Below are 115,343 nucleotides of genomic sequence, written 5' to 3'. Positions count from 1 at the left end.
AATCCGGTATGGACAGCTGGCTGGCGCGCACGTCGCGGACTACTTCGATGCCGATCACCGCATGCCGGCAGCTGCGCCAATACCGGCAATCTTCCGGCAGCAGCTCGTCGGACCGGAAGGTATGATCGAGCGCGCCCGATACGGCCGTCTTCACCCATTCTTTCTCAATGAACGGCTCATAAGTCATCAGCTTGCGCTCCAGCTCATCTTGCCGGACCCGGCTTTCTTCCTCCTGCGCGAGCTGTCCGAGCGACCTTCCGAGCACCTCCTTGAGCGTGCTGAGGCTGACCGGCTTGGACAGATAGTCGGCAACCTCCAGCCGAAGTGCTTGCCGCGCATATTCGAAATCCGAGTAGCCGCTTAGAATAATGATTTTACCGCCGAACTTCTCTTCCCTCAGCCGTTCGATCATATCAAGCCCGTTCATCACCGGCATATAAATGTCCGTCATAACGATATCCGGCTGAACGTTATGGATCACTTCCAGGCCGTCCGCGCCATTCATCGCTTCGCCGGCCCATTCTGCGTTCAATTCGTCCCACGGAATCGCCTGCTTCATCCCTTGAAGCACTTGCCGGTCGTCATCGATAATTACGATTTTCCACATTGTTGTCGTTCTCCTCTCTAAATGTTCGATTGCCGCGGGACTCCAGGCTGATGCTGCCGATCGGTTAACCTTGCCTTAATCACGCAACAAACCTCCGGAAAACACGGTTATGGCAGACTGTGTTTTCCGGAGGCATTGTTGCAAGAGGAAGGCGCATGATGCGCCTTCCTCTTGCCCGCTTATGCGGATTATATGTTATTGGTTTTCGTACTCTTCAGCAGCCGATTTCAGCTTGTTGAACGCTTCTTCCGGCGTCGTGCGGCCGAAGCTCAGTTCGTCGCGAACGAGTGCGAAGTCTTTGTCGATAAAGTTCGTCCAGCCAGGTGCTCCCGTCGTGAACGTTTGGCCGTCAGGAAGCGTTGCGTTCAACAGCTCCAGACCGACTTTGTCCGCCGGCGAGAGCGTGCTCTCGATCGAAGCGCCGATTTCCGAGTTGACTGGCATACCGCGCTGCGTACCAAGAATTTTAGCTGCTTCCGGATCGTTGAGGAACCAGTTTACGAATTTTTGCGCTTCTTCGGCGTTCTTGGAGTTAGGCGAGATGCCGAAGAACATCGAAGGCTTCAGCCAGCCGCCTGCTTCTGCAGCGCGCGGCATCGTAACGAGTGCATATGCGCCTGGTTTCAAGCTGTCCCACGAAGCATAGTTATTCGAGAACGACAGACGGAACAGGATTTTGCCCGATACCATAAGGTCAGCCGTCGGATCGAATTCTTTGTCCGATGCGTTCAGGTCAGCCGGCGGCACAAGGCCGTCCTTGCGCAGCTGTTCGAACTTCGTCGTCCAAGCGATGTACGTGTCATGGTCGATGTTGAACTTGCCGTCATCCGTTACGATCGTGCCTTTACCTGCAGCGTATTGGTAAGCGCTGTAAGCGAAGTAGTCGCCCGCGTAGTCTTTCGTGAAGTATTGGCCTTGCGGCAGCTTGCCTTTCATCGAGTCAGCCAGCGCGAAGAAGTCGTCCCACTTCCAGCCGTTCTGCGGAGCCGCACCGCCCGATTTCTCAAGCGCTGCTTTGTCATAGATCATGCCGTATGCTACGGAACCGAGCGGTACTGCATATTGCTTGTCGTCGAAGCGGCCGATCGTCAATACTTTCGGATCGACTTTGCTTACGTCAACGCCCGACAGCTCCGCGAGCTGGCCGCGTTTTTGCCAATCGGATACCCAGCCCGGATCGAGCTGATAGATGTCCGGCGCGTTTTTCGCTGCCGCTTGCGTCGACAGCTTGTCGAGGTAGCCGTCCATGCCGGAGTATTCCGGTTCGAACGTTACGTTAGGATTGTTTTTCGTATATAGCTCTAACGCTTTCAATGTAGCTTCATGACGAGGCTGGGAGCCCCACCACATAATGCGCAGCTTCACTTTGCCGTCGCTGCTCGTATTGTTGTTTGTAGACGCCGTATCGCTTTCTTTATCTTTCGAGCCGCCGCATGCCGCCAGCGTAATGGATAGTGCGACAGTCATCAGAACTGCTAGAGAACGCTTCCACTTCAATGCCATTTCTTGTTCCCCCAATTTACTTTATTGTGCACAAGTCCATCTTAACAATTGCATAAGTTCGTTAGTATAAGACAGATGCACAATTTGTTTCGATATATTACGAAATTGAAAGCGCTATTTCAGCCCATGCTCTCTTGTTCGTTTTTCGGACGCGCCTTACGCTCGGGCACTACGATCACAACCAACGTGCCGCCGGTCTCGCGATTCGACAATTCAACGGATGCTTGCTGGCCGAAATAAGCCTCATACCGCTCTTTCACATTCCGAATGCCGTAGCCCCCGGTATGCCTTGTCACCGGGCGCTCCGATTCCGGCAGCATGCCGACGCCGTCGTCCTCGACCGTAATCCGCAGACTCCCGCCGTCGGTCCGTTCGATTCGAATGGCGATATGGCCGCTTACACGTCCATGAAAGCCGTGCATAATCGAGTTTTCGACGAACGGCTGCAGCGACATTTTGGGAATGAACAATGCCCGAACCTCTGAAGACGCTTCAATCGAATAAGTCAGCCCTTCCTCCCAACGAAGCTGCTGAATTTCCAAATAGCATTCCACATGTTTCAGCTCGTCATCAATCGTAATAAAACTTTCGCCATGCGACAGACCGATTCGGAACATTCGTCCCATCAGCTCCAGAATGCGGCTCATCCGCTCTTGTCCGGCCGTAATCGCCATCCAATTCAATTGATCCAGCGTGTTGTACAGGAAGTGCGGATTAATGTTCGCCTGCAGCGCCTCGATCTCGGCGCGCCGCTGCTGCTCGTACCGGACCCGCAGCGAGTCGTACAGTTCTTCGATCCTCTCGTTCTGTTTGCGGTATCCAGAGAACAGGTAACCGAACTCGTTCTCGTAATCCCGCGGCAAATTCGGCTTCGGTCCGACGAACAGGTAGCTGTTCATCGCTTCGACGAGCTGCTTGATCGGGCGGGCGAACTGCTTGCTGAGCCAAAGTGTCAGAAATACCGTCAGAATTATCGCTCCGATGCCGATCAAGCCGATGACGACCGCCAGCTTGAAGCTGCCTTCCGTAAGCTGCTTCCAGGGCGTCACTTCGACGAGCATCCAATTCGAATTCGGAAGCCGCGAGTAAACGATAAGCGAGCCGACGATGCCTTCTTGTTCATGAACGCGGAATACGCCGGAGTCCCCCTGCATCTTGTCTCTCCAAGCCAACATCTGTGATGCGCCTGGTTCATCGCCGATCGCGAGCAATTGCTTGCCTGATGCGTCGAGAATGAGCCGGTCTACTCCGCTTGAGCGCCCGGTAAGCATCATACGGATGCTGTCCGCCTTGATGTGAATGACGAGAATGCCGACATTCCGGTCGTCGTTCATGATCGTCCGCGCGAAGCTCAGTACGGGCACTTCTCCTTGGAAGCTGTTAATGCGGTGCTCGCCAGTCCAAGTGAAGTCAGTCGTCTCGAGCACATCGTTCAGCTCCCCCGCTTCCTTGGAATCGCGGCCCCGGAATTGAATATAGCTCTGCGGATCGCTGTAGAACGGATTGTCCATATACAGATCGATGCCTTGAATAATAGGTATCGAATAAGTCAGCGTCGCGAGCGACTGTTCAACCTCTTTGGACTTGCGGTACCGCTCGAATTGATCCTGCCGGCCCGACAGAAACTTTACGAGCTCATTATCGCGCGAAGTCGACAGTGAGATTTGCTCAATCGTGAGCAGCCGCGCGGACAGTTGGCTGTTCAGCTCGTCCAGCAGCCGCTGCTGATAGAGCGAGGTGCTGCTTACGAGCTCCCGGGACGAAATCGTATAGCTCGCCCATACGGTTGAAGCGAGTACGATCGTAATAAGACCTGCGAAGCTCATGAAGAACAACCGGTCGATTTTATATTTCTTAATCGGATTTCGCAACCCTATCCCCCTTAACGTGTAAAAAGACGACAAATCCGCGATTGCTCGCCGGATTTGCCGTCTGTTCATCTTAGCCCTTAATACCTGTCGTCGCAATGCCTTCTACGAAATACTTCTGCAGGAAGGTAAAGACGAGCGTCGCCGGAACGATCGAGACGAGCGACATCGCAAGCAGTTGTCCCCATTGCAGACCCGACTGCGAATCGTTGATCATCCGGAGCGCCAGACCGACCGTATATTTGTCAACCGAGTTGATGTAGAGCAGGTGGCCGAGGAAGTCATCCCAGTTCCACAGGAAGCAGAAGATCATGACCGTAACGATTGCCGGCTTCGTCAGCGGCAATACGATACGACAATAAATTCCCCACCAAGAGCAGCCGTCGATCTTCGCCGCTTCGTCCAGCTCCTTCGGCAACCCGCGGACGAATTGGATGAGCAGGAAGACGAAGAACGTACCGCCGGAGCCCGCTGCCAATGCGTGAGGCACGATGAACGGCCAATAGGTGTTGATCCAGCCGAACTGATGGAACATCGCGTACTGCGGGATGATCAAGACTTGACCCGGCAGCATCATCGTCAGCATGAGCAGCGAGAACCAGAACTTCTTCAGCGGGAAGTCCAGCCGGCCGAAGCCGAACGCGACAAGCGAGCAAGATGCGAGCGTCGTTATGAGTACGGCGATTTCAAGACCGAACGTGTTGACATAGAAATCGGTGAACGAATGGCCCGGAATCGCGTTCCAACCGTCCGTGAAGTTGCTCCATTGCCAGTCCTTCGGGAACAGGTTCGGTGAGCTCAGCTCGACATTCGACTTGAACGAAGCGCCGATCCACCAGATAACCGGATAAATCATAATTAAGCTGAACACGATCATTAATACGTGTCGGGTCGCTTGTTTCCATCTTGTTGTCATCATTTGCGTTTGCCCCTTCCCGTATCCGCCTCGTAGAATACCCAATATTTGGACGACCAAGCGATCAGTGCCGCTACGATAACGATCATGATGAGCATGATCCATGCAAGCGCGGAAGCGTAGCCCAACTGATAGCGTCCGAAAGCGCGTTCATACAGGTAAAGCGCATACACATACGTCGAGTTCATTGGTCCGCCGTTTGTAATGACGTATGCGGAGGTGAACATTTGGAACGCGTTAATGACACCCATAATCAAGTTGAAGTAAATCGTAGGCGACAGCATCGGAAGCGTTACTTTCCAGAACTGCGTCACTTTGTTCGCACCGTCTACCGAAGATGCTTCGTACAGATCGGCCGGAATTTGCTTCAAGCCGGCAAGGAAGATAACCATCGACGAGCCGAATTGCCATACCGACAGCATAATGAGCGACCAGAGCGCCGTGTGCGGATTCGTGATCCAGCCTGGTGCATCGATGCCGATCGAGGCGAGCATTTTGTTGAAGAAGCCGTCTACGCCGAAAATGTTGCGCCACAAGAGCGACACTGCGATACTGCCGCCGATCAGCGACGGGAAGTAAATGGACGTTCGATAGAACGAAATGCCTCGTACGGCACGGTTGAGCACGACTGCAACGAGCAGCGCGGCAATCAGCTTAAGCGGCACGGAGCCGAGCACGAACAAGAATGTAACTTTAATGGATTGAATAAACTTGTCGTCGTGCATGAAGATCCGGTCATAGTTTTTGAACCCGACCCACTTCACGTCTTCCATCAGCGTATAGTTCGTAAACGAGTAATAGAGAGAAAGCAGCATCGGATACAACGTCAGGCCGAAGAAGCCGATGATCCATGGCAGAATGAACAAGTAGCCTGCGATAGGCGCATCCCATCGTTTCAGCCACGAGCCCCGTTTCTTGGTCGGTGGCGCCAATGGCGCGCCCGTGTTCGATGCCGCATTTGCGGTACGGTTCATAATAACGTTCACCCCTCGAGTAATTTCTGCAGATGTCTCAGTTGTCCTATGTTCTCAAGTATATCGACCTGTCTCAAACCGCTAAAGGAGAGGAATGCTCGAATTCTTTTAAAATATTACGAAAGTCCGAATTCATCATAATTAAATAATGATTCGGGGGAAGCGCTCTGACGCGGATTTCCAAGTTGATTTATGAAAAGGGGGATTGCGTTTTCCAAATAGGACGTTATAATGAATTAAAATGATACGAATTGTATCAGTCATCTCATGCCACTAGGTCTAGGAGGACGTCATGAGCGTAATCGCCGGTATAGTTGCAGAAGCAGGGCACGACGCGGCACGTTTGGAAGAGCACGGCATCCGCCTAATGGAAGCGTGCAGCCATTGCCCGGCCGACGATGCAAGGCACTGGCATACCGGGACGATTTTCATGGGCAGCCGTACCCAGTGGATGACACCCGAATCCGTCAGCGAAATATTGCCGAGGTATCACGAGGATCTTCGTCTTGCGATCGCGGCTGATGCCATACTCGATAACCGGGATCAGCTTTTCGACAAGCTGCAAATTGCCGCCGACCGGCATGCTATGCCAGACAGCGAGCTCATTCTGCTTGCCTACGCCAGATGGGGACATGAAGCTCCGAAGCATTTGATTGGCGACTTCGCTTTCATGATCTGGGATGCGAAGCAACAGACGCTGTTCGGTGCCCGGGACTTGGCCGGCAGCCGCACCATGTACTACTGCCACAATCAAGGTAGGCTGGCGTTCTGCTCGCTTCAATTGCCTCTATTCGCCCTGCCATACATACAGAAACAATTAAATGAACAATGGTTCGCTGAGTTTCTGACGATTCCGTTATCGATCGATTCCAGCGATGCGCACTCTACGGTCTACCGCGGCATTGAGCAAATTCCGCCCGGACATTCCGTCCATTTCTCCGGCGGAAAGCTCACGCTGGCACGCTACGATACGTTCTTTCCGGCGCAGCCGTTGAAGCTAGGCTCGGACCAAGAATACGAGGAAGCGTTCCGGGACGTATTCCGCAGCGCGGTCGCTTCAAAGCTCCGCAGCCGCAGGCAAGTCGGCGCTACATTAAGCGGAGGCTTGGACTCCGGCAGCGTAGCCAGCTTCGCGGCACGCGCTCTCCAAGCCGAAGGTAAGCGGCTTCTCACGTTCAGCTCCGTTCCCGTCTCCGATTATACGGATTGGACGGCACCTCACTTGGCGCCAGACGAGCGTCCTTTCATCGAAGCCGCAGTCGCGCATATCGGCAATATTGACAGCCGGTATTTGGATTTTCAGGGCCGCAGCCCGCTCACGGAAGTCGATGAATGGCTCGATATTTTAGAGTCTCCTTACAAATTTTTTGAAAATTCGTTCTGGATTAAAGGCATATACGAGCAAGCGGACAGCCTTGGCGTCGGCGTTCTCTTAACGGGAGCAAGAGGGAACAACTCGATCTCTTGGGGCTCGATGGCCAGCTATTGCGCTCACTTGTTAAGAAGATTGCAATTGTTCCGGTTCTATCAGCAAGCTACTCTATTCAGCCGCCAGATGCGAATACGGCGGTCCCGGCTGTTCCCGATCCTTGGCCGGCTAGCGTTCCCTGCTGCCGCCCGGCTGCCTTTCTTCAAGGAGCCGAATTCGCCGGATGCGCCAGTTGCTGCTATGATTCATCCCGACTTCGCAGCGCGAATGGACGTCCATGCCAAGCTTCGGGATAAGAAAACCTATCTTCAAGAAACGCAGTTGGGCGTAAGGGAAGAGCGGGAGCACTATTTCGACGACCTGGCCATCTTCAATATGCAGGGTACGTCCAGCGCCAAGCTGTCTGCAAAATACGGCATTTGGGAACGCGATCCGACATCCGACCCGCGTGTGGTGCGTTTCTGCTTGTCCATTCCGATAGAGCAGTTCGTGAAGAACGGGACCGGCCGTTCCTTGATCCGGAGATCGACCGCCGGTTACCTTCCCGACCGGATCAGACTTAACCAACGGATTCGGGGTGCTCAAGGGGCAGATTGGATGCACCGGATGCTGCCGGATTGGCCTCGCTTTGTGGATGAGATTGGCGAACTGTGCCGTGACCCGCTTGTATCGTCTTATATGAACGTCACCGCCATACGGCAATCATTGGAAGTTATTCGCCGTACCCCTCCTACGCCTGCAATGGCCGCTGATACGAATGCGGTATTCCTTATGCGCTGTCTCATCGTTTCGCGGTTTCTGAAACGGATAGCCTAATTTCGAGGATTGAAAGGAGGTGAAATGCGATGAAAAAATCGTGGAACGCACCGACACTGGACGTCCTTTCCGTGAAGGAAACGATGCTCGGTACGGGTTGGAAGCAAGTGGACTGGACGTATATCGGCGGCACGCTTGACGTTGACTTGACGAACGAGCCAGCTCCTGGCAGCCACACAGGCCCTATTCCTGAAGAGTACTTCTCGTAATTCATACTTAAGCTTCAAGAAGCGCCCTTATGCAATTGGATTGTATAGGGGCGTTTCTATTTCCGGCAAAGGAGCTTTACCGCATGAACCCATTGATCTGGCTGCTTCGGCAGCTTCATGCTTTCGCAGGAGTCCGCTTGTATGCGAACGTCGCCGCGATGGTGCTTGTCGGCGCCGTGAACGGCGCCGGCCTGATTATGTTAATTCCGATGCTGCATTACATCGGACTCTCCAGCCTTAACATCGACAATATTCCGCTCATTTCCCCTGCGGTCCATATATTGAGTCAACTAACGGGCACGATTAATCTTCCCGTCATTCTAGCGTTCTATCTTCTCCTTACGGTTGGCCAATCGCTGGTTCAACGGCAGCAAGCGCTGTTCGACACCCGCATCCAACAAGGCTTCATTCGCCAGCTTCGCGTGAAGACGTACCAATTGCTCGTCCAATCCAATTGGAGCTTCTTCCTCAAAGGCAGACGATCCGACTACAACCATATTCTCTCGACAGAGCTCGGACGCGCTGGTCAAGGCGTCAGCATCGCACTCAGTCTCATGTCGGCAGCGATTTTCACCGGAATTCAGATCGGCATCGCATTCGCAACATCGGCGCAGTTGACCGCTTTCGTCCTTGCCGGCGGACTGGCGCTCGTCGTATTCTCCCGTCGAAGCGTCAAAAAGGCGAAGCGGATCGGCGGGCGCACGACAGAGCTGTGGCAGAGCTACTTCGCCGGTGTAACCGACCAGCTCAGCGGCATGAAAGACATTAAGAGCAACAGGCTCGAATCTGTTCACCTGAACTGGTTCCGAACGCTATCCATTCAAATGGAGCAAAATTTGATTCATTTCAAGAAGCTCCAAATGAACACTCAGCTGCTGTTCAACACCGTGTCTACCCTGCTATTAGTCTCTTTCGTCTACGCCTCCGTACAATGGCTTCACGCAGGAATCGAGCAGTTGATGCTGGTCGTTCTCGTGTTCACGCGGCTATGGCCCCGGTTCATGTCTATCCAAAGCAGCTTGCAGCAGCTCGTGTCCATTATGCCTGCCATTCATAGCCTCCGGTCGCTGCAGCACGAATGCGAGTTAGCGCAAGAGCAGACGCCGGTCAAGGACGATGACAGCAAGCTGCCGTTAGTATTCAAGCACAGCATCGAGTGCCGTGACATCGACTTCCGTTATGACCGGAACGCTCCTGATTATGCGCTTCATCGAATCCGGTTGACGATACCGGCGAATGAAACGACTGCCATCGTCGGCAAGTCCGGCGCAGGCAAAAGCACGCTGATCGATATTCTGATTGGCCTTCTGTTGCCCGAGCACGGTCACATCTATGCGGACGGAACGCCGATTACAGAGCATAACGTGAGCGCGCTTCGGAAGTCTGTCAGCTATGTGCCGCAGGACCCTTCTCTATTCCATGCGAGCATACGTGAGAACCTGCTGCTGGTACAGCCTGGCGCATCCGAAGAGCAGCTATGGGAGGCGCTCCGCTTCTCCGCTGCGGACGATTTCGTCCGAAAGCTGCCGGATGGCATCGATACGGTCATCGGAGACCGGGGCACACGGCTGTCGGGGGGCGAGCGCCAACGAATCGTACTGGCGCGCGCGATTCTGAAGAAGCCTGCGATTCTTGTACTGGACGAGGCCACAAGCTCGCTCGATAACGAGAACGAGGCGCATATTCAAGCCGCGCTCGACCGGTTGAAAGGGACGATGACGATCATTGTCATCGCCCATCGGCTGTCCACGATTCGGAACGCCGATCAGGTCGTCGTCCTGGAGAACGGCCGAATCGTCCAGCAGGGCGGCTATTTGCAGCTGTCGTTGGAAACGAAAGGGCCGTTCAAGTCGCTGCTGGATTACCAGTCCGAGCCCGTCCGCGCTTCGATGGAAGGGAAAGCATTGTAAATTAATCGCGGATTCCACTCCGCAAGCGAATGTTCGGTCTCTCCGCAAGCGAATGTTCTTACGATCGCTGTTGTCGCCGGATTGCTCTGTTCTAATAAGATCGCTACAAGGTTGCAATCCGGCGACAAAGGCGACCACTTCGTTTCTTCAGAATCATTCGCTTGCTCCGTTCCCTTAGCTAAACTGCCTCATAGACTCGCAAAACCACCTTGCTCGTCTAAGGTAAAACATTCAATCCAACTTTTTACAACACAAAAGGCGCCATGGGATTCCTCCCCTTGGCGCCTTTGTTGTTGATTAAGGAGCTGCAGCCTAATAGAAAGCAGCCCGCTCCGCTTGTGGAGACTGGCTCCCTTGCGGGAACCAGCCGAGATAGTTGATGAGTGATTAATTAACCTTTTCTATGTTGCCCGCGATATCCTCGCTGTAGTAATTGACTTTCGTCTGCAAGTCGTTAATCAGGAACGGACCTTTATACTCGGTCCATGCGCCGTAGTTGATGCGGTACCACGTTTTGCGGGTGCCGGAATAATCATCCTGCGGGACAAGCGTTACTTTGTAGCCCTTGAGCACCATTCCGCCCTTATCCAATACGAAGTTCGGACTTGCCGTATATTTGGTCATCGGCTTCACAAGGTCGACCCGAGGCGTGATTAAATGTATGCTTTCGACATTGCCGGCTGCATCGACGCTATAATATTCGAGCCTATTGATATACTTGTTGAAAGTCACAACCTTAGGTCCCGTGTACAGAATCCAAGGCCCAAAGGCATTATTGATCCGATAGTACGTTGCAGCAACACCGCTGCCGCCTGCATTGTCCGCCGCATTAAGCGTAATCGTCAACTCTGTCGAGTTGTAATAATCGACCGGAGCGGCCGAATTGATCAGCAGCGTCGTAGTCGGAGCGGTTGAATCCGGATTCACAATGGTGAAAAGGACCGTTGCCGTCGCTTCGTTGCCTACATGGTCAACCGCCGTCAATACAAGCTTATGATTCCCCTCTGCATCGATCGTAGGGAGAGCAGCATGATCACCGGATACAATTACGGCTTCGGCATCATCAATCTTATAACTGATGGATCGCACGCCAGCCGTATCATCGGTAGCCCAGAAGTTTGTCGTGACCGGTCCCGTGTACGTTTCACCATCCTGCACACCCGAGAAGCTCACAACAGGAGCTGCGGCATCCGTCGGAACGAGTCCGACATGCAGATCGGTCACTGGAGGCGGAACCGCCACTTCCCGGCTCGTTACCGTTGCAAAGCCCGGTCTGCTGACGACGACGCGGTACGAACCGGCTGCTACATCCCACGCATACCGTCCGTCTGTGCCGGTCACCTGCGGATTCGTAATCGGTGACATTCTGCCCGAATAAGCTTCTTCGCTCATATTGACCCATGTAGTCAACAAAGGATCGTAATACTGCAGTGTAACCGTAGCTCCAGGCAATCTCCAATCTTCACCTTCAAGCTCGTTGTATACGTAACCGCTCGGATCGATCAGCTCGACAGGGAATTGCTCCTGCGGCCCATCGCCGTCAGCGTAATGAGGAATAAGCGTAATCGTCAGCGGCGATTCCCATAGCCCTACCGCATACGGAGTGAACGTATGCGACCAATCGACGCCGTTCGTTGAGCTCAACTCTGCTGTATACGTCGTGCCATCGCCATCCGTCGCGATGAGCGTCACGCCTGTTGCTTGCGGACTGTCATAATGAGCCTGCACCGTGAGCGGGCTTGTGCGGCCCGAGATTGGCGTGCCGTCTGCGGTCGTGCCGCGGCTTCCGCCAAGCGTAACGTTAGGCGGAACGACCGGTTCCAGCGCCTGTACCTGGAAGGCAGCGGTTGCGTACGGCTCCGCCGACCCGTCGGCGTAAGCCTTCACCGTCAAGTGATGCGTTCCCGCTGCATTCGGCTGCAGCTTCCAAGCCGATTGAATCGTTGCACCGCTGGCAAGCGTACCGATCGTATGCTCCAAATCGCCGTCGATTGCCGTAAGTCCCGGATCCGCTTCAAGCTGCAGCCTAACATTCGTTAAGCTGGAAGCCGTGTTGTTCGTCAGGTAAGAAATCAAATTGAATGAGCCTGCCGACCATTCGTCATAAGACAGCTTTTGTCTGCCCGCCAAGACGAGTGCGCTTTCGCCCCCTACGCCCGGTCTGCCGTAATAGGTCGTAATGACTTTCTGTTCGCCTGGAGCAAGCGACACCGGATTCCACCACATGCCGACCGCGCTGTCTCCCGTGTAAGAGCCTGGCGAAATCGCATAATTCCACAGCGTCCCTTGAATTGCACCCCAGCTTGCAATGGTGAACCTGTCCGGAGGCGTCGAATCGCGGCCTTGCATCGTATATTGAGCACTGATGTCCGGATTGTTGAAATCGTTGAACACCTGCCAGAACGACGGCACTGCCGCTCCGACATAATCCTTCTCATAGTTGATCGATTCGATTCCGGAAGCTCCCGGTACCTTGAACGGCGCTGAATCGTTGCCGTTCACCATCGTGTCCAGCATCATGCGCAAGCCGACATCATGAGCGGCGCTGCCGGTATTCGTAATGACGTACCGGATTTGAAGCGCATCGGGCAGGCCGGTCGCCGGGTTAATACCGGGCTGCAGCAATTGCCGAACCGTAACGTCTCCCGTTCTCCAGACCGAGTCGTTCGACGTATCATCGCCGTTGTTAGCGGGAGTAGAAATAAACGTCCCGTCTGGCGAATTGCCGTATACCCGGTCTTCCCCGTCCACTTTCACCGTTGTGAAAGATGACCATGGCGAAGACGGCCAACTAAACATGATGTTATACCAGTCTTCGGTGCCGAGCTGGTTAATGCCGGCATTGAAGCGCCCGTCGCTTCCTACTTGCGCTTGTACGAAGTCATTGCCGAAGTTCCCCGAATACAATGCTCTCGCTGCGGCGAACCGCGTTCCTCCCTCGTTCTTCGACGGGAACGGCTTTAAGCTTTCATCTTTAACAGGCTCGCTTCCGCCTTTGGCTGCATCCTCCGCGAAGACAATGCTCTGCCCGAGCATGAACACCGTCATCACGAGTATTAGCAATACCGATAACCGCTTCTTACCTGCGAATGCCATTACGACAACTCCTCCAAACCTTAGAATATTGGGATGTCTAACCGTCTAACCGTCTAACCGCCGCTAATTGCTTAGGCTGCATGCCGCTTAGCCCGATCTGACCATCACCTTGGGGAATTCATTCAAACTCGTAACTAAAATGATACATTATGTATCATTCATGACGCAGCTTGTTTATTTTCCCAGCTCACTTATTATAAAAACCTGCCTCAACAAACGTTGTCGAATATTGGGTCCATGCTCCTAAAAATTTCATTAAAATATTTGAACACCCGACCATGCAAAATCGCGCGCCCCGCCAAGCCCCAGTACGCAAAAAAAGCCGCAGCTCTTATTGAGCCGCGGCTTCCCATTGCTTAATAAATTTTCCGGCCTTTATCGTCGTTAATGCCCGATTTGCGGAAGAAGTACGTGTTGATCATATCGCGCCATTCTTTCGAATGCTCTGCTTGCTCCGCCAGCTTGTCTGCTCCGATGCGGAATGTCTCCGGCTCGATCAAGCCTTCGAGGCTGTTCCAGCGGCCCAGCAGCGTCGCTGCCTGTTCAACGCCTTCGAAATGCGTGTCATAGATGTGCTGAATGACGGTCTTGCCCGAGTGCAGCACATGCGTATAAGGAACGTGGTGGAAGAACAGAAGCAGCTCGTCCGGGCACGTCTCCAGCGTATTGAACTTTGACACGTTAGGTCCCATGTATTGATGCGAGTAGCCAGTACCTGTCTCGACCGTACGGTCGACGCCAATGCCATGGCAATCGGCAAAATGGTACGTGCCCCACTTCGAATACTCGTACCCGTCGACATTCGGGCCGTAGTGGTGATCCGGATTAACCATCCAGCCTACACCAAGCGGCGCCGTGTACGATTCATAGATGCCCCACGAATCCATCAGCATGCTGACAACCGTTCGGATGACGCGCTCGTCGCTGCCGAACGTCTGCTGCGTCCACTCCAGTGCGATATCTTCCGAGGAAAGCTCCGGATTCCATGCGAGACGGCCGTAGCCGTACAGATTCGCCTGCGACATCGGATGGGACGTCCAGTTGTTGCTGTCTCCGATGTTCGATACAGCCGCGAAGCCGTTGTACTTGTTGCCGTGGATCGTGCCGTCGACGACGCGTTTCACATAAGAGCCTTCGCCCTTCGCATACGTGTCGAATTCAAGCACTTGCTTCCATTGCGGCACAAGATAGCACACATGGCGTGCTTGACCCGTATATTCATGTGCAACCTGGAACTCCATCATGCTGTTCGTATGCTCCAATGCGCCGAAGAGCGGCGACACCGGCTCGCGTACTTGGAAGTCCATCGGTCCGTTCTTGATCTGCAAAATAACGTTGTCCATAAACCGGCCGTCAAGCGGCTTGAAGTGATCGTATGCCGCACGCGCACGGTCCGTGGAACGGTCGCGCCAATCCTGCTTGCAGTTGTATACGAAGCAGCGCCAGATGACGAGGCCGCCGTAAGGCTTCAGTGCTTCGGCCAGCATATTCGAGCCGTCCGCATGGTCGCGTCCGTACGAGAACGGGCCAGGGCGGTTCTCCGAATCGGCTTTCACAAGGTATCCGCCGAAGTCTGGAATCGCCTTGTACAGCTCGGCTGTCTTGTCTTTCCACCATTGACGTACGCCCTCGTCGAGCGGATCAGCCGTCGTCAGGCCCCCCACTTCGATCGGACTGGCGAAGTTAACGCTCAGGAACAGCTTGATCGCATAACGGCGCAGAATGCCCGCGATACGCGTAATTTGCGGAAGGAATCGATCCGTAACGAACATCGTCTCGAACTTGTGTACGTTCACGTTATTAATCGAGATCGCGTTAATGCCCGTCGATGCGAGCAGACGCGCGTAATCTTCAATTCGGCTCATGTCGCTGACGATCTCATCGTCTTTGTAGAAAATCGACTTGCCCGCATAGCCGCGCTCAATGCTTCCGTCGATGTTGTCCCATTGGTTGATCATACGGATGCCGTTGACCGGACGTTCGACGATGTCGAGGCCGTCCAACGAAGCGCCAGCCGCAATCAGACGAATAAGATGGAACACGCCGTACAAGACGCCTGCCGGCTGCTCTGCGCCGATCGCAACGATGCCGCTCGCCGCATCCGTCTTGACTGCGAAGCCTTCCGGCCCTGTTGCCGGCTGCTCACCTGCTTCGAATACGCGTTCCACGCCTGAGTTGCCGCCGCCGAACGTACCGATTGCGATGCAGCCGCCTGTGCCGCCCGCTTCTTCCGAGATGACCGGGGAGCGGCCGAGCATGCTGCTCAACGCCTCGTTCAATTCTGCTGCTGCAGACATAATAACTTCCGCCGATTCCGTTACGATAATGCGTCCGCCGAAGCGTCCAAGCGCCACAAGTCGGTCGTTCGCCGGCAGCTGCCGGTAACCGAGCCAAGCTTCATAGCCGCCGCCGCGTTTCGTTTTGTTGCTCATTGTCGTCCATCCTCCTAAAGGCTAATCTATTTCCATTTAATATCAAGATTGGATTACACGCCCGAGTAAGCCAGGAAGCCGCCGTCGACCGGCACGACGATGCCGGTCACGAAGCCGGACATCGTCTCGTCGCACAGCCAGAGCAGCGCGCCGATCAGATCTTCCGGCTTGCCGAAGCGACGCATCGGCGTATGCGAAATAATTTTGTGCGAACGCGGCGTCAAAGAGCCATCCTCGTTCTTCAGCAGCTTGTGGTTCTGCTCCGTCACGAAGAAGCCCGGCGCAATCGCATTGACGCGGATGCCTGCCTCTGCAAGGTGGACCGCAAGCCATTGGTTGAAGTTCTCGATCGCCGCTTTCGCAGCGCTGTAGGCTGGAACTTTCGTCATTGGCGACGGAGCGCTCATCGACGATACGTTGATGACCGATACGCCCTCGCGGCCCAGCATTTGCTTCGCGAACGCCTGCGTCGGGATCAGCGTGCCGACAAAGTTCAGATCGAGTACGTTGCGGAAGCCTTGAATGCTAAGGTCGAAGAACGAAGTTACGTCCGGATTCGCCATATCTTCAGCGGAGAACGTCTCGTTCGTCGTGTTCGCGCTCGGGTGGTTGCCGCCTGCGCCGTTGATCAGAATGTCGCACGGACCGAGCTTCGCAAGCACTTCGTCCGCTGCGCGCTGTACACTGTCTGCATCCGTTACGTCACAGGAAATCGCTACAGCCTTTCCGCCTGCTTCACGGATTTCAGCTACGACTTCCTCGCCTTTGGACAGCGTCCGGTTCAGAATCGCGATGCGCGCGCCTTGACGCGCCAATTCTTTCGCCATGACACGGCACAATACGCCTGCGCCGCCCGTTACGACGACGACTTTGCCTTCGATTGCAGGGAATAAGTTCGCCGTTGCCATCTTATTTCACCGATCCTTTCGCTGCTTCAACCGTTCTGCGGTGGCTGTCCCATACGCCCCACAGATACATAATGCCGAGCGCGCGGTCGTACAGGCCGTAGCCTGGGCGGCATTGCTCGTCCCAAATATGGCGGCCGTGGTCTGGACGCGCGAAGCCTTCGAAACCTTCTTCTGCGTATGCTTGTACGATGCCGGCGATATCAACCGTACCGTCCTGCGTCCGGTGCGACGTCTCGATGAAGTCGCCGTTCTCGTATACGCGGACGTTGCGGATATGCGTGAACGGAATACGGTCAATGAACTCGTGAACCATCGACACGATGTCGTTCTCCGGATTCGCGCCCATCGAGCCGCTGCACAGCGTAATGCCGTTATAAGGGCTGTCATGCAGCGAGAGGAAACGGCGAATGTTGTCTTGCCCCGTAATGATGCGCGGCAGACCGAAGATCGGCCATGGCGGATCGTCCGGATGAATGGCCATTTTGATATCGTGCTGAGCCGCGACCGGAATGATCTCATCCAAGAAATATTTGCAGTTCGCCCACAGATCTTCTTGCGACACGCCTTTATAGGCTTCGAACAGCTTCGTGAGATGCGCGAGACGCTCCGGCTCCCAGCCAGGCATCGTCAGCTTGGAGTTTTTGTTGATCTCCTTCACGAGATCGAACGGGTCGATATCCGCGATTTTGCTCTTCTCATAGAACAGTGCAGTCGAACCGTCTTCCAGCTCCTTGTGCAGATCCGTACGCAGCCAGTCGAATACCGGCATGAAGTTATAGCAAATGACCTTGACGCCAACTTGAGCGAGCTTGGCAATCGTCTTCTTGTAGTTATCGATATACAGATCGCGCGAAGGCAATCCGAGCTTGATGTCTTCATGGATGTTGACGCTTTCAACGACCTTCAAGTGAAGTCCGGCACGGTCGGCTTGCTCCTTGACCGCCATAATTTTGTCCATTGGCCACTCTTCGCCCGCAGGCACGTCATGCAGCGACCATACGATACCTTCAACGCCTGGAATTTGCCGGATTTGATCGAGCGAGACGGTGTCGTTGCCTTCGCCGAACCATCGGAATACCATTTTCATACGAAAATTCGCCTCCAAAATAGGTAAGTATAATTATGCTTTAAAATAATCCGGGTACTTCTCCTTGAGCAGCGCCTGATCAGCAACCGATAAGTGCATATGTTCCGTCATCAGCTTGGCGGCTGATTCCGCGTCGCGCGTGCGAATCGCTTCGACGATGCCCCGGTGCTGCTCGTATAGATGACCCCATTGATGATCCGCTGCCAGCCGAAGCACGCGGCTTCTGTTCAGATGAGCAATAATACCGCCGAGAACGGCCCATGTATTGCTCTTCTTGCAGCCTTCGAAGATTGTCCGGTGGAACAACTCGTCCAGCTCGAACATCAGCTTATAGTCATGCGCATCGAGGCAAGCACGCTGGCGTGCAATGTTATCGTCTAGCGCCGCAAGCTGTTCGGCCGGAAACTCGGCGCAAGCAAGCCTGACGACTGCCACCTCCAGCTGTTCCCTCATGAACCGCGCTTCCTCAACCAGATTCGTATCGATCAACGAGACGAACGTTCCGCGCTGCGGATATACTTCCAGCAGCCCTTCCTGCGCAAGACGGACAAAGCTTTCCCGCACGGGCGTGCGGCTGACGTTGAACTTAAGCGCAATGTCCTTCTCCGAAATCGCAGTGCCTGGCGGAAGCTCCAACTGCAGAATAAGCTCTCGCAGAGAGGCGTAGACCGCATCGCGAGTCGATACCGCCTGAACGGGCTTTAACGTAAAATTCAATGGTTCACCTCCTCATGCTACAGCTCTTTCGTTTCTGATTGCTATACTACCATACTTGTATGGTAGTTAAAAGATTGCGGCTGGATTTTCGTTAAAATTCGAATGAAGCAGATCGAAATCGAAGACTTCGCCCCGTTCGCCATAAGACCAACAGCACTTGTAACTTCGATATCAAGCTAATATTGCCCGGACGCGATAAGGCACCAAGCCTCATTTTTTATCTGATAGAAGAAGAATTTCTCCTAGTCATTAGGTCCAATTCACAAACCCACCAGAATGTGGTTATCTATTAAATGTTGTCGAATTTCATCAGGAACAATAACAGGAGGATCGACATGAGACGATGGACCGCAATAGGCACCCTTAGCGCCATGCTGCTGGCAAGCAGTGTTGGGCCCGTATTCACTTCTTTCATACCATCTGCTCATGCGGCGCAAGCAGTAGCGTTTAATGATATTAGCAAGCATTGGGGCAAAGCGACGATAGAATCGATGGTAACCAAAGGCATTCTGGACGGATTCCCGGACGGAAGCTTCCGGCCGAACGATCCCGTTAAGATCGATCAGTTTGTCAAAATGCTCATTTTGTCCAACTCGGAACAGCTCCCTAATGGCAACCGCAGCTGGAAATCGGCATTCCTGAGCTCATTAAGCGAGGACAATCGGACGGTACTTTCGCAGGATTACCGCTATTACGACTTTAAGCCCAGCATGACCGGCTATTGGGCGAAGCCTTATATCGACGTTGCGAGCGATCTTCATTTCCTCAATCGGAGCAGATACAGTGACTTTCAGGCGAACATGACTCGGGAAAATGTCGCGGAGGTGCTGTACTACACGCTGCAGGAGACGGAATATCTCGAGGACGAAGCGTTCAGCCGCTCTGTGGCGCAGGCTTACGGCGATTTGACCAGTGCATCAGACCGGATGCAGCGTTTCATCTCGGAGGTGCTCGTTAAGGGGATCATGCAGGGCTATCCGGACGGGCGGTTCGGCGTCGGCGAGATCGTGACTCGGGCCGAGGCACTCGTTATTCTGAACCGGCTAACCGATCCTAGCGCCCGCATTCCGGTAGCGCCTTCGGCGGACAAGCTGCAGCGGCTCGTCCCGACGACCGGCGGCGGCCAGAAGGTCATCGTGTTCCCGGACAAGAGGATGTGGGATGCTTACGACTCGTTGCTCCAAGCGGGAAAACTGCGGGGTACCAACTACGACGTGGTGAACACGACATTGCGGCTATTCAAAGATCTCGCGGAGAAAAATGCGGTGCAGAGCAGCAGTTCAGCGTCTGCAGTCGAAGAAGCCGATATATGGCTCGACCCCGCTTACAATACGTACGGGATAACGGTCCGGCTTCGCGAAGGAACGCTAGCCCGGAACAACGAGGCGATCACGCTGTTCGCCAATCAGTTGTTCGGCTACAATGCGTTCGCCTTTAACAAGTGGTTCGCAGCCGTCTGTGCCGAAGTCGAAGCCGGCCGGCCGCTCGCTTCGAAACAAATTACGATCGGAACGGATAACGTTAGCGTGCTTGTCGATAATACCGCCAAGACGGTCGTCTTCTCGGTCGCGGCGAGTAAGGGCTAGCTCTCCCTCGCGCCCTTAGGTGTCATAAACAGAGCCGATCGTTGATCGGCCCCTTCCTCCATACAACAAGCAACAAGAGCCACGCCTGCTGGTGCAGGCATGGCTCTTGTTGCTTGTTGCTTATTGCGGCTGTGCCCGCGAACCTAAATGAGATGGCAGTACGACATCTTCGTGCCATCTTTTCTTAGACAGGCAGCCTACCTAATCCTTATACACATCAGCCTCATTGCAAAATGTACAACGAAATCCGGACTTTCTGTTCTAAAAGTTAGGCTCGTTGTACTTCATACAATGAGAAAACGCAGATTTTCGGCTAAAACGAGGCCATTCGGCGGTGAAGACCATTTTTCGTTGTACAGATTACAATGAAACGTCCGTTGAGAGAGCCTACCGACTCAATGGATTGTACATTATGCAATGAAGGGAACGATAGCCTGCCGCATTATCACTTCGATCCTTCTACTGTTATGCGAGTACGAAAATCGGTCTTCCTTTATAACCGCTCCAGCTATCGCCACTCCAACTTCTCCGGCTCTATGCGAGGCACAAGCCCCTCGTCCGCAGCACGACCGAGCAACGCCCGGATCGCCGCATAGCCGTCTTCGCCCAAATCTCTCGTAAACTCGTTCACGTACAGCTCGATATGCTGCTTCGCCACGTCCGGCGACATCTCCTGAGCATGGCACATGACATAGTCTTGGGACGCTTCCGGATGCGCCCATGCGTATTCGACGGAAGCTCGAATCCAGCCTGCGATCGACTTGAGGTCGAGCGAACGCTTCGCGATAATGGCGCCTAGCGGAATCGGCAAACCAGTGTCCGACTCCCACCAACTGCCGAGATCTTGCATCAGCGTCAGCCCATAGGACGGATACGTGAATCTCGCCTCATGAATGACAAGTCCAGCGTCGATCTTACCGTCTCTTACTGCTGGCATAATCTCATGGAACGGCATAACGACGACGTCGAGTTCGCCGCCCACATTGCGGGCCGCCCATAGGCGGAACAGCAAGTACGCGGTCGAGCGGTCGCTCGGCACTGCAACCCGTTTGCCGACAAGCGTTGCCGGTTCTGCACCGCCATCCTTCGTCAGGACGAGCGGTCCGCAGCCGCGTCCGAGCGCACCGCCGCAAGGCAGCAGCGCATATTCGTCCAACACCCACGGCAGCGCCGCGTAAGATATTTTGAGCACCTCAGGACCTTCGCCCTTCGCTGCCCACTTATTCGTAATATAAATGTCCGCATAAGTAACGTTCAGCTCCGGCGCACCTTCAATGATTCCATGCGCCAGCGCGTGGAACACGAATGTGTCGTTCGGACAAGGTGAAAATGCGATGTTCATAGTCATGATGTTACAACACCTCCGTCAATCGTTTGCAAGCATTCGTTAAGCTGGCGAGCGCTTCGCCAATCCGCCAAGCCGATTTGTCACGCGGCCCAACTGCGTTCGATATCGCGCGCAGCTCCAGCGCCGGAACGCCTGCCAGCTTCGCGGCAACCGCGACGCCGTAGCCTTCCATCCCTTCCGATGCCGCATTCGGCACTCGTGCGGCAAGTCTGGCGGCCTGCTCCGCAGAACCTGTTGCCGTCGAAACCGTCAATGCCTGGCCGGCTATGGCACGCATGCCGGCCGTTTGCAGCGCGTCTACGAGCCGGAACGCCACTGCTTCATCTACATTGACGCGCGCAGAGCCGAAGCCAAGCTCGTCCACGCTTAAGAACCGTGCGCCGTCTGGCGTCTCTGCACCGAGATCAGCCGCGACAATGCCGGTCGAGACAACGATGTCGCCGATTTCCGCCCGTCCGGGAAATCCCCCGCCAATGCCGGCGCTGACGACAAGCTTATACTCGCCAGCGGCGGCAGCAAGTGCAGCCGCGCTGCTCGCCGCAGCGGCCGCCGGTCCGACGCCTCCGGCGATGACGTCATACTCGTCTGTCGGTCCCAACCCGCGAAGCACCGCTTCACGTTCGGCATCGACCGCCGTTACAATTAATATTTTCCCCCTGGACGACGTGCCGTTTCCTTGAATAAAGGCAGGGTTACCGCTCACTTCGCTGCCGTTCATCCTTCTCCATCTCCTGCCGCTAATGTTGTAATTGTCTATCATCGAGTTTACATGACTCGACAAGACGTTACAAGTTGACGGGCAGTTCAAGCATCTATATTCGTTCCTGCCCGAACAGGACAACGGGACGTCAGCCGGATTGGAAACCCGTCTAACGTCCCGCTGTCCTAAGTGATCTTATACACGTACATCAAGCTTGCTGCCGAGGTGAGGCTGCGCCGCTTGCTGCATCATTTGGATCAACTGTGCGCCGTTCGATTCCGCTTGATCCTTCACCATGCTGAGTACCCGAATGCCTACCGCTTGACCAAGCCCTGCCTGATTCATTCCGATAGACAATGCTCCAATATCCATGATGTCACCTCCTTAACCAACATATCGGCAGAAAGCGCTGCATTCGATAGGAGCAACCCGCAAGAAGACTCCCTATAACAAAGTACTGAGCGCCGATAGTGTAACAATGTGTGTCGTTAGCGCCATACCAGGGACACCTGAGCGCCGTTAGCGTAACAAATTGTGTCGTTAGCGCTCCGCCGGGGACACCTGAACGCTGATAGCGTAACAAAATGTGTCGTTAGCGCCATACCGGGGACACCTGAGCGCCGTTAGCGTAACAAAACGTGTCGTTAGCGCTCCGCCGAGGACACCTGAACGCTGATAGCGTAACAAAGTGTGTCGTTAGCGCCATACCAGGGACACCTGAACGCTGATAGCGTAACAAAATGTGTCGTTAGCGCCATACCGGGGACACCTGAGCGCCGATGGCGTAACAAAGTGTGTCGTTAGCGCTCCGCCAGTGCAACTTGATCACCCCTAACACAACAAAATGTGTCGTTAGCGCCACCCTCGCGTTGAATTCGATTATTTCGCTCATTAGCGTTACAATAGATTATACGGCAGCAACACGACAACAAGCTTACTTCAATTTCAATTCAAGAGGAGGAATTCGAATGCCAATTCCAGCGCAGAAGCTAGAACAATACGCAGAGTTGATCATCAAGGTCGGCGTGAACGTCCAGCAAGGACAAGAGGTATTCGTAACCTGCTCCATAGACCAAGCGGAATTGGGCCGCCTAATTGCAGCCCAGGCCTATGAGGTTGGCGCAGCCAACGTCCATATGGAATGGACGGACGATGTGACCTCCCGGCTCAAATACGAGAAAGCGGCCGATCGCATCTTTACCGAATATCCGGAGTACGAACGGCTGAAACGGAACGCGTTCGTCGACCGCGGGGCGGCGTTCATCGCCGTCGTATCCTCGAGTCCTGACCTGCTCAAAGGCATCTCGCCGGCTCGAATCGGCAATTTCCAGAAAGCATCCGGAGAAGCGCTGCAATATTACCGCCGTGCCGTACAATCGGACCAGAACAGCTGGACGGTCGTCGCCGCCGCATCGCAAGCATGGGCAGCGAAAGTGTTCCCGGACGCGCCTGCCGACGAGGCCGTCGACAAGCTGTGGAATGCCATCTTTGAGTCGGTACGCCTGAACACGCCTGATCCGGTACAAGCGTGGACTGCACATAACGAGAACCTTCATGCGAAAGTGCACATTCTGAACGAGAAACGGTACGCGAAGCTGCATTACCGCGCTCCTGGCACCGACTTGACGATTGAGCTTCCAGAGAAGCATTTATGGGTCGGCGCAGCCAGCGAGAACAAGGACGATGTGCCGTTCATGGCGAACATGCCGACGGAAGAAGTGTTCACCGTCCCTTACCGCAACGGAGTAAATGGTTACGTATCGAGCACGAAACCGCTCAGCTACGGCGGCAATATTATTGACGGATTCAAGATCACGTTCGAGAACGGCCGGATCGTGAACACCGAAGCAGAACAAGGCGGCGAAATTCTCGAGCAGCTCGTGAATACGGACGAGGGCTCGCACTATCTCGGCGAAGTCGCGCTCGTCCCGCATCATTCGCCGATCTCCGAGTCGAACATTCTGTTCTACAACACGCTGTTCGACGAGAACGCATCGAATCATCTCGCAATCGGAAGCGGGTATGCATTCAACGTAGAAGGCGGCAAAAAAATGTCGCCGGAAGAGCTCGTCGCAGCCGGCGTCAATTCCAGCATTACGCACGTCGACTTCATGATCGGCTCCCCCGAAATGGATATCGATGGCATTCTGGCGGACGGCACTACCGAGCCGATCTTCCGCAAGGGCAACTGGGCGTTTTAATTAAAATAAAGCCCGGCCTCTCCGAACTGCAGCAGCAGTTCAGAGAGGCCGGGCTTTTTGTTTCATTTGTATGAAGTCCTTCCTGCTATCTCCGAATCGGTCCCGAGCTAATGACGCCATAACGGAACAGCAGTCTGCGTCCAAGCAAGCCGACGAGCCGGTCAGTGACGAAGCCCATTAAGCCGAGGCTGATCAGTCCGACGAAGATCCAGTCCGTACGGAAGAACAACCGGGAGTTCCAGATGAGGAATCCGACGCCTTCGTTCGCCGCAATCATCTCGGCACCGATAATCGCCATATACGACGTGCCCATCGCAAGTCGGATGCCCGTGAAGATATAAGGCGTCGTCGCTGGAATCACGACATGAAGCAAAATTTGCCACTCGGAAGCGCCCATGCTTCTTGCCGCACGGATTTTGTCCTCTTCGACCGCTAGCACGCCAGTCAGCGTATTCATAATGACGATGAACAGCGTCGCGTATAGTATGAGTGCGATTTTCGACTGCTCGCCAATGCCGAACCAGACGAGGAAGAGCGTAATGAACGCGATCGGCGGGATGAAGCGGATAAAGTTCAGGAACGGCTCCGCGAACACCCGGATTGCCGATACTTTGCCGATGATAAGCCCGATCGGAATGGCGATCAAGCTGCCGAGCGCCCAGCCGATGAATACGCGGTAGAAGCTGATACCGATATACCGGACGAGCGATCCGTCGCTTAGAAGCTCCTTGGCGCCTCGGAACGTATCGGCAGGACCTGGTATTATTTCCGGTCCGTAGGCCAGTGCCGCAGTCTGCCAGATGACGGCACCCGCCGCCCATAGGATGAGCAGCGTCACCCATTTGGATTTGAGAATGTTCATACCGGGATACCTCCTGCTTAATGATCGAAGTGCGCCTGAATCGTCCGGTCGAGCTCATGGAACTCTTGAGACGATATATCCCGCGGATAAGCGAACGGCACATCGTAGATATGCGAAATGTTGGACGATGGACCTGCCGACATGATGCCGATCCGTTGTCCGAGCAGCAGTGCTTCTTGAATATCATGCGTCACGAAGATGACCGTCTTGCCCGTCTCCCGCCAAATGCTGCTCAGTTCCTTCTGCATCGTCCGCCGGGTCATCGCATCCAATGCGCCGAACGGTTCATCCATGAGCAGAATCGCCGGATCGTTCGCGAGCACGCGCGCAAGCTGCACCCGCTGCTTCATGCCGCCGGACAGCTCCCTCGGGAACTTGCGCTCATGGCCGGCCAAGCCGACCATCTTAATATATTTCTCCGAGACAACGCCCCGCTGAGCTTTCGGCATCCCTTTCATCTTCAGCCCGAACTCGACGTTCTGGCGTACCGTCAGCCAAGGGAACAGCGATGAATCAGCCTGCTGGAATACGACCGCGCGATCGGCTCCCGGCTTGTCGACATCGACGTTGCCGATCTGAAGCTTGCCTCCCGACTTCGAGACGAAGCCGGCGATCATGTTGAGCAGCGTCGACTTGCCGCAGCCGCTCGGTCCGAGCAGAACGAAAAACTCACCGCCCTTAATCGTTAAATCGACGTCCTGGATAATATAGTGGACTTCGCCCTTCTTCGCCGGCGCGGCGTAGCTTTTGTTCAGCCGTTCGATCGTAATGGCATTCGTACCGCTTGCCGCGGCGCGTGCAGTCTGAGACATCGCGTCCCCCTCCTTATTTCGTGTACGTGACGCGGTCTGGGACCGCTTCCTTGACGGCGTCGAGCACGATTTTGTCCGCCAGATTAAAATCTTTCTCGATAATGCCGTTCTCCACCATATACTGCTTCTGCTTGTTCAGGCTGTCGAACGCTTCCTGCGAGAAGCCGACCGACCAATTAAGCGCCGGCAAATCCTTCAGCGTCGCATCCTTCGGCTGTTTCACTTCTTTGTACAAAATGTCGGCCACTTCATCCGGATTCGACGCAATGAATTGCGACGATTCTTCCAGCGCGCGGACGAAGTTCGCCAGTGCAGCCGGATGCTCCTTCACAAGCGTCGTCGGTACGATCAGATCGCCGCCCGTGCGCACATTCGTCTTCGACATGTCGGTCAGCTCATGAACGCCCTCAATGGCTGCGAACTTCTCGGTCATAGCCGCACCCAACACCCACACCGCGTCAATCTCGCCTTTCTTCAGCGCGACATACGCTTCGTCGTTACCGCCTTGGCCCACGACCTTCACATCATCCAATGTCAGTCCGTTCGACGATAAATAATCGTCCCACAGGTAGGAGATAAACGTGCCGCGAAGCGTGCTTACCGTCTTGCCCTTCAAATCGGACGCCTGCTGGACATCTTTGCCCACGAACAGCTTCCAATTTGCCGCACTCTTATCGCTAAGCCCCGTCCCTGTCGTCGCGAAGATCGAATAATCTCCCTTGCCCGCTGCGTTCAGGATTGGAAAATCAGCGCCGTACGCAACGTCTACCTGCTTGATGAACAACGAGTTAATGCCCTCGGCAGGCGTTGCGAACGTCACCAGATCCGCATCGATGCCGTACTTCTCGAAGAAGCCTTTGCTCTTCGCCACCCGGAACACCGGGTTCGTCAAAATATCTGCGATTTTGACCGAGATTCGATCCTGCCCCTCCTGAGCGCCGCCTGATGCAGCAGCGCTCTCCTCCTTGCCGTCCTTCGAGCCGCAGCCCGACAACATAGCCGTTACAACGAGCAATGCTGCAAGCAGCAAACCAAACGTCCATTTACGATTCCGTGTCAACATAGCTATCAACCCCTAAGCGTTAAAATAAAATCACGAATTGTCGTTCGGGTTCTCGTCCGTGCGTGCTACGCACAGCGCCCCGTCCTCATAGGAGAACGCGCCGGCGATTTCCACAACCGTATCCGCCCCCGTACCCGCTGCGCCCGGCACGCGGAAGCTTGCGATATCGAGCGGCTTGATCGCCTTCTCGACCGGTTTATCGAGCTGCGGAATCCACTCGTAAGGCACCCGGTACGAACGGTAGACCATGTTCGCGTTCCGTTTATTTTTGTAAGGCGAGATATATTCCCACACCAGCTCATGCTCGCTTGTTACTTCGAACAGGCGGCCATCGGCTCCTTCCGTAATGAGCGTGTTGCCGTTCGGCAGACGCTGCGCGGAGCTGATGTACGGGCTGTAGAACCGGTACGAGTCGAGCGGCGCTTGGAAGCCCGCTTCCGTCGGCGTATACTGCCATTCAATCTCGAGCGTTACCGGATTAATCTCCAGAATGCGGGAGTGGTCGCGCACTGCATTCTTCTGGCCATACCGCGATGCCGGATTCGGCGCACCATAGCCGGCCCATCCGCCGTTGTCGAATACGAGCAGATTGCCTTCACCCGGCAATCCTTTCGGGATGATGTGCGCGTGATGCTGGCCGATAATCCAGCCCAGATGCTTCACTTCCGGCAACGAATAGTCGGGACCGAGCTTCCAGACGATGTTGCCGGTCTTCTTATCAATAATCGCGATAATGTTCGATTCGCGGGCATCCCAGATAATGTTCTCCGGATGGAACCGCTCATCGCCGGCATCGTAGAACTTGTTCGGACCAACCTCGGACATCGAGTTGATGTGCATCCAGTCGCCGCCGGTATCATGGCCGAACGAGCGGCTGTTCGGATCGCGGAACAGAACGTTCTTCGCGTTCTCGTCGAAGCCGAGCTCATGGAAGTGGTCGCTGACCGCCCATTCCCAGACGATGTTGCCATCCCAGTCCACTTCGATGATCGTATCGTCCAGCAGCAGCTTATCCGAAATTTCGGGCTTATGTACGTTTTTGTGTGCCAAAATAAGCGTGTTGCCACCATTCGTGCGGGGCTCCTGTCCTGGCGCATAGTAGCCTACCGGATTGCCTGCGCGCTGGTAGTCATGATGCGCCCGCGCCATCCACTGCGGCTCGTTGTCCGGGTCCTCGATAAATTCGTAACGGTCGAACTTCCAGACGATATTGCCGTCCCAGTCGACTTGCACAAGATTCGCCTCGTCTTGGAAGCCGTATTTCGGATCGCGTTCCTTCGTGCTGCCGATGACGAAGCCGCCCGGCAAAATTTTGTTCGGGAAGCCGCGAAGTCCTTTCCACAGATGCACTTCCTTACCGCTCATATCGATCAGCAGCGCGCCTTGATCAGCCGCCTGAAAAATCGTATAGCCGCCCCATGCTTTCTCAGGGTTGTAGACGGTCGTCCCCGTCGGATAAATAGTCGGATGTCCCATATCTCATATCTCCTTATAAGTTCGATTTAGTAGCCAACCCATCGGTTCTGCTCTTGGGTTCGGCTTCGTTGCTGCTTCTCTCCCGCAATGACAACCGCCGGCTCCTTCTTCACTGCATTTTCTTGCGCGAGCGTCAGGATCGTCTCGGAGAAGCCTTCCAAATTGTTGATCATGCGTTCATAGATTTGTTTCTGCTGCTTAAGGTCGCTGTCGGAAAATCCATGGAATAAAGCTGCAATGGACCGCGGTCCGATGTTCGCATTGCGTTCAAGCATCGCCAGACCGTCAGGCGTGATGTTCAGCCACACGGTACGCCGGTCGCCTTGCTTGCGGACGCGGACGGCATAGCCTCTCTCCTCCAGCTTGTCGCATAGTGCCGTTATCGCTCCGGAAGTGAAGTCCAGCTCCTCCGCTAGATCGGTTAGCCGCTGCTCGCCTTGCGAATCGATTTTGTGAAGCACCATGAGACCAGGAAGCGCTACGCCTTCAACCGTAATTTTGTCCCGCTCCTTGACGAACTTCCGGACCATTTTGCGAAACAGCCAATCCAGTTCCTCATATGTCTCTTTCGTACCCGCTCGCTCCCTTCCGCTCAATCGAATAAACAAAAAAGGCTCGCCGTTCCATTCAAGCCTGCATGACGCCGTAACGTCATAAGGTTGAATGGAACGCGAGCCTTTGGTAGTCCAATCGGCGCATTCCGTTATATTCGTTCACCGTTCATTGTCTTAGCATTGAAACAATAGACAGTGAAAGGATGAGCGTTGAATCGTTTGTGATGTCCTTATATTAAACCGGATATTCTTACCTGTCAACTAGGAATTAAAATAAAATTTCAGCTGCCCGCATATACATTAGGAATAGGGTATAAGGACGAGGAGGACTGTTCCATGGATTGGCAAGCCATTCATCATCGTATCAAGCAGATGACGAAGGATTTAACCGCCATGCAATCGCCCGATGGCTCGTGGCGGATGTGCATCGACTGCGGCACGATGAGCGACTGCTACGCGCTTACCGTCATTCGGCTGCTGGACATCCGCGATGAGACGCTCATTCAAGAGCTTGCTCGGAGAATCGTCTCGCGAAGAGAGCCGGGCGGCGTATGGAAGCTGTTCCCCGACGAACATGAGGGCAGTCTGGATGCGACGGCGGAGGCGGTGCTCGCCCTGCTGATCTCCGGGCTGTACAACGATGCCGATCCGATTATCGTATCCGCCAAGCAATATATCCGCTCGCAGGGCGGGCTGTCGAAGTCGCGTTCCTTGCTGACACAGTCGCTGTTATGCGCCGCAGGCCAAGCCGAATGGCCGCAAGCGCTTCGTATTCCGCTAAGCGCCTTATTCAGCAGATCAGGTCCGCTGCCAAGCCTATTTCTAATGTCAGGCCATGCCCGCGTCCATTTCATTCCGATCATTATAATGGCGAATAAACGTTTCTCGCTTCGTACGGCGCATACGCCGGATCTGTCCTCCTTATTTCTCGGCAGCTCCCGCCGCTTCGAGAACGACTCCCCGATCGTCTCCGTATTGAACGGCTTGTTCGGTTCGGTAGCAGGGCTTCTAATTCCGGACGATGACAAGCTGTATGAGCAGGCCGTCTCTTTTCTGCTGGAGCGTATCGAGCCCGACGGCACTTTGCTGACCTACTCTACCGCTTCCGCCTTTTTAATGCTCACACTCATCGCTGTCGGACATCCCCCTTCCGATCCGGTTATCGCAGCTTCGGTACGCGGCATCCGCTCGCTGCTGTGCGGCGATCCTTCCATGGTTCAAATCGCAACCCCGACGGTGTGGGACACGGGCATGCTTGCACATGCGCTGAACGAATCTGGCATGCCCGTCACAAGCGAGCCGATGCAGCGGGCAGCCCGCTACTTGCGCCAGCGGCAGCATACCCGCTATGGCGATTGGACGATCCGCAATCCGGGCGTAGCGCCTGGCGGTTGGGGCTTCTCGAACGTCAGCACCCGCTATCCCGATAACGACAGTACGCACGCCGCGATGCGCGTACTTCAGATGGACGCCCCCTCTTCGCCGGGATCGACTCAAGCCGCCGCCGACAACTGGGAACGCGGGCTGAACTGGCTGTTGACGATGCGGAATGACGATGGTGGTTGGCCCGCCTTCGAGCGTAACGGCAAGCCGCTGCCAGCCGGCCTGTTCGGCTTCGCCGGCGCTGCCGATATCGTCAACGACTTGTCGACGCCAGATCTGACCGGCAGGGTGATGCAGTATCTCGGCTGGGCTCTAGGTTTGACGACGGCGCAGCAGTGGCTCGATCATTCGGCGAAATGGGTGCTGTCCCAGCAGGAGAAAGACGGCAGCTGGTTCGGCCGCTGGGGCATTACGTATACGCACGGAACAGGCGCCGCCGTACTAGGCTTAACCGCAATCGGCGTTAAGCCGGATCATGCCGCCATTACGAAAGCAGTACACTGGTTGCTCTCGGTCCAAAATAACGACGGCGGCTGGGGTGAATCGTGCTACAGCGACCAGCAGCGGCATTATGTGCCGCTTGGCATCAGCACGCTTTCACAGACGGCGTGGGCACTAGATGCGCTTATAGCGGCACAGCCGAAACCGACGAAGGAACTCGAGCGCGGAACCGATGCGCTGCTCCGGCTGCTGGATAGTGCCCCAAGGCGGCTCAGCAGCTATCCGACCGGTGCCGGTTTAGCGGGCATGGTCTATGTCCATTACGAGAGCAACAATTGGATATGGCCGCTGCTCACACTCTCCCGATTAGTGCGAAAATTCGGCTCATAATCGGCAGCATGGTACAATAGTGCCGAACAAGCACAATAACAATCAAGGGAGACTATACGATGCCGCACTTGTTATTCCGAGGAATTCAACCTGAGAGCCTTCGCCAGATTGCGGAGCCGCTTGCTGTCCAGCTTGCCGAAATTTGCAGCTGCGGCACCGACAATTTTACGATGGACTGCTTCCAGACGACGGCCGTCTACGGCGGAGAAGGAGCGCATTCCTTCCCGTTCGTAGAGGTAGCATGGTTCGAGCGCGGTGACGACGTGCGCAGCCGGTTCGCTTCAGCGGTTACACAGCAACTGTCCGGCCTTGGCCTGACTGGCATTGAAATCGGCTTCCGCACCTACCGGGAAGACAGTTACTACATCGACGGGAAGCCGCTTGGCTGATGAACGCGGTGCACACCGTTTGCCGTTTCACCCCCGCCAAAAGACCGAAGCAGCTTATTCGCCGCTTCGGTCTTCTCGTTCATACGGTTCAATTGGATTTTCTTACTAGAAGATAGACGATAAACCCGAGTATCGGGAAGAAGAAAATGATTCCTGCGAATACGAGCGCATATAACGGATCATGGCCTTGCCGGACCGCATCCCGATAAGTCCAGACGATCGTGATGAGATGAATAACGAACAACGCGATCCCGATAAACAAAAACAGCAAGACCATAAACCCGAACCCCGTTGCGACCGCTCCTCCAGTATCATTCATTGACGCTGTGCCCCTTTCACACCAAGTTGATTTAAGGGGTATACGCATTTTGCAGGAAAATGTTTCTATTTGCACACGACATCTTTCATTCGATACCAATAGCGGTACTGCTCCGTAAACCCGACTTTCTCATACAACCGCACCGCCGGCGCGTTGTCCGCCACAACGGATAAATAGGCATGGGAAGCTCCATTGAGTCTCGCCCATTTCAATACGTTCAGCAATAGCTGTTCTCCGTAGCCTTGATTGCGGTACGCCGGGTCAGTCGCTACTTCATAGATCCCCACATAGCCGCGGTCGAGCACGGCAGAACCGCACGCTACGTCACGGTCGCCTTCATATAATGTAAAATAACAAGCGGGCTGCACAATGCGGTCAAGAATAAGCTTCATCGTATTCTTCGACGCGGTGTCGCTCACGCCAGCCATGGCAGCATAGTTCGCCAGCCAGCGATGAGTCGGCCTTACGCTCATCTCAACCGTCTGAAGTGTTGGCTCTGGAGATACGTCAAGCTGCCGCGTCATAATCGCTGTAAGCCCATCCTTGCGGTATCCATGCGTCGACAGCAGTTCGTCCAACTTCAGCAGTACCGGCGCATCCGTGACCTTGAATATCGCCGCCTGGCCTTGATCCGCATACATCCGCTCTACCGCCGCAATTTTGCGCGCTGATTCCTCAGCCTTATGCTGGGCCCCATACATCGGATATACAGCATTCGCCCGCTTCGAATAACCGTCCGAGAACTGGACGAGCCAGCCGTCATAGACGACCGTACGCAGCGCCGGCCAAGCGTTCATCATCATTTCTTCCACCATCAGCTGCATGGTCATTCTCCTCGCTCGAAATACTTGATCTTTATTATTTATACATTATAATGAATAATTATTCAACCCATTCGAATGACTTTCTCGATCCCCTTGACCTTCTTTCCAAGACATGCTATCGTTCACATTAACGTCGTAGTCAAAGGAGTTGCCCCATACATGAGCGAACATAATGAACAAGCGGCGGAAGCCGTACAGAAGCCGCTGTCACAAGCGGAGAAAGCAAAGGCTCTTCTGGCACAGAAGAAGCAAGGCAAGGGCGGACAGCAGCAAGGCCATCAGGCGTCCGGCATCACGTCGATGAAGTCACAGAACAATCAAAAACCTGCTAATCATCGCAGAAAAATGGGTGTGTAAGCTTTTTGCTTCACACCTTTTTTTATGGACACAGCCCTCTCCACCTATTCCCTAGGCGATAGTCATATGCTATAATGAGATTCGATGAAAGCGCTAACAACAATTCCAACGAGGGGGCTTGAGGGAATGCGTGTAGCGGATCAGACACACAACCTTTATGATTTTGAAGTCGAACGGGACATTTTGTTTTTTAAAGTGAACAGGCATGGACTCGTCAGCTTCCACGGAGTCAACTACAATCTAAAAAAACCAATGACCCGTGAACAACTGGCAGCGCTTATGAAGGAAGGGACGTTTGCAGCGGTGGCATCCGACTGCTACGTGAATCTGAAGAAAGTGTTGTCGATGAACGACGACTGCGTCTGTCTCGGCGCCGATGCGACGGAGACGAAGAAGCTTCCTCTCTCGAAGCGGCAGCTTCAAGGATTGAAATCCCGTGTCGTAGCTTCTCACCGTATATCATCTTAACCGAATACAACAGGCCACAATAAAAAACCGGAGAGCAGCCGCTCCCCGGTTTTTGTCTTATTCGCCAGCAGGCGGCGTAAACGAACGCCCTGCGAATTCGGTATCCATCATGTAGAAGGCATTGCTGTCCTTCTCGATACGCTTCAGCTTCTGAATAATGCCATCGAACAGCGCTTCCTCTTCCACTTGCTCGTCGATGAACCATTTCAAGAAGCCAATCGTCGCATGCTCGCGGTCGTTCCAAGCGAGATCCGACAGATGATAGAACCGCTTCGTATTGACCTTCTCGTGATGGTACCCGGCTTCGAACGCTTCCAGCATCGAGGAGTACTCGTTCTTCGGCGTATCCATACCGGCCAGCAGAGCGCGCTTACCGCGGTCGTTCAGAAACTTGTATATTTTCATCGCGTGGAATCGTTCTTCTTCAGCTTGCACGATGAAAAAGTTAGCGAAACCGTCAAGGCTCTCCCCTGAACAGTAGGCTGCCATAGCTAGATAGACGTGAGCGGAGTAAAATTCAAAGTTCATTTGCTCATTCAGTGCATCAACCAATGTATCGTTCATTGCGGATTCGCTCCTTCCATTCTTTTCATGTCGGTTGCTTAGACTCAGTATAGTATACCCCGACTCCAATCGACAATGAAAAAAGGAAAAAGGCCGCAAAAGTTCATAAATGAAGAGAACCGTTATCAACGGTTCATCTCATGAACAATCGGGTAATGATTAACCGATCGCTTCTTTTATTTTTTTGCGAAGCTTCTTGGCCGTAGGCGCAGTGACGATCGTCGTTTTACCGATCATGGCGAAGCACTCGTGCTTGCACGTTCGGCAGCGGCCGAGACACTCTTCCTTCTTATGCTTCATATCGGGATAGTCATTCTTCACCGACTTGTAGACCGGCTTCGCATCATTAGCTTTTAAGTTTTTGGCGCAATACTTAATTTTCATCATCCGCACCCCGCACATATCAATTCTCATTGATAATGATTCTCTACTCTAGATGATAAGAATTATCATTCTCGAAGTCAATATCCAACAGCCAAAAAATGTTCACACTTTCTTGCAATCTTGTGAACTCGTCTAGTTCTGCATCTTTTTGTTCCCTGTCGGCATATGTTTAAGGAGTCAAATGACATCAAAAGAAGAATCAAACATTGACATCGTCATACGTAGTTGTAGAATACAATTATGTGTTTATACGAGACTATCAATATAGATATAGAAAAAGGGAGTGTATAGGGTTGTCTGTTCTAATGAGACTGCTCAATCGCAGATTTATTTACTTCACTGTCGTCATTATGCTCAAAAGCTTCCTCGCTTGGTTCGTCGTATTCGATGAAGGTCCGTCCATCATGACGATGGTAACGGAGATCCCTTTCTTCTGGGCGGTATTCTGCATTATCGAATGGCTCGCCGGCAAGCGTAAGCTGCTGTATTACATGATTACAAACTTGCTCATGACCTTGCTATACTTCACTGTACTCATGTATTACAAATATTATGGCATTATCGTCACTTATCATGCATTAAGGCAAGCCGACAAAGTCACACAGGTTGGCAACAGCACGTACTCGCTGCTCGACCCTTATTATCTGTTTGTATTCCTGGACATTCTGGTGCTCGCTGCTATCGTATACCGTCCAAAATACAAATCGATCCGGCAATCCGTCAGCATGAAGCCGGTTAACAAAATCGGTTTGTCGGTTCTGTTCGTCGTATCGGTCGCACTCTGCTTATTCAACATTTGGCCGAACCGGGCCAGCATGAACGAGAACAAGCAAGCCGAAGAGATGGGCATACTCAACTATGAGGTTTACACGATCTTCGCCGATACGAGCGGAGACGAGGAAGTCATCGACAAGAGCGAAATTACGCAAGACGCCATCAACAGCCTGAAAGGCGTTCAAGTGCCGGCTAATCCGAAATATCACGGTGCTGCGGCAGGCAAGAACGTCATTATCGTTCAAATGGAATCGTTCCAAGACTTCCTGATCGATCTGAAGATCGACGGAAAAGAAATTACGCCGAACCTGAATAAGCTGGCTCATAGCATTTTCCATTACAACAACTTCTATACGATGGTCGGTCAAGGTACAACTTCCGATGCCGAATTCGTTGTGAATACGTCGCTGTACGTGCCGAAGCACGAAGCAGCAACTGACAAATACGTCGCGAAGCAGTTGCCAAGCTTGCCGAAGCTGATGCAGGCGAACGGTTATACAACAGCTACATTCCATACCAACAGCGTGGAATTCTGGAACCGCAAAGAGCTGTACCCGGCGCTCGGTTGGGAACATTACTATGACAAACAATTTTTCGGGGACGAAGACCACGTAGCGTTCGGCGCATCCGACGAGGTGCTGTTCTCGAAATCATTGGAAGAACTGAAGAAGATGGACCAAGGCGACAAGCCGTTCTATGCACAAGTCATCTCGATGAGTGCTCACCATCCATTTGACCTGCCGGAAGCGAAGAACCGTATCGATCTGCCGGAAGCGTTCGACGACACGATCGTCGGCGACTACATCCGCTCGCAGAACTATGCGGACTACGCAATCGGCCAATTCATCGACGGACTGAAAGCAAGCGGTCTGTGGGATGACAGCATCGTACTGTTCTATGGTGACCATCAAGGTCTGTCCCTGTACTCGCTGGACGGCCATGAACAGGATCTGCTGCACGATATGATCGGCCACGAATACGGCTACGCCGACATGTTTAATATTGCGTTTATGATGCATGCTCCAGGCGTTACTTATCCGTCGACCATTACGGATACTGGCGGCGAGATCGACATTCTGCCGACGGTTGCGAACTTGACGGGCGTATCGCTGAAGGATCAAGTTTACTTCGGTCAGGACTTGCTGAACAACACCAGCAACCTGCTGCCGATGCGTCACTTCTTGCCGACGGGCTCCGTCATTACGGACTCGAACGTGTTCCTGACGGGCAAAGCGTTCGACGACGGCTCGAACTACAAGATCGAAGACAGCACGAAGACAACGGACAATCCGACGACTCAACCGCAATACGAGAACGCCCTTAAGCTTCTGCAGCTGTCCGACAGCTACGTGAAGCAGCTTCCGGACCGGAAGTAACGCGAACGGCGCCCAATACGGGCGCCTTTTTTTTATATTTGTTGGGCCTTTGCTGCGGTGGCAGATTCATGCTTACGATCGCGTGAGGTCGCTTCGTTGCAGCTGACCGAAACATTGTGTTGGGCGTTTGCTGCGGTGACAGAATCATGCTTACGATCGCTGTTGTCACCGGATTGCTCGATCTCATTAGACCGCTGTAAGGTAGCAATCCGGTGACAAAGGCGAACGCTGTCGCTTCTACAGCATGATTCTGCCCCCTCCGCTGGCGGTTGCCGTCACGTTACTTTTTTTTATATACTCTGGCGGCACCCGGCCTAATTCCGGGCGCCGCCTTTGCTTCGCTTTGGTCCCTTGTGCGGCCGCGCTCCGGCGGCAGATCATTACGATCGCTGTTGTCCTCGGATTGTCTGATCTTATAAGATCGTCACAATGTAACAATCCGAAAGGCGAGCGCTGACGCTTCTTCAGCATGATTCTGCCCCCTCCGCTGGCGGTTGCCGTCACGTTACTTTTTTATATACTTTGGCGGCGCGTATAATAAGTGAAATAAACGAAGCGGCGCTCCTTTGGGTCTCGGAGCGCCGCTTGTTATGCGATCTTACAATAAGAGTCTTAGACTAAACAGGTTTAATCCTCAAGGTTTCTCGAGTCATAAACCTTGTTGAATAATATGCTAACGTTCTCCGTCAGCTTACGAGACTTTACTTTCCGTCTTGAAACAGTCATAAACTCGTATCCTTGGATGCAGTCTTGCTCTGTCCGCGGACATCAACCACATAGCTTTGTCCGAGAAGGTCTTGAATACTTCTTCTCTTCTTATTGAACAAAACAAACAACTGATCCACAATCGTAATCCATAAAATGATGTTATACATTATAGAAGATTGAGACGTGACATTTATGTAGTGATTGATTTCCTTCATGTCGACCTGTTCCGAAATTCCACGGCTAATAATGTAAATTAACTGAAGTAAGTAAATTACATAAAAGAGATTTCTCATAAGTGCATTCCCGATTTTTAACCGATTCCCATTTCGATCAACGATCCGCATCTTTAAAATCAGTTTTCCCGGTGTCCCTCCGTAACGAACGGTAAAATATACAACAGACAGTATTGCAAGGACTGTGTAAATAACAAAAGGCAGCACCGATTTTGTCCATGCCGAGATATGTGTAGCTATCGTATAGGTAACCGATACTGGAACAATAACAACAATCGTTTCAACGATTTTTGCCAGAACTCTTCTCCAGAAGCGAACATAAATCAACCCAACTTCTACGTTGTCTCCTGTTTGACTCATTTTAGGTGCCTCCTAAAAACTTCGTGAATTCGCAATGTTTAGCTATTCGCGAATTTAAATATGCTATCCTCCCCGCTAGATGAATAAAAGAGGCAGCCGATTGTACGATCGACTGCCGCAGTATCCTTATTCAATATCGTTCCCCCTCGTTATTTGCCTTTCCGCGTCAGCTCAGCAAGCTGATCCCACTGCTGCTCGGTAAGCTCGAGCAAATCATTAAATTGGCCGGCGCCTTGCAGCCACTCTCCTCCGTCAATGGTGACGACTTCACCGTTCATGTAGGCTGCGTAATCGGAGATCAAATAGGCAGCCAGATGGGCGAGTTCTTCCTTGTTCCCTACCCGCCGTAGCGGAATGCGGTTAATCATCTTCTCTTCTAGCTCGGGAGTGGGAGAAAGCCTCGACCAGGCTCCTTCCGTAGGGAAGGGGCCTGGCGCGATGGCAACCTGACGGATGCCGTGGCGCGCCCATTCCACCGCAAGCGAGCGGGTCAACGCCAATACGCCCGCCTTGGCAGCCGCAGACGGCACAACGAAAGCCGAGCCGTTGGAAGCGTAAGTGGTCACGATGTTGAGCATGGTGCCCCCGCGCCCTTGCTCAATCCACCTTTTGCCGATTTCCAATGTCGAATAAAACGTACCGTGCAGCACGATGTTCAGCACCGCGTCGACAGCCCGGTGAGAGAGTCGTTCGGTTGGGCTGATGAAGTTGCCCGCCGCATTGTTGACAAGCACGTCGATGTGTCCGAAATGCTGCTCCACCGCATCCACAAGCTCCTGAATTTGGGTAGGGTCCCGGACGTCGCAACATTTATAGAACACTTTGTTCTCTTCCCCGTTCATCTCTTCGGCTGCTTGCTTCAGCACGTCCTCGCGGCGGCCGGCGATCGCAAGGAACGCCCCTAGTTCCAGGAACATTTCCCCCATGGCACGACCAAGGCCGGTCGCGCCTCCTGTAATGAGAACGACTTTGTTCTTTAGCAAATCATTCGCAAACGGTCCCATTCGACTACTCTCCTTTGCGGAAATTATCGCCCGACAAAGTTCACACATTCCTTGATGTAATATAAGGGTATCGAGAATCGGCGGGAAGTATGTTAGCCGATTAACTCCGCGGTACGTTTGATATATGTTGTCTATTTTAATTTTTTCAGGAGCTTTACATATTCACCATATTCGTCCTTACCAATAAACAATACGTTTGTAAATCCCTTCTTTTCATATAGATGTCTTGCATTCAAGTTATCTGTATCAACACCGAGTGCTATATCCTCGTACCCAAGTTGTTGAGCATAATCAATCAAATAATCAAGAATAATGCCACCTATTCCACGATTGCGATATTCTTCTTTTACAATCATACGAGATAGATAAATTCGTTTATCTTGAATAGTATAATCTGGGTCATTGTTTCTAAAAACTAACGAACCCTCTCCTAAAAACTCGTTATTTTCTAAATAAATAAAAGTAACTCTGTTACCACTTACTAATTCATCATAAAACATCTTCGTCATTTTTGGTTGTTTTTCCATATCCCAAATATTACTACATTTATTATAGTCTTCGAGATTTAATTTCTTTATTTGATACGAAGTCATAGCCTATCCCCTCTTTTTAAAATTGATTTGATGTATTTGTTTCTTGTTCGACGCCGAATATTCGTATTCCTTGCTGTCTACGTAGCGGAACCAAGCCAAGTAACTGCACATACTTGATCACAACGCCTTAAAGCGATCCATCCATTTTAAGGCGGCAGTGGTAGCTGTTGAGTTCTGGATATGGTAAATGCTCTTCACCCGCTGCTTCCCGTCGGATTTGAAGGTAATGAGCCAACCTTTGTTCGATTAAGTCCAAGCCCAAGGAGGAGCTGTAGCGGGGACGGAGCAGACGAACGATTTCTGTAGAAACAAAGCATATGCTTTCGAAGCAGCTTTCCTCCGGAAAGCTTGTAGCTCGCCTTTGTTTTCGGATTCCAACGGAGGAAACATTCGTCTGCGCAGTTCTCAGATACTTCGATGACCTTATAAACAATACGGCGCCCCATGTATTCGGGGCGCCGCTTTTAAAACCTAAGGAGGAGCTGTAACGAGAGACGGAGCAGACGAATGATTTCTGGAGAAACGAAGCATATGCTTTCGAAGCAGCTTTCCTCCGGAAAGCTTGTGGGCGCCTTTGTTTTCGGATTCCAACCATGATTTCATTGTTCAAGGAATCCGAAAACAACAGCGCTCGTAAGAAACATTCGTTTGCGTAGTACCTCAGTTACAGCGACGACTCCAGCGATCGGAAGAAACATTCGTTTGCGCAGCATCTCAGTTACTGCGACGACGACAGCGATGATTTGAGTTCCTTCGTTCCCTCTTGCATTTGATAGTCCTCGTTCTCCAGCTTGTCGCGGAGAAGCTCGGTCACCTGGTTCATCGTGCTGTCTCCAGCTTGACCGTTCGCCGGTGCGATCGACTGCGCCTGTTGGAGGCGAAGGACAGCCGACTCGGTTGCTTCGTCGAATACGCCGTCAGTAGCGCTTTGCAGATCATAGCCGAGTGCGGCGAGCATCTGCTGCAGCGTTTTGACCGAATCTCCGTAATCGCCGCGCTTCATGACCGTGCCGGAAGGCAAGGCCGGCAACTCGGTGTAAGCCGGCAGCGTTACTTTGCGGTCAGGCTCGACGCCTTTGCCGTTAATCCAGTTGCCCTTCGGCGTCCGCCACTGCGCTTCCGTCAGGCTGAGCACCGACTGGTCCGGGAATTGGCTGAACCGCTGAACGACACCTTTGCCATACGTCGTCTCACCGACGACGATCGCTCCTGCCGACTCCTTAAGCGCAGCGGTAAGCACCTCGGCCGCACTTGCGGAATGGCGATTCGTAAGCACGACGATCGGGATCGTCCAAGGCTCTTTTTGAGCCGACTTGTATGTGTGCACATCCGCCTCGTCCTTGGAGACGACCTGCAGAATGACACGGTCTTTAGGAATGAGACGGTTCGCGATCGCAACCGTCGGTACAAGCAGACCGCCTGGATTGCTGCGCAGATCGAGCAGCAGCCCTTTCATTCCCTGCTTGTTCAGATCGGCGACCGCATCTTCGAATTGCTCTGCCGTCTTCTGTGCGAACCGGCTGATGGCGATATAACCGATTCCGTCCGGTTTCATCTCGTGCGCAACGGTCATGACAGGGATGGCAGCGCGGGTCATCGAGACTTGAATCGGCTCGGAGCGGTTAGGACGTTGGACCGAAACCGTCACTTTCGTCCCCTTCTCCCCCCGAAGCATCTCGACGAGCTTATCCATCGCGATTCCCTTCACTGACGTGCCGTCAACGGCGAGAAGCGTGTCCTCCGGCTTCAGCCCGGCCTTCTCCGCTGGCGAATCTTTAATGACGGAGTCGACGATAAACGCCGCTTCCTCTACGCGGAGCTGAATGCCTACTCCGACGACTTCGCTTTCGTAATTTTGCACATAAGCCTCGCCAGATTCTCCGATCATATAGCGGGAATACTTATCCTTGAGCGACTGCACCATGCCCTCGGCCGCTCCGTCGATAAGCGCCTTTGGCTCTGCGCCGTTCAAATAACTGCTCATAATCTCGTTATACGAAGCGGATAAGTTGTTGAACGTCGGCTCCTTCATAATCGGATGCCGTTCTTTCAACCACATAACGCCGATGAAGAAGCCTGCGGCGCCCGATGCGAGGGCACCCAGCAGACAGAATACGATAAACCGCTGACGTGCCAATTGCGAGGCAAATATTTTCATTCTTCAAACCAGCTTTCTCAATTGTCCTATTGTTGAACGAGCACACGGGATTTGGTACGAGCGGACGCCAAGCATGCATCGACCAGACGCATATTCGCAATCGAGTCCTCTGCCGGGAACGGCAGCGCTGCCTCCCCGAATACCGCTTTCGCAAACCCGTCCGCTTGCAGCGTGTATGTGTCCAAACCTTCGAATTCGGCTGCTCCTTCTTCCCGGCGGCCGTTGTTCGTATAGACGACGATTGGCGAGTTATCCTTGAAGGCGCCGACCAGCTCAATCCGTCCGTCCGATCCGAGAATTTCGATCCCTTCGCGGTAGATTGCCCACATCCCGCAATCGAACGTCAGAGCAACGCCGTCCGCGAACTCAACCAAGCCCGACGACATCATATCGACGCCGTCATGCGCCTCCGAGAACTTCGCATGAACCGTCACCGCTTCCGGCTCTGCGCCGACAATCCAGCGCGCCGCGCTGAGCGGATACACGCCAACGTCATAGATGGAACCGCCGCCCCACTCCGACTTATAACGAACGTTACCGATCTCTCCTGCGTTATTGAACGTGAATCTTGCATTGATCGCGCGGAGCTCACCGATTTCTCCCGATGCGATAATGTCTTTCACCCGCTGAACGCGCGGATGGTAACGGTACATGAACGCTTCCGCGAATACGACCCCGGCTTGCTTGCAGGCCTCGACCATCTGTGCCGTTTCTTCCGCATTGAGCGATGCCGGCTTCTCGCACAACACATGCTTGCCCGCTTGCGCCGCTTTTATCGTCCATTCCTTATGTAAATGGTTCGGCAGCGGAATGTAGACCGCATCAATCTCCGGATCTGCGACAAGCTCTTCATACGAGTCGTATGCTTTTGGTATGTTCAGCTTAGCTGCCGTTTCTTTCGCTTTCTCGATCCCGCGGCTTGCAATAGCGACGACTTCTCCCCGCTCCGACTTCTGAATGGCCGGAATAACCGATTTGACAGCAATGTTAGCAGAGCCGATAATGCCCCAACGCAGTTTCATATCCTGTTCACGAACCTTTCTCTATAAAATAATACGGCGTCTCCGCTAGTATAAAGCCTCGAACCTACTCCATTATAAAGGACAACGGCATCGGAATAAAATGCTCGCACATTATTCACACGTTTAACAAGAATACGTTCTAGCTCTGTCGTAAAATGGAATTAATTTATTCCATTCCTCTTTCCAAGGAGTGATTGTCCATGCCAGCATGGCGTATGCATACGCGCAGGCCGTTCTTTATTTTTGTACTGGCTGCTCTATTCATTTATACGTTCGACAACTTAGTCATTCGCAATCCTTCACTTCAGCATCAGCCGGGCTCTGATTGGGTGCTATCCGCCGCCGTTATGATCGACTTCATCGTGATCGTCCCTCTACTTTTCTACTGGCTCGTCGCTAGAAGGCAGAGCAAGACCGTCTTAACAGCCGCCGCTCCGCTCGCCAAAGTTATGCCTTGGGCTGCGCTCGGCGCCGTGATCGCTTGGCTATCGCTTCACAACCGTATGCAAGTCTCGCTCTGGACCGTCGAGCTCATCCTGCTTCCGGTCGAAGCTCTGTTTATCGGCTGGGAGCTGCGGTCTGCCATATCGGTCTATCGGAAGCTCCGCAAACAGCAGCAGACCGAATCTGGACAACCATTGCCGGAAGCACTCGCTGCCGTTCTCGGACCGGGCAAGCTCAAAGCGTACATCCGGCATGATGTGTCCGTTCTTTACTACTTGCTAGGTTCTTGGAAGGCAGTCGTACCAAAAAGCCGACCGGGGGAACAAGTATTCACCTATCATCGAACAACGGGACTGTTCGTGACATTCGCCCTTCTGACGAAGGTTCTGCTGTTCGAAGCGGTCGTCGTTCATCTGTTCGTCCGTATGTGGTCTGAAACGTTAGCGTGGATTGCGACATTCGGCACGGTATGGCTGATTGCCTTGATATGGGCGGATTGCCGCCGCAGCGCGCTCGAACCGGTTCGTCTGACGGGTAGCAGCGTAAAGATTCGGCACGGCTTGCGCCTGCAAGCCGATGTCCCCTATTCGCTTATTGCGAGCGTACAGACCGGAATCGAGCTTAAGCCGTCCAAGCAACAGCGCCGCGACTCTGCAGAACCGATGCTCGGTACAGCTAACGTCTGCATTGTGCTGCGCGAGCCGTTCATTGTGGAGGGGCTGCTGTTTCAGCCTCGGCAAGTCACCTTCATCTATCTCACGCTCGATGAGCCTGAAGCATTCGCCGGCGCTTGTTCGAACCTGAACCAAATACAGTAACCGCTTCAACATGCATCAAACGGTTATATTCATTTGAGGCATATGCTGAGATGACGCATGTTCGTATACTTATCGTACCTGGAGGTCTTTCGACAATGGAAACACAACACGAGCTCACTGAAACGATAACCGTTTCTTATCCGATTCCGTTCTATTCGCAGCAGGTTGATCTGGACGACGCTAATCTTCAAGGTTTCAAAAGCAAAGAACAAGCTGAGCATTGGCAAGTGCGCGGCTGCGGAATCGCAAGCGTCCGAATGATCATCGACGGCTTTCAACTTGACCGAAGCCTGCCGCTAAGCAAATCATACGGTGAACTCGTGTATGAAGGCGTGGAGACGGGAGCCTACTGCGACCGGGGATGGATCCATAAAGGCCTGGTCGACATCGCGGGCAGGTATGACGTGAAAGGCCGGACTTTCCGGCAAAGCAGCGTCACGGACATCCTGTCGGAGATCGAGAACAATAGGCCTTGCATCGCTTCGGTTTCGGCCCGTTTTAATGGCGGGAAATTGGACAGCAATGGCGAGGTTATTCAGCCAGGAGGCCATTTAATAGTAGTGACCGGAGCAGTGAGAAAGAACGGCTTGCTGCACTGTTTTATCGTTAACCATCCGTCCTTCAATACGCATTATAATTGGGCCAATCATTGTGTCCCTATCGATGATTTCTCCCGTTCGTTCTCCGGTGCCTTTATGTCATTCGGATAAAATATCAGCTTTCATTCCCCCAATAGTCGAGGTGCAACGATCATGAGAACAATTGAAGTTCGTCCAATGACAGCGGAAGATGTAGAGCTCATCACCTTTCATTTCGCCGAACACGGCATCAAGAAGCCTGGGGATTACATCCGACAGTGCTGGGAACAGAACGAAACAGGTGAACGTGTCACCTTACTCGCTTTTTATCAAGGGCAGTTTGCCGGCAGTCTGCATCTCCTGAAACGTTCTTATTACCCTTACTTCGCCGACGAAGGCATTCCCGAAATTAACGATTTTAACGTGTTCCCTCCGATGCGTCAGCTTGGGATCGGGAATGCTCTCATGGATGCCGTCGAGCAAATCGCGTTCGAGCAATATGGCGGGATTGTCGGAATCGGCGTCGGCCTGTATGAAAGCTATGGCGCTGCGCAGCGAATTTATGCCAAGAGAGGATACATCCCGGACGGCAGAGGCGTGATGTACAACCAACAGCCCGTTGCCCCTGGCAGCCAAGTATGGCTCGATGACGACCTCAACCTGTATTTTACGAAAATGTTGCCTTAGAGACCGCCCAACGGCGGCTATTGCCGAATCGGCCGACATGAGCTACAATCTCCCTAATCGAATGAAAGATAGAGAGGGAGAACCGCACTGTTATGTACAAACTGATTGCGATTGATATCGACGACACGCTGCTTAATGACGAATTAGCCGTAACCGAAGGCACGAAGCAGGCCATGGCGGCAGCAATCGAGCAAGGCGTACTCGTTACGCTTGCCACCGGCCGCATGTATGCATCCGCACGCCAGATCGCGAGCCAGATTGGCTTGAACGTACCGATTATTACGTACCAAGGCTCGCTTGTGAAGACTTTGCTGGAGGGTGAAGTGCTATACGAACGCAGCGTGCCGACGGAAGATGCCAAGCGGCTTGATGAATATTGCGTTGCGCACAATCTCCATCTGCAGCTGTATGTGGATGATGTGCTCTATGTCCGCGAGGACAATGACAAAGCCAAACGCTATTCGCAGCTATCCAAAATCCCTTACGTTGTCGAGCCGGACTTCGCCTCGCTGCTGAATAAGCCGCAGACGAAGATGCTTATCATTGATGATCCGGATCTGCTCGACCGTGTGGCAGAGGAACTGAAGCCGTTGATTGGGGAACGGGTTCATATTACAAAGTCGAAGGCTCACTATTTGGAGTTTACGCATAAGGAAGGCACGAAGGGCCACGCCCTCCGCTTTCTAGCAGAGCACATCGGCTGCACGGCGGAACAAGCCATCGCCATCGGCGACGCTTGGAACGACCGCGAGATGATCGAGGCGGCAGGTCTCGGCGTCGCGATGGGCAACGCGCTGCCGGCACTGAAGGAAATTGCCGACTTTGTCACGCTGAGCAACAATGAAGAAGGCGTCCGCCACGTCATTGAGAAGTTCGTGCTGAGCGGTGCTTCTTCGAACCATTAATACGAGAAAGGCCGATCGGGCTAAGAGAGCCGGCCGGCCTTTTTTTATTTCTGCTGCTTAAAAGACACACGGTCGCGGCGCAGCTTCTCCAGTCGTTCGCTAACGTAATTCAATCTGTCGGAGATGATGATCTGCTTTCTATAGCGCTCCGCAATGGCGTCGAAGCCATAATACAATCCTGCTAATCCGCCGGATATCGCAGCAATTGTATCCGAGTCGCCGCCTTCGTTCGCCGCCCGTTGTACGACCTCTTCATAGCTGGCGGATGTAAGCAGCAAATGAATGACCCAACGGAACGTATCGACAACAAAGCCGGTAGGATCGCAATCCGGCAATCCATTCAGCAAGTCGGCATATTCGGTTCCGCTAATTTCTTGAGCGATCGTTTGTTTCAGATCAGCGTCGTCTTCTATGATTCGGTGTGCAATCCGATTATATAGAATGCTCGTCTCCGCGCAGCGTTCGTCATAATGCGTCATCTTGCTCTGCAGGCGAGATACCCGCTCGACATCGCTCAACTCGGGGTAAGCTAGTGCGACAGGCAAGCAGCGCATCAACGCCCCGTTGCCCGCGCTTTGCCCCATATCGCAATCCGCAAGAAACGCCGCCCTCATCCAATTACCCTTGTAGGTGCTGAGTACTTTCCGAATGATGTTGCCGATATCTTTCGGATCAGACCGGTACCACGACAGAAATTTTTCACCTATCGCTGGCATAGGATCATCAGGCGCTTCGAGAATGCCTTCGGCTACGCACAACGTCATCATCGTATCGTCCGTTACTTCTCCGGGCTCGAGCTCCCACACGCCGCCTCCGATGATTTCCGTCAAGTAACCATACGTTTTCTTCACTGCTCCTGCAGACATAAACTCCGTCGTTCCGCCCAATGCATCACCGACAGCAACGCCGTACAACGCTCCTTTGATCCGGTTCAACCTGTTCATAACGATCCCTCCTACTGCGACTGGATGAAGCATCCCCGCCTGACTGCTTATGTGTAGATTTTATATAGTCATTATGACATAATTGAATGGCATGTCAACCATATTTTTTCCACCTTGTACCTTTCAATAGTGGGTCATTCATTGCGAGAACGTTTAGTTATTGCAGGTTGTACAACGGAAAGACCGTGCTTCTCCCGCAACATGATGCTTCATTGCAGTTCGTACAATCATATTTCTGTAAAATACGCCGAAGCCGCTGAAATCAGCGTATTTCGCGTATTCCAGTTGTACGAACTACAACGAAGATACCATTTAGGTCGATCTAGTTCGCTTTCGTTGTATGAAATACAACGACCAGCAGTGGGCGGTCTGCCTAGGTGTCTGCTTGTGTGGTCTGCCTGGCGGTCTGCTTGGGTGGTCTACTTGGGTGGTCTGCATAGGCATTCTGCCTGGACCGTCTGCTTGAGTGGTCTGTCTGGCGATCTGCCTGGTTGATCTGCAAGAGCAGTACGCCAGCAACCCATACAAGAAGCCTTCTCAAGCCGCTGCATCGGCTCAAGAAGGCTTCTCCTTCGTTGCACGTTCATCTGTTACCAGCCGCCTTCGCTCCTTGACCGGACAATGGTATATTCCTTCCACTGCGCTGGCAGGAGCCGATTGTACGGCTGCGCGAGGTACCGGTCGTCAATGAGCAGCAGGCTGCCTCTATCATTCTCCGAGCGGATCAGCCTTCCTCCGGCTTGGAGCACTTTGTTCATGCCGGGATACACATACGCGTAATCGAATCCGCTGCGGCCGGTTCGCTCGCAGTAATCGCGAATGATGTCCCGCTCCATGCCGACTTGCGGAAGGCCGACGCCAATGACGGCGACGCCGGTCAGCCGGTCTCCGACGAGATCGACGCCCTCCGAGAAGATGCCTCCCATCACGGCAAAGCCGAGCAGCGGCTCCGTATTCCCTGCTTGGAAGGCAGCTAGAAACGCTTCGCGTTCTTCTTCCCGCATACCGCCGGACTGGACGATAGTCCGCAGCGTTAACTTGCCCGGCGGCAGCGATTCGATCATCGCGCTAAACCGTTCATATACCTTATTCATATAATCGTACGAGGGGAAAAAGGCGAGCGAGTTGCCTGGCGGACGCTCTCCCCCGCTCACCATCCCAAGCAGCGCACGCGCGATCGGCTCAATGCTCCGCTCACGGTCCCGGTACCGGGTGGACAGCGGCAGCACCCGTACATCTAGCTGCTCGGCAGAGAACGGCGAAGGCACCGACAGCGAATAATCCGATTCACCGCTGCCGCCCAGCAAATCCATGTAATACGACAACGGAGACAGCGTAGCTGAAAATAGAACGTGCGCGCGAAATCCTTTCCCGGCTTGGCGCAGCAGATGCGAAGGGTCCAAGCAGAACAGCTTGAGGCGGACCTCGCTCTTCTCGCATTCCGCCATCGTTACGTACCGTTCATCGTACAGCTTGGCTATTCGAATCCAGTTCTGCGAAGCAAAATACAAATCCGGCAGCGAAGCTTCGGCAGCGAGCGCTTCCGTCCCGATTGCGGGATAGGCCAGCTCCTGCGCGGCCTCTTCAACAAAGGTCTCTACGAGCGGAATCAAGTCGCCCGGCAGCCGTTCCGATACGGCTTGTCCGTTGCCGAGCGGCGTCCATGCCGCCCGGCTATCGGCCCCTTGAACAGCCGCAGCTTGCTGGCCGGCTCCTGCTGGCGTTTCCGCCCCCTCCGGTTGAACGCCTTCCGCATCGCCTGCCTCTGCACTAGAACGATAGCCCGAGGTTACGTCGCCAGCGCTTAACTCCCCGGACCGTTCCTTCTCCAGCCTTTTGCGCAGCCCCAGCAGCCATTCATTAACCGACTTCGCCGCCGCATGCAGCCTTGGATTAACGCCTTTGTAGCTCCGCGACAGCTGCAGGTAATCCGCTTTGTTCAGCTCCGACGAATACATCTCGCGCCCGCGCTCCACCAAATTATGCGCCTCATCGACCAATATTGCCGTATGCCGCTTGCGCTCCTCGAACATCCGCTTCAAGTTGACGCGGGGGTCGAACACGTAATTGTAGTCGCAGATCAGAGCATCGGAGGCATATGCCGCATCAAGCGACATTTCGAACGGACATACCCGATGCTTATGGGCGTATTGCTCGATAACCGTTCTCGTCATCAACGTCTCGTTATCCAGCATATCAAGCAGCGCATCGTTGATCCGGTCATAATAGCCGTCCGCATACGGACAATGCTCCTTGGAGCACCGCACCTCTTCTTGAAAACAAATCTTATCCTTCGCCGTCAACGTTACGACATGCATCACGAGACCGCCCGATTGCATAAGCGCGAACGCGTCTTCGGCAGCCGTTCTCGTTATGGTCTTCGCCGTCAGATAGAACAAATGCCGAAGACGCTCCTCTCCGATCGCCTTGACGGCAGGAAACAGCGTCGATATCGTCTTGCCGATGCCGGTCGGCGCTTGCGCGAACAGCTTCGTTCCATCTGTTATGGTCTTGTAGACGGCGCCGGCAAATTTCCTCTGTCCTTCCCGGTAGGCGGGAAAAGGAAACGCCAGCGCCTTCGCGCTCTCCGTCCGCCTCGCCACATATCTCTGAATCATCTGCGCATAAGGCGCATACGACCGAACCGCGTCCATTACCGCCTCGAACAGCTCGCCGAAAGCAAGCTTGCGGACGAACGCTCTCCGTTCTCCTGTTGTCGTACTGACGTAAGTTAGCCGCACCTGCATCGCGTCCATCCCCTGCTCCGCAGCGTACATATAAGCGTAACAAACCGCTTGCGCCCAATGAACGGCGGGAGCCGCATCGTCAGCAGCCGGCAGCTCTCCCGCCGTCGACTTTATTTCATCGATCATCATGCCATCTTCCGATTGCAGTAATCCGTCGCATCGGCCGTCTATCATAAACCGGATGCCGCCGTAATCAAGCTCCGCCTTCAAGTAATGCTCTTTCTCGTCCTGCGGCCCGTATTCCGATTGTACGTCCAGATGAATCTTCGCCCCTTCGGACATTGCGGCAGCAGACCGAAAGCCCGAGACGATATCACCGCTTCGATAGGCGTATTCCACTAGCTCGCGGACAGATAACTGAACGGGCGGCGGTATGATGGCAGAACTCAATACATTCACGACTCCTTACGGCAGCAGGCCAGAACATTCGTTCCTCTATTGTAGCATGAGCCTGCGTATCTGTGCATCCTGCCGTTCGATGCCTTCACGAACCGGAACGGACGATAGGTTCATTTGTCTCTCCTAAACGCGATGAAACTAAAAAAGACCAACCAAAATCCATTGGCTGATCTTTTATCATCTATGTTGGAATTGCGTTGCGGTTAGCGGTTATGCCCCTGGAAAAGATACCGATACGATATAAGCAAGCGCTACGTATTCCGCATCTCCGCTTGGTCTTCTCACCGTCGCATACGATTGCTGCACGCCTTCCAACAAACCGTCTACTACGGTTGCAGCTGCGGTTGTGACCCATACGTTCTGACCGATATGAGCCAGTAGAAGCTTATAAACCGCCGTGCTCGTCACCGAAACCAGATTGTTGTTGTCGATTCCCATCCTGTTCTCCCCTTTGCGCCACACCTAGCCGGCGTTTTACCCGATGCCTCGATATCCTTCCGGTGACGCTCATTCTCCATAACCATTCCCGCTGCTTCTGTCTCCTCAAGCCGGAGGCATCACGCTGAACCCGCTTCATCCGGCTGCGGTTCCGCACACGGCTGCGAATGCGTATCCCTGCTAATGTCACGTCTGTTCTCCCCCATACTCCAGACTACTCTAGCTTATGGGAATCCGCATCCGCCGGACTAGGTTTTTACTGGCAGGCATCCGTTTATTTTCACAGGTACAGGTGCAAGGTCCCCAGCATTTCCTCCGATCGTACAGCGACAAAAAAAAGCGCCCCTCTCCATCACTGGAGAGAGACGCTGATCCTATTAAATATCGGCCAAAACTTGATACCAGACGCCCTTCTTCGAATAGAGCTTCTCTTTCACTTCGCTCCATCCGCCGAGATAGTTGATATCGAACAGCCCCGACGGCTGCTCGAACTGCGACTTCGTCGCCTCTGCGGCTTTCTCGGTTACCGGACGGAAGCCGTACTCCGCGAACACCATTTGCGCCTCATCCGACTTCAAATAATCGACGAAAGCTTGCGCCGCTTCCTGCACGCCGTGCTTCTTCGCATTGCGGTCGACAACGGCAGCCGGATTCTCAATTAGAATCGTATCGCTTGGAATAACGATCGTATAAGGAACGCCTTGCTTCACACGCGAGCGAAGCTCGTTCTCATAAGTGACAATGACATCGCCGACGCCATATTCGAACGCTGCCATCGAAGCGCGGCCGCTCTTATCAAGCGACTCGACGTTGGCATGAATCTGCTTCAGGAATTGCTTCGCAAACTCCGGATCCTTCGTGCCATTCTGACGCTCCGACTCTTTCAAGCCCGCGCCGTATATCGCATTGATATCCCACTGCGCGCCGCCGGACGTCTTCGGATTCGGATACAGCACTTTAACGCCTTTGCGCGTCAAGTCCTTCCAATCCTTAATGCCTAGCGGGTTCCCGTCGCGGGTGCCGAGTACAACGACCGAGTCGGTAATCATACCGTTCGTTTCGTTATCATTCCAATTCGGCTCGATCAAACCAGCTTTTTGAATTTTGTTGATATCCGTCTCCATGGCCAGCACCGCTACATCGGCCTCGAAGCCGCCAACGATAGCGCGGGCCTGCGTGCCGGATGCCTCATAGGATTGCTGGAAGACGACCTTTTGTCCGGTCTTCTGCTGCCAATAGCGCTGAAAATCCGGAAGCAGCTCGACGAACGCATCCTTCACGACAGAATACGCGCCGATAACCAGCGTAATGTCGCCGTTCTGAGCTGCATTCGTCTCCTCGCCCCCGACCGCATTGTTATTCGTGCCGCCCTCGCTGCCGCAAGCGGACAGAAGCAGCAGCATGCAAGCGCCTGCGAGCAGAGCCGCCGCGCGCATCCGTTGCCGGGCAGCCCGCGTTGTTACCCATTTCCACATGATTATATGCCCCTGACCGCATTCGAGGTTCCGTGCGCCGAATTAAATATGAATCGGCATTGGATCCTCTTTCAGCTTGTTCTCCATAATCCAGCTATCCGAATCGTTGAACAGGTAAGCCCGGTGTACGAGCACGCTCAGTTGCTCGCCTGGATGAAGCACTTCCTTCTCCAGCGAACGGTACGTAATCAGCTTGGATGATCCCACCTCAAGCTCTACCATCCACTCGCTGCCGCGGAAGTGTAAATGCTTCACGCGGCCATCCATTGCCGCAGATGCGAGACGAATCTCACCTGGCTTGCCGATCTCTATATATTCTGGACGAATAAGTGCTTTGGTTCCCGGTATCTTAGTCGCATCTTCAAAGCCGCGAATGGCGCCGACGTTCTCGACGATTGTCGACTCTCCGATAAAGCCTGCCACGAACGGCGTCTCCGGACTTTTATAAATATCCCATGGCGTCCCTTTCTGCTCGAGACGTCCCTTATTAATAATCATAATTTCATCGGCAACTTCGATCGCTTCCTCCTGGTCGTGCGTAACGAAGATCGACGTAATGCCGACTCGCTCGATCAGTTCCTTCAGCCATGTCCGAAGCTCCGTACGAATCTTCGCATCGATCGCAGCGAACGGTTCGTCGAGCAGCAGCAGTTGCGGCTCAGGCGCAAGTGCCCGAGCGAATGCGACGCGCTGGCGTTGACCGCCGGACAGCTGATGCGGGTACCGGTGCTCGAAGCCCTTCAGCCCTGTGAGCTCCACCAGCTCCATAACGCGCTCACGGATTTGCTCTTTCGTTTGCTTTTTAATCTTCAGACCGAAAGCGATGTTGTCGAATACCGACATATGCTTGAACAGCGCATAGTTCTGGAATACGAAGCCGATGCCGCGTTCCTGCGGAGGCAGATCGTTCACCCGTTTGCCAAGAAACTCGATATCGCCGGAGGTCGGCGTCTCAAGTCCCGCCAGCATCCGCAGAATAGACGTCTTGCCGCCGCCGCTTGGGCCGAGCAGACCGATCAAATGGCCTTTCTCAATCGTAAAGCTGACATCGCGCACCGCGTGGAAATCGCCGAATTGTTTATTAAGATTCCGGACCTCGATATGCATCGGTTAATGCACTTCCTTTCGTTTCTTCGCCCATTCCATGAGCAAAAGCAATCCGACGGAAACGGCTGCCAATACGAGTGCGACGCCGTTGGCCGCAGTAACATTAAAGTTCTCTACGTCTTGGTAGACGAGCGTTGTTGCCGTCTGTGTCTTATTTATAATGTTACCGGATACGACTAGCACCGCTCCGAACTCGCCCAGGCAGCGCGCGACTGTCAAGACGACGCCGTAGATGACGCCCCAACGAATCGCTGGCCAAGTTACTTGCCAGAACGTGTACCACGAGTACGCGCCCAGTGTCGAAGCCGCTTCCTCCTGCGACGTACCGATTTCTTGCAGCACCGGCATAATCTCGCGCACCATCATCGGGAAGGTGACGAACAGCGTCGCAATGACCATGCCAGGGAAGGCATAAACGATCGAAATGCCAACATCATTGAGCAATGCGCCGAGTGCCGTATTCGGTCCGAGCAGCAGAACGATCATGAGACCGCCGATAACTGGCGATACGGCGAACGGAAGATCCAGCACACTGTTCAGCAACTGCTTCAGCTTCTCCGGCAGCCATTCGGCACGAACGAGATACAGCGACAGCATAACGCCAAACAATGTATTAATAATTGTAACAACGATTGTAATAAGTCCCGTCATCAGTAGCGCATGCAGCGCTTCCGGGCGGCTAAGCGCATTGGCGAAGCCGTTCCACCCGTCGCTCCAAGCGCCGGTTAGAATACGTGCAAGCGGTACGATGATAAGGATAAGAAAAATGCTATACGTTAAAGGAATCCATAGTTTCTTCACTTGCTGCTCCTCCTTGCCTGGACTCTGCTTACAATCCACAGAATGATGAAGGAGAAGGTGAGCAAAATGATCGAAACCGCCGCTGCGCCCTGTGAGTTATCGCTTTCGATTTCACCGTAGATGAATACCGAAGCGATCAGCGTCTTGCCGGGAATATTGCCCGCCACGAGTACGACGGCACCGAATTCCGCAAGCGCGCGGGAGAATGCAAGCATGCCTCCGCTTAGAACGCCGGGCAGCATAGATGGAAATATAATTTGCAGAAATGTCTTCGTCTTCGAAGCGCCCATCGTGTAAGCTGCCTCTTCTTCCGATTTGTCCATCTCTTCCAGCAGCGGTTGAACCGCCCGGATGACGAACGGGAATGTGACGAAGATCATCGCGACGACGATAGCCGGTTCGTGGAACACGATCTGAAAGCCAAGCTTATCGGCAATATTGCCGACGAAGCTGTTCGGGCCGAGCAGCAGCAGAATCATCAAGCCGCCTACTGCGGTCGGCAGGGCGAATGGCAGATCGACGAGGCTGTTCAGCAGCCTGCGTCCGGCGAACTTGTAACGGTTAAGCGTCCAGCCGATCATCGTACCGATTAAGATGTTAATGACAGCCGCGATAAAAGCCAGCTTCACGGTGAGCAGAACAGCCTTCCATGCCAGCGGATCGCTGACGCTTTCGTAGAAAGGCTTCCAGCCTAGCGAGAACGATTGCGTGTAGATACCGATAATGGGGATGACGACCAGCAACAGAAAATAGAGCATAACTGTGCTGCGAAATCCGAAGCTCCACCATCGGCTGCGGAACATGAAATTCATGTGTACGATAGACCTCCAGACCATCGGCTCGAGCCGTAGGGACAACGAATAACCACTACTCGCGCTTATAATTCCTATTATAATACTTGGTATTATTAATTTAGCAGAAGCATAGTTCCCTCGTCAATGCTTTATCACGAAATTCGATGCCTCGTATAAAAAATAGTCATATATCACCACAGCGGATGTCTCGCCTGGTTCCCCGAAGCAAATAGAATCATTCATCTATTATTATGGTGTACAACCCAACCATTCATGAGCCTTTTCTCACATGCAAGCAGCTAGAAATGAATAGAGGCGCGAGACGCCAGAGCAAAAAAGGCTGCCGCTAAATCCCACTGGACTTAGCAGCAGCCTCTTCAGCGCTTTTCACTGCAGCAGCTATTCTATTCGCCTTCGATCCGGTACACCGCTTCGCCTTTCACGATGACGGCCTGCCCTTGGGTCAAGTCAGTCACCCACGCGATGAACGCGTCCGCTTCGGCCTCGACCGGCAGACAGGTTACCGTCACACGATCCGTGAATTCCGTATTCTCGACTCGGTATTCGCGGGCATGGAGCTCGTTCTCCAGCTTGCCGTACCACGTATAGTCGACGTCGACGGCAACTTCGCGGTGCAGCACGTTGACGATCGCGCCCGCTCCTTCGATCGCCGCGACAGCACCATCTGCATAAGCGCGGATCAGTCCGCCCGCACCGAGCATAATGCCGCCGAAGTAGCGGGTGACGACGATCGCGACATTTTTGAGCCCTTGATTCTTGATGACCTCCAGAATCGGCTTGCCGGCTGTGCCGCTCGGCTCACCGTCGTCCGATGCCTTCTGAATCTCGTCGCGCTCGCCGACGACATAGGCAGAGCAGTTATGCGTCGCTTGCTTGTGCAGCTTCTTGATCTTATCGACGAAAGCGATCGCTTCCTCCTCGGAAGCGACCGGCGTTCCATATCCGATAAACCGCGATTTGCGAATGACAATTTCTTGGTCGCCTTCGCGCCGCAGCGTTTTATATTTGTGCAGCATGTCTTACAGACGAGCTTCGAGCTCTGCTTTCTCTTTCTCGTAGCCTGGCTTGCCGAGCAGCGCGAACATGTTCTTCTTGTACGCTTCAACGCCCGGTTGGTCGAATGGATTAACGCCCAGCAGGTAGCCGCTGATACCGCAGGCTTTCTCGAAGAAGTACACGAGGTAGCCGAACGTGTATGGCGTCATGTCGGCGATGTTCACGATCAAGTTCGGCACTTGGCCGTCCGTGTGCGCGAGCAGCGTGCCTTCGAACGCTTTCTTGTTAACGAAGTCAAGCGTCTTGCCAGCGAGGAAGTTCAGGCCGTCAAGATCGTCTGCGTCCTTCTCGATCGTAATGTGCTCCGCAACTTCTTTCACTTGGATTACCGTCTCGAAGATGTTACGGTTGCCTTCTTGGATGAATTGGCCCATCGAGTGCAGGTCAGTCGAGAAGTCGACGGACGCTGGGTAGATGCCTTTGTAGTCTTTGCCTTCGCTCTCGCCGAACAGCTGCTTCCACCATTCCGACACGAAGTGAAGCGACGGCTCGTAGTTAACGAGAATTTCCGTTACTTTCCCTTTGCGGTACAGCGCGTTGCGGACAGCCGCATATTGGTAAGCTTCGTTCTCTGCGAGGTTCGGGTTGCTGTATGCCGCTTGCGCGTCAGCTGCGCCTTTCATCATCGCGTCAACGTCAACGCCGGCAACAGCGATTGGGAGCAGGCCTACAGCCGTCAGCACGGAGTAGCGGCCGCCTACGTCGTCAGGAATGATGAACGATTCGTAGCCCTCTGCCGTCGCGAGCGTCTTCAGAGCGCCCTTTGCTTTGTCCGTCGTTGCGAAGATACGCTTGCGCGCTTCTTCTTTGCCGTATTTTTTCTCCAGCGCATCTTTGAAAATACGGAACGCAATCGCTGGCTCCGTCGTCGTGCCGGATTTCGAGATAACGTTGATCGACCAGCTGCGGCCTTCGAGCAATTGCAGCAGGTGCGTCACGTACGTGGAGCTGATGTTGTTGCCGGCGAAGAAGATTTGCGGCGTTTTGCGCGCTGCGTCCGTCTGAACGTTGTAGAACGAATTCGACAGCATCTCGATCGCTGCGCGAGCGCCGAGGTACGAGCCGCCGATGCCGATCACGATCAGCACTTCGGAATCGGATTGGATCTTCGATGCCGCTTGCTTGATGCGCGCGAATTCTTCTTTGTCATAGTTCGCAGGAAGATCGATCCAGCCGAGGTAGTCGGAGCCTGCGCCCGTGCCGTTGTGGAGCTGCTCGTGAGCGGCTTTCACTTGGCTTGCGAAATAGTCAACCTCATGCTGGCCGACGAACGAAAGTGCTTTGCTGTAATCAAAATGAACCGTTTTGCTCATAGGTATAGCCTCCTTAAATGTAAAAGCTTAATCCGGCTGTCCCGGCTTCGGGGCCGAATGTGTTAAACTTAAGAACAAACGCTATATAGAAAGCAGGGAATGCGATGACAACAACTGTAGGTTTTATCGGACTTGGCACGATGGGCTATGCAATGGCGGCCAATCTCCTTCGCAAAGGCTTCGACGTAACCGTCTATAACCGGACCGCCGCGAAGGCGGAGGAGCTTCGAGCGCTTGGCGCTTCCGTCGCTGGCACGCCTGCCGATGCCGTGCGCGGACGCAATGTCGTCGTGACAATGGTCAGCAACGACGATTCGATCCGCGATGTGTATGACGGCGAACAAGGTGTGTTCGCCGGCGTCGCGCCCGGAACGGTAATCGTTGACAGCAGCACGATCTCGCCGGAGCTCGCCCGCCGATTGGCTGACGATGCGGCCGGCCGCGGAGCCATCTTCCTCGATGCGCCCGTGACCGGCAGCAAGCCCGCGGCAGAAGCCGGCATGCTTGTCTTCATGGTCGGCGGCAGCGCGGATGCAGCCGCATCGATCGAGCCTGTGCTGCTGGCAATGGGCCGCCGCGTCATCCCGATGGGACCGAACGGCAGCGGAGCCGTCGCCAAGCTGGCGCACAATACGATCGTCGGCATCAACACCGCCGCGCTGATGGAAGGGTTCGCCATCGCAGCTTCAGGCGGCATAGACGGCGCCTCGTTCCTTGAGCTTGTACAATCGGGCGGCGGTGCAAGCAAAGCCGCCGAGCTCAAAGGTCCAAAGCTGCTCAGCGAAGACTTCAGCGTGCAGTTCGCTCTGGAGCTGATGCTCAAGGACTTGCGGCTGTCCTCTGTCCTGTCCGACAAGCTCGGCGTTCCGACACCTCTTCTCGAGGCTTCCAAAAGCTTGTACCAAGCCGGCAATGCAGCCGGCCATGGCTCGCTCGATCTGTCTGCCGTCGCTAAAGTGTACGAGCAGTGGATTGGCCGTCCTCTTGCCCACCGCCGTCAAGACAACAAATAGAACAACAAGGCAATACAGTATTGAAGGCCGCATGCGACAAGCATGCGGCCTTCTTGCCGCCGCTTATCCGCCCTAGGCGTACAGCAGCGCGCTGCACAGCTTGTCCGATCCGGACGTTCCTACTCGTTGATGTAAGAGCAGATGTAGTCCGTTACGGAAGCAACTTGCAGCTTGAACTTCGCGTTAGCAGGAACAACGAACTCGCCCTCGCCTTGGATATGTACCCATTCCGTCTCGCCTGGGAGCAGCACTTTCAAGTCGCCTGCTTGAATTTCCATAATTTCTTTCGAATCCGTGCCGAACTCATATTCGCCTGGCATCATGATGCCGAGCGTCTTCTTCGTGCCGTCTGCGAAAATAACTGCGCGGCTCGTTACTTTGCCGTCGAAATAAACGTTAGCTTTCTTGACGACCGATACGCCTTCGAATTGAGACATAATAAACAACTCTCCCTTATACGATGAAAATTCCCGGCATCGAGTGCGCGGGCAACGCCTCGTTCCATTATGCTATATGTCGATTAATTCCACAATGGCAAAAGGCGCGGCGCGGGAAGCGCAGCGCCTTAAGCTATATACGGAAACGGTCTATTTCAACAGACCTTTAACTTTGCTAACGACGTTCTCAACCGTGAAGCCGTACTCTTGGATGACGCGGTCGCCAGGGGCGGAAGCGCCGAACGTGTTGATGCCGAGTACTGCGCCTTGGTCGCCAACATAACGTTCCCAGCCGAACGGATGAGCCATCTCGATTGCGAGGCGGGATTTGACGTTAGGCAGCAATACGGAATCTTTGTACTCTTGCGATTGTTTGTCGAACAGATCCCAGCTTGGCATGCTGATTACGCGCACTTGGATGCCTTCAGCAGCAAGCGCTTGTTGAGCTGCTACAGCCAGTTGAACTTCGGAGCCCGTTGCGATGATTTGAGCGACCGGTTGGCCGTTCGCTGCATCGGAAACAACGTAAGCACCTTTTTTGATGCCTTCGCGCGCTTTCTCAGCCGTACCTGCGAGAACTGGCAGGTTCTGGCGCGACAGAACGAGTGCAACGGGGTTCGATTGGTTCTCAACCGAGTAAGCCCAAGCAGCGGACGTCTCGTTCGCGTCAGCCGGACGGATAACCGTCAGGTCAGGGATGATGCGCAGCGATGCAAGTTGCTCGATTGGTTCGTGCGTAGGGCCGTCTTCGCCGACTGCGATCGAGTCATGCGTCAGAACGTACGTTACAGGCAGCTTCATCAGCGCCGACAGACGAACAGCTGGACGCAGGTAGTCCGTGAATACGAAGAACGTACCGCCGTATACTTTCAGACCGCCGTGCAGCGTGATGCCGTTCATTGCAGCAGCCATACCGAACTCACGAATGCCGAAGTAAATGTTGCGGCCGTCGTATTGACCCGCTTTATATACCGACAATCCTTTGAGATGCGTCATCGTCGAGCTCTCGAGGTCAGCGGAACCGCCCACGAAGTTCGGGATGTTCTTCGCCAGACCGTTCAGAGCGTTACCGGAAGCAACGCGCGTCGACAGCGGCTTGTCTTCCGTCGTGTACTTCGGAAGGTCAGCGTCCCAGCCAGCAGGCAGGTTGCCAGCGATAGCCGTATCGAATTGAGCGGCCAGCTCTGGGAATGCTTTCTTGTACTCCGCGAATTTCGCGTCCCAAGCAGCATTCGCTTTCTCGCCTGCTTGCTTCACTTCGCCAAAGTGTGCCGATACTTCAGCAGGAACCGTGAACGGCTCATGTTCCCAGTTGTAGAACTGCTTCGTCAGAACCGTTTCTTCTGCACCAAGCGGGGAACCGTGAGGACCAGCATGGCCGCCTTTGCCGCCTTTGTTCGGGCTGCCGTAGCCGATAACCGTCTTCACTTCGATCAACGTTGGTTTGGATTGTTCTGCTTGCGCTGCAGCGATCGCTTTGGAGATCGACTCGAGATCGTTGCCGTCTTCTACGCGCAGCACTTGCCAGCCGTAGCTTTCGAAACGCTTCTGAACGGACTCGGAGCTCGACAGGCTCAGTTCGCCGTCAAGCGTGATGTCGTTCGAATCGAACAGGACAACGAGCTTGCCGAGCTTCAAGTGGCCTGCGAGGGAAGCTGCTTCATGGGAGATGCCTTCCATGAGGTCGCCGTCGCCGCAGATGGAATACGTATAGTGATCAACGACTTTAAAGCCGTCTTTATTGTAAGTAGCACCGAGTTGTGCTTCTGCCATTGCCATACCAACAGCCATTGCGAAGCCTTGGCCCAGTGGACCCGTCGTAGCGTCAACACCAGCTGTGTGGCCGAATTCTGGGTGACCTGGTGTTTTGGAGCCCCATTGACGGAAGTTTTTGATCTCATCGATCGTCAGGCCGTAGCCGGACAGATGAAGAAGGCTGTACAAGAGCATCGAACCGTGGCCTGCGGACAGAACGAAACGGTCCCGGTTGATCCACGTCGGATTGGATGGATTGTGAGTCATCGTTTTTGCGAACAATTGGTAGCCCATTGGAGCTGCGCCCATTGGCATGCCCGGATGGCCCGATTTCGATTTCTCGATCGCATCAATTGCGAGCGTACGGATCGTATCGATCGAAAGCTGATCGATGGACTTCTGCGTAACTGTCATTACGTAATTCCTCCTAAAAATGCAATGATATTGCCTGTTATCTCTACTTATTGGGATAATGCGCTTCATCTTCAATTAGCATGCGCACTGGCTTTGAAACATTGTACCACTCCCGAAGGTGCTTTTCCATATGTATTCTTATTACGAAAACTGATACGAACTATAAACAACATCTTTAACTAACATGAAAGCTCCTCTAAATATTATGATCTGCCCTTGGTTACATTGCCCCAACTTCCCATTCTTTACACGTGCTTTTTCATCTGCTACAATGGCAACAATTTTATTTGTTAACCACTTTGGTGTATTGTTAGGTTTACATATAGAGAGGAGCATTCAAGCGATGTCATCCCTATTCCATTCTCAATCCGACTATGAACGGCTAGCCTTATTGGATCAAAAGCATGTATGGCACCCTTTTACCCAAATGAAGCAGTATAACGAGGAGTCCCCTCTCATTATCGAGCGCGGCGAAGGCATCCGGCTGTTCGATCTCGAAGGACGTTCCTACTTTGACGGCTTCTCCTCCGTATGGCTGAACGTGCATGGCCATAATGTCCCGGAGCTGAACGAGGCGCTGGCCGCTCAGATGCAGCGCGTCGCCCACTCCACGCTGCTCGGCATGGCGAATGTGCCGTCCATTGAGCTTGCCGCGCAGCTCGCCGCCATCTCCCCCGCTGGACTGACGAAGGTGTTCTATTCCGATTCCGGCGCGACCGGCGTCGAAATCGCCTTGAAGATGGCCTATCAATATTGGTACAACAACGGCATGCCCGGCAAAAAATCGTTCATTACGATGAAAGACGCTTATCACGGCGACACGATCGGAGCCGTCAGTGTCGGCGCCATTCCGCTCTATCATGAGGTATTCCGTCCTCTGCTCTTCCCTTCGCATACCGTGCCTTATCCGAATGGCTACCGCCATCCGGACGGACCGGACGGCGCCATGGCGGAGACATTGTCCGCGCTCGAAAGTTTACTTCAAGAACATGGCGCTGGCATAGCGGCTTTAATCGTCGAACCGGTCGTGCAAGGCGCAAGCGGCATCATCGTCATGCCGGAAGGCTGTCTGAGCGCCATTGCCGGGCTGTGCCGCCGTTACGACGTGCTGCTCATTGCCGACGAAGTCGCGACAGGCTTTGGCCGGACGGGCCGCATGTTCGCATGCGGTCACGAGAACGTAGCGCCAGACCTAATGATTGTCGGCAAAGGGCTGACGGGCGGTTATTTGCCGGTCGCGGCGACGCTGGCAACCGAAAGGGTATACAACGCGTTCTATGCGGATTATGAAGAACAGAAAACCTTTTTCCACGGCCACTCCTTCACCGGCAATCCGCTCGGCTGCGCTGTCGCGCTGGAGAGTCTGCGGCTGATGCGGGAGCGATCGATCGTCGAATCCGTCGATGCAAAAGGCCATTTCGTTGCGCAGCGGCTTTCTCCTCTCCTCGACCGGCCGCATATAGGCGATATCCGTTACAAGGGGCTAATGCTCGGCATCGAGCTCGTGGCAAATAAGCGGACGAAAGAGCCCTACCATTGGAATGAACGAATCGGCGTGCTTGTCGCCCGCCGCGCACGCGATCTCGGCATGCTTACGCGTCCGCTAGGCAACGTCATCGTCTTCATTCCTCCGCTCGTCAGCACGGACAGCGAGCTTGCAGACATGGCGGATATTTTATCAGAAGCCGTAATCGACGTGACGGAACGCGGGTGGAGACCATGAGCGAGCCGCAATGGCAGAACCGAATTAGGAACTGCGACATGAGCGCGCTTCCGCACCGGCGCGGCTTATTCATCACGGGCACCGATACCGGCATCGGCAAAACGGTGGCCGCAGCAGGACTTGCAGCCGCGTTTCGCGCCGAAGGCATCCATACCGGCGTCTGGAAGCCGGTTCAGTCAGGCGAATTGCCCGGCAGCGGAAGAACCGATGCGGAACGGCTTATTCGCGCGGCAGGATTAACCGAACGTCCGGAAGAGGTATGCTCCTTCTCGTACGAAGCGCCTTTGGCCCCCGCTATCGCAGCGCCGCCGAAAGCTCCGCTTAGGATGGACGCGCTCGTCGAATCCGGCAGAGCACTGTTCGAAGCCTACGGTACGATGATCATCGAAGGTGCCGGCGGCGCAGCCGTCCCGCTGACGGATAACGCCACGGTGACCGATTTGATTGCGGTGCTCGGCATGCCCGCTCTCGTCATTGCACGTTCCGGACTCGGTACGGTGAACCATACGCTGTTGACGGTTCATTGGCTTCGGCATCATGGAATCCGGGTCGCTGGCGTATTGCTTAATGACGGCGAGACAGCGATGAGCGGCGGGGACATAAGCGTAGATCGCAACGCTTCATTAATCGAACAATATGGCGGAATTCGCGTGTGGGGCAGATTGCCTGCCGGATTGCCCGGGGACGACCCGGAATCGCTTGCGAATGCAGTTCGAACCGCCGTCGATATACAAGCTCTGTATGCTCATCTAGAGGAGGTCGATTCCGCACATGGAATGGATGGAACAACCGTTGGCCGAGCTTAAAGAGCAGTCTTTGTTGCGGTCAATTCGTCCTTCGGCAGCCATAGTCGGCAAGGCTGGCCGTATCGTCCGGGACGGGCGAGAGCTGCTTGACTTGTCCTCGAATGATTATCTTGGACTCTCGCAGCATGCATCAATTAAAGAAGCGATGATCCAATCGCTGCAAGAGGAAGGCTGCGGTGCAGGCGCATCCCGGCTAATCAGCGGCAGTCGTCTAGGCTATGAGCAGCTCGAAGCAGCTTTGGCGCAATGGCACGGCACAGATGCCGCCGTCGTTTTCGGAAGCGGGTACATGTGCAATGTCGGAACGATCGCAGCACTTGCCGGACGGGAGGATGCCCTGTTCAGCGACAGGCTGAACCATGCAAGCATCGTCGACGGCGCTGTTCTCAGCCGTGCTGAACATATCCGCTATAAGCATAACGACCTTGATCACTTGGAGAGCTTGCTTAAGAAACACGGAAGCGCACGGCGGCGGTGGATCGTAACCGACGCTATTTTTTCGATGGACGGGGATGCTGCTCCGCTGCGGGAACTGGTCGAGCTGAAATATCGTTACAATGCTGGACTTATCGTTGACGAAGCGCATAGCGGCGGCGTATACGGCGCGGAAGGGCAAGGGCTTGCAGCGGAGCTCGGGCTGTCCGGGCATATCGATGTCCATATCGGTACTTTCAGCAAATCATTCGGGGTTTATGGAGCCTATGCGGCGGGAAGCCATACGCTTCGGAGCTGGCTCGTCAACAAAGCTCGCCCTCTGATTTATTCAACCGCGCTCCCCCCATCGGTCATTGCAGGCGTACAGAGGGCACTCTTGCTCATTCGGCAGGAGCGGCAGCGGGCTGATGCCGTCCGCGGGCATGCAAGGTTGTTCCGTGAAACGTTTACGAGAGCCGGCCTGCAAGTAACCGGACAACCGGACTGTCCGGTCGTCCCGGTCATGACCGGAGATGCAGAATCGGCTATCCGGCTGAGCGAAGAGCTGCTGCTCGCGGGCATAGCCGCCTCCGCGATACGTACCCCTACCGTGCCCGCCAACGCTTCACGTGTCCGGTTCTCACTGTCGAGTGCCCATTCCGGGCAAGAGCTGCAAGAGGCGCTATCGGCGGTTATGAACATCACCAGCCGGATGGGAATGAGGTGAACCTAGATGCATGCAGGCTACTTATGGCTGCCAGGATGGTCGTTCGGCGGAGAAGTGTTCCAACCGCTTCGCGGGCTTTTGCCAGCCGCAGAAGCGGATCTTGCAGCCGACTATACGAAAGCTGCCGGTCAGGAAGAGTTCTATGCTGCGGCTATAGCCGGGGTTAAGGAGCTTCGATCAAAACACCATACTGGCGCTCCGCTCATTGCTGTCGGCTGGTCGCTCGGCGGAATGCTCGCACTTCGGCTTGCTGCGGATCGACTCGTCGATGGGGCTATCGTCATATCCGCAGGCGCAAGGTTCGTTCGCTCAGAACAGCGCGGCTCCGCTTCCTCGAGAAGTGGATGGGACGCGCGCCAGTTGGAGCGCATGCGCACCGCCCTGTCGGCGGACCGGGCCGGCGTCGAAGCACGGTTCCGCTCTATGGCGTTGGACGGTTGCCGGGAGGATCTTGCGAGGAGACTGCTTGTTCGTGACGGGGCTTGTGATAGAGGTCGTGATAGAGATCATGGCCGAACGTTTAACACGGATCTTGACCAAGAGACCAGCAGCGCCGTTTCGTTGATGACCCGATGGTCCGATGCCGCTCTGGATGCGGGCCTTCAATGGCTCATTCATGAAGATTTAAATCCGCAACTTCCGAAGGTTGAATGTCCGGCCCTCTTTATTCATGGCTCTGACGACAGCATATGCCCTGCCGACAAATCGGCAGATTTGGTGCAATCTATCCCGCAAGCTGAGCGGATGGTGCTGGATGGAATCGGTCACGCTCCGTTTCTTACTGAACCGGAGTACGTCTCGGCTCGGATCAGGAGGTGGCTGCATGATCGGTTATCATGATCGAATCAAGCGGCAATTCGGACGAAGCGCGCAAGGCCAATACGACAGCAACGTCCGTGTCCAATTGATTATGGCAACCGAACTGGCCGAGCGGATACAGACCCATTATATTGGGGGTAATCATTCGCATGCTGCACCGGCACGCGTCATGGAGATCGGATGCGGCACAGGTACGCTGACCGCCCTGCTGGCTCGCACACAGCTGCTGAGCCGCGGCAGTATAACAGCCATCGACATTAGTCCCGGAATGCTGGCAGCGGCCAGCCGCAAGCTGCTGGAGAGTTGTCCGGAAGCGATGGACCGGATTCAATGGGTCGAAGCAGACGCTGAACAATGGGCAACGGAGTACGATCGGCATAAGTGGTCAGGCGAGAACCGGCATACCGAACTCTGGAAGCAGGGGGTGTCAGGCGAACAATCCGACTCTGATAACGAATGCCAACAGCTTAACGCTCCCTTTGAACTCATCGTTTCGAACGCGTGCTTTCAGTGGTTCGTTCACCCTGCTCGCACCCTTGCCGCTTTACGAGGTTCATTAAGCGATGGCGGACTGCTGGCATTTACGACGTTCGGTCCTCGCACGATGCACGAGCTGCACACTTCTTTTCAACAGGCATATCATCGTCTAGAGATGCCGTATAAGCATCACGGTTTGTCGTTCCACTCGCTGTCGGCGTGGCAGAATATGCTTCATGACAGCGGCTGGCGTCTGCTTGATGCAAGCTCACAGGAGCAAATCGAAACACACCGTTCCGTACCCGATTTTCTGCACACGGTGAAAGCGATCGGCGCGAGCGCCGCATCAACAGATGCTCAGCGTATCTCTCTTGGGGATGGAGCCGGACGCCGGCTGTTCCGCGAAATGTTCCAAATCTACGAGTCTCTGTTTCCGGAACCAGACGGAACTGGGGTTGCAGCAACTTATGAGACGATCACGATCTTAGCGGCACGCGACTGAGCGTAAGCGCCAGTTATTCCCTGAAGAAGCAGATTGTTCTGCTCTATCGGGCGGGTACACGCAACAGCAATTCTTCATGAACATTCATACACAAAAACTGCCCTGAGCCGATTCGGCCCAGGGCAGTTCCATGTTAAACAAACGATGGTTAGTTGAATACGACCGTCTTGTTCTGATGGACAAGAATACGGTCCTCGGTATGCCATTTGACCGCGCGGGCCAATACGACGCGTTCAATCGTCCGGCCGATCCGCTTCAGATCGTCGACGTTGTCGCGGTGGCTGACGCGCTGAACGTCCTGATCGATAATCGGACCGCCATCGAGCTCTTCCGTCACGTAGTGAGCTGTTGCTCCGATAATCTTCACGCCGCGCTGATACGCTTGGTGATACGGCTTGCCCCCGACGAACGCCGGGAGGAACGAATGGTGAATGTTAATGATACGATTCGGGAATTGTTCGATGAACTTCGGCGGAATAATCTGCATATACCGTGCAAGGACGATTAGATCGACCTTATTCGCCACCAGCTCCATCTGTTTCTTCTCCGCTTCCGGCTTCGAATCCGGCGTAACCGGGATATGATGATACGGAATGCCGAAGCTCTCGACTAAACCGCGCATATCGTTATGGTTGCTGACGACCATCGCAATCTCCGCATCCAGATCACCCGCCTGCCACTGCCAGAGCAGCTCCAGCAAGCAGTGATCCTCCTTCGATACGAATATCGCGATCCGCTTCTTGCGGCTCGCCCGGAACGTGTGCCATTTCATTTCGAACCGATCCGCTACACGTGTAAAATCTTCCTGCAGCACAGGCAGCTCGCGCTCCATGTCATTCAGATCAAATTCGAAACGGATAAAAAACATGCCGCCCTCAGGATCCATCGTATATTGATCGGACTGAACGATATTCGCCCCATGCTCATGCAAAAAATGCGAGACAGCGGCGACGATGCCCGGGCGGTCCGGGCAGGAGATCAGCATGCGAGCACGTTTGCTTTTATCGCCGCGATGCTGAGACTGTGGTTGATACGGTTGCTGCATGACTATCCGACATCCTTCCTCAATTCCTAATCATCCTAAAATTTATGTTGGAAGGCTTACGCGTTAACGAGCGCAGCCTTGCCTGCGAACCAGCCGATTAAACGGTGGTTAATTTGCTCTTCGCTCAATTCCGTGAAAACATTGTGTTCCGCAACGAGATCATACAGCCGGTCCATTGGTTCGCGCGGATCCGCTTTCTTCGCTTTCGCATCATTCTTCAGCACATCCCATACGTTGAGCACATATGGACGGGCCTCAATCGACATATCGGCGAAGAAACGGTGAAGTTTCTCGACATCATCATAGTAGGACGCGCCGAACCGTTCCAAAGCGTCGCCGCGAAGCAGCGCGATTTCCGCTTCGTACATCGGACGCTCCTTCTTGTCATCCTTGCCGATCCATGGTGTTTCAAGAATGAATGGACGGCCAGCAAGCGCTTCATGATGCACGACGGACCGAATGCCTTCATAGCCGATCCAGCCTGCTCCAACCGGCGCGTGACGGTCTTTGCCGGCTCCGCATGGATTCTTGCTGTCGTTCAAGTGAACGACGGCGATACGGTTCAAGCCTACGATGCGGTCGAATTCGGACAGAACGCCGTCCAAATCGCCTACGATATTGTAACCAGCATCATGAACGTGGCAGGTGTCCAAGCATACCGTCAGACGTTCATTATCCCGGACTTTGTCAATAATGGACGCGATCTCGTCGAAGCTGCGGCCGATCTCGGTACCTTTGCCCGCCATCGTCTCGAGCGCAATGTTGACCTTCGTTTCTTTCGTACCCTCAAGTACGAGGTTAAGCCCTTCCGCAATGCGGTTAATGCCGTATTCGGCATCTTTATCCGTATATGCGCCAGGGTGGAGCACGATATTGCCGACGCCTAGATAATCGGTACGGCGAATTTCCTCCTGGAGGAACCGGACCGCCAATTCAAACGTATCGTCCTTGTACGAACCCAAGTTGACGATATAAGGCGCGTGCACGACGATCTCGCCGATGTTCGCTTGGCGCATCGCCTCGCGGCCTTCTTCAATATATAAGGATTCAATCGGCTTGCGCCGTGTATTCTGCGGAGCACCAGTGTATATCATGAACGTGCTGGAACCATAAGATACTGCTTCTTCCGTTGCAGTGAGCAATCCTTTATCGGAGAACGATACATGGGAGCCTATCTTCAGCATAAGCAAACGCCCCTTTCATTTGATCACCCCTTATTGTACAAGCAATATCGAAATAAAGCTAGGAATACGGTATAATTCAACCAGAGGTGAAAACAATCCATGAATGGACATAGCTGGTTCATGTATTTTATTGCGTTCTGGGTCGTCGTCATGGTCGGATTTATGTCGATCGGCGGATTTTTTATGTTCCGCAAATTTCTGAAAGTGCTGCCTAAGAAAGACGGAAAGTCCAAGCTCGATTGGCAAAATTATTGGGTCGAGCGAAGCCGCGGCATGTGGAACGATGATTCCAAAGAATTTCTTGAAGAGCTTGTATCGCCCGTACCGAGCGCTTTTCGCGATATTGCGAGACATTCGATCGCCGCTCGGATTGCTCAAGTTGCGATTGAGTACGGCGAAACGCGAGTTACCCGCGAGCACTGTATCGAAGGCTATATTCGGGCAACGCCTAAGCGCGACTACCGTAGTCTGGTCACTTACTTGAAGAAAAAAGGGATCGACTACTCCGCCTATAACCATCTACTGAACAAATAACGAAACGTTTGAACCGTTCTGCAGCAGGGTATACATACGGTAACACAATCAGGGGGAATTCATATGAATCAAATGACTCGAACGATGGCAAGACGAAGCCGAACGATGCGTACGGTTGCCGCTTCGCTGCTTCTCGCAGCATTGATGACAACGGCCGCTTGCGGAGCCGAATCCAAATCTTCTGGAAACGACAGCCCGGCAAGCACCGGCGTAGTGGAAGAGACAGCTAACGGCAGCGGCGAGACGGGTGCGATCGATACCGGTACAGCAACGCCTGAAAGCGGCGGTTCCTCTGCTTCAGAGACGAACAAAGATGAACCTGCTGGATCTGAGTCTACTTCTTCTAATGAGCCCGCACCGAAACAAACGGAAGGCAATTTCAACGGTCTGGCAGACTCGCATTCGGCCGAGATTACGACATCCGAAGGTGTCTTCGTCTATCAGCTTAACGAAGAGGTAGAGGCACAAGCGGCGGCTTTGGAAGAGAATGCGAAAATTCGTTTCGAATATATCGAGAAAGCGATTGACGGCGGCGAAACGCAGCGCTGGCTGGTGAAGATCGAGGCCGAATAACAGGCTCGTTACTGATAGCACAAGGAAGTGACCGGATTGAGGGTGGCAGTGACAGGCGGGACAGGCTTTATCGGACAAGCGCTCGTAAAGGCGCTGATAGCCAGAGGAGACGAGGCGGTTGTCGTGACGCGCGCCGTTCCTGATGCATCGCGGCAAATAACAGGCGCCAAGTATGTGACATGGGAAGACGCTTTAGTACCCGCTCGAATCGGACGCATAGATGCGATCGTGAACCTTGCCGGCGAGTCGATCAATCAGCGCTGGACTGCTTCTAGCAAGCAGCGTATTGTTCAATCACGCGTACACGCAGCAGCGGAATCGGCTAAGATCGCGCAAGCGCAGCCGACTAAGCCGAAAGTGGTCGTGAACGCGTCCGGCATTTCTGTATACGGGCCGTCGAACCACGAAGTGTTCGACGAATCTGGCAGGCCCGGTACCGATTTTCTCAGCGGTGTCGTTACACAATGGGAGGCGGCAGCCGACCGAATTCCCGCCGAGCGGCTCGTCAAGCTGCGGATCGGCCTCGTCGTCGACGCCGAAGGCGGAGCATTTCCTTTAATGGCGCTGCCATACAAAATGTTCGTTGGCGGCAAAGTCGGAAGCGGCAAGCAGTGGCTGCCATGGATCCACCTTGACGATATGGTCCGGCTGGTGCTGTTCAGCCTTGATACAGATTGTCTAAGCGGACCGGTAAATGCGTGTGCGCCAGAAGCTGTAACGAATGAACAATTCGGCCGGGCTATCGCTCAAGCATTCCGGCGCCCTCACTGGATGCCGGTCCCATCGTTCGCTTTAAGAACGCTGTTTGGCGAGATGTCCACGCTTCTGCTGGAAGGCCAGCATGCCGTGCCCCGGAGGGCCATGAATGCCGGATTTCAATTCCGCTACCCTTCGGCAGCGGAGGCGATGCAGGCCATTGCCCGGAAGAGCAGCAAATCATAATGTTACAGTAAGCAGCTTGGCGGTTTACACGCCAGCTGCTTCTTTCATTTGGCGGATCGTATAGACCGGCCCGTCACTTCCCGCAAGCTGCAGCGAATCTTCGCTCTGCAGCTTATAGATCTTGTAGGCAATCATCGGACTGCCGTTCAGTGTTGTTCCGTTTCGCGAACCGAGATCTTTCACCGTATAGCCTTCCTCATTGCTTCCGAACTCCAAATGAACGCGGGATATGCCCGGATGCTCATCCGCGAAATGAACTTTACCGCCCGTCCTTCCGATCAGGAATGAAGCCGAGCCTGCAATTGGGAACTCAAGCTGCTCATTCTCTCCCCTCGCTGTACGCTCTAGCCGCCAAGCAACATTCACCTCTGCCCCGGCACGGCCGCCAGACGGTTGGCTCGAATCGCGCCTTATCCATACTGTCGCATCCGAAACAGCCGCAGACGGAGGCTCGGACTCCTCGAGTGCTGTGCGTATGACCGCCGGTTGAATTGGAATATCATCGGAGTACCTTCCTATGCCTCTATCCATACCTTCCAATGAATGAACATGGAACGGCTTAGATACCGATCTTGACCGCCTTTCTGTCTTGACAGGGACGCTGACCTCTCTTCGTTCGAGAAGCCTTGATTCCAGCGACCATTGCGGGGGCTGATTCAAGCTGCCTGAGCCGTACCGGCCCTCCTTCGATGCGGAAGTATCCGCCGCTGATCCCGCGCGGCGGCTGCCGCGCCATCCTGCGATATAGGCTGCAGCTGCTATAATGACGGTTGCTCCAAAACAAATAAGCAGTCTGTCACCGGACGGTTGATTCATATATCCGTAACGCCACACTAACGCTGCCGCAATCGCCGACGCCGCAGACGCTAACCATTTGGTGCGTTCTGGCGCCGCCGGCTTATTCCCCCATTCAGCAGCGTGCAATGGCTCGCCATCCATTTCTTCGGCTTCCCGATCCGCCGACGGTACAACGGCACGATGGAACCGGTCATAGCTGTCACGATTCGAATCGCCGACGCTGCCCTTTCGGTCAGTCATATCATCGGGCCCCTGACGAGCCTGAAACTGCGAGAGCGGCTGAACAGGACCAGCATCCGCTCTCGGTCTGCGAAACCATGCGGCCTGTTCCGGCATCTGTTCTTCCTTAAGCCGATCTTCCTTGCGCATATGCGATTGCAGATTCTGTCCATAACCTTCTTGCATCGCATCCATCCTCGGCTGCCCGATCTGATCATGACGTTCCTGAATCGTATGCATCCCAATACCTTGCCGCTCATGCGACCCTTGATTGTCCTGCCGTCCCTCACGGCCATGCTGCCCATACGAATTCCTTAAGCTTGGCTCCAACGCTCCAGCAGCTTGGCGACCTTCTATCAACTCAAGCAGCGCTTTGCGCAAAGCGGGCCGTACAACGCCATGGCTATCTAACAACTGCTTCAATATGAGTTGCAGTCCATCGCCGTCCAACTGCTTAACATGAGATGCCAACCTCATAACAAGCGAAGTGAATGCGCCTGGCCCTTCCACCGACTGCTTATATTCGTCCTCTGGCTTCAGAATCGGCACATACAGCAGAAACACGTCATCCCATCTTTCGCCAATGAACAAACAGTTATCTTTCAGCAAGCAACACTCCGGACGAAGCAAATACGATTTGCAGGCATCAAGAGCATCCGCAACAGCCAACAAACACGCATACATATCTTGCATCGTCAATTCACGAAGCTGCAGTTGGTGCGAGAGCATTCGCTTGCCTTCGATCGTATACCGGAACGTAATATTGCCGTCGATTTCGATCCATTCGACAGGCAGCAGAAACGGAATCGAATTGCTGCGCAGCATTTGCAGTTCCATCGCATCCAATTCCTCTCTCGTTATCGGCTTCTCACGATCGAGTATAAGTTCGTGGCCTCTCATCATCGCAAAATCGATTCGATAAGGCTCCATCTTATGTCTCCTTTCTATATCTTTCTCAAAATACGTATATCCAGCACGTAATAAAAGCTGGAGCAACCGCAAGCATAAACGGAAACTGATAGACAGTGCGAAGTCTAGCTGACCCCGCCCTTTGCTTCTGTACCGTTTCACCTTGAGCGGTCAATCGGCCCGGCCACCCAAACAAGCGGGCCAGTCCAGCCAGCAATATACCAATCGCACCTGCATATAAAATGGAGTACAGCATCAACCCCAGAACTCCATGCACCCCCAGCCATGCCCCGAGCGCAGCGAAAAGCTTGACATCGCCTGCCCCGACGCCTTTCAACCCATACATGATCAGCATCGGGACGATGCCGGCAGCGGCGCCGGCAAGCGAATACCAAACACCCTGCACGCCTGATAGCATCAATCCGGCGATTATTGCAACCGCAAACGAAGCCGCCGTCAATTGATTTGGAATACGCATGCTTCGTATATCTGTTATTGAAGCGAACACAACAATCACTAATGCTACCCATAAGGCCATCGCTACTATCCTTTCGATGATTTCTCCACAACGAACGTCCTGCCGGCAGAACCACCGCCCGATGCCGTTACTGCCAAGCTCCAAATGCCAGGCGTCGTATTACCCGACACAAGCCAAGTCCACTCTGCATAACCGTTCGCGTCCGAGGTAACCGTTCCAACATTGCGCGCGACACTGTAGCCGCTTTTGTACAGTATGGATAACGTAAGCGGTGTATTGGGACTTGTTCTCGCCACAATCGTCGCCCGTTTGCCGGGGCGCAGCGGCTCAGGCTGCAGCGATACAATCTGAATGTTCAATTCAACCGTATCCGCTGACCCATAAGCGGCTGCAGCCGGAACCGAATCAGGTGTCCATGCCCTCTCTACCACTCGTTCTTTCATGACGAGTGCTCTGCCGCTGAAAGGTACTCGAACCGGAAAAACATACTCCGACAGGAGCTCTACATATGCCTTCTCCTCATCCTCTAAGGACGGGAGCACAACTTCAGATAAAACAACGCGGTCCGGCTTCAACACACCTTGATCCGCATAACCGGTAAGTACAGGCGCCAGTACGCTTTTCGCGCCAACAGAGGCTGCGTAATCCGCTATAACCCCCGAATCCCCGCGGAGCGCTGCGGACGAGAGCTTTCCTATCGGATCCGGCAGCCAGCCAGCCGCTTTCGCAGCAATTCCTCGCCATGACGCGAGCTTTTGCCCCGGCGCGCTTCCACCGCTAGCTGCGGCCGAAAGCTGCTGTGAGGCAAGGGTAACCGGATGCCAATGTGCAGCCGTCTGCTTGGCCGTCTGGACAGATGCGGATTGCAGCGCCATCTGTGCTGCTGCCGATTGAATGACGATTACCAGCGCCATCATGAAAAGCAAAAAGACAGGAACGACAATAGAAGCTTCCAACACGATACTGCCCGCTTCTCCTTCTCGCGCCTTTGTGATCCTAGCTGTAAGACAGGCCGGCCATCTTCGTCGTTTCAAATCGGCCATTCGCCACCCTCCCGTCTAGCAGCCCTGCTCTATCAAGCAGCTTCATTGCGCCAGGCAAAAATAACAGTTTCATCGAAACGTCCGCCGAAGCTGTAACCGCTGATGGTGTTCTGGAAATATCCGTCCCTGTATTCGTTTCAATTACAGCCGCTATTCGGGATAAGCGCTTGTCGCCCCCGCCATGCAGCAGCATAAATAGCCGCAAATAATCGTTATATTTCATGTCAACGTTCGCATACTTGGACAGCTTGGTCGCCCCTCGCTGCTTCAGCTCCGCCAAATCCGCTAGCGCATGCTGAGAGGCGTACAATAATGCACCGGACAATATAAGCAGCGGATGGCCGAGCGCACGGCACTCAATAAATCCTTCCGTCAGCCGAATGGCATACCGCAATGCGAATATTTCCGCCAATGCGGCGCTTACATTCGCGAACGGCTCAGCTATGCCGTAAAGAATATACTCGGCCTCCTGGTCCGCGAACGCATACGAGGGTACAGCCGCAGTTCGCCCTCCATCCGGTACAATGGCGGTAAATTGCGGAGCATAAGAGCGAAACCTCTTGATAACGTATTCGCCAATATAGAAAGAATCCCGAATTCCAGTCAGCATGTCCGCAAATCCGTCGAACAACCCTCCTGTAAGCTGGACCGAAGCTTCCGCTTGTTCCTCCGCGCCTTTCACCGTTCGTTCAGCCTTCTCCTCCGATTCCTCCGCAGCCGAATTAAACAGACGATTCCCCTTATAACGGGCCTGCACCTGATCGAACTGTTCAAGAAGCTCTTCGTGCGCTCCCTCATTGACCGAAGCCGCCGTCAGCAATCCGCGAGCTTCGTTAAGGTTCGCCTCCGCCGCTTTCATATTGCTGTTTCTTTCCGATTCTACGGCGCCTGATCCGCGTATTTCATCCTCTCTCTGACTAATCCGTTTCCCAGGAGAGACGTAGTATTGTTGAAAGCTTTGATTCTCTTGCTGTAAATGCGTCGCGGCTACTGTCAACAGTTCCCCAGCTCCATCGATGCCAGATAAAGCCGGCTCCGAAGCATGAACGAACTGGTATGCCGCGTCGGTTAATGCATTCAGTTCATCAGTTTGCTCTTGAAGCAAGGACCGGAACGTATCAAACCACGCATCATCGAATGCTAATTGACCGATGGTGTCCTTTGTCTCCGCAATCGCCCGGCTCTCGTTCACTTGATTCGAACCGGCATCGCTCTGTTCGGCCAGTTCACCTGACACCCGGTCATAACCTGCAGCAATATTCGATTCAGCCTGGGCAGCTGCTTGGCGGATCGACTTATTCAGCCTTTCCGCCTCAGTCAGCGATTGTATGGCTAGCTGATTTAGCTCCTGCCCTCTTAGCCGGGCGGTATCCGCTTGGGCACCTATCTCGGCAGCAGCTGCTCTGAGGTCGGTCTCATAACGGCTAAGCTGCTCATGATAAGAACTAAGCGTTCTTCGGTCAGCCTCCAATTGCTCCGCCCGTTGCTTTTCTTCGCCTTGCTGTTTCGGTACGCCGCTCTTCTCTTTAGTAGGCTTGGCAGTTGCTTCCGCATTAGCCGCATTAGCCGCATTAGCCGCAGCAGCCGCTTCAGCTGAAGCAATCGATTGCGCGAGCGCATTCGCGCTTGCTCTCGTTCCGGAATAGGAAGAATAGCCCTCCGCCAATGCAGCAGCCTGGCTGCCTGTAAGTGGTCCGGCCGGCAGCGCCGCAATTTCCTGCATCAAGGCAATCGTGTGAAGAAGCCGCTGCTGCCGCTGATCATACATCTTGCTTGCATTCGTAAGCGCCTCCGCTGCGGTCGCGGTCTCCTTCGCCATTCGAGACATTGCCCCGAACCTTGTGCCAATCTCCATCATAAAATCGACGGGGGCCTTAATCTTCATCTCTTCTGCAATTTGTCTCTCTAGTACGCCATACCGTCCTAGATAAGCAGCGTTATCAATTTGATACCGCTCGACGGCAGGCGATACGGGACGGTACCGCCCATCGGAGCCGTCATATTCCAACGTACCGCGTATCGTTTTCTCGAAAATTTCACCGTTCGGTGTTCCGCCTCTGCCGAACAATCCATAGCGCTCATACAACGTCGAATCGTAGGCAGACAGCACCGAACGTACAGAACCCTGTACCGCTTGATCCGCCATCATATTGAGCGTTGCTACTCTCGCGTAATCGATGAGAACCGTACCGAACAGCAAGATGCCTGCCGTTATGATGATGAATAATGTCGTAACCGCACCGTTATCACCGCAGCCGCTGCAGCTGCGCCTGGTACGAAATCGGTTCCCTTGAACTTCAGATCCAAGTTTAACCATTAGCCCTCTTCCCCGCTGCACGCTGAATCGTTGCACCCGCCTGCTGAAGCTGCGCCGTACTGCCTTTTCCGTTACCGAATTTGGACGTATAATACCGGACCAAATCGATTGTTCGTATGAACTCCGTCGGTTCTACGATAACGGAAGCCGCAGAAGAGCCAGGTTCAGAACGGCCTAGCCAGCGGGCAAGCAATGGAGCGTCACCAGACAATCGAAGCATCGTCGTTATGCGCCTTGTGACCGTTCCTCTATCGTAACGAATTTCTCCTTGAAGCCGGTCGACATCGGACAACAGAGCCGATGAACGGGCCAACTTACGCTCTGCGAGCGAATCATCGCCCTCTTCCTCCGCTTCCCCGGAACGGTCTGCTTCAATGATTCTGCTTGCCTCTCCGCGGTCACTTCCCGATAAACCGAATAATGACTGAAGCATGCCATCTTCTCCAATACGCCAATATAAGCCGTCGTACTGGTCTGCAGCCGCATTCCCGGACTGGACATCCCGATTGCTGTTATCCCACAAGAATGCCGTCCGCTCCGACGTCACAACGGCTGCGCCATAGAGTACCGTTTTCTCGTACGAATAACCGGTAAATAGAAGCATGACGGCAACAATGATCAGGATTATTGGGAGAACCAGGGTGGCTTCCAACGTATAAGAGCCGGATTCCTCTTTAACTAAAGATCTCATTCGCCTGGCTATCTGCTTGTCCCATCAGATTATTGACCAGCTCGATAATCCAGTCTTTGAACAATAGGGCGATGATGATGATGACCGCGATGATCAGAATGATCTCAAGCGTTCCTATTCCGTCTTCTTCCTTCCACAGCTTCGTTACTCGACTGTTCCAATAGTTTCGCCATATGGTCATTTGCTTCAACATTCGTCATCGTTCCTCTCCAATATAGTTTCTTGATCGAACCTCTCACGGCATCATTAATATTGCTGGCGCTGCAACTGCGATCATGAGCAGTCCGAAGATAGCAGCCAAAGGAAACACCAGCTTGGACGATGCTTCTTCACCGCGCATGCGCGCCGTCGCTTTCCGCTTCTCCCATAACGAATAGGACAGCTCCCGAAGCGCAAGTGCGAATTGATCCCCGCCTTTACGATGATGAAGCAGCATCACGGTCGCAAACATCGACACTTCCTGTACAGCGCACCGTCTGCTGAACGATTCGACCGCAGCCGCGAATGACTCGCCGTTCTCTAATGCCCGCACCATACGGCCCCATTCCTCATGCAGCGACTGATCTGGCCCCTTTCGCTTCCTTCGAGCCCCTTCTTGTGCCAATGCCCGCTCTTCACCCGAAGCTTGTCCGCTCCAACACCGCACTAAAGCACGCTGCACAGTCTCACCAGCTCCAACAAGAAGCATCAGCTTGCCGAGCAGATCGGGAAGCGCGAGTACAATATTTTGCCTTCGACGTTCAGCCAGCTGGGCAGGTTCCCGGAGCTTCATGACAGGCAAAAGCAACCCGATTACCCCGCTGAGCAGCAGCATTGCTGGCTCCTTGGCCAGCGCGGCCATTGCTGTTCCGCCCGTCCACACTGCCCAGCCCGCACCAACCGAAAACGCCGCATACCGTTCCGTGTCCGACAGACTCCAGCCCCTGCCGCGCAGAACAACAAGCTTCCCGTGCATAGCGGCAAGCGGAAGTTGAAACCGTTCCTGAATGCCCAATCGATCCATAACCGATGACGCCGCTTCGACGAGAAGCAATTGTTGTAACCTCGCCCCCGCCCCCGTGTCATACGGCCGTTCTCTTGCTGTACGCGTATACCGCCTGCCGGACGATCCGGCGCTATCCTTTAAGGCCAATCCAACGGCTATCCCCCAGAGTAATGCACTTCCCGCTGGGGCACACAGTATCAGAAGGTCCATTCCCTCTTCCTCCCGTCAACCGTAAATTACAGCTTAATCTGCATCATTCGGTGAATGGCCGCTCCGCAGCCAATGAATCCGGCGAGCAGCACCGTCAGCAAGGCATAGCCGCTAGCTCCGTCATATAAGGGCCCCATATAATCAGGAGCTGCCGCATTCAACGCCGCCATGAACACATAGGGAATTGCAATGAGGATGCGGGATTCGAATCTCTTCTGCGCCAGCATGACGGATATTTCCTGACCGATATCAAGCTTCTCGCCTATGACCTGCGATGTCCGGCGAATGACGTCTACAAGGTCGCCCCCGGTTCTCTTGCATGTCGTGAATACATCAACGAACTGAGTAATATCGTCTAGCTTTGCCCGATTGGCAAGAAGGCGCAGTCCGCTCTCCAGCGTATCTCCATTCATGATCCGGTGGCGAAGAGCTGCGAACTCCAGTACGATGTCGGCTGATCCTCCTGGGTACAGCAGCTGCAGATCGGCCTCTGCCGCGAGGAATGCATTATCGACCGAACGTCCTGCGGCAAGCGATGACGTCACGCTGTACAAAGCTTCCTTGAACTGGAGCTGCAGACGCTCACGCCGTTTCGCGAGCAGCCCCGCTTTGCGGTAACGCGGCAGCAGCATCCCTCCTGTGCTTAATACGGCAGCGGCGGGAATGTTCTGATAAAACGTAAATGCAATAATGAACACCCCTGCAATGCCGGCCATTAAGGAGAGCAAGAATTCACGCGGCGATAGACGGTACTGCTTATATTCAGGAAGTGTATTGTCGCGCCTGTCTTCCGTTCCGCTCCATCCCAGCCAGTCCGCTGCTCGAAGGAGCAAACTGCGATTCCGTACATCGGGCTCCGGCTTGAGCCTGTTATTCACCTCCATTCGCTCCTCTCATGCTCCTGCCATTGGCGGTAAGCCCGCCATCTTCTGCTTGTAAATGCGCGTCAGCGAATTGCCTGTCGAAACAAGCACTCCTGTCTCGCTCCCGCTCCAGTCGCTACTTCGCTCCCCACGCTCCTCAAACCGGTAAAGCGGAGACAGCAGAACTTCCCCGTCCCGAACGCCAGTCACCTCGCAAATTTCTGTCACTCGTCTCGTACGGTCGCGAAGCCGGGATAAGTGGACGATAATATCGATTGCAGAGGCGATCTGTTGGCGGATAACGGGCAGCGGCAATGCAGCCGCGCTAAGCGCCATCGTCTCCAGACGGGACACCATGTCATGCGCGCTATTGGCGTGCCCAGTAGACATCGATCCGTCATGTCCCGTATTCAGCGCCTGCAGCATATCGAACGCTTCAGCCCCGCGCACCTCTCCAATAATGATCCGATTCGGCCGCATCCGAAGCGACGCACGGATCAGCTCGCGAATCGTAATTTCCCCTTTCCCCTCCGTGCTTGCGTTGCGTGTCTCCAGTGACACCAAATTCGGAATGTTCCGGATTTGCAACTCGGCGGAATCTTCGATCGTGATGACCCGTTCGTCTTCCGGTATACAGCCGGACAACGCATTAAGCAGCGTCGTCTTGCCGGAGCCGGTTCCTCCGCTGACGAATATGTTATATTTCGCTGCAACCAATTGGCGCAGAAGGTTCGCCGCATCAACGGTTACCGAGCCTAAATGAACGAGAGCATCGAGATCGAACGGCTTGTCCGGAAACTTCCGAATGGTTAGAGACGGACCGGCTAATGAAACGGGCGGCAGTACGACATGAACGCGCGATCCGTCTCTGAGCCGGGCATCGACGATCGGGCTGGACTCGTTAACCGTCCGGTTGACGCCTGCAACAATCGTCTGGATCAGATCATGCAGACGCTCCTCGCTCTCGAACGATGCCGGCCATTGCATCAACCGCCCTTGACGCTCGATAAAAATATTCCGGTAACCGTTGATCATGATCTCCGTAACATCTGGATCATCGATCAACGGCTGCAGAACGTCCAGTCCGCGGAACGAATGGAACAGCCTGCGCACGAGCGCTGCCTTATCGGCAGCTGTAACGGACTTGCCTGCGCACCACTCGAATACAGCATTCTCCGATGCATTCCAAAGCGCTTCGTCGGATAATGAACCGTTCATATCAATTCGCCGCTTCACCGTATGCTTCAACTGCAGCACCAACTGCTCCGTCAGCACAGCGACCGCCCCTTAGCTCCCGCCATTCCCGCTTCTTCCAGCAGCCGGCCCGCTGCACTGCGGTAACGGGCGGACGGCAGCAGCCGACCTCCTTCCCTGGTTCGCCAGCTAGTGATAAACGGCACTTCCATTGCTTGTCCGTCCCCGCCTCTGTCTGGATTATATTCGTCAGGGCCGTTCCCCGGCGTTTCTCTTCGAACAGTTATCCGTTTCATCTCCGCATGAAGAAACGCCTCTCCCCACTTGTCCCGGCTGTATGCTAGAAACTGCTCCTTCTTCTGCGTGCAAGCCAGCGTACCGTCCTCGACATAAAACAATCGGCTGCATCTTTGAAACAATGCCATATGCAATCCGCTTATCCCGCTGTCCGTATCGATGACGACGACATCATACAACCCGCTTCCCGCAATGGCGTCAACAAGCTGAAGCGCCGCTTGCGGCTGCAGCGAAATCCGGTCCTCCGCATTACGGCACGGCTCGAAATAGTCGAACAGCAGAATTGAATCGGTACGGCATAGTCCCGGCAATCGTGTTGCCGCTTGATCAGGAGCACTCTCAAGCATATACAGCAACTGCGCGAATCCGTCGTCCGTCCGGTTCTCCTGCCGGCCTCCTCCCAGCCATGCGTCCGATCCGTTCCAAGTCTCCAAGTTCAAATAGAATGTTCGGCTGCCGGCCGACGCCGATTGATGTGCGAGATGAACCGCAAGCGTCGTCTTGCCTGCGCCGCCCGCCGCCGAATAGACGGCTGCAACTGCTGCTCCTCCCGAGTCATCATGCACCCGCCTTCTTCCCGCATGCTCGGCATATACGGCATGCAGCGCGTGGAACAGTTCAGGGATCGGCTGCAGCCGCTTCACCGCTCTGACCTCCATCGGCAGCGGTTCACCTGGCCCGTCGCATAACGCAGCGACAGGAACCGCTGGCAACCCGCTTGACGACAACAACTCATCCCGCAAAACCGTATCCACAGCGACCATATCAACCGGTAAACCGCCTTGCATATAATGGCGAAGCGCTGCTCCATTCGTGAATGCCGTAATCTGCCAACGCTCGGCCAGCGGCGTATCACGCACATACTCGGTAATTCGCCGAACGTAGCTGCCATCTGCCGATGCCAGCGCCAGTTGAATGCGATATTGTTCCATTGCTCCTCCTCTTCCGGGCATCTGCCCCGTTCCCATGGACGCAAAAAAGCACCGTCAGACAACGCCTAAGGCGTAATCTGACGGTGCTTCCGTCAAGACCGGGTTTAACAAGATTTGACACTAATTTAGCATACTTGGCACATTTCGTCAATCATGATTGAATGAGCGGGATCATTTTTATCACTCAGAAGCTTTAACGACTCAGGTTTATTTCAAAAATATCAGCCTATACTATTATAATAAGAGATATAGAGAGTTCGGGCAGAGGAGGGGATAAGCCTTGGAAACCAACTCTTCTTTTGCGAAAGGCTGTATATGGGGTCTGCTGCTGTCGCTCCCCTTATGGGGAATTATCATTTACGCCATTGTTCAGTTCTGCGTATAGAGCGTCTAATCAAAAAAGCGAAGCACCTGCCGCCAACAGGCAACAGGTGCTTCACTCGTAGAAAAGCTTCTATTACTTGCTCATTTTGCTCCAGTCCGCCAGGAACTTCTCGATACCGATGTCCGTCAGCGGGTGCTTCCACAGTGCTGGCAGCAGCGAGCCCGGAATTGTACCGATATGCGCGCCTGCGATTGCCGCTTGCTCGACGTGTGCGATGCCGCGGATGCTTGCTACGATGATTTCCGAAGCCAAGCCATAGTTCTCCAGAACGGTACGCAGTTCGCGAATGAGCTTCATGCCTTCAACGCCGATATCGTCCAGACGGCCAACGAACGGGCTAATGTACGTTGCGCCAGCTTTGGCAGCCATCAGGCCTTGAGCAACGGAGAAAATAAGCGTTACGTTCGTTTTGATGCCTTTGCTCGTCAGCTCGTGGCAAGCATACAGGCCGTCTTCCGTCATCGGCAGCTTAATAACAACGTTGGGAGCCCACTTAGCAATTTCATAAGCTTCCTTCAGCATATCTTCCGCTTTCGTGCCGATAACTTCCGCGCTTACCGGACCATCAACGATCGTGCAGATCTCTTGAATAACCGTTTTGAAGTCGCGGCCTTCCTTCGCGATCAGCGACGGGTTCGTCGTTACGCCGTCTGCAAGACCAAGCTTCGCAATACGTTTAATTTCTTCAACGTTAGCAGTATCCAGGAAAAATTTCATAATAAAAGACCTCCCCAATTGGTTGTTCCGCCGGCATTCCCGCGAATGCCGGCAGATCTGTCATAACAAACCGAAGAAATTGCCGATCTCCCGTTCGGCGCTTTCCAGCGAATCCGATCCGTGTACAATGTTGCTCGATACGTCGAGCGCATAGTCTGCGCGAATCGTGCCGGGCGCAGCATCTGACGGATTCGTCCGTCCGATTAGCGACCGTGCATTTTTGACTGCATCCTGCCCTTCCCATATCATTGCGAATACGGGACCTGACATAATAAACTCGATCAACTCTTCAAAAAACGGCTTCTCACGGTGCTCAATGTAATGCTTCTCCGCCAGCCCGCGGTCGATATTCATCATTCTCGCGTGCGTCAATTTAAGCCCTTTCCGCTCGAAGCGAGTCATGATGACCCCGATCAAGTTGCGCTGCACACCATCAGGCTTCACCATTACGAAAGTACGTTCCATATCCTCACAGCCCCTTTAGTCAAAATGGAATGACAGCGTTGCATGCTTGTGTAATAGGGTATGGCATGTGACAGAAACGGTTAACATTCGGTAAATGTATATCAGCACAATAACGTTTACCCGCGAATTCTATCGAAGCGTGTCGAAACCGCTTCGTAATTGCTATTTGTTTCCATGGTCAGGCTATTTCATTCAACATACCGATAATAATGCCTGCGGTCTCTTCGATCGCCCGGTTCGTTACATCGATAACCGGACAGCTGAGCTGCTCCATCAGACCGCGCGCATAGTCGACTTCAGCCTGTATCCGGTCATAGGAAGCATACGCAGCAGCAGGCGGCAGCCCCAACGCCTTCAGCCTCTCGGACCGTACCTCTTGCATCCGCTGCGGCTGCATCGTCAGGCCAACGATCAGCTTGCCGGGCTCTGAACGCAGCTCAAGAGGCGGCTTTACTTCCGGCAGAAGAGGCAGATTCGCCACCTTGTACCCTTTGTGTGACAAAAAAATGCTTAGCGGCGTCTTCGACGTCCGCGACACGCCGACCAGCACGATTTGCGCTTCCGCAAGTCCGCGTGCGTCTTTGCCGTCGTCGTACCGGACCGCGAATTCAATCGCTTCCATCCGGCGGAAGTAGTTGTCGTCCATCGAATGCAGCAGCCCCGGTTGGCGCTTCGGAAACGTTCCGAACGAGTCAATGTACGCCTGCATCATCGGCCCCATGACGTCAACCGCCCGGACACCTCGTCTGACGGCTTCCTCGCGCATCATCTCGCGAAGCTCGGGCTGAACGAGCGTATAGGCGATGAAACCTCCGCAGCCTGCCGCTTCCTTCACGATCGAGGCAATCTCGTCCTCCGTCCGCAAATGCCCATACCGCTTAATTCGGACGCCTTCGGATGAGAACTGCCGCAGCGTGGCCTTGGCTACCGCTTCCGCCGTCTCGCCGACCGCATCGGAGCATACGATAATCATCTGGTTCATCTGTCTATCAGAATGCTGCATCCTTCGAACCGTTCCTCCTATTCCGTATCCGCCGTCAACTCGGCTACGATGTGCACGATATTCGATTTTGTAATCCATCCGGCAATTTCGGGATCGCCGTTCTCGTCCTTCACGATGACCGGCAAGCAATCGATTTGATGGGCGAGCATTTTGCGGATGGCATCGGCAACAGCGTCCTCCGGGTTCGCAGTTACGATATTCGGATAACGGGTCATCACCATGCTGACCGGGATCGTACCGGCAGACGGATTGCCCAGCGTCACCTTCAGCAAATCTTTCGGCGTTACGATGCCAACGAACTTCTGCTTGCCGTTTACGATCAACAACGTATCGGCATTCGCCATATACAACGTTACGACTGCATCATGCACAGAGTACGTCTCCGGTACGCTGACCGGCACACCCTGCACTTGCCCGACCGTCAATTGGTGGAACCGGTTAAAGGCTGCCGCATCCGTCCTATAGGCGCTGCCGATCGAATAGCCGACCTTCGGCTTGGCATCCAGCAGTTCGAGCATGACCAGGAGCGACAGATCCGATCGAAGCGTCGGCCGGCTGACGCCGAGCATCTCAGCCAGCTGCTCGCCGGTTATCGGCGCATGCTGTTTCACGAGCTGAAGCAGCTCCATCTGTCTTGCGGATAGATTGATGAAGCTCTCCTCCTCTCCTGCGTATCGTATGTGGTTAGGTCGTCTATTTGGTGAAATTAATATAGCATAATGGCCAAATAACGTGTAATAAACAGATCCAATAACACATCATAAATCATTCTATAGGTCCGTTCGCCCCCGTCCGTCCACTCAACAAGCAAGTAGCGCCCGCATAAAAAAAGAGCCCCGAAGGACTCTTCATCGCTAATCTATTCGAAATTCTATTGCATCCCACTTACGTCATAGCCAAAAATTGCTCTACATCCGCCGTCGTCAATGCGACAGCCTCGCGCCAGAAATCCGGCTGCTCCAGATCGACGCCCAGATGTTTGCGCGCGAGTTCTTCGACCGTCATCCGTCCCGTATCGCGCAGCAGCGCGACATAACGATCCGCGAACGTCGGCCCTTCTTGCTGTGCCCGCGCATAAATCCCGCTGCTGAACAAGAAGCCGAACGTGTACGGGAAATTATAGAACGGCACGTCGGTCAAATAGAAGTGAAGCTTCGACGCCCAGAAGCTCGGATGTACGGAGCCGAGCTGGTCCGCGAAAGCTTCGCGCTGCGCCGTCTCCATGAGGGCAGACAGCTCCTCCGGCGTCACGAGCCCTTCACGGCGTTTCTCGTAGAAACGCGTCTCGAACAGGAACCGGGCGTGGATGTTCATGAAGAACGCAACGGCCCGTTGGATTTTATCTTCAAGCAGCGCCAGCTTCTCGTCCGGATCATTCGTCAGATTGACCGCCGCATCGGACACAAGCATCTCCGCGAATGTCGAAGCCGTCTCGGCCACGTTCATCGCATAGTCCTGAGCGAGCGGAGGAAGATCGTTCATCACATGCTGGTGATAGGCATGCCCAAGCTCATGCGCCAACGTCGATACGTTCGATGCGGTTCCCGAATAGGTCATAAATATACGGGTCTGCTCCGATTTCGGGAATGATGTGCAAAAACCGCCCGGACGCTTGCCGGCACGGTCTTCCGCTTCGATCCAACCGTCCTTGAACGCGACTTCTGCAAAATCGGCCATCTGCGGACTAAATTGACGGAACCGCTCAATGATGAATGATGCCGCTTCGTCGAACGGAACGGTCTTCGTCGCGCTTCCGATCGGCGCTTCGACGTCATGCCAGTCGAGCTTCGATACGCCGAGCAACTTCGCCTTGCGCTCTAAATAACGGACGAGCTGAGGTTTTCCTTCCTCGACCGCTGTCCACATTGCGTTCAGCGTCGCCTCGGTCATCCGGTTCATTTGCAGCGGTTCCTTCAACACATTCGTCCAACCCCGGCGGCCGTACAGCTTCAGCCGGAACCCGGAGAGCCGGTTCAGCGAATCCGCAGTCAACTCGCCTAGATCGGTCCATTCGCGCTCCCACTCCGCCATCGCCGTCTCGCGTACGGACCGGTCGCCGTCCGACAGACGGTTATGCATTTGGCCTGCTGACAGAACACGCTCGGAACCGTCCGGCTCTTTCACAGCAAACTTCGCTCTCGACACGATCGTGTTGTACAGTTCTCCCCATCCGTGATAACCGTCTACCGCGAGATCGCCGGCGAGCTCTTCCAGCTCCGGCGCCATTTTCTCCTTCGCAGCCTCACGCCGTTCAGCAAGCGCGAACGCCGACGGCCCCGCAGGTCCCTCAGCCAGCCACGCTTTCCATAACGGATCGGACACGGCCGCAATCTGCGCATCGAACTTCGTTAGAGCGCCAAGCATTCGAGCGCCAAGCGTCTTCACCCGGTCGTTCAAGCCGTTCGCGGCCGTATCTTTCATATTTTGTGCCATCAGACAGGCAACGAATGAATCCGATTCCCGCAGACGGAGAGTAATCGATTGAATCGCTTCCGTCCATGCGGTCAGCAGCGCTTGCAGATGGAACGGATCGTTCACGCCTTTGTTCCCCGCCTCATCCAACGAAAGGATTAATGCTTCGATATCCCGCTCCATGCCGCTCAGTTCTTCCTTGAAGTCAGCCGAACTCGAGCCTCCCGCATAAATCGAGTCCAGTTCCCATGTAATCGGATATGTACCGCTCATCCATCATCCGCCTCTCAATTTCTACTTTTTCGATTGTTAGTCGATCCTGCGCCGGTATCTGGCCAGCTTATGTTTGCGCTATTCAGGCCGGCGGTGTATAACTTTATTATATCCGATACAAGACGTGCGCTGCACATCGGTCCTGCGATCGATAGTAAAGGCGCGGACGAAATAGGAGGAGGACCCACCCATGTCTCAACCGTTGCAAATTTCGGCGGAAACCGCCGTCAAGCTTGCCGAACAATTAAAGGTGCCGATCGAGCATCTGATGCATATGCCCCGCCATATTTTGCTGCAGAAGATGGCCGAGCTGGCCAAGTCCCAGCCGCAAGCCGCCGACACCGCGAAGCCGGATGCTTCGGAGCCGGAGCCGAAGTGATTCCATTCGAACGAACGTGGACTTACGACATCGTCAGGGGCGATATATACGTGTCGGAGTGTCCGTTCTGCCAAGCTTCCAACGTCTTAATTCCGCTAAAGCCGTCCGAGCTTCCGGACATTCACGACGGCAAGAAGAAGCTTCTCGTCTTCCCGTGCTGCCACGGCAAAGTGACCGTCATCGATGCGGATGCCGATTATTTGCTGACGGATACGAAGCTTAGATAACGGTCAATAGACAGGCCTATTCGTGCTAGGAACGCACCAGCGTTTCTTCGCCCGCATAGGCTTTTTTTATGCAAAAAAGAGACCCTCGGCGCAGCCAACTCCATATTGGCCGTGCCCAAGAGTCTCTTACTTGTGATTTCATGCCGTTTCGTCCGCGATCGCCGACCCGTTCTCGGAACGGATCACTTGCCATTGCTCGCGGCATGCCTTGATCATCGCAGCATCGGTAATCCGTTTGTCGTTAACGACGCGTGAGAACCAGCGGACCGCATCGTTCGGCCGTCCTGTCCGGCGGTGAAGCTCTCCGATTATATACATCAGCCGCGCATCATTAAGCATGGAGCCTTCCGTCTCGTACACCCGAATATAGGCATCCAGAGCATAGCGAAGAAAACGCCCCTCCTGCTCCACGTTCTGCTGCTCCCGATAAAGCCAAGCAATATGGTGAAGCAATGATGCCATTACACGAACTGGCTCGTCCACGATCTGTGCACACAGCAACGCTAGTTTGTACGTCTCCAGCGCCTCAACACTGTTCCGTTCACCGCAATAGTTGCGCCCGTTCCAATGCTTGCCTACCTTATCCCAATAAGCAGAGCGCTGCCGCTCCGCAAGATGGGGCTTGCTGTTCTCCGTGAATGCGTAGCCGCATTCAGGACATACCCGTACGACGTAATATTCCGGATTTATTCCATCCTTGAAATAACCGCAAAAATCGGAGTCCGTCTTCACCTGACGTTTAAAGGTTGATCTAACGCGCGACGTTGTGAACGTCGTATCGCAGCATGTACAGACTACCTTCGATAAATATAACGGCTCCATTGCTCACGTCTCCTCATCTAATTAGCAGGTGTGTTAACGAAATGATGTGCAGGGCCGCTTAACCTATCCAATATGACAGTTCTTAGTTCTTCCGGCACGCCAAGCTCTTCGAGCGCTTCCCGCATGCATCCAAGCCATGCTTCCGCCCGCTCCGGTGTGATCGGGAACGGTAAGTGCCTCGCTCTCATCATCGGGTGGCCGTATTGGTCCGAATAAAGCTGTGGTCCTCCGAAGAACTGGGTCAGAAACAATATTTGTTTCTCCATAACAGGTCTGATATCACTCGGAAACAAAGGTCCGATTAATGGATTCCGCTGCACTTTCGGGTAAAAAGCTTCTACGATCTGCCTTAGCCCCGCCTCTTCGCCAATTGCCTCATAAATCGTTATATAAGATTTCATCGTCATCCTCCGCCCAATAGTTTAGTTCTTTCGAATCATTTCTATATGACTAATCAAAAATAATTTCTCACCATTCCGATCTATGCCACAACTAAAGACCTAGTCGTATATCAAGCTGACAATCTCCCGGACACTGTTGTCCCGTTCGAGTATTTGTTTGTGTTTGTGAGTCATTCCTATTATAACGCATAAAATAAAAAATGCCCGCAGTCGCGGGCATTGGGCAAATGTAATATTGTGTCCTAACCTTCGTAGTCCTCTTCCCCGGGAGCTAACAATGACTCGCGGATGACATAAACGAAAGCGCATACAAGGATTCCAGCAATAACACTCATCATACTGCATCCCTCCAAGCATTCTGGATTGATCTCATTGTATCATATCCGCACGATAATAGCACCACCTATTGCAAGCGTTTTCTAAGAAATTTTTTACAAAATTGATGGGTGCCCGCGTACTAAATTGTTCCTATGCCGCATATGCATCAGGAAGCGAACCGGACAGGCCGCCAAAGTGCCGATCGTCCGCATCCTTCCGCCTAATACTACTGAAGGAGGGCTCAATGGCATGTTAAGAGCCTGGCTTCGTCCGGATGCCGTCGTCGCATGGGCGACAATCGGTCTATGCACCCTGCTCGTCCTATTCCCAACCGAGGCGCTGCAATCGTCCACGCGCGGTCTTGCCGTCTGGTGGGAGGTGCTCTTCCCCGCGCTGTTCCCGTTCTTCGTACTATCCGAGTTGCTGCTTGGCTTCGGGATCGTCCACTTTCTCGGGAAGCTGCTCGATCCGCTTATGAGGCCGCTGTTCCGGCTGCCGGGTACGGGCGGCTTCGTCGTCGCCATGGGCTATGTGTCCGGCTATCCGGTTGGCGCGCGGCTTACCGCTCAACTGCGTGAGCAGCAGCTCGTTACGCGAACCGAGGGAGAGAGGCTCGTCGCATTCACGACGACATCAGATCCGATTTTCCTCATCGGCGCGGTGTCGATCGGATTCTTTCATAATGCCGCCCTGGCGCCGCTGCTTGCCGCCTCCCATTACGGCAGCGGATTGCTGCTCGGCATTCTCATGCGGTTCCACGGAAGAGGCGATGCCGTGACAACTGAACCGATTCGGCCCTATACGGCAAGGAATCGGCTGCAAGAAGCTTTTCATGCGATGCATAAAGCACGGCTGCTCGACGGACGCCCATTCGGACGGCTGCTTCACGATGCCGTGCAGTCCGCGCTGCGGCTTATGATCGTCGTAGGCGGGCTCGTTGTCTTTTTCTCGACTATTATGGAGATGCTTCGTCAATCCGGCGGGTTAACGAGTCTAGCTTCGCTCCTGCAAGGCATGTTCTCCCTGATTGGCCTGCCAAAGCCGTTGACTGACTCTGTTGTATTCGGTCTGTTCGAAGTGACGCTCGGCTCCCGTGCCGCAGGCAGTGCCGGGGCAGCCCTCTTGCACCAAGCAGCTATCGCGGCTTGGGTACTTTCTTGGGCCGGACTTTCGGTGCATGCCCAGATCGCCAGCATTTTAAGCCGTACGGATTTAAGGTATTGGCCCTTTATTGCTGCGAGATTTGTTCATGGCATCATGGCTATGCTGCTCGTCTATTTGCTCTGGGGGATGCTCGGTCCGCACTAATAGGATCATCCATTCACAGAAATAAGCGGATAGCGTTTTATTACATTGCAGGCAGGCGAGATTGTCTATGCTGACCGGATTGAATATTAGCGTCCGACGTTGTCATCCAGCGCTTTTTTCGATATGATCAAAGCAGTTACGCTGATGAGAGCGGAAGGAGCTGCACTTTTGAACTATACGGTATTAGACCGAGGGGACGAATTGTCCCGCTCGCTGTCCGCCCGATTCCATACCCTCGCGGCTGCGAAGGGCTTCATTCGCAACGATATAGAGCCGGAAATTATTATTTCGATCGGCGGTGACGGTACGCTGCTGCAAGCGTTCCATACCTATCTCGACCGGACCGATCGGGTAGCATTCGTCGGCGTTCATACAGGTCATCTCGGCTTCTACGCCGATTGGAAAGCTGATGAGCTTGAAGAGCTCGTTAATGTAATGGCGGAGTCGGAACCGCGCATCGTGAGCTATCCGCTTGCCCAGATTGAATTGGAAACATCGGAAGGCACCGCACCTTATATTGCCTTGAACGAGTTTACGCTTAAGGGCGTCGACGGCACACTCGTAGCACAAATCAACATCAACGACGAAGCGTTCGAAACGTTCCGGGGAGACGGCATCGTCATCTCCACCCCTTCGGGCAGTACAGCTTACAATAAAAGTTTAGGCGGTGCGATCGTTCACCCTTCGATCGAATCGCTTCAGATCGCAGAAATCGCATCCATTAACAATCGGGTGTACCGGACGCTTGGCTCTTCTGTCCTGCTGCCGAAACATCACCATTGCGACATCATCTCCAAGAAGAAGCAGCGGATTATGCTGGCAATCGACCACATCAGCATTCTTCGGGACGATATCCGTTCGATACGATGCGTCGTAGCGGACCGCAAAGTTTGTTTCGCGCGCTACCGTCCGTTTACATTCTGGAATCGAGTCCGTGAAGCGTTCATCGGGTACGATGTGCAATAGGAGTACTCAGCAAGAAGCCCCCGCTCAACTGATGAGCGGGGGCTTCTTGCTGTTTCGTTTAGCCGAGGGCTGAGGCGTCGAGCGCTCTTGCATCACTTATTGTTTCATACCAGCACGGTTGTTCCGCTTACCGGCGCTCTTGCATCACTTTTTGTGTCGCACCAAGACTATGGCGCGAAAATCAAAGAAGCTGTGCCAATGTGGCACAGCTTCTTTCTTATTGTACGACTAATTAGGCACGTTGTTTATTCGCTCTCTTCGCCCCCGCGTTGACGGTTCGCACCATCAAGCGCTGACTCAGACGTTGCGGCTACGGTCTGCTCGCGTGGAGGCATCGGAAGTCTCTTCTGACCTTTACGCTGCTTGAACCGCGTCTGACGGCGGGACTCTCCTTGCGATTCGACAGACTCGCGCGGCTGATCGCCCTCGCGGCGTTCTCCGCCACCTCGTTGCTGCTCTCCCCCGCGGCGCTCTCCACCGCCTCGCGGCTGCTCGCCCCCGCGGCGTTCGCTTCCGCCGCCTCGCGGTTGCTCGCCTCCGCGGCGCTCGCTTCCGCCGCCTCGCGGCTGATCGCCCCCGCGGCGCTCGCTTCCGCTGCTGCGTGGCTGCTCGCCTTCGCGGCGCTCGCTTCCGCCGCCTCGCGGCTGATCGCCTTCGCGGCGCTCTTTGCCCCCGCCTCGCGGTTGATCGCCATCGCGGCGCTCCTTGCCCCCGCTTCGCGGTTGATCGCCATCGCGGCGCTCCTTGCCTCCGCCCCGTTGCTGATCGCCGTCGCGGCGCTCCTTGCCTCGCGGCTGATCGCCCCCACGGCGATCAGCGCCGCCCCAACGATCGTCGCTGTCGCGATGATCGTCGGCGCTAATCCGGCCATCCTTGCGCTGCGGCGCCTTGCCATGGCGGTTCCCGCCATCCTTGCCGTCGCCCTGCGCGGAGCGGTCCGGTCGAGCGCTCTGTTCCTTGCGTACCGGATGCGGCTTGCGGATATGTTCGCGAAGAACGATCGGCTCCCCGTTCTCGTTCAAAGCAACAACGCCTTCTTCGGCACCGTTCTCCGCCGTCTGCGGCGGTGTAAGGAGCAGATCCGGCTCCGAGCTGTTCGGATCAATCTCGGCCGATTCATGCCGATGGATCACGAAATAAGCGCAGCCGAAGTTGCAATACTCATTAATATAATCGACCAGTCCCGATATATAGGAATCCTTGGTGCCCTTTGGATTGTTATCCCTAAAAAAGCCTTTCAAACGAAGCTGATTGTAGCCCCAATCCCCGATGATGTAATCGTAACGTTCCAGCACGTCGCTGTAGCGGTCACGAAATGCAGACGGGTTCCAGCCGTTCTTATGGTCTACGATCAGTTCATAACGTTTGCCGCCGATAAGAATGGTCCCCACTCCTTCTAGAAGGTCACCTAGAGTCGTTAATTTGCAGCCGTACCTGCAGCAGACTTCACCTGCTCATGCGCATGGTAGGAGCTCCGAACGAGCGGACCCGACTCCACATGGCTGAAGCCCCGCTTCATGCCTTCTTCCTTAAGCTGCTTGAATTCATCCGGGTGAATATAACGTTCCACCACTAGATGATTAGGAGACGGCTGCAAGTATTGACCCAGCGTCAAAATATTGCAATCGACTGCCCGCAAGTCGTCCATCGACTGCAGCACTTCCTCGAACGTCTCCCCTAGGCCCAGCATGATGCTGGACTTGGTCGGAATGCTTGGCTGCATCTCCTTCGCCCGGCGAAGAAGTTCGAGCGACCGGTCATACTTCGCTCTTGCGCGTACGCGGTCCGACAACCGTTCGACCGTCTCGATGTTATGATTCAAAATGTCCGGCTTTGCATCCATCACAATCTTCAGCGAATCGGCGTTGCCGAGGAAATCCGGAATTAACACTTCTACGCTGCAGAGAGGCAGACGCTGTCTAATTGCTTTAATCGTCTCGGCGAAAATCATCGCTCCGCCGTCTGCCAGATCGTCCCGCGCAACAGAGGTCACGACGCAGTGGCGCAATCCCATCTGCTCGGCTGCTTCCGCCACCCGTTCCGGCTCAGCCAGATCAAGCTCGGTCGGAAGTCCCGTCTTCACGGCACAGAACCGGCAAGCCCGGGTACAAATATCGCCAAGAATCATAAAGGTTGCCGTCCGATTCGCCCAGCATTCATATATGTTCGGACAACGCGCTTCCTCGCATACGGTGTGCAGCGTTTTGGAGCGCATCATGTCCTTGATTTCCGCATAGTTGCCATCTGTCGCCAGCTTGATTTTGAGCCATTCCGGCTTCTTCTCCGGCGATTTGCGTTTATTACTCATGAAGATTACCTGCTTTCTTTCGGTCTTCTCCGTACATTATAGCACGTTTCGAATAAAAACCAATGATTTGCAAACGATAACGGCAGGATCGCCGGACAAGGAACCGTATAGCACAGGGCAGGCAAATTGGTTGGAGGTGGACACTCACCCTATGCGAAAGATCATCCGCAGCGCGTTCCGACAAGCTGCATTAGCAACGGCGATCGCCGTTGCCGTCCCCGCCGCTGCTTCCGCAGCAGCGCCGTCCAGCGGAGCGGACGCGAACAAGGCGCAATCGTTGAGCGATGCCGCAATATATGAGACGCGAAGAGAGCTGTATGAGCGAATCAGCATCGGAACCGGCGTGCCTTGGTACCGGCTTGCCGCAGTGGATCAATACGAGCGGACGATATCGAAGGCACGCCCGAAAGCAAGGCCGCAGCTTGGACAGTTCATCGGCATTTATTTGTCTGAAGAAGAATGGTCAGGCCCGCTTAATCCGAATCAAGAAGACATGCTTCCGGAGTCGATCAGGTGGTTCGGCGGTCTTGGGAAAGACGGCGACGGCGACGGTCTCGCAAGCCGGTTGAACGATGTCGATCTTCTGTATGCAAGCGCAGGCCATCTGATGAAGTACGGCATGTCGGAAGAGGACTTCGCTATATCGCTCTGGGACTATTACCACAGCTCCCGGGCGGTGCAGCGCATTCTGCAGTTCTCGAAAATCTATGAGCACTTCGGCAAGCTCGATCTGTTCCAGCACGCCTTCCCGATGCCGCTCGGCGACAATTATTCGTACCGGAGCACATGGGGAATGGGAAGAAGCTGGGGCGGCAAAAGGGTGCATGAAGGAACGGATATTTTCGCTAGCCACGGCGTCCCTGCCCGGAGCACCTGCTACGGCATCGTCGAAGTGAAAGGCTGGAATCCTTACGGCGGCTGGCGGCTCGGCATTCGAGACTTGAACAATTATTATCATTATTACGCGCATTTGTCGGGTTACGAGAAAACGCTCAAACAAGGCGATATCGTAACGCCCGGCCAATTAATCGGCTGGGTCGGCAGCTCCGGCTACGGGAAGCCCGGAACGTCAGGCAAATTCCCGCCCCATCTGCATTACGGCGTCTACCGCGATCGGGGACTCATCGAGTGGGCATTCGATCCTTATCCCTTGCTCCGCAAGTGGGAAAGCGATGAACGCCAGCGTCTGCGCGCCAGCAGATCCAAGAAATCGAAGCGTTGATCCGTAACGCGGATGCCGCTCAGCATTGTCATATTCAACCATGTAGAAAAGGAGTGTTCCACCGTCATGCGTATATGACGAATCGAACACTCCTTTTCTTTTATTCCGTGCTATCCGTCTGTTCGGTCCCGTTAGGCTGCTCAATGACGGGAGCATCCGTCGGCACATCCGCTTTCCCGCCTGTCTGATCCACCTCTGTATTCCCCGTCATGCCCGGAATCGCGATATTCGGCGCCTCAGCTGCCGAGTCGCCGACCGGCCTGCCTTTATTGTCGTAGTAGTACATCGGGACATCGCCCACTACAAGCAAATAGGAGATCGGGATGTCGGTCGAGACGACCTCCGGCTTTGTATCGAACGGAATAATGATGGATACTTCCGCTTCGATCCGGATTGATACCTCGACTAGAATCATGTTGATGCCGGCATCCTGCTGGCGCGTGTTCAGATCGACTTTCACACTGCCGACAGGCTCGAATTTAACAGGGATGCGAGGTCCATAAGAAGAGATGAACGTGCTGCCGAGCGCCTGGCCAATCGGGATATGCTCAGGTATGCTGCCGATCTCGCTCAGCGTACGCTGCACCGTATTGATCGTCTCGCTTGTAATTCGCATATGCTCGGCATAGTTGAGCATGAAGCCGGATATTTTGCCGGCATTGTTCGTCTTCCACTCTACCAGCTTCTCGAAATCGGAATGGCTGGCCACTTGCTCGGAAATCGCTTGGTTGATCGATTGCGTCGCGATTTGTCTTACTCGCACCTCGGCAACGTTCATCAGCGGCGGACCGAGATGACGGTCAATATAAGAAGCGGTCAGCGCCGCCGAGCCTATAAACAGCACAAACAGAATAAGCAGTATCGTCCGCTTGCGCAGCCGAATGCCGCCTCCCCGGATGCCCGAGGGCGCCATCCTCCTGCCCCCGCTGCTCCACCGTTTCGGCCTCGCCCCTTGGCGCGGCGTTCCGCCGAACAAGGTTGGCCGGCCCCGAAACGGCCGGACTGGCTTTGCGGATTTTATTTTGCCGGATGATTGGAACCGAACCGTACGTATTCGGCCGCCGAAGAACGGCCGCCTGCCCCACCTCGCCACCGAAGTTTCCCCCTCTCTGACGAGCGCGAATGGCTTGCCTGATTGCTCCCTACCAGCATATGCACAGCTTGATCGAAACAGAAGAGAAGCGCATAACCGCGCGAATCGATCGGACAAAAAAGGATTCTGTCCCGGTCGCGTCGAAATAAGTAAGAGCAACTGATCTGAATTTTCCGAAAATTATTATTTGAAGGAGGGAGATTGCTATGGCGGGTCCGTTTCTTTTCATATTCACGGGTACGGGAGGTTCAGGGCGCAAGACGATTGCGCATCGCATTGGAGAAGAATTAGGCTTGGTTCCAGTCCCATCGTACACGACACGGCCGCCGCGCGCGAGCGAGTACGGCAAGGCAGATCAAGACTACAAGTTCATCTCGCGCGATACGTTTGCCGCAATGAAGGCCTCGAATGAGTTCGTCGAAACAGCGTTAATCGGACGAGAGCTATACGGCATGCGGCGCGAGGACTTGGAGAAGCCCATGCTCGGGAGTCGCAATGCATACGCCATCGTCAATACGGATGGAGCCGATGCGCTCAAGCAGTTGTACGGCTCATCTGCCGTCCGTCTGTTTTTGTACACCGATAAAATGACCGTCCTTGAACGGCTCGAGTCCAAAGGATTGTCGTTCGAGACGATTGACCGTTACCTGAACACCTATACAGAAGAAGTAGTGTACCGCAAACACTGCGAACATGTCATCGAGAATACGGAGCTCATTCCGACGCTCGCGCGCATTCGAGAAGCGATTCAATCCCATCTCTGAAGTTCAGGTATAACCATAATAAAGCCGCACGGCATGAGGAACGTTTCCTCTTGCTTGTGCGGCTTTTGCATGCGTTCTTGTTGTTCGGCTAAGTAGAGAGTGAACTAGATTTCTGCGTTTTTGATTGCATGCTCCCAGCTTGGAAAATAAAACAGCGCATTCCGCATAAGCTCGGGATGCGATTGCTTCACCTGCTTCTTGCTGACGGAACTGCCATTCGTTTGAAGCTTTCTGATGAGCTGCAGAACTTCATCTGGTCCTAACGTCACATCCATATCGCTCTCTCCTTTCCAATTTGGGCACATTAACCATCTTTCGCTATTGGAAGGATTATTATACACGTTTATTTCTTGGGAGCAGCAGCTACCTTGACTTTTATTTCCTGGCTTTTGTTCCCGGCGGTATCGGTGGTCCATACGCGGAGAGATTCGCTTGCTGCGAGTGCCGGCACGCTCACTTGGAATACCCCTGTACTGCTTGCTTTCGCTTGATAGGACTTGCCTTGTCTGACAATCGTAACCGTACTAAGCGCCTCTGCATAGCCTTTGACTAGCGTAGTCTTCGCAGCAGCAGCCGTCACCTTCGGGCTGGCCGGCGGCTTCGTGTCTCCGACAGCATAGCTTGCACTCGCAAGTATATCCTCGCTAATATCGGTTACTATAGCCGAGTAGATTCCATCCTTATTTTTGCTAGGAAGCTTAAATTCGAAGATGCCAAGCTCGTTGCTGGCTCCTTCGGCTAGCAATTGTTCACCTTTATACACCAGAACATATTTATTCGGAACGGTGAGCACTTTCACCTTAGCGTCCTTCAACGTGAAAGATTCAAACGAAGCGGACCATACAGGAGCAGGCTCCGGTAATCGATACTGCACCTGTACATGAACGGGTGCCAGCTTGAGCTCGGTCACACGGATCGTCGCTGATTCCGGTTCCGCGTCAACTTCCCCGATTCCAAGCTGCCCGTACTCGTTCGAACCGTATGTCCACGGCACTCCATCCCTGCTCAAGGCAACGCCGTAATGTTCCGTTTCATCGATGTCCTTCATCGCGGCACTGGAAGCAATCGCTGTGTACCACGATAATCGTCCGGCGACATGTCCAGCTTGCAGCGATCCAATTCAGAGACAAATTCGGGTCGGCATAATTCTTATGAACTTTTCCGGCGGAAACCGCATGTGAACTTTTTCAGTTTTTGTGAACTATGACGCTGTTCAGTGGTGGAGAGGTGTATTTTTTGCACAAAAAGGGAGCGATAACGGGGGTGGGACCGCTTCGCTCCTTCATTAAATGTAGCTCTAAATTGTTGCTCGATCTCGTTACACGACCAGACTTGCTTTAAACCGTTCAAGCGTCGTTTCGTTCACTCCGCAGGCTTGGACCAAATAATTCTCTACCGAATCGTAGCGCCGGAACAATTCATCGAGCGCCTCGTCCAGAAATTCGCGCTGCACTTCAAGCAGCGGCATGATCCGCTCCCGGGTTATCCGGTACAGCGTAAATCTTCTCACGAACTTGAACAACTGCTCGGTCTTGTCCGTATTGAGCGCATTGGAGAGCAAATAATCCGCCATGACGGTATGGCGAGGAACGCCGGCCAGCAGCTGAATAAGCGCCGCGATCATGCCTGTCCGGTCCTTGCCGCTCGCGCAGTGGATCAGTGACGGGGCGTCCTCCGTATCCGCCAGCAGCGTCACGATCGTTCGGATCTGATCGGTGCTGCGGAAGATGACCTTTTGGTAGAACTCCATCATCATTTGATAAAAGTCTACGGTCCGAGCCTCTCTCATCATCAGCCAGAACAGTTGGAGCCGCGTGGAATCCTCATCGTTCTGATTCTGATAGAACGGTACGTTCACAATCTCTGTGCTGCGCTCATCGACGAACCGGGCTAGCCTCGGTCTGCGCTCATTCGGCGTGCGCAGATCGCAGATGAGCTTGAACTGCAGCCGGTTGAACCTCTCGATATCGGATACGGTCAGCTTGAACGGTTCATCCGATCGGAACAGCAATCCCGTTCGCATCGTCCGCCCATCCATCGTCGGCAAGCCCCCGATGTCCCGGAAGTTGACGAGCCGCTCGAATTGCCGGAGACTTCGGCTCTCATTCACACGTGCGAGTATATGTTCTGCGTTCATTGGTTTGTTCAACCCCCATTGTGTTCCCGGTAAAAATATCCAACTCATGTTCTCTTATCATATCGGTTGGACCGCAAGCCGTCCACTCCGTCCGTCATTACCGGTACCGCTCCATTAACTCCGCAAGCCGAGCTCGGATCGTTTCTTTCAATTCCAACGGTTCCTCCAGAACCGCTTCAAATGCTAGACCGATAAAGAAATCGGCGTAAAATGAAAGCTCGCCCCGCGACACAGCCATATTGATGGTGCCGCTGCCGTCTTCTTGGACATTCAGCATCGGCGCCAGCCACAGCTCCGATTCACAGCGCTGCACGCCGGATCTGGTGAAGCGCGCCCGAAGACGGACCGGGTCTCTCGGCTCCTGAGCTCCCCGTCTGCTTAATGAAATATCCCCGAGGTCCATTCGCTCCGTACCGGAGTCGTCATACTCCGCCTCGCGGATCCGGTCGCACCTGAACACGCGGAAACCCCCTCGCAGCAAGCAATAGGCCGTACAATACCAGTACCCATTATTTGCATAAATGCAAACCGGTTGGATTAACCTTTTCTCCGCTTCTTCGTTTGTTTTCGTCACATAAGCGATGACCAGTACTTTCTGCTGTACGGCAGCATCTAGCAATGTGGCCAAGCAAGGCGCATCCCCCCGCCGGGTTGGCGTAACGAAATCGACCCGGTGCTTCATGCTGTCGATTCGGTCCCGAACGTCGCCAGGCATGTGCAGGTAAAACTTGTGCAGCGCCGAGGCCGACTCCGCTTCGAACGGCAAGGACGAGTAATGACGCAGCGCATGCACGGCAAAAAACATCGCCGCCGCTTCCCCTTCTGTGAAGGCGATCGGCGGAAGCACTCGCTCCCTCACGACCTGATAGCCGCCGTGCGGTCCCGGCTCCGAATAGAGAGGCACCCCGAGCTCGCTGAGCTCCTGCAAATCTCTCAGTATCGTGCGCTTCGAGACGCCGAATTCGTCGGCAAGCTCCTGCACTTTGAACCGCCTCTTCCGATTGACCGTCATCATCAATTCCATCAACCGTTTGGACTTGGGCATTCCGGCACCGCCTTTTTCTTTCAACTTACTCCGAATCCATGACAGCTTCTGTCACCATTATGAATTATGCTAGTACCGCAAGCAACACAACGTTACCCATAGGAGTGATTCGCCATGTACAAATACACGTCGCTGTTCTTTCTCATCATGTTCATGATCGGGACCGATACGTTTCTGATCTCCCCCTTGCTTCCGACCCTACAGGAGAAATTCGACGTATCGACGGGAATCGCGGGATGGCTGATCGGCGCCTACACGTTAGGCTCCGCTGTCTTCGCCCTCATCGCCGGACCTTTGTCCGACGGCTGGAACCGTAGAACCGTTCTGATCTGCGGCCTGCTGGGATTTGCTGTCTCTACGGCATTATGCGGATTCGCCGACAGCTTCTGGACGATGTTCTTGTTCCGATTGCTAGCCGGCATTAGCGCGGCATTCACCGCTCCGCAAGTATGGGCCTCCATTCCGGCCGTTATGCCGCCATCCCGCATTGCAAGGACGATGGGCGTCGCCTTCGGCGGGCTTGCGGCGGCGCAAGCGCTCGGCGTTCCGATCGGAAGCTGGCTCGCCGAGGCCGGCTGGTCCATCCCGTTCTGGACGATCGGGGTCGCTTCTACGGCGCTTGCCGCTGCGGCCTTTATTTTGCTGCCCGATATGAAGCCAAGCGCGCCATCAGCGGGCGGGACATCGATTTTCCGCAGATATGCCCCGTTAATGATGAGCGGCAGAGCAAGAACCGGATTCCTTGCTTATTTGCTCCTTCACTTAGGAAGCGGCACCGCCTTTGCATTCGTCGGCAGATGGATGGCCGATCAGTTCGAGCTGGCCGTGGGCCAAATCGGTACGGTGATGATGTTTCTAGGCTTCGGCACGCTGATCGGCAGCATCATAAGCTCCTATACCGTTCGGAAGCTGGGTCTCATCCCAGCGGTAACGGCAGGCATGCTGTTGCTCGCCATTCTTTACGCGGTTGTCCCGAGGCTGACGAGTCTTCCGCTCGTGGCGGCGTTATACTTGATCATGTTCGCCGTGCTCGGCATTATTTTCCCAATCGCCATGGGGGCGCTCACTTCGCTGAATGCGTCCATACGCGGGACGATATCCAGCTTGGCCAACTCGACGATGAACGGAGCAAACACGCTCGGCGCCTGGATCGCCGGGGTGCTCTACGTCCAATACGGGGGATACTCTTCGATCGGTCTGTTCTCGGCGGTATGCCTGGCGTTGTCGCTCGTCGCATTCCGTATGGGCGGCGTCTTGAAGAGCGGAGCGGCGAATGCGGGAGGGGAGACTGCTTCGGCGGGATCTTTGAATCGATAACTGTTGCTCCGTGATTTCAATGCCTGAAGTCTTTCACCGCTAAAGTAAAAAGGCCTTTCTTCTTTTGTCAGCTTATTTATCCACTCTCCCCCCTCGTCTACAATGGAATTGAGGGTCCTCACCTAATCGAATAAAATGGAGAGATATGGATGAAGCCAAGAAAAATATTGTTCTCGCTGTTGATGCTGACTCTTGTTCTGACTTCACTGACTAGTTTGACCGCTGCAGCCAAGCCTGAGAAGGGGAAGCCACAACCGTCTTCCATCACGAAGGTTTCTTTCTACAGCGCGGCTTTAAAGAAAAATATGAAGTTCAATATTTATCTCCCTCCCGGCTACAGCAAGTCCAAAACCTATCCCGTTCTCTACATGCTCCATAAATATGAAGAGAACGAGGATCATTGGTTCAACAAGCTGGGGCTTGGCACGAAGTCTGACGAGTTGATTGCTAAAGGGAAAATTGAGCCGATGATCATTGTCACCCCGAATCACGACAACAGCTTCGGAATTAATTCCGCTGAAGTATCAAAACCATGGCTTGAACCGCCGACTGTGCCGACGGCTATGTATGAAGGTCGTTATGAGGACTATATCGCACGAGATCTCGTCTCCTACGTCGATAAGCATTATAGTACGCGTGCAACAAGAGAATTCCGCTACATTGGCGGCGCATCCATGGGCGGGTACGCAGCCCTCCATATCGCCTTCCGCAATCCGGAGCTGTACAGCAAGGTAGGTGGTCATGCGCCGGCGCTATGGACCGACGATTATTGGGATGTCATCCGTGATTGGATGTATCCAGCTGCGGACGACCGCATCAAGCGCGATCCGGTACAGCTTGCGACAATCCGACCGTACAACACACTGAGTATTCATATAGATGCCGGAGGACTGGACGAATACATCAAAGGAACGCAGGCGCTGTACGATAACCTAGTCAAGACAGGAACGAAGACGGCGACGCTTCAAATCGTACCTGGCGGCAAGCACGACGAGGCCTATTGGTCGAGTCAGGCGGAGAGCTATCTGCTCTTTTACGGCGGAAAATAATAAAAGGAACAGACTCAAGAGGCCGCTTCCTGATGCGGCCTTTTTGGGCTTAACATTAGTACCGGCAAATAACGTAAGTGGCATTCAACTATCTGAAGCTTCCGCTCTTTATCATTTTGTTACGCGCTACCTTTCATGTACTTCCTAAGCAACAATACTTAGTCTAGATGAATCAATTTCTTCATAAATTATGGATTACGGAAATGACCTAATTCGCCCATTCACTTATCTCTCGATAATTGTTAATATTTAGCCAGTCAGTTTCAAAAGCATCGTGAAAGGGGTAGCATGAAGAATTTACGATTCGTTATACTTCTAATCTTTTGTGTTTCATTATTCAGTTGCAGCAGCCCTGATCAATCCAGCCAATCAGAACCGGATTCTGGTGATGTTTTGCCTGCGGAAGATTCCATTCATTTAGAAACAATAAACGCCCGCAAGATTACAATGGCAGAAGACCAAGACCAGACCCTCTATAAGGGAATTCAATATGAGGTTATCCTCACGACAAGCATTACGGATCGTCAGTTATCACAGCTAGGCGTTGGATTGCAATTCTCAGGGCAGCTCCGTCAATACTGGGGAAAGAGCGGATCCGGTTACTCAAGCGGCTTCTCTATTCTCGATGAAACAGATTCGAACAAAAAAATACTTGTTAGCTTCCCACTCGTTAAACAATCAACCACTGACCACGAAATTGACCAAGTATTGAGTTCAGATTATATATCCGACTTGAATGTACAGTTGTTTTTTAAAGGGACTCCGTATTTGACGTTGCATAAAAACATCCATAATAATTGATATACATCCTGCTCAAAACGAAAAGGCAGCCTACATCGGCTGCCTTTCTTCAACTCTATATGCTTACATTCTATTTCTTCGCCGGAGCAACCGTTACTTTGCTCTCCTTGCTTCGGTTACCCGCAGCGTCCGTCGCGAACACCGACAGCTGCTCGCCTGCGGTCAGCGGCGGAACTTTCACAAGGAACGCCCCGTTAGAATCCGCCTTCGCTTGATAGACGCCGCTAAGCCGAATAACCATGACGGTGCTCGAAGGCTCCGCCGTTCCTTTCACCTCTGTAGACAACGCGAGCGGCTTATTCACCTTCGGGCTAGCCGGCGGCATCGTATCGCCAATCGTATATTTCGCGGTAATGACTGTCTTACCGTCAACACCTGCGACTTGTGCCGAGTAGATCCCATCCTTCACCTTTGGGAGCTTGAATTGGAATATCCCAGCAGAATCGCTGTATCCTTCGGCAATAAGTACGATTCCCTTCAGAATGGTCACGCGCGTTCTCGGTAACGTGGTCACTTTGGCAACGGCATCTTTCAACGAAAATGTAACAAAGGAAACGAATGGAGTGGCCGCAGGAGCCTGAAGCTTCTGACCTGTCTGTACCGGCATCATCCGATAATCGGCCTTGCCGTCCAGCTTATACATCACATCGCTCGTCGTTCCCCACTTCCAGAACGAACCGTCTTGTTTGACACCGATCGTGTAGTTCGATTGCGGGTATACCGCTGCCCAAGGGCCAAGCTCTGACACTCGTACCGGTTCATCCCGCCGTTCAGCCGATCCGATGCCGAGCGAGCCGTAGCTGTTGTCTCCCCATGTCCACAAGCTCCCGTCCCGCTTGAGCGCAAACGCCCGTTGACCTGTTGCCCAAATACGAGTCCAATCTTTATCCTTGTCCAATTGAGCAATCGTCGGACCTGCGATGAATCCAGTAAATCCGCCTCCCCATTGCCACAGCGTTCCATCCTTGCGCAGCGCAAAGGTTGTCGTCTCGGCGGTCTGCACCTGCGCCCAATCTTGGCTGTTGCCTATCTTCGTGAACGACTTGACCTGCTGCTTGAGCGTGGAAGCGATCTGTACATGTCGATTATCGCCCATTCCCCACAGCGTGCCGTCATTCTTGATCGCAAGAATATGACCTACGCTGACGCTGAAGGACTGCCAGTCGTGCTCTTCGCCAAGCGGAACTGGATCAGCAAAATCTTCGTATGATGATGCCCTCGCAACAATGCACCCCCAACCATCTCTTCCCCACGCCCAGAGGCTGCCGTTCTTCTGCATGCCGACCGCGAATCCGAGATCCGACACTTGAACGCTCCGCCAATAGGTGCCCGGCTGGTATGGCTTCAGCACTTTGTTCTGATTCGTCGTATGATTGATGGTCGTATGATAGATCCATAGGCTGCCATCCTTCTTGAGCGCATACAACTCTTCACTACCGGCTGCAATCGAATTCCAGTCCTTGCCGGGGAATAGCGTCTCTTCCTTATCCCAGCTATTTAGCATTCCTATCGTACCGTCCTGGTGCAGCGTATAGGTCGTGAAACCTCTCTTCACCTGCATTTGAAAAGAAGAATCCATACGAATCGGTGTATATACAGAATCCGATTCGCCGTTCCCCCGCTGACCGACCGAATTATCTCCGTAAGTAAAGGGAATTCCGTCACGGCTTAAAGCCACGCCGAATCCATTCCCGCCGTCCGCCTGCTTCATCAAGACGCCGCCGGTCTCGATCTGCTCGTACCGGTCGTAAACGGTATCCCATTCCCACACCGATCCATCCTCACCAACGATCGCCGTTACGAAATTCCCTGCGGCATAAATAGCATGCGGCAGATCCAATATGGACCTCGCAATAACCGTTCCCTTTTCCGCGCCGTCACCGTCTCGCAGCTCCCATACGGAACCGTCTTTCTTCAAAGCTGTCGGATATGTGCTTGCGGCAATCTGCTGCCAGTCATTATCGTCGCCTATTCGTGTGACTTGATCCAATTGAACTGCACTGGACGGCGTACATCTGCCGTAAGCCCACAAGCTGCCGCTGCTCTTCAACGCCAGCAAACAGTCCCCCTCGACCGAAACGTCGGCCCAGTCCTTGTCTTTGTTCAACTTCCCTCGATCAATAACTTCGCCGGGAAGCACATTCAAGCCGAACACCTCGATCGTCCCGTCCTTCCGAACGGCTGCGGCTCCGGAATTGCCTGCCGACACTTTGATCCAATTGCTGTCCTTGCCGTACCGAAGCGGTACCTTCTGATTAACTACTGCGTTCTGGGGATAGGAGTGCTGCTGCTTCTCATTCGTTCCCCACATCCACAAGCTTCCGTCCTTCTTGATGCCAATCGAGAAATGGTACCCCGCCGCAGCCGCTGCCCAATCGTTCCCGCTTCCGACTTGAACAGGAACCGCACGGGATACGAAGTTGCCGTCCCCGAGTTGGCCGTTGCTGTTATCGCCCCAAGCCCACAACGTACCGTTCTCAGCTACCGCCAGCACATGGTTTAATCCAGATGAAATAGCCGCAATGCGAGGAAGCTGCTTCGTCTCGTTACCTGTTTGCTCCGCTAAGGCAGGCCGTTCGAATCCTCCTAAATAGAAAATCAAAATCCCCGCCAAAATTGAAATGACTGCGCGCCGGGTTACCATGTTCCTATCCCCTTTTATACAAAAATATCCAAATAAACATTATCTCCTATCATATTCGTTTCGTATTAAGGCGTCTATCGTTTCCTGGAGATAGAGGTTAAAGATATGGGAAGATAAGTGTAGTAAGGAACTTCTCAATTCGTAAAGAAAGCATCCGATCAATTATGACCGGATGCTTCAATAGGTTCAACTATGATGATTATGCCTGTAACAACGAGAACTCGTCGGCGTATATCGTCCCGCTTCCTCTGCTTGCAGTTGAGTCAAGCCGGATATGAATACGCAAGCGTGAAGTATTAGCTGGAGACGTTATCGTTTTAGATAAATTAGTGTAATTCATGTTTGCCATATATGTTGCAATAGTGTCTCCGCCCAAATAGTTATAGGCCGAATCGTAATAGTAGACAAAAACAAAAACCTTTGCCTTTGAAAGCTGACTGATCTGCAGTTTCCCTTTCAGGCTATAATTTGTTCCGCCCTTAATTATTGTATCTTGGAATAAATGCAGTCCCCCGCTTGGTATGTTGGCAACAGCAAGTTTCTGTGCGAACTTCCCTGCACTGCCGGTTCCCGAACAACCTCGAATATCGGCGTAATGCCCGGATCTGCGTAGGTATTCCAATTGTCTGCTACGCCATTCGCGCTCGTATTGTCCTCATATCCGCCGTTCAGCAGCAGGTTCACAGCACTCTCCTGATTGATACTGAAGGAGTCCGCGTAAATTGTGCCTCTTCCTCCCTGACTCGTCGTATCCAATCGAATATGATAAGCAGCACCATACGGCGGTCATTATTAACTTTTGGAATGAGGAATAAGGTGAGATTCAATTCGGCAACAAACCAACTGCATTCCCCGAATTGGTGGAGAAGGTAAAAAAGCACTTGAAAAGAGGAATGACTGCTATTTATGGATTGGAGGATACAGGCGGGTACGGACGAGCATTAGCTGTATTTTTGAAAGAAAACAAGCATGTTGTAAAAGTGGTAAATCCTGCATTAGTCGCTTTTCGTAGAGGCAGCAAGACCAATAAAGAGAAGTCGGATAGATTGGATGCAGAATATGTAGCGAGAATACTAAAAGATGAGCTGCATCGGCTGCCAGATGCTAACCCAATAGATACAATAAGGCGTGGACTAGTCGAGGACTATTGGCTCCAGTAGCCCTCTTAACCGTGTAAAGTATTCAGGGTTGGTTTCAATCCGTAATGTATGCCGATTCCCTTCGGTCTCAGCAAAGTTCTTGTAAAACACATGCATGTACACTTCTTCCCCTAGCCTTACATTCAACTGATGGCAGTATAGTTTTAGCTTGTTGTATACTACCCGCCTAGCCAACCGCATGCTTTCTAATTTGATGCTCCTTCGTGCATAGCAGGAGAATGGCACTGCTTCGAACTCAATTACTACCTTGTCCATCGATACGTTTACGCTCATTTGCACACAGCTCCTCAAGTAATTTTGTATATTCGCGCCCCGCTTCAGCTACAAGATTTAATTATTACTAGACTAATAGGATTATATCTGGACGCAAAAAAGCACTTGAAAATAAGCCCCTTCTTACGGGATTCATTTCAAGTGCTCTAAGTTTAGTTCAAGTTTGGTTTAGTTTCTCAGGCGATTCCGCCTTTGCATATCGTAATATGACAGGTTGTTCTGACTATGACAAGTGAAAATTTTCAGTTCAATCATAAAAATCTGATCTGTCTTGCAAAGAGATACCACATGGAGTTGTTACTCCCCATGCGGCCTGTAGCCTCAAAGCTTATTTGTCGTTTCCATTTTTATATTTCTGAGAGCCCTTTAGTTCAATCTAAGACCTCTTAAGAAGATTTAAATGATTCATTGATATGACAGATGAATCTGGGTCACTCTTTACACTGTTCATGCTGGTCATGGAGGGCGACAGTAAACCACATAGAGTTATGAACTGTAACCCGTAAAATGGACAATTGAAAAAAGTGACCTCTTACGGGTTACAGTTCATTGTTACACTCGAATGCGTCTGCACCTCCCAGATTTTTGTCGATTAATCACGTAACATCAACTATTCAATGATCTGGTTCACAAAATAAGTCCCATAACTATTAGTTTGTTCCCAACCGTATTCATGCATTGTATCTGTTTCAAGTGAAAAATAAATCCAAGAAAGACCAGTAAATGATGGATCTCTATGAAAACCTTCAAAAGAAAGCAGGACCTCATCTGGTTGCTCAGCATTATTAGTTATTATAGGACTATATACAGTCCAGGCGGTACCTAGCATATTAACAATCTGAAGTGTTTGGAAAACGGCTTCTTCCATTGTCACATCGTCTTTCAGTTTACTTACAAACGCCGCTCCTAGAAGAGCAGGTTCTTTCTTAGATCTTTCAAATTTCATCGATACTACTGGGTGACCTGTTTTTACTTCAATTTGTTTTATCAGTCGAATTGCCTTTTCCTCATTTTTAACAGCAAAAAAAGCATTCCAAATAATTCTGAATTTCATCGTCGCTACCCTCTTCTCCTCTTTATTTGCACAAGATCACCTCAGGCATAAATTGTTATTTATCCTTTGCTAATCTAAGTGATAACTTCTCTATTAGTTTAACGACAATATTTTTTTCACCATTTTTGCCTCATTCCTCCATTTGCTTTCTGCCATTTTATTATTTTACCTACGGTATTTCTAATTTGAGATTTGTATTGGGTAACTAATTGTTGTTGTGATCTATTAAGTTCCGGTTCCCCTTTAAGTGGCTTCCCATTTTCTCCAACTCTAACTACTTTCCCCTTACTGTCAATAACATGCACATGTGCTGGCAAATGATCGTTCGAATGAAAGTAATGCTCAATTCTCCCAACACTATTATTATTAGTTATCGTTTTTGGAGGTAGCCCCGCAGCAAATGCCATAGGAATTGCACCGGATCTAGTTGACATGCTACTAGGTTCGCTGTATTGCACCAATAATCTTACACCAATTGCTTTACCAGTGCTCTCATCTATGATAAATTCAGCTTTACCTGCTGAGCAATCAAAGTAACTACAAGGGTTATTTCTGATTTCATCACTACTTTTTTCTACATTACTTTGGATAGTTTCATATTCAGCTACACATTCATCACTTTCACAAAAATTATTAATCATATATTCCGCTTCATTCCAAATATACGCATTATTACCTAACATCGGATCATCTATTAGGTAATCTACGTTACTATATGAATCCACATAACAACCCTCATCTTTGCCCGCAACACAATGACCACTTGGATCTAAATAAAGCAAAGGATTGTTGTGCACATAAGTATAGAGATTCAAACTCAGCGGATTCGTTAGTTCCCCTTCATACGTATCCTAGTTTATAAAGCACTACATCTTGCTATAGAAAGAGTATATCATCCAGCCTTTTCCACAGGTACATCGGGCATACTATAGATCGCTTTATTCTTCAAAAGAAAATAGACGACGTTCACTAGCTTCCGCATCAAGCAGACGATAGCCTGGCGCTTCGACTTGCCTGCTGCGCGCTTTTGCTCATAGTAGGCTAGCAGGTACGCATTGCGTGGACGTTTGGTATTCTTGGCTGTGACTAACTGACGAACGGCTAGTTGCTTGAACAGATCATGCAGGATTCGGTTGCCTTGTTCGCTCTTATAGTTGTTATGCTTTCCGCCTGAGCCGTTCACGACCGGCGCTATGCCTGCGAAACGGGCCAATTTCTCTGCACTAGCGAAGCGCTCTATAGGGCCTATTTCAGCGATGAAACTAGCGGCGGCAACTAGATCAATGCCGGGCATGGTGTCTAGCGTGCATACCAAGTCCTTCATGAGGACGGTGAGTTCAGCCTCAAGCATGTCCATCTCTTGCGAGGTAGTGCGTAGGGTCTGCACCAGACTGCGTACAAGGACGTCCCGACTGTTCTGATACCCGCAGATGGTATTACCGTCTTCGACGGTTAACTGTTTGATCTGACGCGCTTTGGGCAGCGATAAGTAGTTGTTGCTGACCTCCTTCAAAAAGTCCGCTAGCTCTACTTCGGATACCTCTGCTAGGCACTGCGGCGAAGGGTAATGCTCCCAGAATGCTAGCGCCGTCTTGCCGTCTACCTGCGAGAAGAACTGCTTGTAGCTCGGATAATGATAGCTGATCTGCTGGTGCAACCGACGCAAGTTCGCCGAATAGTGGCTTTGCAGACCGGCACGCTGCTTGACCAACTGACCGATAGCCCAATAGTGATCTAGCGGTTTGGCATCGGGCAACCGATCCATTTCATCCTTCACGACGCGCGCAATGTACTCAGCGTCCAGACTGTCATGCTTCTCTACTGTGTTGCGAGATCGACGCCACTTGTGGCTAAGTCTCGTGTTCACTTCTTTGACGAGACAGTTCTGTTCTGTAAGATATACTGCTAGCGCCCTTCCGAAACCACCGACATCCTCCAGCCCGTACATAGGGGTAAGACCGCGTTTCGTATGCTTCTTTACCATTCTGACGAGATCGGGAAAGGCAGACGGGCGGTTCTTGAACGTTATTTCACCCTAGCTTTTCAGTCCAGCAGTCGATAATGACTGCCGTGTGCTGTTCTTTGTGCAGGTCAATGCCAACAAAGATATGCTTCGTTTGCTTCTTCATTGTTGTAAGGTCACTTCCATTCTAGAGGGTGTTTAGACTAGAGCGTGAGGGTTTGCATCCTCAGTTCGAGCGGACTATAGCCGCATTGATACGTAAGCAATATCCCACACGCTCGGTGCCTGCCCTAATATAAGACAAAATAAGTTGTTTTTTTAAGTGACACTTGCTTTTATTTTTTCTTCTGATGAATTTTTCATTTCGCAGCCTACAATGGCAAGTTCAACGCGAATATCCAGCAGATGCTGGCGACGGTCGCTTTCGATCTTGTACACGGCGTTCACAATGTCCTCGATAATAGACAAACGAAGGCGACTTCCATTCTTTTGCGTAATGTCTAGCATAGCTTCTATATAGTCTTCGCACACGGCCAGTTCATCGATTAACTGCGCTTCCTTCTGGATAAGCCGTTGATAATTGGTAACGAGATCGTTCTGCATAGGGCATTCGCTCCTTAGAGTATCGCGGAATGCAGACCTTGCGATGTGACATCTCCATAGCTATACGTTCCGCTATAGAGAGCTGCTCGATCTAGCATCCGTTTAACCTGTACCTTCGTGAACGCTTTATCCATTGCTGTCCGATACCCATCTTTATTCAGTTGTGCCGCCAGTCGGGATAACGACCAATGCGAGAATAATGCCTTCAGTTCAAACAGCCGATGTACGACGATCGCGTTGTCACTATCTACTTGGAATGCCTTCTCGCCTTTGACCGCGCGATAACCAAAAGGCACACCGCCGCCTGCATATCCGCCCTGCTGCGCCTTCTTCTTCCGCCCGCGGCTGAGCTTAAGTGCGATCTCCAGCCGTTGGTACTGATCTAGCAGCTCCAGCATGCCATTGACCAGAAAGTCGTTCGGATCGTGATGATAGATGCTGTAGTTCGGCTGTTCGATGGCGATAACATCTGCTTGGTGCCGTCTAAGCTCACGCTGGATTAGCACCTTCGCCATGTCTGAACGCCATAGTCTAGATGTATTAAGGACGATAACAGACGTGACCTCCAAACCGTGCAGATCGGCTAGCAGCTCCTGCAAGCCTTCGCGCTCGACGGTTAACCCTTCTTCGTCGACTGCCGCACCGCTTATGCCTTTGTCCTCATATACACGAAGCAGTTCCATGCCGTTCTGCTGACAATAGCTTTCGATTTCCTCCAACTGATAGGACAGACTGTATCCGTCCTTTGCTTGACCATACGTTGAAACGCGGACGTATCCGACGACTTTTGCCATGAATGAATGCCCCTTCCGTTACAGTGATTACAGTCCGTGTAACGCTCCCCCTATTTTCTGCGGATAACTTGCATAGGGTAACGGTTAACGTGATGCGTAGTATACGACCTCTTCCAAATTATTTACAACGACGAACTTTGCGGTGTTACAAATCTCTATATTTAAAACCATCGACTACTATACTTTTCGAATCGGACATTATGTTGTTTCATCCATGGCAAATTGTTGATTTGATCAATTAAGATCTTACTTTGTCGTGTTAGCACATTCACTTGTGCTGTGGATAGACGAATAAGAGCATCCATATCAGGTTTATTCATGTCCATCAATTCGTTTTCCCTTTGAATCATTCGCCTTATTCGTATCTCTCCTAAGATAAGTTCCACATTGCCATGACAAGACTCTTCATACCTTATTGCTGCAATTTCTTCCGGTGATAAAGTATCAAGCGTAATCCGCTCATACTCGCCTGTTTCTAATTTAGATTTGTTTCCTTTTGCATTCTGATTACCCAATAGCTTCTCTGGACACTTTGGCCCCGTGCTCCTGCCTCCATGCATTCTGCATCTTCCATTTCTCATAGGAATTGACTTACAAGGTAGCCCTGTACGTGTTCGCGCTCCACAACTTGCTCTTTGACCTCTCATCATTAGAATTCCTCTCCTTCATTAACTTGCATGGACTTTGTGGATGAAAAAATAGCCGCCTGAACATGTTGTCCAAGCGACTAGGGAACTAATTGTTACGATATGCAGCGGTTGTGCTTGGTTTATACGCCTGTTCAAGTTACTTCCGGGTAACTTCCCCACTTCATGCCTGTTGAATCACGCAGAACGGTTTCTCTTCCAAGTATCGCCGCACAAGGTTTTGCCAACATAGCTTCCCATTGTTCACTTGCCAATTGATCGAAGTCGATAGAACTATCGGCAAGTAACTGTTTGATCTTCTCTCGGATGTAACGTGTATACGTGTTCTCACCTACCTGCCAGTTCCGCACTCGTTCGGCTTGTTTAGCAGGGAGCACCGTCCAGTCTTCAACGATGCTGGCGAAATACTGGCGGTTCTGAGTCGGAGGATGGTTAGCAATATCCGTTAGCGGTATTCGTGATTCCGGCTTGTATACGATCTCGATCCGCGTCAGCTCACCAGCCAACCGAATACGATGCCGCTCCCACAGTCCAAGTTGCTTATCGTAAACTCGGCAATAACCATCCTGCTTCCGTTGGTGAGCCTCGCCAAAGTATCTCGTTCCCATATACAGATTCATCTCTCGCCGAATATCTTTGCTGCCTACAAACACGTTATCCAATGGCGCAAGGACATCATAGGCGATATCGCAGTTAACAAAGTAGACATCACTTGCTTTGCTTCGTATGTCCTCAAGCTCATCGGTAAATTGCTCATAATATTCGGGACGTGTCTCAATCCGTAACGTGTATAAGCTACTGCCCTTCTCATTAGGATTTCGGTAAAAAAGATGCAGGTAGGCTCCGTTGTTTCGCTCGATATGAAGCTGATAGCAATACAGTTTTCCGTAGGTCTCCTGTATTTGATACTTACCTCCCGACAGTAATCCCATATACCAGCGCAGGAAATACCACTGCGGTATATCCTTATACTCAACGACCAATTTGTCTGTTGATACGGTAACTTCCAATGTACTCCCCCTCCTTTTGCTTCCGATTTTTCTCGCGTAGCGGACAAAATTTAACACTTAGGTGACTAATACGTAGTATTATAGGACGCCACCGACTGCACCTTTTAAAACGCAAAAAGAGCGCAGAGAATCCTACGTAGTAGAATTATCTAAGCGCTCTAAGAATTTGAAAGTATGTATAAGTTGCTCTGCGAACAATGTTTGACTTGTCCTTGGCAAAAGTTATTATGACAGAAACTATTCCTGTTGGCAACTTCAACTTTCGGTTGTACCAACGAACTTTGCATCTATGACGTTCTAATAGCTTTATCGGTACATTCTTACCTCGTCAGACTTGACGGGGCAACTCGTTGGTTTCTCGTAAGGCTGCGCTTAATCTACAAATCCGAAATCCCGACGAACTTCTTCCTCTGCGGCTTTAAGTTCCTTCTTCCTGTAGGTGAGATCAAGAAACCACTCCTTATCTCTTATGGCAAGTGCTAATTCAATCAACTCGTCATAGTCAAACGATCTTATATGTCTGGGCAGTGGTTGCATATACAATCCCCCTCTTCGATGATACCTATTTCTTCGGATGGATTTCTTGTAAACTTCACATTAAAACTTCACCACATGAGTTACTCGTAAATTCATTTTCATTGCTCCTCTAACACACCTGCCGGCTGTAAGAAAAAACCACATGGAGTTGTAACACTCGCATGTGGCCATGAAGTTACAATAATCACTAATCTTTACATAACTCTAAAAAATCATGAAAGAACAAAATCTCAACCGTGACCTGCGATCCAAAGATATCAGGTTGTTTCTTGAACAATTCACCACAAACTACTTCATTCATTTCCGAGTAATTTAAAGAAGTATACCCGTACTCTTTATACGATGTTTCTACTACATCATTTAAATCTTGCTCAATTCTAATGTAAGGTTGACAGCTAAATCCATCAAGAACAGGCTCAATTGCAGAGTCATCCTTATTTTCAACCTCGAACTCATGATACAAATGATAAAAAGGAGCGATTTTCGAAACTAGAAGTATGCTTCTGTGCCTCACAATAAACTCAGACTTTCTTATCGTATCATATTGAAATATCCACTCCATCGAAGGCCAATTTTCTTTCCCGCCAACAAGTTGATACTTCAGGTTATTTCCTGTTGCAAAATTAACTACAGACTCAAGTAAAAAGGAATTAGCGGAACATCGTTCTATATATTCTCTCCAGTTACCTTTACTCTGATAATATTTTTCGAACTGTTCTTTAATAAGTAAATTCATATAACCCCCCCTTATTTAACCTTTAAATCATGTCTACCCGATGTATCAGCAGGCTTTGTTGGATCAAGGTTAAAATCAACTTCTCCTTGATGTGCTCCTTTTGCATTCACAACTTCAAATCTGCCATGTTGGGTATCCAATGCGTACAAAGTACCTGTTGCAGGGTCTTTATAAACTACCCTATTGTTCATTTTCCCTAACTTAGAGTCCTTTACCCAACCATTACTTCCCGCAATAACTGCTGCTGTACCTAGTACAGTCGCCACCCTCTCATTTGGACTCATGTTTACAATGCCTTTCTCGAAAGCAGCTGCATCAAAGAGCACAACACCGGAATTGATAGCAGTCTGCTGACCATAAGCAGGCATTAAATCGAACTGTTCTTTGGGAATAACACTAACTCGTTCTTGTTGACTAACTGTTCCTTTCACCTGGAACCAAGGTTGTTGAATAACTATTGCCTTACTATCCGAATTAGGCTGTTGTATTACAACTGTACCTTGCTCGTAGGTATCAAACACATTAACATTGGATTCATTTAGAGCTTTCGCTGTTCCAAGTCCTACCCCAATCGCCGCAACTGTTGCACCACCGAATAGCAGATAAACAGCAACAGTTTCACCTATACACAGATCCCAAACGCAATGCCCACTAGGATCAGTATACCTTAAAGGATTATTATGCACATAAGTATATAGATTTTGACTTAACGGATTAGTTATATCCCCTTCATACGTATCCTCATTAATAAACCGCCCCATACTCGGGTCATACCAACGTGCCCGCAAATACTGCAACCCCGTTGTCTTATCCCACATCTCGCCTGAGTAGCCAAATGAATTTTCAACTGGGTCGGTCACA

General features: G+C 53.1%; 108 protein-coding genes and 2 pseudogenes (1 of these 110 running past the window's edge). 33 read left to right on the top strand and 77 right to left on the bottom strand.

Annotated elements, in window-relative coordinates; genetic code table 11:
* The 5 genes from PKO01S_RS07120 to PKO01S_RS07100 all read right to left on the bottom strand — a co-directional run.
* A protein-coding gene (locus tag PKO01S_RS07120) for a response regulator transcription factor (RefSeq protein ID WP_127530623.1) crosses the window boundary here: on the bottom strand, positions 1 to 607 show its start. Its footprint begins 1,016 nt before the window's first position; 607 of the gene's 1,623 nt are visible here — the first part of the coding sequence; it begins with the start codon at positions 605 to 607; the stop codon falls past the left edge of the window.
* A 195-nt stretch (positions 608 to 802) separates the two neighbouring features.
* Entirely contained in the window at positions 803 to 2,110 is a 1,308-nt protein-coding gene (locus tag PKO01S_RS07115; protein WP_127530622.1) for an ABC transporter substrate-binding protein, read from the bottom strand.
* A 119-nt stretch (positions 2,111 to 2,229) separates the two neighbouring features.
* On the bottom strand, positions 2,230 to 3,981 hold the full coding sequence (locus tag PKO01S_RS07110; protein WP_127530621.1) for a cache domain-containing sensor histidine kinase: 1,752 nt from the start codon (positions 3,979 to 3,981) through the stop codon (positions 2,230 to 2,232).
* A 70-nt stretch (positions 3,982 to 4,051) separates the two neighbouring features.
* A complete protein-coding gene (locus PKO01S_RS07105; protein WP_127530620.1) occupies positions 4,052 to 4,897 on the bottom strand; it encodes a carbohydrate ABC transporter permease in 846 nt (281 codons plus the stop codon).
* Positions 4,894 to 5,868, bottom strand: coding sequence for a carbohydrate ABC transporter permease (locus PKO01S_RS07100; protein WP_127530619.1), 975 nt, complete (start codon positions 5,866 to 5,868; stop codon positions 4,894 to 4,896). Before PKO01S_RS07100 ends, PKO01S_RS07105 begins: the two co-directional genes overlap by 4 nt.
* A gap of 292 nt (positions 5,869 to 6,160) precedes the next feature.
* On the opposite strand from PKO01S_RS07100, the gene PKO01S_RS07095 reads away from it, so the two are divergent.
* The 3 genes from PKO01S_RS07095 (at position 6,161) to PKO01S_RS07085 (ending at position 10,232) form a co-directional block, all read left to right on the top strand.
* Positions 6,161 to 8,113, top strand: a complete 1,953-nt coding sequence (locus tag PKO01S_RS07095; protein WP_127530618.1) for an asparagine synthase-related protein — start codon at positions 6,161 to 6,163, stop codon at positions 8,111 to 8,113.
* A 29-nt stretch (positions 8,114 to 8,142) separates the two neighbouring features.
* Complete coding sequence (locus PKO01S_RS29680; protein ID WP_127530617.1) at positions 8,143 to 8,322, top strand: paeninodin family lasso peptide; 180 nt, start codon at positions 8,143 to 8,145, stop codon at positions 8,320 to 8,322.
* Positions 8,323 to 8,405: 83 nt separating this feature from the next.
* Complete coding sequence (locus tag PKO01S_RS07085; RefSeq protein ID WP_127530616.1) at positions 8,406 to 10,232, top strand: ABC transporter ATP-binding protein; 1,827 nt, start codon at positions 8,406 to 8,408, stop codon at positions 10,230 to 10,232.
* Between the two features lie 387 nt (positions 10,233 to 10,619).
* Here PKO01S_RS07085 and PKO01S_RS07080 read toward each other — a convergent pair whose 3' ends face one another.
* The 5 genes from PKO01S_RS07080 to PKO01S_RS07060 all read right to left on the bottom strand — a co-directional run bounded on the left by PKO01S_RS07080 (position 10,620) and on the right by PKO01S_RS07060 (position 18,472).
* Positions 10,620 to 13,328 (bottom strand): OmpL47-type beta-barrel domain-containing protein, encoded by a 2,709-nt coding sequence (locus tag PKO01S_RS07080; RefSeq protein WP_127530615.1) that lies wholly within the window; start codon positions 13,326 to 13,328, stop codon positions 10,620 to 10,622.
* Positions 13,329 to 13,684: 356 nt separating this feature from the next.
* Positions 13,685 to 15,760, bottom strand: coding sequence for an alpha-glucuronidase family glycosyl hydrolase (locus tag PKO01S_RS07075; protein WP_127530614.1), 2,076 nt, complete (start codon positions 15,758 to 15,760; stop codon positions 13,685 to 13,687).
* A 53-nt stretch (positions 15,761 to 15,813) separates the two neighbouring features.
* Entirely contained in the window at positions 15,814 to 16,668 is an 855-nt protein-coding gene (locus tag PKO01S_RS07070; RefSeq protein ID WP_127530613.1) for an SDR family oxidoreductase, read from the bottom strand.
* A 1-nt stretch (position 16,669) separates the two neighbouring features.
* Positions 16,670 to 17,755, bottom strand: coding sequence for a mannonate dehydratase (gene uxuA, locus PKO01S_RS07065; protein ID WP_127530612.1), 1,086 nt, complete (start codon positions 17,753 to 17,755; stop codon positions 16,670 to 16,672).
* Positions 17,756 to 17,788: 33 nt separating this feature from the next.
* Entirely contained in the window at positions 17,789 to 18,472 is a 684-nt protein-coding gene (locus tag PKO01S_RS07060; RefSeq protein ID WP_127530611.1) for a GntR family transcriptional regulator, read from the bottom strand.
* Positions 18,473 to 18,807: 335 nt separating this feature from the next.
* Between PKO01S_RS07060 and PKO01S_RS07055 the strand changes: the two genes are divergently transcribed.
* The gene (locus PKO01S_RS07055) at positions 18,808 to 20,058 is read left to right on the top strand and encodes an S-layer homology domain-containing protein (protein ID WP_164779521.1); all 1,251 of its coding nucleotides are present in this window, start codon (positions 18,808 to 18,810) and stop codon (positions 20,056 to 20,058) included.
* A gap of 508 nt (positions 20,059 to 20,566) precedes the next feature.
* Here PKO01S_RS07055 and PKO01S_RS07050 read toward each other — a convergent pair.
* The 3 genes from PKO01S_RS07050 to PKO01S_RS07040 form a co-directional block, all read right to left on the bottom strand.
* Positions 20,567 to 21,400, bottom strand: coding sequence for a 1,4-dihydroxy-6-naphthoate synthase (locus PKO01S_RS07050; RefSeq protein WP_127530682.1), 834 nt, complete (start codon positions 21,398 to 21,400; stop codon positions 20,567 to 20,569).
* A gap of 10 nt (positions 21,401 to 21,410) precedes the next feature.
* On the bottom strand, positions 21,411 to 22,124 hold the full coding sequence (locus PKO01S_RS07045) for a futalosine hydrolase (protein ID WP_127530609.1): 714 nt from the start codon (positions 22,122 to 22,124) through the stop codon (positions 21,411 to 21,413).
* Between the two features lie 177 nt (positions 22,125 to 22,301).
* Positions 22,302 to 22,478: a YjfB family protein gene (locus tag PKO01S_RS07040; RefSeq protein WP_127530608.1), complete on the bottom strand. Its 177-nt coding sequence runs from the start codon at positions 22,476 to 22,478 to the stop codon at positions 22,302 to 22,304.
* 596 nt (positions 22,479 to 23,074) lie between these two features.
* Here PKO01S_RS07040 and PKO01S_RS07035 point away from each other — a divergent pair.
* On the top strand, positions 23,075 to 24,307 hold the full coding sequence (locus PKO01S_RS07035) for an aminopeptidase (protein ID WP_127530607.1): 1,233 nt from the start codon (positions 23,075 to 23,077) through the stop codon (positions 24,305 to 24,307).
* Between the two features lie 85 nt (positions 24,308 to 24,392).
* Here PKO01S_RS07035 and PKO01S_RS07030 read toward each other — a convergent pair whose 3' ends face one another.
* From PKO01S_RS07030 to PKO01S_RS07010, 5 genes are read right to left on the bottom strand one after another with little or no spacing between them, the layout of a single operon-like run.
* Positions 24,393 to 25,169, bottom strand: a complete 777-nt coding sequence (locus PKO01S_RS07030; protein ID WP_127530606.1) for an ABC transporter permease — start codon at positions 25,167 to 25,169, stop codon at positions 24,393 to 24,395.
* 17 nt (positions 25,170 to 25,186) lie between these two features.
* The gene (locus PKO01S_RS07025) at positions 25,187 to 25,981 is read right to left on the bottom strand and encodes an ABC transporter ATP-binding protein (protein WP_127530605.1); all 795 of its coding nucleotides are present in this window, start codon (positions 25,979 to 25,981) and stop codon (positions 25,187 to 25,189) included.
* Between the two features lie 13 nt (positions 25,982 to 25,994).
* Positions 25,995 to 27,044, bottom strand: a complete 1,050-nt coding sequence (locus PKO01S_RS07020) for an ABC transporter substrate-binding protein (protein WP_127530604.1) — start codon at positions 27,042 to 27,044, stop codon at positions 25,995 to 25,997.
* A 30-nt stretch (positions 27,045 to 27,074) separates the two neighbouring features.
* Positions 27,075 to 28,520 (bottom strand): aryl-sulfate sulfotransferase, encoded by a 1,446-nt coding sequence (locus tag PKO01S_RS07015; protein WP_127530603.1) that lies wholly within the window; start codon positions 28,518 to 28,520, stop codon positions 27,075 to 27,077.
* 26 nt (positions 28,521 to 28,546) lie between these two features.
* Entirely contained in the window at positions 28,547 to 29,128 is a 582-nt protein-coding gene (locus PKO01S_RS07010; protein ID WP_307719824.1) for a MarR family winged helix-turn-helix transcriptional regulator, read from the bottom strand.
* A gap of 282 nt (positions 29,129 to 29,410) precedes the next feature.
* Between PKO01S_RS07010 and PKO01S_RS07005 the strand changes: the two genes are divergently transcribed.
* Both PKO01S_RS07005 and PKO01S_RS07000 read left to right on the top strand, forming a co-directional pair.
* Positions 29,411 to 31,288 (top strand): prenyltransferase/squalene oxidase repeat-containing protein, encoded by a 1,878-nt coding sequence (locus PKO01S_RS07005; RefSeq protein ID WP_246070477.1) that lies wholly within the window; start codon positions 29,411 to 29,413, stop codon positions 31,286 to 31,288.
* Between the two features lie 59 nt (positions 31,289 to 31,347).
* A complete protein-coding gene (locus PKO01S_RS07000; protein ID WP_127530602.1) occupies positions 31,348 to 31,677 on the top strand; it encodes a DUF1904 family protein in 330 nt (109 codons plus the stop codon).
* An 88-nt stretch (positions 31,678 to 31,765) separates the two neighbouring features.
* Here the strand turns inward: PKO01S_RS07000 and PKO01S_RS06995 are convergent, their stop codons facing one another.
* Positions 31,766 to 31,996, bottom strand: a complete 231-nt coding sequence (locus tag PKO01S_RS06995) for a PLDc N-terminal domain-containing protein (RefSeq protein WP_164779520.1) — start codon at positions 31,994 to 31,996, stop codon at positions 31,766 to 31,768.
* A gap of 65 nt (positions 31,997 to 32,061) precedes the next feature.
* Positions 32,062 to 32,820 carry a GNAT family N-acetyltransferase gene (locus PKO01S_RS06990; RefSeq protein WP_164779519.1) on the bottom strand — a complete coding sequence of 253 codons (759 nt, stop codon included), beginning with the start codon at positions 32,818 to 32,820 and terminating at the stop codon, positions 32,062 to 32,064.
* 159 nt (positions 32,821 to 32,979) lie between these two features.
* On the opposite strand from PKO01S_RS06990, the gene PKO01S_RS06985 reads away from it, so the two are divergent.
* Together PKO01S_RS06985 and PKO01S_RS06980 are read left to right on the top strand one after the other, a co-directional pair.
* Positions 32,980 to 33,177 carry a hypothetical protein gene (locus tag PKO01S_RS06985; protein ID WP_127530599.1) on the top strand — a complete coding sequence of 66 codons (198 nt, stop codon included), beginning with the start codon at positions 32,980 to 32,982 and terminating at the stop codon, positions 33,175 to 33,177.
* Positions 33,178 to 33,303: 126 nt separating this feature from the next.
* Positions 33,304 to 33,645: a hypothetical protein gene (locus PKO01S_RS06980; RefSeq protein ID WP_127530598.1), complete on the top strand. Its 342-nt coding sequence runs from the start codon at positions 33,304 to 33,306 to the stop codon at positions 33,643 to 33,645.
* A gap of 57 nt (positions 33,646 to 33,702) precedes the next feature.
* On the opposite strand, the gene PKO01S_RS06975 is transcribed toward PKO01S_RS06980, so the two are convergent.
* Together PKO01S_RS06975 and PKO01S_RS06970 are read right to left on the bottom strand one after the other, a co-directional pair.
* On the bottom strand, positions 33,703 to 34,209 hold the full coding sequence (locus PKO01S_RS06975) for a ferritin (protein ID WP_127530597.1): 507 nt from the start codon (positions 34,207 to 34,209) through the stop codon (positions 33,703 to 33,705).
* Between the two features lie 159 nt (positions 34,210 to 34,368).
* The gene (locus tag PKO01S_RS06970) at positions 34,369 to 34,623 is read right to left on the bottom strand and encodes a DUF1450 domain-containing protein (protein WP_246070476.1); all 255 of its coding nucleotides are present in this window, start codon (positions 34,621 to 34,623) and stop codon (positions 34,369 to 34,371) included.
* Between the two features lie 263 nt (positions 34,624 to 34,886).
* Here PKO01S_RS06970 and PKO01S_RS06965 point away from each other — a divergent pair, with 263 nt between their 5' ends.
* Positions 34,887 to 36,743 (top strand): LTA synthase family protein, encoded by a 1,857-nt coding sequence (locus PKO01S_RS06965; protein ID WP_127530596.1) that lies wholly within the window; start codon positions 34,887 to 34,889, stop codon positions 36,741 to 36,743.
* Between the two features lie 722 nt (positions 36,744 to 37,465).
* On the opposite strand, the gene PKO01S_RS06960 is transcribed toward PKO01S_RS06965, so the two are convergent.
* From PKO01S_RS06960 to PKO01S_RS06940, 6 genes and pseudogenes are all read right to left on the bottom strand, one after another.
* The gene (locus PKO01S_RS06960) at positions 37,466 to 38,044 is read right to left on the bottom strand and encodes an RDD family protein (RefSeq protein WP_127530595.1); all 579 of its coding nucleotides are present in this window, start codon (positions 38,042 to 38,044) and stop codon (positions 37,466 to 37,468) included.
* Between the two features lie 149 nt (positions 38,045 to 38,193).
* Positions 38,194 to 39,048 (bottom strand): SDR family oxidoreductase, encoded by an 855-nt coding sequence (locus PKO01S_RS06955; protein WP_127530594.1) that lies wholly within the window; start codon positions 39,046 to 39,048, stop codon positions 38,194 to 38,196.
* A gap of 131 nt (positions 39,049 to 39,179) precedes the next feature.
* Positions 39,180 to 39,641, bottom strand: a complete 462-nt coding sequence (locus PKO01S_RS06950) for a GNAT family N-acetyltransferase (RefSeq protein ID WP_127530593.1) — start codon at positions 39,639 to 39,641, stop codon at positions 39,180 to 39,182.
* A 41-nt stretch (positions 39,642 to 39,682) separates the two neighbouring features.
* A pseudogene (locus tag PKO01S_RS29760) lies at positions 39,683 to 39,863 on the bottom strand (IS1595 family transposase); the annotation flags it as partial.
* A 496-nt stretch (positions 39,864 to 40,359) separates the two neighbouring features.
* The gene (locus PKO01S_RS06945) at positions 40,360 to 41,799 is read right to left on the bottom strand and encodes a S41 family peptidase (RefSeq protein ID WP_127530592.1); all 1,440 of its coding nucleotides are present in this window, start codon (positions 41,797 to 41,799) and stop codon (positions 40,360 to 40,362) included.
* 26 nt (positions 41,800 to 41,825) lie between these two features.
* Positions 41,826 to 42,821, bottom strand: coding sequence for a Gfo/Idh/MocA family protein (locus PKO01S_RS06940; RefSeq protein ID WP_127530591.1), 996 nt, complete (start codon positions 42,819 to 42,821; stop codon positions 41,826 to 41,828).
* Between the two features lie 200 nt (positions 42,822 to 43,021).
* Between PKO01S_RS06940 and PKO01S_RS06935 the strand changes: the two genes are divergently transcribed.
* The 4 genes from PKO01S_RS06935 to PKO01S_RS06920 all read left to right on the top strand — a co-directional run bounded on the left by PKO01S_RS06935 (position 43,022) and on the right by PKO01S_RS06920 (position 46,253).
* Positions 43,022 to 44,083 carry a hypothetical protein gene (locus PKO01S_RS06935; protein WP_127530590.1) on the top strand — a complete coding sequence of 354 codons (1,062 nt, stop codon included), beginning with the start codon at positions 43,022 to 43,024 and terminating at the stop codon, positions 44,081 to 44,083.
* A 95-nt stretch (positions 44,084 to 44,178) separates the two neighbouring features.
* Entirely contained in the window at positions 44,179 to 44,793 is a 615-nt protein-coding gene (locus PKO01S_RS06930) for a C39 family peptidase (protein ID WP_164779518.1), read from the top strand.
* Between the two features lie 42 nt (positions 44,794 to 44,835).
* Positions 44,836 to 45,348, top strand: coding sequence for a GNAT family N-acetyltransferase (locus tag PKO01S_RS06925; RefSeq protein ID WP_127530588.1), 513 nt, complete (start codon positions 44,836 to 44,838; stop codon positions 45,346 to 45,348).
* Positions 45,349 to 45,440: 92 nt separating this feature from the next.
* Entirely contained in the window at positions 45,441 to 46,253 is an 813-nt protein-coding gene (locus PKO01S_RS06920; RefSeq protein WP_127530587.1) for a Cof-type HAD-IIB family hydrolase, read from the top strand.
* Positions 46,254 to 46,297: 44 nt separating this feature from the next.
* On the opposite strand, the gene PKO01S_RS06915 is transcribed toward PKO01S_RS06920, so the two are convergent.
* The 9 genes from PKO01S_RS06915 to PKO01S_RS06875 form a co-directional block, all read right to left on the bottom strand.
* The gene (locus PKO01S_RS06915) at positions 46,298 to 47,197 is read right to left on the bottom strand and encodes an ADP-ribosylglycohydrolase family protein (RefSeq protein ID WP_127530586.1); all 900 of its coding nucleotides are present in this window, start codon (positions 47,195 to 47,197) and stop codon (positions 46,298 to 46,300) included.
* A gap of 590 nt (positions 47,198 to 47,787) precedes the next feature.
* Complete coding sequence (locus PKO01S_RS06910; protein WP_127530678.1) at positions 47,788 to 50,226, bottom strand: ATP-dependent DNA helicase; 2,439 nt, start codon at positions 50,224 to 50,226, stop codon at positions 47,788 to 47,790.
* A gap of 327 nt (positions 50,227 to 50,553) precedes the next feature.
* Entirely contained in the window at positions 50,554 to 50,781 is a 228-nt protein-coding gene (locus PKO01S_RS06905) for a DUF2642 domain-containing protein (protein ID WP_127530585.1), read from the bottom strand.
* Positions 50,782 to 51,158: 377 nt separating this feature from the next.
* Positions 51,159 to 52,256, bottom strand: a complete 1,098-nt coding sequence (locus PKO01S_RS06900) for a sulfate ABC transporter substrate-binding protein (RefSeq protein WP_127530584.1) — start codon at positions 52,254 to 52,256, stop codon at positions 51,159 to 51,161.
* A 42-nt stretch (positions 52,257 to 52,298) separates the two neighbouring features.
* Entirely contained in the window at positions 52,299 to 53,363 is a 1,065-nt protein-coding gene (locus tag PKO01S_RS06895; protein WP_127530583.1) for a sulfate/molybdate ABC transporter ATP-binding protein, read from the bottom strand.
* A 3-nt stretch (positions 53,364 to 53,366) separates the two neighbouring features.
* Positions 53,367 to 54,164: a sulfate ABC transporter permease subunit gene (locus PKO01S_RS06890; RefSeq protein ID WP_127530582.1), complete on the bottom strand. Its 798-nt coding sequence runs from the start codon at positions 54,162 to 54,164 to the stop codon at positions 53,367 to 53,369.
* The gene (cysT, locus tag PKO01S_RS06885; protein WP_127530581.1) at positions 54,161 to 54,976 is read right to left on the bottom strand and encodes a sulfate ABC transporter permease subunit CysT; all 816 of its coding nucleotides are present in this window, start codon (positions 54,974 to 54,976) and stop codon (positions 54,161 to 54,163) included. The genes PKO01S_RS06890 and cysT overlap by 4 nt, the downstream gene beginning before the upstream one ends.
* 386 nt (positions 54,977 to 55,362) lie before the next feature.
* The gene (locus PKO01S_RS06880; RefSeq protein ID WP_127530580.1) at positions 55,363 to 55,995 is read right to left on the bottom strand and encodes a YigZ family protein; all 633 of its coding nucleotides are present in this window, start codon (positions 55,993 to 55,995) and stop codon (positions 55,363 to 55,365) included.
* 3 nt (positions 55,996 to 55,998) lie between these two features.
* Positions 55,999 to 57,348: a glucose-6-phosphate isomerase gene (locus tag PKO01S_RS06875; RefSeq protein WP_127530579.1), complete on the bottom strand. Its 1,350-nt coding sequence runs from the start codon at positions 57,346 to 57,348 to the stop codon at positions 55,999 to 56,001.
* Positions 57,349 to 57,452: 104 nt separating this feature from the next.
* On the opposite strand from PKO01S_RS06875, the gene PKO01S_RS06870 reads away from it, so the two are divergent.
* Positions 57,453 to 58,361 carry an NAD(P)-dependent oxidoreductase gene (locus tag PKO01S_RS06870; protein WP_127530578.1) on the top strand — a complete coding sequence of 303 codons (909 nt, stop codon included), beginning with the start codon at positions 57,453 to 57,455 and terminating at the stop codon, positions 58,359 to 58,361.
* Between the two features lie 119 nt (positions 58,362 to 58,480).
* On the opposite strand, the gene ppnP is transcribed toward PKO01S_RS06870, so the two are convergent.
* Positions 58,481 to 58,798: a pyrimidine/purine nucleoside phosphorylase gene (ppnP, locus tag PKO01S_RS06865; protein WP_127530577.1), complete on the bottom strand. Its 318-nt coding sequence runs from the start codon at positions 58,796 to 58,798 to the stop codon at positions 58,481 to 58,483.
* 150 nt (positions 58,799 to 58,948) lie between these two features.
* Positions 58,949 to 60,967, bottom strand: coding sequence for a transketolase (gene tkt, locus PKO01S_RS06860; protein ID WP_127530576.1), 2,019 nt, complete (start codon positions 60,965 to 60,967; stop codon positions 58,949 to 58,951).
* Between the two features lie 343 nt (positions 60,968 to 61,310).
* Between tkt and bioA the strand changes: the two genes are divergently transcribed.
* The 5 genes from bioA to PKO01S_RS06835 are packed head-to-tail and all read left to right on the top strand — an operon-like array spanning position 61,311 to position 66,435.
* Positions 61,311 to 62,690 carry an adenosylmethionine--8-amino-7-oxononanoate transaminase gene (gene bioA / locus PKO01S_RS06855; RefSeq protein ID WP_127530575.1) on the top strand — a complete coding sequence of 460 codons (1,380 nt, stop codon included), beginning with the start codon at positions 61,311 to 61,313 and terminating at the stop codon, positions 62,688 to 62,690.
* On the top strand, positions 62,687 to 63,496 hold the full coding sequence (gene bioD / locus PKO01S_RS06850) for a dethiobiotin synthase (protein ID WP_246070474.1): 810 nt from the start codon (positions 62,687 to 62,689) through the stop codon (positions 63,494 to 63,496). The genes bioA and bioD overlap by 4 nt, the downstream gene beginning before the upstream one ends.
* Positions 63,462 to 64,637 (top strand): 8-amino-7-oxononanoate synthase, encoded by a 1,176-nt coding sequence (gene bioF / locus PKO01S_RS06845; protein WP_174818554.1) that lies wholly within the window; start codon positions 63,462 to 63,464, stop codon positions 64,635 to 64,637. The genes bioD and bioF overlap by 35 nt, the downstream gene beginning before the upstream one ends.
* 6 nt (positions 64,638 to 64,643) lie before the next feature.
* The gene (locus PKO01S_RS06840; protein ID WP_127530573.1) at positions 64,644 to 65,477 is read left to right on the top strand and encodes an alpha/beta fold hydrolase; all 834 of its coding nucleotides are present in this window, start codon (positions 64,644 to 64,646) and stop codon (positions 65,475 to 65,477) included.
* Positions 65,461 to 66,435: a methyltransferase domain-containing protein gene (locus tag PKO01S_RS06835; RefSeq protein WP_164779517.1), complete on the top strand. Its 975-nt coding sequence runs from the start codon at positions 65,461 to 65,463 to the stop codon at positions 66,433 to 66,435. The genes PKO01S_RS06840 and PKO01S_RS06835 overlap by 17 nt, the downstream gene beginning before the upstream one ends.
* A 148-nt stretch (positions 66,436 to 66,583) precedes the next feature.
* On the opposite strand, the gene purU is transcribed toward PKO01S_RS06835, so the two are convergent.
* Entirely contained in the window at positions 66,584 to 67,480 is an 897-nt protein-coding gene (gene purU, locus PKO01S_RS06830; RefSeq protein WP_127530571.1) for a formyltetrahydrofolate deformylase, read from the bottom strand.
* Positions 67,481 to 67,536: 56 nt separating this feature from the next.
* On the bottom strand, positions 67,537 to 68,664 hold the full coding sequence (locus tag PKO01S_RS06825) for a deoxyribonuclease IV (protein WP_127530570.1): 1,128 nt from the start codon (positions 68,662 to 68,664) through the stop codon (positions 67,537 to 67,539).
* 99 nt (positions 68,665 to 68,763) lie between these two features.
* Here PKO01S_RS06825 and PKO01S_RS06820 point away from each other — a divergent pair, with 99 nt between their 5' ends.
* From PKO01S_RS06820 to PKO01S_RS06810, 3 genes are all read left to right on the top strand, one after another.
* Positions 68,764 to 69,198: a DUF2621 domain-containing protein gene (locus tag PKO01S_RS06820; protein ID WP_127530569.1), complete on the top strand. Its 435-nt coding sequence runs from the start codon at positions 68,764 to 68,766 to the stop codon at positions 69,196 to 69,198.
* Positions 69,199 to 69,261: 63 nt separating this feature from the next.
* Positions 69,262 to 69,771, top strand: coding sequence for a hypothetical protein (locus PKO01S_RS06815; protein ID WP_127530568.1), 510 nt, complete (start codon positions 69,262 to 69,264; stop codon positions 69,769 to 69,771).
* A gap of 42 nt (positions 69,772 to 69,813) precedes the next feature.
* The gene (locus PKO01S_RS06810) at positions 69,814 to 70,713 is read left to right on the top strand and encodes a TIGR01777 family oxidoreductase (protein ID WP_307719826.1); all 900 of its coding nucleotides are present in this window, start codon (positions 69,814 to 69,816) and stop codon (positions 70,711 to 70,713) included.
* Between the two features lie 24 nt (positions 70,714 to 70,737).
* Here PKO01S_RS06810 and PKO01S_RS06805 read toward each other — a convergent pair whose 3' ends face one another.
* From PKO01S_RS06805 to PKO01S_RS06735, 15 genes are all read right to left on the bottom strand, one after another.
* Positions 70,738 to 72,660 (bottom strand): DUF6382 domain-containing protein, encoded by a 1,923-nt coding sequence (locus tag PKO01S_RS06805; RefSeq protein ID WP_127530566.1) that lies wholly within the window; start codon positions 72,658 to 72,660, stop codon positions 70,738 to 70,740.
* Between the two features lie 25 nt (positions 72,661 to 72,685).
* Complete coding sequence (locus PKO01S_RS06800; RefSeq protein WP_127530565.1) at positions 72,686 to 73,177, bottom strand: A24 family peptidase; 492 nt, start codon at positions 73,175 to 73,177, stop codon at positions 72,686 to 72,688.
* Positions 73,178 to 73,182: 5 nt separating this feature from the next.
* Positions 73,183 to 74,160 carry a hypothetical protein gene (locus tag PKO01S_RS06795; protein ID WP_127530564.1) on the bottom strand — a complete coding sequence of 326 codons (978 nt, stop codon included), beginning with the start codon at positions 74,158 to 74,160 and terminating at the stop codon, positions 73,183 to 73,185.
* Positions 74,114 to 76,477: a hypothetical protein gene (locus PKO01S_RS06790; RefSeq protein WP_127530563.1), complete on the bottom strand. Its 2,364-nt coding sequence runs from the start codon at positions 76,475 to 76,477 to the stop codon at positions 74,114 to 74,116. Before PKO01S_RS06790 ends, PKO01S_RS06795 begins: the two co-directional genes overlap by 47 nt.
* Positions 76,470 to 77,168: a pilus assembly protein gene (locus PKO01S_RS06785; protein WP_127530562.1), complete on the bottom strand. Its 699-nt coding sequence runs from the start codon at positions 77,166 to 77,168 to the stop codon at positions 76,470 to 76,472. Before PKO01S_RS06785 ends, PKO01S_RS06790 begins: the two co-directional genes overlap by 8 nt.
* Positions 77,152 to 77,361: a Flp1 family type IVb pilin gene (locus PKO01S_RS06780; RefSeq protein ID WP_246070473.1), complete on the bottom strand. Its 210-nt coding sequence runs from the start codon at positions 77,359 to 77,361 to the stop codon at positions 77,152 to 77,154. The genes PKO01S_RS06785 and PKO01S_RS06780 overlap by 17 nt, the downstream gene beginning before the upstream one ends.
* A gap of 42 nt (positions 77,362 to 77,403) precedes the next feature.
* Positions 77,404 to 78,363: a type II secretion system F family protein gene (locus tag PKO01S_RS06775; RefSeq protein WP_127530561.1), complete on the bottom strand. Its 960-nt coding sequence runs from the start codon at positions 78,361 to 78,363 to the stop codon at positions 77,404 to 77,406.
* A gap of 26 nt (positions 78,364 to 78,389) precedes the next feature.
* A complete protein-coding gene (locus tag PKO01S_RS06770; protein ID WP_246070472.1) occupies positions 78,390 to 79,241 on the bottom strand; it encodes a type II secretion system F family protein in 852 nt (283 codons plus the stop codon).
* A gap of 15 nt (positions 79,242 to 79,256) precedes the next feature.
* A complete protein-coding gene (locus PKO01S_RS06765) occupies positions 79,257 to 80,498 on the bottom strand; it encodes a CpaF family protein (protein WP_456152488.1) in 1,242 nt (413 codons plus the stop codon).
* Positions 80,495 to 81,649 (bottom strand): P-loop NTPase family protein, encoded by a 1,155-nt coding sequence (locus PKO01S_RS06760; RefSeq protein WP_127530559.1) that lies wholly within the window; start codon positions 81,647 to 81,649, stop codon positions 80,495 to 80,497. Before PKO01S_RS06760 ends, PKO01S_RS06765 begins: the two co-directional genes overlap by 4 nt.
* A 457-nt stretch (positions 81,650 to 82,106) precedes the next feature.
* Positions 82,107 to 82,751, bottom strand: coding sequence for a fructose-6-phosphate aldolase (gene fsa / locus PKO01S_RS06755; RefSeq protein ID WP_127530558.1), 645 nt, complete (start codon positions 82,749 to 82,751; stop codon positions 82,107 to 82,109).
* 60 nt (positions 82,752 to 82,811) lie between these two features.
* Positions 82,812 to 83,216 carry a nucleoside-diphosphate kinase gene (gene ndk / locus PKO01S_RS06750; RefSeq protein WP_127530557.1) on the bottom strand — a complete coding sequence of 135 codons (405 nt, stop codon included), beginning with the start codon at positions 83,214 to 83,216 and terminating at the stop codon, positions 82,812 to 82,814.
* Between the two features lie 178 nt (positions 83,217 to 83,394).
* A complete protein-coding gene (locus PKO01S_RS06745) occupies positions 83,395 to 84,219 on the bottom strand; it encodes a pyruvate, water dikinase regulatory protein (protein ID WP_127530556.1) in 825 nt (274 codons plus the stop codon).
* 17 nt (positions 84,220 to 84,236) lie between these two features.
* Positions 84,237 to 84,848 carry a helix-turn-helix transcriptional regulator gene (locus PKO01S_RS06740; protein WP_127530555.1) on the bottom strand — a complete coding sequence of 204 codons (612 nt, stop codon included), beginning with the start codon at positions 84,846 to 84,848 and terminating at the stop codon, positions 84,237 to 84,239.
* A 256-nt stretch (positions 84,849 to 85,104) separates the two neighbouring features.
* The gene (locus tag PKO01S_RS06735; protein ID WP_127530554.1) at positions 85,105 to 86,904 is read right to left on the bottom strand and encodes a M3 family oligoendopeptidase; all 1,800 of its coding nucleotides are present in this window, start codon (positions 86,902 to 86,904) and stop codon (positions 85,105 to 85,107) included.
* 190 nt (positions 86,905 to 87,094) lie between these two features.
* On the opposite strand from PKO01S_RS06735, the gene PKO01S_RS06730 reads away from it, so the two are divergent.
* Together PKO01S_RS06730 and PKO01S_RS06725 are read left to right on the top strand one after the other, a co-directional pair.
* Positions 87,095 to 87,283 (top strand): YycC family protein, encoded by a 189-nt coding sequence (locus PKO01S_RS06730; RefSeq protein WP_127530553.1) that lies wholly within the window; start codon positions 87,095 to 87,097, stop codon positions 87,281 to 87,283.
* Positions 87,280 to 87,510 carry a hypothetical protein gene (locus PKO01S_RS06725; RefSeq protein WP_127530552.1) on the top strand — a complete coding sequence of 77 codons (231 nt, stop codon included), beginning with the start codon at positions 87,280 to 87,282 and terminating at the stop codon, positions 87,508 to 87,510. Before PKO01S_RS06730 ends, PKO01S_RS06725 begins: the two co-directional genes overlap by 4 nt.
* Before the next feature lie 138 nt (positions 87,511 to 87,648).
* On the opposite strand, the gene PKO01S_RS06720 is transcribed toward PKO01S_RS06725, so the two are convergent.
* Together PKO01S_RS06720 and PKO01S_RS06715 are read right to left on the bottom strand one after the other, a co-directional pair.
* On the bottom strand, positions 87,649 to 88,332 hold the full coding sequence (locus PKO01S_RS06720) for a DUF2225 domain-containing protein (RefSeq protein WP_127530551.1): 684 nt from the start codon (positions 88,330 to 88,332) through the stop codon (positions 87,649 to 87,651).
* 17 nt (positions 88,333 to 88,349) lie between these two features.
* A complete protein-coding gene (locus PKO01S_RS06715) occupies positions 88,350 to 88,733 on the bottom strand; it encodes a globin domain-containing protein (protein ID WP_127530550.1) in 384 nt (127 codons plus the stop codon).
* Positions 88,734 to 89,300: 567 nt separating this feature from the next.
* On the opposite strand from PKO01S_RS06715, the gene ylbJ reads away from it, so the two are divergent.
* Together ylbJ and PKO01S_RS06705 are read left to right on the top strand one after the other, a co-directional pair.
* The gene (gene ylbJ / locus PKO01S_RS06710) at positions 89,301 to 90,359 is read left to right on the top strand and encodes a sporulation integral membrane protein YlbJ (RefSeq protein ID WP_127530549.1); all 1,059 of its coding nucleotides are present in this window, start codon (positions 89,301 to 89,303) and stop codon (positions 90,357 to 90,359) included.
* Positions 90,360 to 90,527: 168 nt separating this feature from the next.
* Complete coding sequence (locus tag PKO01S_RS06705) at positions 90,528 to 91,325, top strand: NAD kinase (RefSeq protein WP_127530548.1); 798 nt, start codon at positions 90,528 to 90,530, stop codon at positions 91,323 to 91,325.
* A 245-nt stretch (positions 91,326 to 91,570) separates the two neighbouring features.
* On the opposite strand, the gene PKO01S_RS06700 is transcribed toward PKO01S_RS06705, so the two are convergent.
* Together PKO01S_RS06700 and lipA are read right to left on the bottom strand one after the other, a co-directional pair.
* The gene (locus tag PKO01S_RS06700) at positions 91,571 to 92,716 is read right to left on the bottom strand and encodes a YutD-like domain-containing protein (RefSeq protein WP_246070470.1); all 1,146 of its coding nucleotides are present in this window, start codon (positions 92,714 to 92,716) and stop codon (positions 91,571 to 91,573) included.
* Between the two features lie 26 nt (positions 92,717 to 92,742).
* Entirely contained in the window at positions 92,743 to 93,633 is an 891-nt protein-coding gene (gene lipA / locus PKO01S_RS06695) for a lipoyl synthase (protein WP_127530547.1), read from the bottom strand.
* Between the two features lie 151 nt (positions 93,634 to 93,784).
* Between lipA and PKO01S_RS06690 the strand changes: the two genes are divergently transcribed.
* Entirely contained in the window at positions 93,785 to 94,855 is a 1,071-nt protein-coding gene (locus tag PKO01S_RS06690; protein ID WP_127530546.1) for a M23 family metallopeptidase, read from the top strand.
* Positions 94,856 to 94,955: 100 nt separating this feature from the next.
* Here the strand turns inward: PKO01S_RS06690 and yunB are convergent, their stop codons facing one another.
* Positions 94,956 to 95,948, bottom strand: coding sequence for a sporulation protein YunB (yunB, locus tag PKO01S_RS06685; RefSeq protein ID WP_246070469.1), 993 nt, complete (start codon positions 95,946 to 95,948; stop codon positions 94,956 to 94,958).
* 206 nt (positions 95,949 to 96,154) lie between these two features.
* Here yunB and PKO01S_RS06680 point away from each other — a divergent pair, with 206 nt between their 5' ends.
* Complete coding sequence (locus tag PKO01S_RS06680; protein ID WP_127530545.1) at positions 96,155 to 96,712, top strand: guanylate kinase; 558 nt, start codon at positions 96,155 to 96,157, stop codon at positions 96,710 to 96,712.
* A gap of 104 nt (positions 96,713 to 96,816) precedes the next feature.
* On the opposite strand, the gene PKO01S_RS28715 is transcribed toward PKO01S_RS06680, so the two are convergent.
* The 4 genes from PKO01S_RS28715 to PKO01S_RS06665 all read right to left on the bottom strand — a co-directional run bounded on the left by PKO01S_RS28715 (position 96,817) and on the right by PKO01S_RS06665 (position 99,894).
* Positions 96,817 to 96,987, bottom strand: coding sequence for a hypothetical protein (locus PKO01S_RS28715; protein WP_164779516.1), 171 nt, complete (start codon positions 96,985 to 96,987; stop codon positions 96,817 to 96,819).
* A 68-nt stretch (positions 96,988 to 97,055) separates the two neighbouring features.
* Positions 97,056 to 97,706, bottom strand: a complete 651-nt coding sequence (locus PKO01S_RS06675) for an Ig-like domain-containing protein (RefSeq protein WP_127530544.1) — start codon at positions 97,704 to 97,706, stop codon at positions 97,056 to 97,058.
* A 324-nt stretch (positions 97,707 to 98,030) separates the two neighbouring features.
* Positions 98,031 to 98,849, bottom strand: coding sequence for a tyrosine-protein phosphatase (locus PKO01S_RS06670; RefSeq protein WP_164779515.1), 819 nt, complete (start codon positions 98,847 to 98,849; stop codon positions 98,031 to 98,033).
* 97 nt (positions 98,850 to 98,946) lie between these two features.
* On the bottom strand, positions 98,947 to 99,894 hold the full coding sequence (locus PKO01S_RS06665; RefSeq protein WP_127530542.1) for a helix-turn-helix transcriptional regulator: 948 nt from the start codon (positions 99,892 to 99,894) through the stop codon (positions 98,947 to 98,949).
* Between the two features lie 114 nt (positions 99,895 to 100,008).
* On the opposite strand from PKO01S_RS06665, the gene PKO01S_RS06660 reads away from it, so the two are divergent.
* The 3 genes from PKO01S_RS06660 (at position 100,009) to PKO01S_RS06650 (ending at position 103,061) form a co-directional block, all read left to right on the top strand.
* Positions 100,009 to 101,211: an MFS transporter gene (locus tag PKO01S_RS06660; RefSeq protein WP_127530541.1), complete on the top strand. Its 1,203-nt coding sequence runs from the start codon at positions 100,009 to 100,011 to the stop codon at positions 101,209 to 101,211.
* A gap of 149 nt (positions 101,212 to 101,360) precedes the next feature.
* A complete protein-coding gene (locus PKO01S_RS06655) occupies positions 101,361 to 102,260 on the top strand; it encodes an alpha/beta hydrolase (protein WP_127530540.1) in 900 nt (299 codons plus the stop codon).
* A 288-nt stretch (positions 102,261 to 102,548) separates the two neighbouring features.
* Positions 102,549 to 103,061 carry a hypothetical protein gene (locus PKO01S_RS06650; RefSeq protein WP_127530539.1) on the top strand — a complete coding sequence of 171 codons (513 nt, stop codon included), beginning with the start codon at positions 102,549 to 102,551 and terminating at the stop codon, positions 103,059 to 103,061.
* Positions 103,062 to 103,131: 70 nt separating this feature from the next.
* Here the strand turns inward: PKO01S_RS06650 and PKO01S_RS06645 are convergent, their stop codons facing one another.
* Together PKO01S_RS06645 and PKO01S_RS06640 are read right to left on the bottom strand one after the other, a co-directional pair.
* Positions 103,132 to 105,705: an Ig-like domain-containing protein gene (locus PKO01S_RS06645; RefSeq protein ID WP_127530538.1), complete on the bottom strand. Its 2,574-nt coding sequence runs from the start codon at positions 105,703 to 105,705 to the stop codon at positions 103,132 to 103,134.
* A gap of 483 nt (positions 105,706 to 106,188) precedes the next feature.
* Positions 106,189 to 106,389: a hypothetical protein gene (locus PKO01S_RS06640; RefSeq protein ID WP_127530537.1), complete on the bottom strand. Its 201-nt coding sequence runs from the start codon at positions 106,387 to 106,389 to the stop codon at positions 106,189 to 106,191.
* A 137-nt stretch (positions 106,390 to 106,526) separates the two neighbouring features.
* Here PKO01S_RS06640 and PKO01S_RS06635 point away from each other — a divergent pair, with 137 nt between their 5' ends.
* Positions 106,527 to 106,865: an IS110 family transposase gene (locus PKO01S_RS06635; RefSeq protein ID WP_127530536.1), complete on the top strand. Its 339-nt coding sequence runs from the start codon at positions 106,527 to 106,529 to the stop codon at positions 106,863 to 106,865.
* A gap of 883 nt (positions 106,866 to 107,748) precedes the next feature.
* Here the strand turns inward: PKO01S_RS06635 and PKO01S_RS06630 are convergent.
* The 10 genes and pseudogenes from PKO01S_RS06630 to PKO01S_RS29280 form a co-directional block, all read right to left on the bottom strand.
* Complete coding sequence (locus PKO01S_RS06630; protein ID WP_127530535.1) at positions 107,749 to 108,192, bottom strand: hypothetical protein; 444 nt, start codon at positions 108,190 to 108,192, stop codon at positions 107,749 to 107,751.
* 116 nt (positions 108,193 to 108,308) lie between these two features.
* Positions 108,309 to 108,917 carry a YggN family protein gene (locus PKO01S_RS06625; protein WP_127530534.1) on the bottom strand — a complete coding sequence of 203 codons (609 nt, stop codon included), beginning with the start codon at positions 108,915 to 108,917 and terminating at the stop codon, positions 108,309 to 108,311.
* Between the two features lie 167 nt (positions 108,918 to 109,084).
* Positions 109,085 to 110,321 (bottom strand): annotated as a pseudogene (locus PKO01S_RS06620) (IS110 family RNA-guided transposase).
* Positions 110,322 to 110,473: 152 nt separating this feature from the next.
* The gene (locus tag PKO01S_RS06615) at positions 110,474 to 110,758 is read right to left on the bottom strand and encodes a hypothetical protein (protein ID WP_127530533.1); all 285 of its coding nucleotides are present in this window, start codon (positions 110,756 to 110,758) and stop codon (positions 110,474 to 110,476) included.
* A 14-nt stretch (positions 110,759 to 110,772) separates the two neighbouring features.
* Positions 110,773 to 111,552: a recombinase family protein gene (locus PKO01S_RS06610; protein ID WP_127530532.1), complete on the bottom strand. Its 780-nt coding sequence runs from the start codon at positions 111,550 to 111,552 to the stop codon at positions 110,773 to 110,775.
* Between the two features lie 161 nt (positions 111,553 to 111,713).
* Positions 111,714 to 112,202 (bottom strand): HGGxSTG domain-containing protein, encoded by a 489-nt coding sequence (locus tag PKO01S_RS06605; protein WP_127530531.1) that lies wholly within the window; start codon positions 112,200 to 112,202, stop codon positions 111,714 to 111,716.
* A 131-nt stretch (positions 112,203 to 112,333) separates the two neighbouring features.
* The gene (locus PKO01S_RS06600; RefSeq protein ID WP_246070467.1) at positions 112,334 to 113,209 is read right to left on the bottom strand and encodes a replication initiation factor family protein; all 876 of its coding nucleotides are present in this window, start codon (positions 113,207 to 113,209) and stop codon (positions 112,334 to 112,336) included.
* A gap of 372 nt (positions 113,210 to 113,581) precedes the next feature.
* On the bottom strand, positions 113,582 to 113,746 hold the full coding sequence (locus tag PKO01S_RS28710; RefSeq protein WP_164779513.1) for a hypothetical protein: 165 nt from the start codon (positions 113,744 to 113,746) through the stop codon (positions 113,582 to 113,584).
* A 187-nt stretch (positions 113,747 to 113,933) separates the two neighbouring features.
* Positions 113,934 to 114,482 (bottom strand): hypothetical protein, encoded by a 549-nt coding sequence (locus PKO01S_RS06595; RefSeq protein ID WP_127530530.1) that lies wholly within the window; start codon positions 114,480 to 114,482, stop codon positions 113,934 to 113,936.
* Between the two features lie 11 nt (positions 114,483 to 114,493).
* The coding region (locus tag PKO01S_RS29280) for an RHS repeat-associated core domain-containing protein (RefSeq protein ID WP_281278834.1) at positions 114,494 to 115,343 on the bottom strand (850 nt) is incomplete at its 5' end.

Origin of the sequence: Paenibacillus kobensis NBRC 15729 (assembly GCF_004000825.1) — a bacterium.
GTDB classification, from domain to species: Bacteria; Bacillota; Bacilli; order Paenibacillales; family Paenibacillaceae; genus Paenibacillus_T; species Paenibacillus_T kobensis.
Note: the sequence above shows the minus strand (reverse complement) of the source record. Positions and strands in the feature narration are given on the sequence as shown.

Excerpts from the sequence above, each read along its gene's own strand:
- PKO01S_RS06650 (WP_127530539.1), top strand. The coding sequence starts at position 102,549 with ATGAAGAATTTACGATTCGTTATACTTCTAATCTTTTGTGTTTCATTA.
- PKO01S_RS07025 (WP_127530605.1), bottom strand. The coding sequence starts at position 25,981 with ATGTCTCAGACTGCACGCGCCGCGGCAAGCGGTACGAATGCCATTACG.
- PKO01S_RS07040 (WP_127530608.1), bottom strand. The coding sequence starts at position 22,478 with ATGGATATTGGAGCATTGTCTATCGGAATGAATCAGGCAGGGCTTGGT.
- ylbJ (WP_127530549.1), top strand. The coding sequence starts at position 89,301 with ATGTTAAGAGCCTGGCTTCGTCCGGATGCCGTCGTCGCATGGGCGACA.
- PKO01S_RS07055 (WP_164779521.1), top strand. The coding sequence starts at position 18,808 with ATGAGACGATGGACCGCAATAGGCACCCTTAGCGCCATGCTGCTGGCA.
- PKO01S_RS07095 (WP_127530618.1), top strand. The coding sequence starts at position 6,161 with ATGAGCGTAATCGCCGGTATAGTTGCAGAAGCAGGGCACGACGCGGCA.
- PKO01S_RS06980 (WP_127530598.1), top strand. The coding sequence starts at position 33,304 with ATGCGTGTAGCGGATCAGACACACAACCTTTATGATTTTGAAGTCGAA.
- PKO01S_RS06970 (WP_246070476.1), bottom strand. The coding sequence starts at position 34,623 with ATGAGAATTGATATGTGCGGGGTGCGGATGATGAAAATTAAGTATTGC.
- PKO01S_RS07100 (WP_127530619.1), bottom strand. The coding sequence starts at position 5,868 with ATGAACCGTACCGCAAATGCGGCATCGAACACGGGCGCGCCATTGGCG.
- PKO01S_RS07105 (WP_127530620.1), bottom strand. The coding sequence starts at position 4,897 with ATGATGACAACAAGATGGAAACAAGCGACCCGACACGTATTAATGATC.
- PKO01S_RS06900 (WP_127530584.1), bottom strand. The coding sequence starts at position 52,256 with ATGTGGAAATGGGTAACAACGCGGGCTGCCCGGCAACGGATGCGCGCG.
- PKO01S_RS06945 (WP_127530592.1), bottom strand. The coding sequence starts at position 41,799 with ATGAAAATATTTGCCTCGCAATTGGCACGTCAGCGGTTTATCGTATTC.
- PKO01S_RS07115 (WP_127530622.1), bottom strand. The coding sequence starts at position 2,110 with ATGGCATTGAAGTGGAAGCGTTCTCTAGCAGTTCTGATGACTGTCGCA.
- bioF (WP_174818554.1), top strand. The coding sequence starts at position 63,462 with ATGGAATGGATGGAACAACCGTTGGCCGAGCTTAAAGAGCAGTCTTTG.
- PKO01S_RS07005 (WP_246070477.1), top strand. The coding sequence starts at position 29,411 with ATGGATTGGCAAGCCATTCATCATCGTATCAAGCAGATGACGAAGGAT.
- PKO01S_RS06615 (WP_127530533.1), bottom strand. The coding sequence starts at position 110,758 with ATGCAGAACGATCTCGTTACCAATTATCAACGGCTTATCCAGAAGGAA.
- PKO01S_RS06655 (WP_127530540.1), top strand. The coding sequence starts at position 101,361 with ATGAAGCCAAGAAAAATATTGTTCTCGCTGTTGATGCTGACTCTTGTT.
- purU (WP_127530571.1), bottom strand. The coding sequence starts at position 67,480 with ATGCAGCAACCGTATCAACCACAGTCTCAGCATCGCGGCGATAAAAGC.
- PKO01S_RS06595 (WP_127530530.1), bottom strand. The coding sequence starts at position 114,482 with ATGAATTTACTTATTAAAGAACAGTTCGAAAAATATTATCAGAGTAAA.
- PKO01S_RS06925 (WP_127530588.1), top strand. The coding sequence starts at position 44,836 with ATGAGAACAATTGAAGTTCGTCCAATGACAGCGGAAGATGTAGAGCTC.
- PKO01S_RS06910 (WP_127530678.1), bottom strand. The coding sequence starts at position 50,226 with ATGTCCGAAGGGGCGAAGATTCATCTGGACGTACAATCGGAATACGGG.
- PKO01S_RS06670 (WP_164779515.1), bottom strand. The coding sequence starts at position 98,849 with ATGAACGCAGAACATATACTCGCACGTGTGAATGAGAGCCGAAGTCTC.
- PKO01S_RS06820 (WP_127530569.1), top strand. The coding sequence starts at position 68,764 with ATGAATGGACATAGCTGGTTCATGTATTTTATTGCGTTCTGGGTCGTC.
- PKO01S_RS07000 (WP_127530602.1), top strand. The coding sequence starts at position 31,348 with ATGCCGCACTTGTTATTCCGAGGAATTCAACCTGAGAGCCTTCGCCAG.
- PKO01S_RS06760 (WP_127530559.1), bottom strand. The coding sequence starts at position 81,649 with ATGGAACAATATCGCATTCAACTGGCGCTGGCATCGGCAGATGGCAGC.
- PKO01S_RS07030 (WP_127530606.1), bottom strand. The coding sequence starts at position 25,169 with ATGAACATTCTCAAATCCAAATGGGTGACGCTGCTCATCCTATGGGCG.
- PKO01S_RS28715 (WP_164779516.1), bottom strand. The coding sequence starts at position 96,987 with ATGGATGTGACGTTAGGACCAGATGAAGTTCTGCAGCTCATCAGAAAG.
- PKO01S_RS06975 (WP_127530597.1), bottom strand. The coding sequence starts at position 34,209 with ATGAACGATACATTGGTTGATGCACTGAATGAGCAAATGAACTTTGAA.
- PKO01S_RS06870 (WP_127530578.1), top strand. The coding sequence starts at position 57,453 with ATGACAACAACTGTAGGTTTTATCGGACTTGGCACGATGGGCTATGCA.
- tkt (WP_127530576.1), bottom strand. The coding sequence starts at position 60,967 with ATGACAGTTACGCAGAAGTCCATCGATCAGCTTTCGATCGATACGATC.
- PKO01S_RS06835 (WP_164779517.1), top strand. The coding sequence starts at position 65,461 with ATGATCGGTTATCATGATCGAATCAAGCGGCAATTCGGACGAAGCGCG.
- PKO01S_RS07085 (WP_127530616.1), top strand. The coding sequence starts at position 8,406 with ATGAACCCATTGATCTGGCTGCTTCGGCAGCTTCATGCTTTCGCAGGA.
- PKO01S_RS06745 (WP_127530556.1), bottom strand. The coding sequence starts at position 84,219 with ATGCAGCATTCTGATAGACAGATGAACCAGATGATTATCGTATGCTCC.
- PKO01S_RS06795 (WP_127530564.1), bottom strand. The coding sequence starts at position 74,160 with ATGGCCGATTTGAAACGACGAAGATGGCCGGCCTGTCTTACAGCTAGG.
- PKO01S_RS06660 (WP_127530541.1), top strand. The coding sequence starts at position 100,009 with ATGTACAAATACACGTCGCTGTTCTTTCTCATCATGTTCATGATCGGG.
- PKO01S_RS07035 (WP_127530607.1), top strand. The coding sequence starts at position 23,075 with ATGCCAATTCCAGCGCAGAAGCTAGAACAATACGCAGAGTTGATCATC.
- PKO01S_RS06805 (WP_127530566.1), bottom strand. The coding sequence starts at position 72,660 with ATGGAGCCTTATCGAATCGATTTTGCGATGATGAGAGGCCACGAACTT.
- PKO01S_RS06610 (WP_127530532.1), bottom strand. The coding sequence starts at position 111,552 with ATGGCAAAAGTCGTCGGATACGTCCGCGTTTCAACGTATGGTCAAGCA.
- cysT (WP_127530581.1), bottom strand. The coding sequence starts at position 54,976 with ATGAATTTCATGTTCCGCAGCCGATGGTGGAGCTTCGGATTTCGCAGC.
- PKO01S_RS07045 (WP_127530609.1), bottom strand. The coding sequence starts at position 22,124 with ATGAACGGCAGCGAAGTGAGCGGTAACCCTGCCTTTATTCAAGGAAAC.
- PKO01S_RS07050 (WP_127530682.1), bottom strand. The coding sequence starts at position 21,400 with ATGAACATCGCATTTTCACCTTGTCCGAACGACACATTCGTGTTCCAC.
- PKO01S_RS06905 (WP_127530585.1), bottom strand. The coding sequence starts at position 50,781 with ATGGGAATCGACAACAACAATCTGGTTTCGGTGACGAGCACGGCGGTT.
- PKO01S_RS06775 (WP_127530561.1), bottom strand. The coding sequence starts at position 78,363 with ATGGACCTTCTGATACTGTGTGCCCCAGCGGGAAGTGCATTACTCTGG.
- PKO01S_RS06960 (WP_127530595.1), bottom strand. The coding sequence starts at position 38,044 with ATGAGTCAAACAGGAGACAACGTAGAAGTTGGGTTGATTTATGTTCGC.
- PKO01S_RS06985 (WP_127530599.1), top strand. The coding sequence starts at position 32,980 with ATGAGCGAACATAATGAACAAGCGGCGGAAGCCGTACAGAAGCCGCTG.
- PKO01S_RS06730 (WP_127530553.1), top strand. The coding sequence starts at position 87,095 with ATGTCTCAACCGTTGCAAATTTCGGCGGAAACCGCCGTCAAGCTTGCC.
- PKO01S_RS06630 (WP_127530535.1), bottom strand. The coding sequence starts at position 108,192 with ATGAAATTCAGAATTATTTGGAATGCTTTTTTTGCTGTTAAAAATGAG.
- PKO01S_RS06940 (WP_127530591.1), bottom strand. The coding sequence starts at position 42,821 with ATGAAACTGCGTTGGGGCATTATCGGCTCTGCTAACATTGCTGTCAAA.
- PKO01S_RS06935 (WP_127530590.1), top strand. The coding sequence starts at position 43,022 with ATGCCAGCATGGCGTATGCATACGCGCAGGCCGTTCTTTATTTTTGTA.
- PKO01S_RS07015 (WP_127530603.1), bottom strand. The coding sequence starts at position 28,520 with ATGGGACATCCGACTATTTATCCGACGGGGACGACCGTCTACAACCCT.
- PKO01S_RS06800 (WP_127530565.1), bottom strand. The coding sequence starts at position 73,177 with ATGGCCTTATGGGTAGCATTAGTGATTGTTGTGTTCGCTTCAATAACA.
- PKO01S_RS06840 (WP_127530573.1), top strand. The coding sequence starts at position 64,644 with ATGCATGCAGGCTACTTATGGCTGCCAGGATGGTCGTTCGGCGGAGAA.
- PKO01S_RS06955 (WP_127530594.1), bottom strand. The coding sequence starts at position 39,048 with ATGGGACCGTTTGCGAATGATTTGCTAAAGAACAAAGTCGTTCTCATT.
- bioA (WP_127530575.1), top strand. The coding sequence starts at position 61,311 with ATGTCATCCCTATTCCATTCTCAATCCGACTATGAACGGCTAGCCTTA.
- PKO01S_RS07070 (WP_127530613.1), bottom strand. The coding sequence starts at position 16,668 with ATGGCAACGGCGAACTTATTCCCTGCAATCGAAGGCAAAGTCGTCGTC.
- PKO01S_RS06645 (WP_127530538.1), bottom strand. The coding sequence starts at position 105,705 with ATGGTAACCCGGCGCGCAGTCATTTCAATTTTGGCGGGGATTTTGATT.
- PKO01S_RS06605 (WP_127530531.1), bottom strand. The coding sequence starts at position 112,202 with ATGATGAGAGGTCAAAGAGCAAGTTGTGGAGCGCGAACACGTACAGGG.
- PKO01S_RS06690 (WP_127530546.1), top strand. The coding sequence starts at position 93,785 with ATGCGAAAGATCATCCGCAGCGCGTTCCGACAAGCTGCATTAGCAACG.
- PKO01S_RS06825 (WP_127530570.1), bottom strand. The coding sequence starts at position 68,664 with ATGCTGAAGATAGGCTCCCATGTATCGTTCTCCGATAAAGGATTGCTC.
- PKO01S_RS06665 (WP_127530542.1), bottom strand. The coding sequence starts at position 99,894 with ATGCCCAAGTCCAAACGGTTGATGGAATTGATGATGACGGTCAATCGG.
- PKO01S_RS06990 (WP_164779519.1), bottom strand. The coding sequence starts at position 32,820 with ATGCAGCTGATGGTGGAAGAAATGATGATGAACGCTTGGCCGGCGCTG.
- PKO01S_RS06785 (WP_127530562.1), bottom strand. The coding sequence starts at position 77,168 with ATGAGATCTTTAGTTAAAGAGGAATCCGGCTCTTATACGTTGGAAGCC.
- PKO01S_RS06930 (WP_164779518.1), top strand. The coding sequence starts at position 44,179 with ATGGAAACACAACACGAGCTCACTGAAACGATAACCGTTTCTTATCCG.
- fsa (WP_127530558.1), bottom strand. The coding sequence starts at position 82,751 with ATGAAATTTTTCCTGGATACTGCTAACGTTGAAGAAATTAAACGTATT.
- PKO01S_RS06880 (WP_127530580.1), bottom strand. The coding sequence starts at position 55,995 with ATGCTGCACAAATATAAAACGCTGCGGCGCGAAGGCGACCAAGAAATT.
- ndk (WP_127530557.1), bottom strand. The coding sequence starts at position 83,216 with ATGGAACGTACTTTCGTAATGGTGAAGCCTGATGGTGTGCAGCGCAAC.
- PKO01S_RS06995 (WP_164779520.1), bottom strand. The coding sequence starts at position 31,996 with ATGAATGATACTGGAGGAGCGGTCGCAACGGGGTTCGGGTTTATGGTC.
- PKO01S_RS28710 (WP_164779513.1), bottom strand. The coding sequence starts at position 113,746 with ATGCAACCACTGCCCAGACATATAAGATCGTTTGACTATGACGAGTTG.
- PKO01S_RS06895 (WP_127530583.1), bottom strand. The coding sequence starts at position 53,363 with ATGCATATCGAGGTCCGGAATCTTAATAAACAATTCGGCGATTTCCAC.
- uxuA (WP_127530612.1), bottom strand. The coding sequence starts at position 17,755 with ATGAAAATGGTATTCCGATGGTTCGGCGAAGGCAACGACACCGTCTCG.
- PKO01S_RS06790 (WP_127530563.1), bottom strand. The coding sequence starts at position 76,477 with ATGGTTAAACTTGGATCTGAAGTTCAAGGGAACCGATTTCGTACCAGG.
- PKO01S_RS06735 (WP_127530554.1), bottom strand. The coding sequence starts at position 86,904 with ATGAGCGGTACATATCCGATTACATGGGAACTGGACTCGATTTATGCG.
- PKO01S_RS06875 (WP_127530579.1), bottom strand. The coding sequence starts at position 57,348 with ATGAGCAAAACGGTTCATTTTGATTACAGCAAAGCACTTTCGTTCGTC.
- PKO01S_RS29680 (WP_127530617.1), top strand. The coding sequence starts at position 8,143 with ATGAAAAAATCGTGGAACGCACCGACACTGGACGTCCTTTCCGTGAAG.
- PKO01S_RS07020 (WP_127530604.1), bottom strand. The coding sequence starts at position 27,044 with ATGTTGACACGGAATCGTAAATGGACGTTTGGTTTGCTGCTTGCAGCA.
- PKO01S_RS07075 (WP_127530614.1), bottom strand. The coding sequence starts at position 15,760 with ATGAGCAACAAAACGAAACGCGGCGGCGGCTATGAAGCTTGGCTCGGT.
- bioD (WP_246070474.1), top strand. The coding sequence starts at position 62,687 with ATGAGCGAGCCGCAATGGCAGAACCGAATTAGGAACTGCGACATGAGC.
- PKO01S_RS06740 (WP_127530555.1), bottom strand. The coding sequence starts at position 84,848 with ATGGAGCTGCTTCAGCTCGTGAAACAGCATGCGCCGATAACCGGCGAG.
- PKO01S_RS06950 (WP_127530593.1), bottom strand. The coding sequence starts at position 39,641 with ATGACTTCGTATCAAATAAAGAAATTAAATCTCGAAGACTATAATAAA.
- PKO01S_RS06920 (WP_127530587.1), top strand. The coding sequence starts at position 45,441 with ATGTACAAACTGATTGCGATTGATATCGACGACACGCTGCTTAATGAC.
- PKO01S_RS06680 (WP_127530545.1), top strand. The coding sequence starts at position 96,155 with ATGGCGGGTCCGTTTCTTTTCATATTCACGGGTACGGGAGGTTCAGGG.
- PKO01S_RS06715 (WP_127530550.1), bottom strand. The coding sequence starts at position 88,733 with ATGAAATCTTATATAACGATTTATGAGGCAATTGGCGAAGAGGCGGGG.
- PKO01S_RS06720 (WP_127530551.1), bottom strand. The coding sequence starts at position 88,332 with ATGGAGCCGTTATATTTATCGAAGGTAGTCTGTACATGCTGCGATACG.
- PKO01S_RS06780 (WP_246070473.1), bottom strand. The coding sequence starts at position 77,361 with ATGTTGAAGCAAATGACCATATGGCGAAACTATTGGAACAGTCGAGTA.
- PKO01S_RS06915 (WP_127530586.1), bottom strand. The coding sequence starts at position 47,197 with ATGAACAGGTTGAACCGGATCAAAGGAGCGTTGTACGGCGTTGCTGTC.
- lipA (WP_127530547.1), bottom strand. The coding sequence starts at position 93,633 with ATGAGTAATAAACGCAAATCGCCGGAGAAGAAGCCGGAATGGCTCAAA.
- ppnP (WP_127530577.1), bottom strand. The coding sequence starts at position 58,798 with ATGTCTCAATTCGAAGGCGTATCGGTCGTCAAGAAAGCTAACGTTTAT.
- PKO01S_RS06815 (WP_127530568.1), top strand. The coding sequence starts at position 69,262 with ATGAATCAAATGACTCGAACGATGGCAAGACGAAGCCGAACGATGCGT.
- PKO01S_RS07080 (WP_127530615.1), bottom strand. The coding sequence starts at position 13,328 with ATGGCATTCGCAGGTAAGAAGCGGTTATCGGTATTGCTAATACTCGTG.